Genomic DNA, 114,644 nt, shown 5'->3' with positions numbered 1-114,644 from the left:
TGACGCGCTGCTCCTGCAAATCCCAACGCAATGTCGATTTGAATTCCAGCAACGGCCCCTCGCCCTGGCGGATGATGGTCGGCAGGTCTTTTTCCAGCTCGGCTTTCAAGGCATCCAGATCGACCAGGCGTTTATGCAGCATCTGGTAAAAGCCGAGCGACAGCAAGCCCAGGAGTGCGCCGATTTCTGCATAGAACAGGATCAAATTATTCTGGTTGATCTGCCCCGTCATCACCTCGGTAAACTGGCCGATGACGAATTCGATCGACGAAATCGGGTCGGCGTTGCGCTCGCGTGAGCTAATGTAATCGTAACTGGGCGCCAGCAGAAAAATCCCCATTCCGGCGCCGATCCAGGCGGCCAGAAAGTAGATTTTCAGTTTTTGTTTCCAGATGTTGAGCAGTTGGAGGAGGAAGCGTTTCACGGTAGTTTTATGTGTAGGGCGCTTCCGAGAAGGCAAAACGCCGAAAATTCTCAAGGTCTGTTGGATTGCTAGCGACGAATCCAGATTAGGCGGGTTAACCTGAATGGCTGCGAAGCTTGAGTGTGGGAACAATAAATTACTTTCTCAACAGCTCAACGTATTCCAGACCATCGAAGTGTTCGGCCAACGATGATTTTAGCGAAGCCCGTAATGCTTCGGCTTCCTCTTGACCATCATCACTTCCATACTCAACTATGAACGAGACAGTATTTTCAGCTGTAAGTGTATAAGTCATGGAAAGCCACTTCCCAAAATATTTTGCGAAATCTGTTGGATACGTACCTGCACATCCGTAGCAAGTGAGCTCATGCTTTGCGGCAACATCAGCTATGACTTTAACCAATTCTTCGCGCGAAATAGTCGCAGTGCGGGATACAGGCCGCACAGTGTATTCTTCCTGTATCGGTAGGGCTGACGTGCCCATAACTGCAACTAGCGTAACTACCGCGACAGGTACTGTCAGCATTTTTCTAAAATATTTCGATGTAATACGAAACCTGGACTGTTTTTTGGAAACGTACAGGCACGCAGGCATAACTAATAGAGCCCATAGATCGCTGTAGTCAACCACTCGGCCAATTTGCAAAATACTTTGGCTATTCACCAAATGAATCAGTGAATCCGACAGCGGACTTTTCCACCACAGAAAAGTAATTGAAATCAACAGGCATATTAGCCATTTTCTCTGGGGTATCGCGCTGAATGTCATTAAGGATACCAATCCCACACCGGCGAAATCAGAAAGTTTGCCGGTTATTCCTCCTGGATAAGCAGCTTTTAACCACCAATCGTTGGTAATCAACGATATTAGGCAAATGAGGAACGGCCAGGTGGTCATTATTCTAATTGCACTATCATTCATTTCTGTTTGCTTGAAGTTCGGACGCGGTAAGAGCCGCCGAAATTAATCCTCGAGCTTCGACAAATCCCTGACCGCACCTTTATCGGCCGAGGTAGCGAAGGCAGCGTAGGCTTTCAAGGCGACGGATACTTTGCGCGGGCGCGGCTTGGCCGGTTTCCAGCCCAGCTTGTCCTGTTCGGCCCGGCGTTGCGCCAGCTCCTCGTCGGACAGCAACACGTTGATCGAGCGGTTGGGAATATCGATCCTGATCCGGTCGCCGTTTTTCAGCAAGCCGATCGCGCCGCCGGCCGCTGCCTCCGGAGAACAATGGCCGATCGACAGACCCGAAGTGCCGCCGGAGAAACGGCCGTCGGTCAGCAGTGCGCAGGCTTTACCCAAGCCCTTGGATTTGATATAGCTGGTCGGATACAGCATTTCCTGCATCCCCGGGCCGCCGCGCGGACCTTCGTAGCGGACGACGACCACGTCGCCGGCTTTGACTTTATCGGCCAGGATGTTTTCGACTGCCTCGTCCTGCGACTCGACCACATGGGCGCTGCCTTCGAAGACCAGCAGGCTGTCGTCGACGCCGGCAGTTTTGACCACGCAGCCGTCCAACGCGATGTTGCCGTGCAGTACTGCCAGACCGCCTTCCTGGCTGAAGGCATGCTCGAACGAGCGAATGCAGCCCTCGGCACGGTCCAGGTCCAAGCTGGGCCAGCGCGCGTTTTGGCTGAAAGCAACTTGCGTTGGGATGCCGCCGGGGCCGGCCATGTAAAAGGTTTTTACCGATTCACTGGGGTTGTTCATAACGTCCCATTCAGCCAGGGCCTCGCCCAGGGTTTTGGCGTGAACGGTCGGTACGTCGGTGTGCAGTTTGCCGGCCCGGTTCAGCTCGGCCAGAATCGCCATGATGCCACCGGCGCGATGGACGTCTTCGATGTGGTATTTGTTGGTATTCGGCGCGACTTTGCACAGCTGCGGCACCACGCGCGACATACGGTCGATGTCGGCCATTGTGAAATCGATACCGGCTTCCAGGGCAATCGCCAGTAAGTGCAAAATGGTGTTGGTCGAACCGCCCATCGCAATATCCAGCGCGATGGCGTTTTCGAAGGCTTTGAAGCCGACCGCGCGCGGCAGCACCGATTCGTCGTTTTGTTCGTAATATTGCTTAGCCAGTTCGACGATGCGGCGGCCGGCCTGTTTGAATAGTTGCTCGCGGTCGGCATGGGTGGCGACCACGGTGCCATTGCCCGGCAAGGACAGGCCCAGCGCTTCGGTCAGGCAGTTCATCGAGTTGGCGGTGAACATGCCGGAGCAAGAGCCGCAGGTCGGGCAGGCCGAGCGCTCGACCGCTGCCAAATCGCTGTCAGAGACTTTGCTGTCGGCTGCCATTACCATCGCGTCGATCAAATCCAGTTTTTTGATATCGGCGCCTTCGGCCAAACGCACTTTGCCGGCTTCCATCGGGCCGCCGGAAACGAAGACCACCGGGATATTCAGGCGCATCGCCGCCATCAGCATGCCTGGCGTGATTTTGTCGCAGTTGGAAATGCAGACCAGCGCATCGGCGCAATGGGCGTTGACCATGTATTCGACGCTGTCGGCAATCAAATCGCGGCTGGGCAGGCTGTAGAGCATGCCGTCGTGGCCCATCGCGATGCCGTCGTCAACGGCGATGGTATTGAATTCCTTGGCGACGCCGCCGGCTTGTTCGATCTCGCGGGCGACTAATTGGCCCAAGTCTTTCAAGTGTACGTGGCCCGGCACGAACTGGGTGAAGGAGTTGGCGACGGCAATGATCGGTTTGTTGAAGTCGCCTTCTTTCATGCCGGTGGCGCGCCACAATGCGCGGGCGCCTGCCATGTTGCGGCCTTGGGTAGTGGTATATGAGCGGTATGCAGGCATGGTGATTCCTTCTGAAAGCGGAAAGCGGCCACTGTAAACGGCCGCCGGGGAAGGTGTATCAGCCGCGAGTTTATCGCACGGCTAAGTAATAAAAAACTAGAAGGTATCCCAACCGCTGGAGCGGCGGCGCCAGCTCAATTTGGGCAGGATGAAGCCGAGCAACACGCCGAACAGAGACAGGCCGCCGCCGTACAGAAACCAGTCCTGGTTGGTGTTGTCGGTCAAGGCCAGATTTTCCCGTTTCAATTGCTGCAGTTCGCGTTCGACCGCGATGACACGTTCCTGCAACTGGTCGCGTTGCTGCTTCAATTGGATCGCGTTAGCGGCGGTTTGCTGCAATTCGCTGAGTTCGGCACTGAGCTTGTCGCGTTCCTTGCCGATTTCCTGGCTGCCGGCCTGAGAAGCTTTCAGTTGCTTGTTTTCTTCAGACAAGGCTTCCAGTTTTTTGTTCACGGCTTCAAGTTGGTTGCGGGCGCTGGGTTCGCCGGTCAGATAGCGGCTGAGGATAAAGCCTTCGGCGCCACTACCAGTCTGGATATAGGTGTAACCGTTTTCGGTATTGTCGCCCAATACCGTAACCGGCGCGCCGTTTTCCAGCATCTTGACGATTTTGGTGCGCTCGCTTTCGCCGCTACGTAAAGGGACTTCGACTTTATCTGTGACATAGGCCGTTCTGGCTGCCGCGATATTGGTGAAAAACAGACAGGCAAAGAAGCAAATAAAGGACTTTTTCACGGTATCACTCGTCGGTCGGCTTTTGAATAAAGCGTCGATTCTAGCGAAATTATCGACAGATGAGAAATTCCAGCAACGCTTTCTGAGCGTGCAGACGGTTCTCCGCTTCCGGAAAAACCACACTTTGCGGGCCGTCGATCACGTCGGCGGTGACTTCTTCGCCGCGGTGCGCCGGCAGGCAATGCATGAACAGTGCGTCGGGTTTGGCGGCAGCCATGGTGGCGGCGTTGACCTGGAAGTCTTTGAACACGAATTCGCGTTTCTTTTGCTCCTCTTCCTGGCCCATGCTGGCCCAGACGTCGGTGACGACCAAGTCGGCCTGATGCGCGGCCTGTTCCGGTGTATTGAAGAACGCGACCCGCTCGCCGGCCGGATCGACGATGCTTTGCAGCGGGCGGTAATCCACCGGGCAGGCGATATTCAGTTTAAAGCCGAACTGGCGGGCGGCGTTGATGTACGAGTGGCACATATTGTTGCCGTCGCCGATCCAGGCTACCGTCTTGCCGGCGATGTCGCCGCGAAACTCGAAATAGGTCTGCATATCCGCCAGCAATTGGCAGGGGTGTTTCAAATCGGTGAGGCCGTTGATCACCGGAACCCGCGAATGCTGGGCGAAAGTAGTGACGGTCTCGTGTTTGTGGGTGCGCAGCATGATGCAGTCCACCATGCTGGAAATCACTTTCGCGCTGTCTTCCAGCGGTTCGCCGCGGCCCAGTTGGGTGTCGCGCGGCGACAAAAACAGCGCGGTGCCGCCGAACTGGGCCATACCGGCTTCGAACGAGATTCGGGTCCGGGTCGAGGACTTTTCGAAAATCATCGCCAGCACTTTGCCTTTCAGTGGTTGATAGTTGGGATCGCGATGGCGTTTCAGCTCCATGGCGCGAAGAATCAAGGCATGGAGCTCGGCACTGGTTAAGTCCAGCAGGCTGATGAAGTGTCTGGGTTGCATGGCGATTTACCTGCTAAAGTCCTGAATGAGTGCCGCCAAAGTTTCGGTCAGCGTCGCAATTTGGGCGTCGTCGATAATCAACGGCGGCAATAAACGGATGGTGTTGTCGGCCGTGACGTTGATCAGCAGGCCTTGGGCCAAGGCAATGCCGACCAGTTCGCCGCAGGGCCGGTCCAGTTCGACGCCAATCATCAAGCCTTTGTTGCGGATCGAGACGATGTGCGGATTGCCGGCCAGGGCCAGTTTCAACGCTGTCTGGATTTTTTCGCCTTTCTCGGCCGCTTGTTCGATCAAGTCGGAGCCGGTCAAGGTTTCCAGTACTGCCAGGGCAGCGCTACACGCCAACGGGTTGCCGCCGAAGGTCGAGCCGTGGTTGCCGGCTGTCAGCACTTCGGCCGCTTGGCCGCGTGCCAGGCAGGCGCCGATCGGCACGCCGTTGCCCAAGGCCTTCGCCATGGTGCAGACGTCGGGCAAAATAGCGTTGTGTTGATAAGCCAGAAATTTTCCGGTACGGCCGACGCCGGTCTGGATTTCATCCAATATCATCAGCAAGTTATGGCGGTCGCACAGCTCGCGAATCCGGTTCAGATAGTCGGCTGCCGGGATGTTGACACCGCCTTCGCCTTGTACCGGTTCCGCCATGATCGCCACGATGTTGCTGTCCGCTGCGATGGCGGCTTCCAGCGCCGGAATATCGTTGTAGGGTACATGGCTGAAGCCGGCCAATAACGGTGCAAAACCTTGTTTGATCTTGCTGTTGCCGGTCGCGCTCAAGGTGCCCATGGTACGGCCGTGGAAGCTCTTTTCCATGGTTATCACTACCGGATTGTCGATGCCGCGTTGATGACCGTACTTGCGGGCAATCTTGATCGCGGCTTCGTTGGCCTCGGCGCCGGAGTTGGCGAAAAACACATTGTCCATACCGCTCAGTGCGATCAAACGGTCGGCCAATTGCGCCTGTAATTCCACGCCGTACAAATTGGACGTATGCAACAGGGTCTTGCTTTGCCGGCATACGGCTTCGTGGACTGCGGGATGGGCGTGGCCCAGGCTGCAAACGGCGATACCGGCCACTGCGTCCAGATAGCGTCGCCCTTCGCTGTCCCACAGCCACGCGCCTTCTCCGCGCGAAAAAGTGACCGACTGGCGGGCGTAAGTGGGCATGATATGGCTGGTCATTAGCAAGGCTCTGAAGGTGTTTTGAAAAACGCAGTTCGCTTGAAAAAAGCGCGCGATTATATTTTTTAATAGCTGTCGAAGCAAACAATAGTTTCGGTTGCCTGGGCATTTTTTGGGCCAGATTCGGGTCCGGCAGTTTTAAAACAAACTCTTGCCGGGCAAGCGGCCGGCATTGTTATAAATTTGTAATATTGATGCAGTAGAGTTCCGCCATTTACAGCCGTTTCGGCCGGCTTGGGGTTAACTTTCAAGGGATTTGCGTTGAGCGAGAACGAGCATCTGATAGACGATAAAAAACACATCGTTTCGATAAGGCTGAATAATTCCGACCGGATTGCAGTGCGTTCGACTGCCGCCAGACTATTGGTGCGCGAGTCGGAGTTGTATCGCTTTGCCGTTTATCATTTATTGAATCGCTTGCACAAGCTCCATGACGACGCTTGTGTTGGCAGCGATTTGTTGCCGCTGTTCATCGAGTTTAAAAACGAACTGAATACCCATTTGGGCTTAAAAAAACACCAGTTGTTTAAAATCTTCAACGGCCGCAATCCCGAGCCGGAAAAATTCGTGTCGATGGCCGATATCGAACTGTTATTGTTGCCGCGGCATGCGGTGCGGCAACGGTTATTGCAAATGAACGAAGCTCTGCCGCAAAAACGGACCGATACCGATGCTTGGTTGCATGATTATCTGCAGGAGAAATACCGATTCACTGTTCCGTTGGAGGAAAGCGAGTTGCTGTTGTCCTTAGATTCCGTAGATAACGAGGCGGGATCTGAAGAGAGCTGATTGAAATACTGGTTCGCTGTTGCTGCCTGAATCTGTTCGGGGCTTAACCAAGACGTTATTCCTCGCTAATTGCTCCGCACTGCAGAACAAGATAGGGCGGTTTCCAACTGCTGGACAGACTGGCGCTGCTTTGGCTATGCTCGACCTCTTTATCAATATGCAGGAGGCGGTATGCCGATTACCCCCGTAATATTTCCGGAGCTGATCCGGGCGTTGATCGCCGCGATCGACGCCAATGCCGATGCGGTTACCGAATTGGATCAGGCGATAGGCGACGGCGACCATGTTTTTAATCTGCAGCGCGGTTTGCAGGCTTTACAGCAACATGCCGATGACATTGCGACCTTGGATTGGCCGGCGGCCTGGCAAAAGATAGGTATGACGGTAATGTCCGCCGTCGGCGGCGCCTCCGGATCTTTGTACGCCACCTTGTTTATTGGTTTGGCGAAGAGCAGTCAGGGTAAATCCCTGGATCTCCGGGGATTCTCTGAAGCTTTGTTGCTGGCGGTCGAAGCGGTCAAACAGCGCGGCAAGGCGGATGTCGGCGAGAAAACCATGCTCGACGTATTGGTGCCGGCCGCTCAGGCTTTGCAGGCAGAGGCGGCGGCGAACAGTGCGCTACCGACGATTTTGGCGCGTTTGCGTCAAGTCGCGGCGGAAGGGGCTGAAGCGACGCGGGATATGGTCGCAACCAAGGGCAGGGCGTCGTTTTTGGGCGAGCGCAGCAAAGGCCATGTCGACGCTGGTGCCAAGACCGCGCAGCTGATGATCTCTGCGATCGCCGACGTGCTGGATTTTGTGGTCGCTTAAATCCGGTCGCGGCCGCGCTAACAGCCCCAGCGCAACGCCGCGGTATTCACCGGTGCATCCCAGTAGCGCAATAACTCGTCGTCAAGCAATGTCAGGGTTAGCGAACAGCCGGCCATATCCAGCGAAGTGGTGAAGTTGCCGACGAGTGAGCGTTGAATCCGTATCCCGCGCCGGTTGAATTGCTGCCAAGCCAGTTCGTAAATCGAATGTAGCTCTATCAACGGCGTTGCGCCGAAACCATTCACATGCAGTAAGGCGTTTTGACCGGGTGAGATCGGCAGTTCGTCTGCGATATGTTCGGACAATTGGGCAACGATTTCGCTAGCCCTGGCTAGTTTGACGGTTTCCCGGCCACGTTCGCCGTGGATGCCGACGCCGTATTCCATTTCGTCTTCATTGAGCGCGAAAGTCGGGTGGCCCAGTGCGGGCACGGTGCAGCTGGTCAGCGCTACCCCGAGCGATGCGGTGGTTTGATTGACGCGCTCGCCCAGTGCTTTGCAAGTAGCGAGGTCGGCACCGGCTTCGGCCGCGGCACCGACGATTTTTTCAATAATGGTTGTGCCGGCGACGCCGCGCCGGCCGATGCTATGCGATTTCGGCAGCGAAATATCGTCGTTGACCAATACGCTGGCATTCGGCAAGGCCAGCATTTCGCCGGCCATTTCGAAGTTCATCACGTCGCCGGCGTAATTTTTGACGATAAACAATATGCCGGCTCCGCCGTCGACGGTCTCTGCCGCGGCGATCATTTGGTCGGGGGTTGGCGAGGTGAAGACTTGGCCCGGGCAAGCGGCGTCAAGCATGCCGAAGCCGACGAAGCCGCTGTGCAGCGGTTCGTGACCGGAGCCGCCGCCGGAGATTAGCGCCACCTTGCCGGATTTTCGTTGCTTGCGGTAGACAAAGCGCGGTTCCGGATTCAATTCCAGGATGTCGGCGTGAGCTTTTGCAAACCCTTGCAGACTGGTGTCCAGCAAGCTGTTCGGATCGTCGATGAATTTTTTCATGAAGTGTCCCCGCGAATGGAAAAAGGGTCAGGCCGGTAAGTCGAGTAACATTTGGGTGATGTCGCGAATATCCGGCACAATCCAGGTCGGGCCGAAGTCGGCGGCGTCGACATCGGCCTGGCTGGAAACGCCGCTCAGCACCATCAGGCTGCGGATGCCGGTACGCACTGCGCCGAGAATGTCGGTGTCCAGGCGGTCGCCGATGGCGATGGTCTGTTCGGGTGGTGTGTTCAGCAGGCCAAGCGCCTGGCGGTAGATGATCGGTTCGGGTTTGCCGATGATCATCGGTTTGATGCCGGTCGTGGCGGTCAACGCGGCCAGGATCGCGCCGTTGCCGTGGGTTTCGCCGCGCTCGGTGGGTAGCGACATGTCGCCGTTGGTGCCGATGAAGTGGGCGCCGGCACGTAGGTTCAAGGTCGCGGTGGCGAGTTTGTCCCAGCTCAGCTCGCGGTCCATGCCGCAAACTACCAATTGAGCGCGCGTTTCCGGTTCGGTTTCGTAGAGTCCGGTTAGGGTAAAGCCCAAGTCCAATAGTGGTTGGCGGGCGCCGATGCCGCCGATCACGAATACGCGGGTCGCCTGCGGCGGGTAGCGCTGTGCCAGATAAAGCGCGGTGGCCATGCCGGAGGTCAGAATTTCGTCCAATTCGACTTCGACGCTCATGCTGGCCAGTTTGGCGACGTACTGGTCGGCGGTCATGCTGGCGTTATTGGTGGCAAGTACGAACCGCAGGCGCCTGTCTCTCAGGGTCTGGAAGAATTCGACAATCCCGGCCTGCGGGCGGTCGCCATGCCACAGCACACCGTCCATGTCGATGATTAAACCGCGGACGTCATTGAATTCTTGCATAACTGGATTTGATGGTCGAAGTTGGCGAATGGGCAAATGCCTGTCGTAAAACCGGCTGAAACCGAGCGGAGCCGGACCTTTCAGCGGCCGGCCAATAGGCGGCGAAGAATTGCATAAAAAACCGCTTGCTGTCCAGTTCGTGGCGGTATCTGTGTTTTTTGCTTGACTAAATCCGGATAACCTAGTTTAATGCACGGCTCTTAGCGCCGCCCAGGTAGCTCAGTCGGTAGAGCAGAGGACTGAAAATCCTCGTGTCGACAGTTCGATTCTGTCCTTGGGCACCACAGATTTTTTGGATAGGCCGTAGCCCAGGTAGCTCAGTCGGTAGAGCAGAGGACTGAAAATCCTCGTGTCGACAGTTCGATTCTGTCCTTGGGCACCATTCCTAAGCGTGGTTTGAGAAACCGAAAGCCCCTTTATGGGGTTTTTTGTTTTGTGGGCTTTCGAAATTGGAATCCCATGGCAGTGTTTAACGTTTATGGAAGAGCCTGAGGCTCTTTTTTTTTGGGTTTGAAAAGGCAAGACGGCAATGAAACAGGCTCCGGAACACTTGGTGGATTTGATCGAGCCCATCGTAGAAGGGCTGGGTTACGAATGCGTTGGCATCGAATATAACCCGCATCCCTCGCATGGCATGCTGCGCGTTTATATCGACAACGAACAGGGTATTTTGTTGGACGACTGTACCAAAGTCAGTCACCAGTTGAGCGGGATGCTCGACGTCGAAGATCCGATTCCCGGCGAATACCAGTTGGAAGTGTCTTCGCCCGGTGCCGACCGGCCGTTTTTCAAGCTGAGCCAGTTTCAGCGTTTTATCGGCAGCAAAGTCAATATCAGCTTGTTTAAACCCATCGATAAGCGCCGCAAGCTTACTGGCGAAATCAAAAGCGTCGATGGCGAGACGGTTGTGATTCAAGAAGGCGAAAAATTATTCAGCGTGCCGTTTCAGGCAATGAGCAAGGCGCGCTTGGCGCCGGATTACGATTTTAATAAAGGAGGTCGCAGTGGCGAATAAAGAAATTCTGTTGGTGGCGGATGTTTTTGCCAACGAAAAAGAAATCGATAAGGAAATTATCTTTCAGGCGATCGAATCGGCCTTGGAAGCGGCCACTGTCAAACGTTACGAAAATCCGGTCAAAGTTCGGGTGGCAGTTAACCGCCATACCGGGGACTATCTGACCTACCGCCGCTGGCAGGTTGTCGACGCCAATCCGGAAATCAACGGCGATGTCGAGCATCCCGGCTGGCAAATTCTGTTGGAAGCTGCACAGTTGGATAATCCCGAGGTGCAAGTCGGCGACTATGTCGAAGAAGAGATCGAGTCGGTTGCGTTTTGCCGGATTGCCGCGCAAACCGCCAAGCAGGTGATCATTCAGAAAGTGCGCGAAGCGGAACGCAAGAAAATCGTCGAGGCATACCAAGACCGAGTCGGCGAATTGGTGACCGGTGTCGTCAAACGGCTGGAAAAAGGCAGCGTGTACTTGGACCTTGGCGGGCACGTCGAGGCTTATATCGCCCGGGAAGATATGATTCCGAAGGAGCCGGTGCGGATGGGCGACCGGGTGCGCGGCTATTTGAAAGCGGTTCGCTCCGAGCCGCGCGGGCCGCAACTGTTTGTCAGTCGCACCGCGCCGGAGTTGCTGATTGCACTGTTCCGTCTGGAAGTGCCGGAAGTGGGTGAAGGTTTGATCGACATATTGGCTGCGGCCCGCGATCCGGGGTCGCGGGCAAAAATCGCGGTCAGAGCCAACGATCCGCGATTGGACCCGGTCGGTGCTTGTGTCGGTATGCGCGGTTCCCGGGTCCAGGCCATTTCCAACGAACTGGCGGGCGAACGGGTGGACATTATTTTGTGGAATGCCAACGACGCGCAGTTCGTGATTAACGCCATGTCGCCGGCTGAAATCCAATCGATCGTGGTCGACGAAGATAAACACAGCATGGATGTGGCGGTGGCGACCGACAGTCTGTCGCAGGCGATCGGCCGCGGCGGCCAAAACGTCAGGCTGGCTACCGAGCTGACCGGGTGGGAATTGAATATTCTCGACGCAGCCCAGGTCGGCAAGAGCCACGACGAAGCTGCGGCGAAAGCCAAACAACAGTTCATGGAGCTGTTGGATGTGGATGAAGAAATCGCCGACGTCCTGGTCGATGTCGGTTTGAATAATATCGAGGAAATCGCTTACATTCCGGTCGACGAAATGCTGGAAATCGAAGGCTTCGACGAAGAGTTGGTCGAAGCCCTGCGCAGCCGGGCCAAAGACGCGTTGTTAATCAGCGCGATTGTCTCGGAAGAAAAGATCGAAACCGCCGAACCCAGTCCGGAGCTGTTGGCCATGGAAGGAATGAGCGCTGAGTTGGCCAGGGAAATGGCTGCCAAAGGTATCGTAACTTTGGACGATCTGGCGGAGCAGGCCATCGATGATATTATCGAATTTACCGGAATGACCGAAGAGCGTGCTGGTAAACTAATCATGAAAGCCCGCGAGTCTTGGTTCGCAGAGGATAAGGGCTGAGGCCGGAGGAGATTATGAGCGATAAAACAGTACAGGAATTAGCGGAAGTTGTAGGCATCCCTCTGGAACGTTTTTTGGAGCAGTTGAAGGAAGCCGGTTTGAGCGCCAGCGCGCCGGACGACGTCATTGACGACGACGAAAAAGTCAAACTGCTCGCCCATTTGCGAAAACGCCACGGTAAGACCGATGCCGATCAGGAAGCGGCAACGCCCAAGCGCATTACGCTGAAACGCAGCACCAAGACCGAATTGAAGCAATCGACTCCGCCCGGTGCCGCGGTGAAAACGGTTAGCGTCGAAGTGCGCAAGCAAAAGACATATATCAAGCGTAGCGATTTACCCGGTAGCGATGAGCAGCGGCAAGCGGAGCTGGCCAAACAAGCTCTGGAAGAACAACGCAAACAGCAGCTGCTGGAAGAGGAAAGACGTAAGCAGCAAATTGAGCTGAAACCCAAGGCCGTCGAGGAAGACGTGGTTGTGGCTGTCGAGCCACCAGCGCCAGCCGCCACCCAGGAGTTGGAGCAACCGGTCGCTGTTCAACAGGAACCCGTCGCGGAGGCTAAGTCGGAAGTTGCGGCTGTTGCAGTCCAGGTACCCGCCAAACCGGTGGAGTTGACCGAAGAGCAGCGTTTGGAGGAAGAAAAGAAGCAGCGCTTGGAAGCGGCGGTACAAAGAACGGCTGAGAAGGTCAAAAAGAAAGCCGAAGCTAAGCAACAGCAGACGCTGCATAAGAAAAAAGCCGAATTCAAGCCTTCACGCGGTCCTACTCCGGATGTCGAAGTCGATCGTGGCGGCGGCGGTGATGCGCGGCGCGGCAAGGCCAAGAAAGCGAAACCGGCCCCGCGTCGGGAAAAACCTGAATTCGAGATCGATCTGCATCAGGCTCGCCACAAATTCGAAAAACCGCAAGCGCCTACCGTTTACGAAGTCACCATTCCGGAGACTATCGTGGTCTCCGATCTGGCGCAGAAAATGAACATCAAGGCCGCGGAAGTAATCAAGCACTTGATGAAGTTGGGCATCATGACCACCATCAATCAGACCATCGATCAGGAAACTGCGGTGATTTTGGTTGAAGAGATGGGGCACAAAGCCATCATGCAAAGCGAGGACGATTTCGAGCAGGAAATGCTGGCGGAAGTGATCGGCGAGGCCGGTGAGGTCAAGCTATCGGCTAGAGCTCCGATCGTGACCATCATGGGTCACGTCGACCACGGTAAGACCTCGTTACTGGATTACATCCGTAAAACCCGCGTCGCTGCCGGGGAGGCTGGCGGTATTACCCAGCATATCGGTGCCTATCAGGTCAAAACCGACCACGGTTCGGTAACTTTCCTCGATACACCGGGTCACGCTGCATTTACCGCGATGCGGGCGCGTGGTGCGGAAGTCACCGACATCGTTATCGTCGTGGTTGCTGCCGACGACGGCGTGATGCCGCAAACCAAGGAGGCAATCGACCATGCTCGCGCCGCCAACGTGCCGATCATCGTCGCCCTGAATAAAATCGACAAACCGGAAGCCAATCCGGACCGAGTCATGCAGGAATTGGCTACGTTGAACGTGGTGCCGGAAGAATGGGGCGGCGACGTGCAGTTCCTGAAAGTTTCCGCCAAAACCGGTGCCGGTATCGACGACTTGATCGAGGCCTTGATTGTGCTGGCCGAGGTATTGGAGCTGAAAGCGCCGAAAGACGGTGTGGCTTCCGGCGTCTGTATCGAGTCGCGTCTGGATAAAGGCCGCGGCGTGGTGGCTACGGTGCTGATTCAAAAGGGTACGCTGAGCAAAGGCGAGTTCGTCTTATGCGGACACGAATACGGCCGGATTCGGGCGATGTTCGACGAGAATTCGCATGCGATCAAGTCAGCTGGCCCCAGCGCGCCGGTCGAGATTTTGGGCTTGTCCGGTACGCCGGATGCCGGCGACGAGTTCCTGGTCGTGCAAAACGAGCGGGTGGCGCGGGAACTGGCTGCGCACCGTGAAGAGCGCAAACGCTCCAGCCGCCATGCCGCGCAGCATGCGTCGAAACTGGATGACGTCTTCTCCCGGATGTCTGCGGGCGAGACCTCGACTCTCAATGTCGTCATCAAAACCGACGTACAGGGCAGTTTGGAAGCCTTGCGCGAATCACTGGTGGGCCTGTCGACCGAGGAAGTGCAAGTCAAGTGTATTTACGGCGGTGTCGGCGGTATCAACGAAGGCGACGCCAACTTGGCGCTGGCTTCCAATGCAATTTTGATCGGTTTCAACGTTCGTGCCGATGCGGTAGCGCGTAAGTTGATCGAAGAAAAAGATATCGATCTGCATTACTACAGCATCATTTACGAGGCGATCGATGAAGTTAAGCGTGCGATCAGCGGCATGCTGGCGCCGGACATTCAGGAAAAGATCGTCGGTTTGGCCGAGGTGCGCGACGTATTCCGTTCGCCGAAGTTCGGCGCGATCGCCGGCTGTATGGTCGTCGACGGCTTCGTCAAACGCAATTTGCCGATCCGGGTGCTGCGTAACAACGTGGTGATTTTCGAAGGCCAATTGGAGTCGTTGCGTCGCTTCAAAGACGACGTCAACGAAGTCAAAATGGGCATGGAGTGCGGTATCGGCGTCAAAAATTATAACGACGTCAAAGCCGGCGACCAGATCGAAGTTTACGAACGTATCGAAGTTAAGCGGGAAATCTAAGCATGGGCAGAGAATTCGGCCGCAGCGAGCGGGTCGCTTCGGAGATGCAGAAGGAATTGGCCATCATCATGCAGCGCGACGTCAAGGATAGTCGGCTTGGTTTCGTGACGATCAACGAGGTCGAGCTGTCCAGGGATCTGGCGGTGGCGAAAATTTTCGTCACGGTATTGAACGCCGACGATGCCGGTAAGGCAGCCAATGTCAAAGTGTTGAACGAGATATCGCCGTTCATTCGCCATGAGTTGGCGAAGCGGATGCGCTTGCGGCATATCTCCGAATTACATTTTTACTACGACAATTCGTTCGATACCGGTATGCGCGTCGCGGCGCTGTTGCACGATTTGGAAGGCGGTAAGCCCGTTGCGGCTAGCGACGATACTCCGGAACAGGACGTTTAATGGCGAAACGCAAGTCTGGGCGCGATGTGCACGGCATCGTGCTGCTCGATAAACGGCTGGGAGTGTCTTCGAATCAGGCGCTGCAGGAAGTAAAAAGGTTGTTCAATGCCAACAAAGCGGGCCATACCGGGGCGTTGGACCCGCTTGCCACCGGGCTTCTACCGCTTTGTTTCGGCGAAGCGACCAAAGTATCGGCGTTAATGCTGGACGACGACAAGCGTTACTTGGTGACGATTCAGTTGGGGGTAATGACCGATACCGGCGACAGCGAAGGTAAAGTCATTGCCGAAATGCCGGTGCCGCCGTTGGAAAAGCGTCGCCTGCTGGAGTGTCTGACTGAATTCGTCGGCGAGATCGAGCAAGTGCCGCCGATGTACTCCGCGCTCAAATATCAAGGCCAAAAACTGTATGAGTTGGCCAGGGCGGGCAAGACCGTCGAGCGGCAGGCTAGACGTATCAAAATATACCAGCTGCAGTTGGTGGCGGCCGATTTCGAGCGCGGCAGCTTGACGCTGGATGTCTCCTGTTCCAAAGGCACTTACATTCGTTCGCTTGCCGAAGATATCGGTCATCGCTTGGGCAGTTGCGCCAGTGTCACGATGCTGCGCCGCACCGCTGCGGGCATGTTTGACATCGGCCAAGCTCATACGTTGGAGGGGTTGCAGGCAATGGATTCTGAACAATTGCAGCAGGTTTTGATCGCATTGGACCAACCGTTGCTGGGCATGCCGGAAATTGCTTTGACTGCCGAACAAGCGGAGCGGGTTCGCCAGGGGCAGCGTATCCGAGTGGCGGAAGCCGCTGCCGAGCGGGTCAGAATCTATTCGCCTGAGTGTTTTTTGGGGTTGGGGGAAATTTCAATGGATGGTAAACTAGCCCCGAAAAAACTGTTTCATCTGGATAGTCAAACTGTTTGATTATCCGGGTCTATGCATCGTCGCTGCACCCTATTGCGGAGACGGTGCCATCCTTGCCATCGTCAGATGGTTTTTTAAAATCAAAATTAATCGATAGGGATTAAGAATGTCATTAACTGCAGAACAAAAAAAAGCCGTCGTTGAAGAATACCGTTTGTCGGAATCCGATACCGGCTCGACTGAAGTCCAGGTTGCCTTGTTGACCGCCAATATCAACCAACTGACTCCGCACTTCGCTACCCACAAGAAAGACAATCATTCGCGCCGCGGTCTGTTGCGCATGGTTAACCAACGCCGCAAACTGTTGGATTATTTGAAAAACACCGATGTGGCGCGTTACCGTTCCTTGATTGAACGCCTGGGTATCCGCAAGTAACACAATCTGGAAACGGCGCACGGGGCGCCGTTTCTGCTTTAGGGCAAAATTTTCAGCATAACCTTTAATCGAAGGAACCTTATAGTGAATCCTATCAGGAAACAATTTCAGTACGGCGATCGTCTCGTCACGTTAGAAACCGGCGAAATTGCCCGTCAAGCCAACGGCGCGGTGATTATCGATGTCGAAGGCACCACGCTATTGGTGACCGTGGTCGGCAAAAAGGAAAGCAGCGGCGGTGATTTTTTTCCGTTGACTGTCGACTATCAAGAGAAAGCCTTTGCCGCAGGTAAAATTCCCGGCGGATTTTTCAAACGCGAAGGCCGTCCAAGCGAGAACGAGACGCTGATTTCTCGCCTGATCGATCGCCCGATTCGTCCACTGTTTCCCGAAGGTTTCACTAACGAAGTACAGATCATCGCTACCGTGCTGTCGTTGAATCCTGAAATAGATACCGAAGCCCCGGCTATTCTGGGCGCTTCCGCCGCACTGGCCGTGTCCGGCCTGCCGTTCAACGGTCCGTTGGGCGCTGCGACCATCGGTTATATCGATGGCCAATACGTGTTGAATCCGACCTTGCCGCAACTGAAAGAATCGCGTTTGCGCTTGATGGTTGCCGGCACTAACAAAGCGGTGTTGATGGTGGAATCGGAAGCCGATTTGTTGCCTGAAGACGTTATGCTGGGCGCAGTATTGTTCGGCCACGAGCAAATGCAGGTTGCAATCAACGCGATCAACGAATTTGCCGCCGAAGCCGCCGCTCCGGCAATCGCTTGGACGGCTCCGGCCGATAACGAAGCCCTGAAAGCCGCCGTTGCCGCCGAAGCCGAAGCGCAAATCAAAGCCGCGTACCAAATTCCCGAGAAGTTGGCGAGACAGGATGCGCTGAGCGCAATCCGTAGCGACGTCGTGGAAAAATTGACTGCGGAAGGTCTTTACGACGAAAAAGCCATTCGCAATGTGATCGAAACTCTGGAATACAACATCGTCCGTGGTGCAATTCTGAACGATCGCAAACGTATCGACGGCCGTGATTTGACCACCGTGCGGCCGATTACGATTCGTACCGGCGTATTGCCCAGAACCCACGGTTCTGCGTTATTCACCCGCGGCGAAACTCAGGCCTTGGTCGTCGCGACTTTGGGTACCGAGCGCGATGCGCAGATCATTGACGCGTTGGCTGGCGAATACAAAGACACTTTCCTGTTCCACTACAACTTCCCGCCGTTCAGTGTGGGCGAAACCGGCCGTACCGGCTCGCCGAAACGCCGCGAGATCGGTCACGGTCGTCTGGCGAAGCGCGGCGTGCAATCGGTGTTGCCGAACATGGGCGAATTCCCTTACGTTCTGCGCGTGGTATCTGAAATCACCGAATCGAACGGTTCCAGCTCGATGGCCTCGGTTTGCGGTAGCAGTTTGGCGTTGATGGATGCCGGCGTGCCGATCAAGGCTCCGGTGGCCGGTATCGCGATGGGTTTGATCAAAGAAGGAGACCAGTTTGCCGTGTTATCCGATATTCTGGGTGACGAAGATCACTTGGGCGATATGGATTTCAAAGTGGCCGGTTCCGAGAACGGTGTCACCGCTCTGCAAATGGATATCAAGATCGACGGCATCACGCCGGAGATTATGAAAGTCGCTCTCGACCAAGCCAAGCAAGGCCGTTTGCATATTTTGGGCGAAATGAACAAAGCCCTGTCCTGCTCTCGCGAGACGATGTCCGATTTCGCGCCGCGCATCATCAGTTTTAAAATCGATCCGTCCAAAATCCGCGAAGTCATCGGTAAAGGCGGCGTGACAATCCGGGCCATAACCGAACAAACCGGCGCCAGCATCGATTTGACCGACGACGGCGTCGTAAATATCGCCTCGGTCGATAAAGCGGCTGGTGAAGAAGCTAAACGGATGATCGAGGAGATTACCGCAGAAGTCGAAGTCGGCAAAACCTATGAAGGCAAAGTCGTGCGCTTGATGGATTTCGGGGCCTTTGTCACGATCTTGCCGGGCAAGGACGGTTTGGTACACATCTCGCAAATTTCCGATGAGCGGGTCGAGAAAGTCAGCGATAAGTTGTCGGAAGGCGACGTGGTCAAGGTCAAGGTGTTGGAAATCGATCGCCAAGGCCGGGTGCGCTTGAGTATGAAAGAAGTGGATAACAACTGATCGCTTAGCGCTTATCGCAGTGACAAGAAAGGGCCGTAAGGCCCTTTTTTATTGTGGGTTACCTGTGGTCCCCTGTGCTAAACGCTTAATTAAACGGCCGGATTTTGCCGTAGCCGCGGCAGGATTTTGTCGGGTCGGGTAAAATCAACGCAGTCTTACTTTGTCTGTGTCATGCTACCTTCTAATTTCTTTAATCAGGATTGCCGGGATTGTCCGCGTTTGGCGGGGTTTCTCGATGATGTCAAACGTAAATACCCCGATTACCATGCCTTGCCGGTTGCGCCTTTCGGAGATCCGGAAGCGAGACTGCTGATTGTCGGTTTGGCGCCGGGAATGCACGGTGCCAATGCCAGCGGTCGGCCCTTCACCGGGGACTATGCCGGCTTGCTGCTTTATCAAGCGTTATACGATCACGGTTTTAGCAATCAGGCGGAGTCTGCCGCGTTGAACGACGGACTGGTCTTGGCCGACTGCCGGATCACCAATGCCGTCAAGTGTCTGCCGCCGCAAAATAAACCCACCGGCGATGAAATAAAACGGTGCAATCACTATCTGGCAGCGGAAATCCAGGCCTTGCCTGAGCGCTCGGTGATTTTGGCTTTGGGTAATATCGCCCACCAAGCCGTACTGCGTGCTTATGGCTTGAAAAGCAACGCTGCCAAATTCGGCCATCACTCGCTGTTTCAATTGCCGGATGGCAACACCTTGGTCAGTTCCTATCATTGCAGCCGCTACAATGTGCAGACCAAGCGTTTAAGCCCGACAATGCTGGCCGAAGTGTTTTCGACCGTTCGTTCGTTGCTGATTGGCCGTGACTGATACCGACCCGGCCGGATTTGATGCCAAGGCGTTCATCAAAACGCTGACCCAGCGTCCAGGCATATACAAAATGCTGGACGCGGCAGGCGAGATCATTTACATCGGCAAGGCCAAGAATCTGAAGAACCGGGTGTCGAGTTATTTCAGGACCAACGCCGCTTCACCCAAGCAGCAGGCCATGGTGGCTAAAGTGGCCGGGATCGAGGTCACCGTTACTCATACCGAGGGCGAAGCTTTGCTGCTGGAAAGCCAGCAGATCAAGCGGTACAAACCGCGTTACAACATCAGTTTGCGCGACGACAAATCGTATCCCTACGTTTTTATCTCCAGTTTTCACGATTTTCCGCAGCTGACGTTTCACCGAGGCGCCAAGAAACGGCGCGGCCGATATTTCGGGCCTTATCCGAGCGCCAGCGCGGTTAAGGAAACCTTGAAGTTGCTGCAGAAAATATTCCCAGTCCGGCAATGCGAGGATTCTTATTACAGCGCCCGCTCCCGGCCATGTTTGCAATACCAGATCGAACGTTGCACCGCGCCTTGCGTCGGCTTGGTCAGCACAGTGCAATATGCCGCCGATGTTGAAAACACGATATTGTTTTTGGAGGGGAAGGGCGGATTGTTGATCGATCGCTTGGTTGCCAAAATGGAGCTTGCCGCCGCAGAACTGGAGTTCGAGCAAGCAGCGATTTACCGGGATCAGATCGCCAGATTGCGAGCGGTGCTGGAGAAACAATGTGTGGAGGGCGAACGCGGCGACGTCGATATTGTCGCCTGCGCCGCAAAAACCGGCATGGCCTGCCTGCAGGTATTTTACATTCGCAACGGCCAGCACTTGGGCAATCGCCAGTTTTTTCCGAAGATGTTGGAAGAAAGCCAGCCGGAGGAAATATTGCAGGCCTTTATCGCCCAATATTACTTGGAAAAAACCGTGCCGCAGGAGTTGATCGTAAGCCACGCCTTGCCGGAATCAGCTTTGGTCGCCGAGGTCTTGGCCGAGCAGGCCAAGCACGCGGTGGCGATCTCGAGCAATGTGCGCGGGGAACGTCTGAAATGGCTGCAGATGGCCGTTACCAATGCCGAAAATGCGTTGAGCGCCCGCTTGGCGGATAAACAAGGATTGTTTGGCCGATTCGCCAGTTTGCAACAGGAATTGGGTTGCGATCTGATCCCGAGCCGGTTGGAGTGTTTCGATATTAGTCATACTCAAGGCGAGCAGACCGTTGCATCGTGCGTGGTGTTCGATCGGGATGGGCCGGTGAAGAGCGATTACCGCCGCTTCAATATCGAAGGCATTGCGCCGGGCGACGATTATGCTGCGATCTATCAAGCCGTTTCCCGACGCTTCAAGCGCTTGAAGCAAGGTGAACATCGGGCACCGGATATTTTGTTTATCGACGGCGGTAAAGGCCAGGTCGCTGAAGCGGAAAAGGCTTTGGCCGAATTGGAGATAAACGATGTTATGATAGTTGGGGTTGCCAAAGGGCCCGATCGCAAAGCCGGCATGGAAAAAATTATTCTGGTCGGTAATCAACAGCCATTGGACGTAACGCCGGGAGCGTCGGCTTTGCTGTTGATTCAGCAGATTCGCGATGAGGCGCATCGTTTTGCTATAACCGGCCATAGACAGCGGCGCGGTAAAGTCAATAAGCAATCGGTATTGGAGGATATCGCCGGACTGGGGCCGAAAAGAAGACAGGTTCTGCTGAAACAGTTCGGCGGTTTGCAGGGAGTGTCCAGTGCAGGCGTGGACGCTTTGGCCAGTATAGATGGCATTAGCCGACAATTAGCACAGCGGATTTACGATACGTTTCACCACCAAGATGGCCATTAGATTCACAATTCCGACTTACTTGACTTTGCTGAGGATTGCATTGATCCCGTTGCTGGCCATTGTGTTTTATTTACCTTGGCAGTATTCGAATATTGCCTGCACTCTGATTTTTTTGGTAGCCGGCGTTACCGATTGGTTGGACGGTTACTTGGCCAGAAAAATGAATATGCAAACGGCTTTCGGCGCCTTTTTGGATCCGGTGGCCGATAAATTGATGGTGGCGATCGTTCTGGTATTGATTGTGCAGGAGCAAGGTAATCCTTTCCTGGCGGTACCGGCAGCCGTTATCATCGGCCGGGAGATTGCCATAGCCTCGTTAAGAGAATGGATGGCGGAAATCGGTCAACGCGCCAAGGTTAAGGTGTCGTTATTGGGAAAATGGAAAACCACGGCACAAATGACCGCGGTCAGTTTGTTGTTGTATCGGGAAGACTTGTTCGGTCTGCCGATCAACTCGATAGGTTATTGGCTATTATACTTGTCGGCAATATTGACGTTGTGGTCTATGGTCAATTACCTGGTGGCGGCGTTTTCCACCATTAGCGAATAAAATAATAAAGCGGTATTAATACTGCAATAACAGAGAGTAAACAGCAGGTAAAGCTGTATAAAAGAGCATGGAACAAGAATTAGAATCGACATCAGAGATTGAGCAGAAAAAAACGGTCAGTCAGGACGAAGTATTGCAAGCGGCATTGAAACTATTTGCTGAAAAAGGCTATTTCAATACTTCGTTGACCGATATTAAGAATGCCCTGGGCATTAGAACCAATAGCGGTATCAACCAGTTTTTCAAAACCAAACAAGCGATCGCTCAGACTTTACACGAGAATATTCTCGATAGTCTGAGCATATCGGTCGACGATATTCGCCGTCGTAACCGTAAAGCGGCGGAACAACTGCGGGAAATAGTAGACTTATTATTCCGTTTAACCGACGACGCGCCGGAAGTGGTGCAGTTCCTGTTGTTTGTAAACAGCGATGAGTTTCTGGCCGAACCGAAACCTTTATTGGATACGGCGGCGTTTGTCAAAATCAAGCGCATTTTTCAGAACGGTGTCAAAGACGGCGAAATTAAGGCCATTGATCCGTTACTCGCCTACACTTACTTTTTTGGCATCATCAATCATACTTTGGAAATGGTCTTGAAAGGGGGGCTGCCTAAAACGGCCGATAGTTACCTTTCTCAAGCCTGGTTGATGGCGTGGGGTTGTATCGCCAAGAAATAGCGAACTCAAAAAGTACCAGTGCGGTAGTGGAGGATTTAGTTGATGTTGGACAACGTTAAGATTGGCATGATTGGTCTGGGCTATGTCGGATTGCCGTTGGCAGTGGAGTTTGGTCGGAAGTATCCGACGGTCGGTTTCGATATCAATCGGCATCGTATCGAGGAGTTGCGCGCCGGCCGGGATCATACTCTTGAAGTCAGCGGAGAGGAACTGGCGGCAGCCACTAGACTGACTTACAGCGCGGATTTGCAGGATATCGCCGATTGTTCGGTTTACATTGTCACGGTTCCCACCCCGATCAACGAACATAAGCAACCCGATTTGACGCCTCTGCAGAAAGCTAGCGATTTGCTCGGCAAGGTCGTCAAACCAGGCGATATCGTCGTTTACGAGTCGACGGTCTACCCGGGGGCGACTGAAGAAGTCTGCGTGCCGATACTGGAACGGGTTTCCGGATTGAAATTCAATCAGGATTTCTTCGTCGGCTATAGCCCCGAGCGGATTAATCCTGGCGACAAACTGCATCGGGTGACAAATATTTTGAAGGTGACTTCCGGCTCGACCCCGGAAATTGCCGAAAAAGTCGACGCCCTCTATAAGAGTATTATCGCTGCTGGAACCCATAAAGCCAGCAGCATTAAAGTGGCCGAAGCCGCCAAAGTCATCGAAAACACCCAGCGCGACGTCAACATTGCTTTAATTAACGAACTGGCCTTAATCTTCAATAAATTGGGTATCGATACCGAGGAAGTCTTGCTGGCAGCCGGTACCAAATGGAATTTTTTGCCGTTCAGACCCGGCTTGGTTGGCGGTCATTGCATTGGCGTGGATCCTTATTATCTGACCCACAAGGCCCAAGCGATCGGTTACAACCCGGAAGTCATCCTGTCCGGCCGGCGTATTAACGACGGTATGGGCGTATACGTGGTGTCGCAACTGGTCAAGTTGATGCTTAAAAAACGGATTCACGTTCAGGAAGCCAACGTACTGATCATGGGTTTGACATTTAAGGAAAACTGCCCGGATATTCGCAATACCCGAGTAGTGGATATTGTGGCCGAATTGCAGACCTACGGCGTCAATGTCGACAATTACGACCCTTGGGTCGACGCTAATGAAGCTCGGCACGAATACGGTATTTCTCCAGTCCAGCAGCCCGATAAGGGCAAATACGATGCAATCATCCTGGCGGTAGCCCACGATCAGTTCCGGCAAATGCCGATCTCCGCGATCAGAGCTCTTGGTACGCCGCAGGCGATAGTCTACGATCTGAAATATTTATTTCCGGCCGATCAAACCGACGCAAGGTTGTAAACATGAGAATTATGGTGACCGGCACAGCCGGTTTTATCGGTAACCATTTGGCTGTTAAGTTGTTGGAACGCGGTGACGAAGTTATCGGCATCGATAACCTCAACGACTATTATGACGTGAATCTCAAACTCAGCCGTTTGGATAGAATCAAAAATCATTCCGGGTTTACCGATATAAGGTTGGATATTGCCGACCGGGCCGGAATGGACGCGGTTTTCAAGAAGTACCAACCGCAAAAAGTAGTCAATTTAGCGGCTCAGGCGGGGGTACGCTATTCGTTGGAAAATCCCCATGCTTATATTGATAGCAATATTGTCGGCTTTATCAATATCCTGGAAGGTTGTCGACACCATAAGGTCGAACATCTGGTTTATGCCTCGAGTAGTTCGGTTTATGGCGCTAACGAATCGATGCCGTTTTCAGTGCATGACAATGTCGACCATCCATTAAGTCTGTATGCCGCCTCAAAAAAGGCGAACGAATTGATGGCGCATACCTACAGTAATCTGTATCAGCTTCCAACTACCGGATTGCGCTTCTTCACCGTTTACGGGCCTTGGGGGCGGCCAGACATGGCGTTGTTCCTATTCACCAAAGCCATTTTGGCGGGTGAAAAAATCAAGGTATTTAACTACGGTAAGCATCGGCGAGACTTCACCTACATAGACGATATCGTCGAAGGCGTCATGCGCACCTTGGATCATAACGCGCAGGCCAATCTCAACTGGGACGGATCGAATCCGGATCCTGGTACAAGTAAAGCGCCGTGGCGCGTTTACAATATCGGCAACCAAAATCCGGTGGAGCTGATGGCCTACATCGAGACGCTGGAGCGGTTTTTGGGCAAAACGGCGGAGAAAGAGTTGTTGCCGTTGCAACCCGGTGATGTCCCCGACACTTACGCTGATGTCGAAGCCTTGGTGAGCGATGTCGGCTACAAACCCAATACCAGCATAGAGCAGGGCATACAGCGCTTTGTTGAATGGTATTTGGACTACTATCGTTCCTGCTGAGGCTTTTCAAAGGTATAGCGGTAACTTGAGTTCCGGCATGCTTTATGGTCGGAACTACAAATCTGGCGGTTCGGATGAATCCTTTGTCGGCAAACACTTCCAGTTCGGCAAAATTTGTGGATGCCGGTCGGTACTTAATATTTTCGATTATTGGCACTCGGCAAGTGAGTGTCGAGCCTTTATAAAGTCGCCCATTTTCGCAGAGTACTACGCTTGAGCGAGATCAATGAGCAGCGATTAACGAATCGTTTGCAATGTGTGCATCCAGCAGTAATTTCAACTCTGCAAATATCAGCGGGAATTGATCCGTAACATCGCGATAAGGATCGTTTTCTAAGTCATAAAGTTGGTAAACGGGGCCGTCGTAGGTTGGAATGTAAATCAGTTTCCACTTGTGATTTTGGATAGACCTGTTTTTGGCCTGGATGACGGTAGGATAAAGTTGCTCATTGATTACCAGCGTCCCGGTTTTTTTATTAGGGATATCCAATAACTCGACGATATTCGGATAAAAAATCTGCCGTGGATGTAATCCGGGAATTCGTCCCAGCCAGACTCCGGTTTCTTGGTATGCGAAAAGTTCTGGAGACGTCCGGGTTTCGAGATAGGGCACCAAACTGATACCGTCGATGTTGGCCGGCACCGGCAGGTCCAACAGTTCCAGTAAGGTCGGCATCACGTCAATAGAGCGCGTGACCGGTGTAAAATCAATGCCGCTCGGAACGCCAGGGCCTTTGATTATCAAAGGAATCCGGCCGCTCGGGTCGTTGCCGACTAATGTATTTCCCTGTCCCCAGCACCCGGTTTCGAAGAAGTCGGCGCCATGGTCGCTGTAAATAATTATTATCGTGTTGTCGGCCAAACCCGAATGCTCGATATAATCCACTATCCTGCCAACTTCGTCGTCGAATTGTTTTACGCAACTGTCGTATAAATTATTGATTTGTTGGATATCGAAAAAGTCGGCGTTTTTTTCTTGTTTTTCAATAATTTCTTCGGCGGATGCCAGTCTGGTCATAATAAACCGCGATTCGCCTTTGTAATCCGCCGGTGTAAATAAATTGTAATAAGGATATTCCGAATTGAAGGGAACGTGGGTGGCCGACGTAAATAAGTTAATGAAAAAAGGTTGCGATTTTTGGCCGCAACGCTGTAGATAGTTTCTACATTCGCGTCCCATTTGGCGGGTTAAAGGCGAGCCGGCCAAGTAATAGAACTCCGGTAGAAAACGTTTTCCGAGCGGATTTTTGGTAAATAAAGACAAAACGTTTCTAATCAAAGAAGAGCCTTGCCTTAGTAATAGTTTAATATTCCATTGGTCTTCGGCTACAGAGAGTTCCGAAAAATTAAAACTCAGTTTTGCAAAATCGGCACCACACCAATCGGATATGGCGGCTGTCAGGTAGCCGTGTTGATTAAGCAAATCTATTAATGAGGGTTGGGGCAATTTGCAATCCGATTCGGACGGATAGTTATCGCGTATGCGGTGATTTTGCGGCCAGAGGCCAGTGAGCAGCGAAGTCAGGCTGGGGGCGGTTCTGGCGAGAGGTGTAATACAAGTTTTTAGGCTGACGCCTTGAGAGCGTAATTTGTCTATGTTGGGTGTCAGATTCCGTGGATAACCGTTGCCGCCGATACGATCGCAACGTAACGTGTCGGCCCCTATCATGACAACGTTCATTTTATTTTGTTTGGTCGACTGAATTACGGCCGGTTCTTTTTCGCTAGCTGCACAGTGAATGTATGTATATAAAGCGGCTAACCCCGCTATATAAATTAAAAATGACAGTTCGCCTTCAGCGGTTGAAAAATAAAACGCAGATATCCAACCTGAAACAAAAAACGCCAACAGAAAATATTTGCAAAATTTAATTAAATTGGGAGATAAAAGCTTCCACAGAAAGAATAGTCGCGAAAATCGATATTGGAAAGACAGTTGAATGCTTCCCGGGTTATACAGTAGTTGGTGTAAAAAAAAATAAAGCGTAATGATTGTGCTGGAAAAGATGCAGCCCATCAGATTGCTAACAAAATTAAAGTCTATCAGAGTGGACGTTCTCGAAAGAGTATAAACGGCTACGGTACCTGGTAGTGATGTTAGAAAGAATATGATAAATAGCCAAAAAATCAGTCTGGCAATGGCGTATAAAAGATAGTAGCCAAATCTTTTTTCTATTTCTCGCTGTATGCCTGGTCCGGTTCTGGAGTAATTACAGAGCGCGAGAATTATAACGGTAAGGGCAAAGCAGAAAGCAATAATGGAACTGCTATAGAGCGATATTAGTGTTTTTTCCATCTCTAATCAATGGTTGAGTTTAAGGCTCGGTCTATGGCTGGCTTTTTGTTCGCTCTAAGCTGTTCGGCAGCGAATTTTTCTTTCTCGGAAAAGTCTCGAAGCGCAAATTGTTTTATTAATACCGATATAAATATTAAATGATAGATCAAGTCCCAATACGACAGGCCAAGAAATGCAGTACCCACCATATAACAAATAATCGACGCTCTAACCATGGAACTGTAATGGACAACCCAGTCCATCCCTTCAATCCGTTTTGCCTGCCGTATTAGACTCGTCAAGCTTATAACGCTACCCAGGACCATCGATAACCAGACTCCAAATGCGACAAAGCCGTGTTCGGCAAGCATCTCTATATAAGAGCTATGCCAGTCCCGCATGGTGACGTGGATCCAGCCGTCGAATCCGGCACCGGTGAACGGGTGGCTCAACGCGTAGTTCCAGCCGTCGGTCCAGGCTTCGATTCGGGACATCGCGGATAAGTCTTCTTCGTAGGTTTCCAAAGTATGCATGCGTCCGAACCATTCCTCGGGCATAGCCGGTATTACCGCTATGATTCCAACAATCACGATGGGTATCGTCATGAATTTACGCTTACTATTTGAAATTAATATTAACGTCAACGCGATCATGGTCAAAAGGGCGCCGCGCGACCAAGAAGATAACGAAGCGGCATAAATAATCGGAACGGATAACAAGATACCGGTTTTAAGCCATTTCTTGGTCAACTCCTTTTCCCAGACTAATAATAGCGGTATGGCCATCAGCATGGCTACTGCGAACAAATTGTTATCTTCGAATTGAGTATTAGGTGGCCCGTAAACCCGATGACCAAATGCGGTAACGATGGCGAAAATACCGCCTTTAACGGCTACAACGCCAATTGATGCGCCTATGGTGGAAATCAAATAATAAAGTTTTTCTCTAGTATTAATTAATACCCAGGTAAAGTAAAAAGGTATAAATATTTTGCAAATAAACCAAAACTTGGTCCATGCAATATCTTGTAGCGGGGCCTGTGTGGTCGTGAAAATAAAATAAACCCAAAGAAATAGGAAGGCAGGAATGCGCCAATCTTTCGGTATTGGCTGTTTATCTCTTGTCGCAATGGTGCTGACAGTGACGACGAGAAACAGTACGTAATATACCGGTAGCGAACGGACAAATCCCCAGGCGTAGGCATGCGGGTTCAAATAGCTGAATATGGCTAAAGAAAGAGCGCCCCACCACGGCTTTTTTAGTGCAGCGATTATGCAGGCTGTTAAAAATATAAGAACAACAATGTCGCGCACGATTTTCTCAAGACTGATTATCTGAATCTAATTCGGTTTGTTGCCATCGCTTGAAATAACCGAATATCAAACCGCTGGAGTGGGTGAAATTCATCAGTTTTCTAATGTTAATCTCCCGGCTTTTTAATGCGGACGTTAACCAAATCGAAAATAACTTGATTGTTTTAAAAATTAAAAAAGGAGGTATGCCGAAATAACTGCGTGGGAATTCGGCTGTTTGGTTATACGCGTTCTTGTATCCCGATACAAAATGTAGTTTTAAAAAATATCGGCGTTTTAACCGCCACGCTTCCACTGAATGAAGTACGACCATATCCGGACGATATCGAATCCGGCAGTCTGCGGCTAGTAAAGCATCAAACATGATGACGTCTTCTCCGCCACCAACCGCCTTTCCGACCCGATCGTAGCGTTTGTCAAACCGCAGATCTGGATTGTCGCGAAAAAGGCGCATGTTGTAAGCGATATTTGCCGTCCAAAGCGGAGTTTGCCTGTCACTGATCCAAAACGGCTCATCCCCATAATCAGTTTCAGCCAGAAAGCCCAACAACTCGTCTTTTAGCCATTCAGGCCGGTTTAGGTCGGCGAAGTCGACAACGACTCTTCCGCCGGCGCAGTCTGCGCCCTCGTTGACGATGGCATCGTAAGCGGCTTCGAGCAAACCGGGTTGCGGAATCTCGTCGTCATCGATGAATACCAGTATATCCGAGTCGATCGCCTCATTCAGACAACGGTTCCTGGCTGCAACTATACCGGGTTCCGGTTCGGTCACCCAGCGTAACCGGATTCCGGGTAGCGCGGACAATTCCTCTAACACCTCAGTCGTTTGGTCGGAACTGTTATTGTTTATTACCAATATCTCGAATGGCGCCGGGCAAGTTTGCGAGCGGATTGCTGATAGCAATTTAGCTAACCTGCCCGCCCTGTTATACGTGCAAAATGCGTACGTGACTGTTTTGGCAGGTTGAAGATGGTTCATGTTTCTGATGATGGATAGAGTCCGATTCTGTTTAAAAACGGATTTGCGTTTCCGTCAATGTATTGAAAATAAATGGCAAAGTGTAGCGTCATGCTGGCGAGCGCTACGCTAAAGTCAAGCGTATGATCCGGCTGTAAGGTGCGCAGCCGCATAACATTGTAGACAAAACAAACGTTTCGATGGATTGGCGTTGGCTAATGTGCTGCTGCGTAGGCGTATTTAGATGCACAATGCGAGTTTGATGCGCGCAGCTTTACTGGATTCAGCCGGCTGATAGCGATGTCACAATAAAAAACCCGCGAAACCATGCGGTTTGCGGGTTTTTAAAGGGGCTGATCCGTGGTCGGATCAAAGTTTGGCGGAGAAAGAGGGATTCGAACCCTCGATACGTTTCCGTATACACACTTTCCAGGCGTGCGCCTTCGACCGCTCGGCCATCTCTCCAAAATTTCGGTCAGTCATGGCCTGCTAATGTAGTACGTTGGCATGTAGCTTGCTGACTTAAGCTCAATAGAATAATTCATACGGCGGGCAATTGCAATCGAGGAGTGTGTTCCTGTCACTGCCGGGTTGCCGGCGTTACGAGATTCGGTCTCGACTCAGCGTTGACGAGAGGCTCCCAATTGCGGTGCGGCGGAACATTGGCTAACCTTGTTTTGTAATTATGTCGCTTAAAGATCAGCGGTATATCGCTTCGCATTGACTTCCTTACTGCTCATGATCGATACCAATCCCGATAAGCCCCGAATTTTGATTGTCGACGATGTTCACGAAAATCTGCACACGCTACTGAATATTCTGCGTGGAAAATATGCGATCCAAGCGGCGACCAGTGGCAGTAAAGCTCTGGAGATCGCCGGCCACGTGCCGCCGCCAGATTTGATATTGCTGGACATCATGATGCCGGAAATGGACGGTTACGAAGTGTTGCGACGCCTGCGGAGCCAACCGGGTACCGCTGGCATTCCGGTGATTTTCGTGACGGCCGCCGCCGAAGTCCAGGAAGCCGGCCGCGGGTTCGCGCTCGGTGCCGTGGATTACGTGACTAAGCCGGTAGTGCCGGAAATCTTGATGGCCCGGGTTGAAGTACACTTGGAGCTGGCCGCCTATCGGAAACGTTATGGGCGACTATAATTAGCGAATTTTAGCCCACAACATCCCCCACGCCGATTACACCAATGAGCAGAGACGACTGTGCAGTGCCTAGCGCTAGGCCCACCATTTTGGTTGTAGACGATTTACCCGAAAACATCCACGGTCTCCTCGAAGCGTTGAAAGACGACTACAGTATTCTGGTTGCGACCGACGGTCCCAAAGCGGTGGAGTTGGCACAAGGGCCGACGCCGCCGGATCTGGTACTACTGGACGTCAAAATGCCCGGAATGGACGGCTACGAAGTGTGCAAGTGGCTGAAAAGCAGTCCCAAGACCTGCAACATTCCGATCCTGTTCGTGACGATCGTCGACGCATCCGGCGAAAAAATTCGCGGTTTTTCCTTGGGTGCCGCCGATTTCATCACCAAACCGTTCGATATCGACGAGGTCCGCGCCAGAGTCAAAACCCACCTCGAACTCGGCCGTTTGCGCAAGGTGTTGGAAGGTCGGGTCGAGCGGCTAAACGAATACAAGCACGCCGCCGACGTCTCCAATATCGTTTCCAGAACCGATCCGCAAGGCGTGATCACTTACGTCAATGATGCCTTCGTCGAAACCTACGGCTACTCGCGCGAGGAGTTGATCGGCAAAACTCACCGGGTGATCGCCGACCCGAGTACGCCCCCTGGCTTGATTCGCGAGTTATGGAGCACCATCCTGTCCGGGGCCATATGGCGCGGTACTTTTTGCAATTTAAGCAAATCGGGCGAGGAGGTTTACGTCAACAACACCATCGTGCCGATTCTGAATGCCGACGGCAGCATCCGCGAATTCATCTCGACCAGCGTTAATGTCACCTACCTGATCAAGCAGGAAGAGCTGATCCGGCAACAGACCACCGATGCGTTGACCGGCTTGCCGAACCGGGTCAAGCTCATGCAGGATTTGGGCAAGGCCTCCAGCCGGGCGATGCTCGGCATGATTAACATCGACCAGTTCAAAGCGATTAACGATTTCTACGGTTTGTGCAACGGCGACAAAGTCTTGCTCGAAATTGGCGCCCGCTTGCAAAAAATGACGGCAGGGCGTGCCTCGGCCTACCGGATCGGCGGTGATTTATTCGCCCTGTTTTCCGAAAAGCAGGGCGACGCGGCCGGCTTCGAAAGCTTGATTGCCACCATACTTAATCAGTTGGAATCGGTGGCCGTCGATTGCGGCGACGACAAAATCAATATCCGCGTCACAGCCGGCATCTGTTTCGGTCGGGACAACACCTACACTCATGCCGCTTTGGCCTTGGAGCGGGCGAGGATAGAGCGGCGCGATTATTTGGTGTACACCGACCAGATGGAAATCAAATCGCATTACAAAGACAACATCCGCTGGAGCCAGAAGATCCGGCGCGCGTTGACCGACGGCCGCATCGTGCCGTTTTTTCAACCGATTGTCGATAATGTCAGCGGACAGGTCTGCAAGCACGAGGCCTTGATGCGGATGATAGACGAGGACGGCGAGGTTATTGCGCCGACCTTTTTGCGGGCGGCCAAACTGTCCAGGCAATACGCGGCGTTGACCAAAGCGATCTTCGAACAGGCCGTAGCCATTTTGGACAAGTGCAGCGGTGAAGTCGCGATCAACTTGACGGTGGAAGACATTCTGGACAGTAACACCGTGGCCTTCATCGACCAAAAACTGTCTCAGCCCGGTGTCGGTCCGCGGATTGTATTGGAAATTACCGAAACCGAGGGTATCGAAAATTACGAAGAAATACGCCTGTTCGTCGACCGGATGAAAACCTACGGCTGTAAATTCGCAATCGATGACTTCGGCAGCGGCTACTCCAATTTCGTGCACTTGCTGCGCTTGAAAATCGACTATTTGAAAATAGACGGCTCGATCATCATGAGTATCATCGACGATCCGGATTCGGAAACCATTGCTCAAGTTATCGTCGATGCGGCGCGCCGTTTAGGCATGCGTACCGTGGCCGAATACGTCGGCAGCGCCGACATTCAACTCAAGGCCAAGCAGCTCGGTTTCGATTTTTCCCAGGGGTATTACTTGGGCAAACCGCTGCCCAAGCCCCTATCCGCGCCAGATGCCGATTAAACCGCAAACTCTCGGGGCCTGAACGGCGGCTGCGGGCACTCAAACCGGAACAAGGAATGCATCGAAAAACGCCCCGGTTAACCATCGCACTAGCCTGTTACGGGCTGATCGCTTCGACGGCCAGCCGTGCCGACGTCAGCGCGGCCATGATTCGCGGCCAAGTGCTGTCCGGTGCTGGCATTAGCCCGGCCGGGGCTCAAATCATCGTCACCAGCTTGCAACGCGGCTTCTCGACCCGCACCTTTTCCCGCGATGACGGTTCCTATGTGCTGATGGCGTTAAAACCCGGCCGTTACCGGCTTTCGGTGCAGGCACCGGATGGACGGCAGACCTCACAGGAGTTGACCTTACAGGTCGGCCAGACCGCCTTACTCGACATTTCGCTCGATCCGGAAAGCGCAGCTGCCGCCGGCAATCCGGCCGAACAGAATTCGTCGGAACTGGCGACTTATCTGACGCCGGAGCAAATGCAGCGTCTGCCGCAAGTCAACCGCAATTTCCTGAATTACGCCGACCTGGCCCCCGGCGTCAATGTCGTCAACGGCGAGGACGGCGCCACCCGGTTGCAAAGCGGCGGGCAGCGGCCGGACAGCGTCAACCTGTTCATCGACGGCGTCAGCCAGAAAAACTACGTAGTGCGAGGCGGCGTGGCCGGCCAGGATTCCAGTAAGGGCAACGTGTTTCCGGAATCGGCGGTGGCCGAATACAAGGTAATCAGCCAGAACTATAAAGCCGAGTTCGACCAAGTCGCCGCCGCAGCGGTCTCGGTTCAAACCAAATCCGGCGGCAATAGGTTTCAGGGAGAGGCCTTTTACGACCATACCAACCAGGATTTACGGGCCGCCACCCCCAGCGAACAGCTTACCGGCAAGCGCGATACCGAACAGGCGCAGTATGGCGTGACCTTGAGCGGACCTATCGTCAAGGACGTGGCGCATTACTTCATGGCCTACGAGCGCAAGGTCAACGACGATTTCGCCAATGTCGCCGCAGGGGACCGCGGCCCGGTTCCAGCCGCTTACCAGCCTTTGTTGGGCGAATTCAACCGGCCGTTCGAACAAGACTTGTTTTTCGGGAAACTGGATTGGGCGATCGGTACCCGGCATTTGATCGAAGCCACATTCAAATTCCGCGACGAGACCGAGTCGTTGGGAATCGGCGGCATTAATACGCAGCCTTACGCGCTGGAAAAAGGCAACAGCGAGAAACGCCTGGATTTCAAATACCAGTACCGGGCCGAACATTGGGTCAACGAAGCCCGTTTTACCTACGAAGACGCCAATTGGCAGCAAACGCCGGCGGAAGATTCGCCGGGCATATTGCTGCAACGCTTAGACGGCAGCCTGCTGGCAAATACCTTGTCCAGCCGCGCCGTGCTGAATGCCGGCGGCTCCACCAACTATCAGCAGAAGGGCCAGATCGGACCAGGCTTGCAAGACGATTTGACCTTTAGCAACTTACACTGGTACGGCGACCACGTTGCCAAACTCGGCGTCAAACTGAAACAGATCGAACTCAGCGCGCTGGAACGCGATCCGTATCACCCGCAGTTCAGTTTTAACCTGAACAACCCGGCCGGCAATCCTTACCGGGTGCGCTGGGCGTCGGCGCTGGCCGGCGCCGGCGACGGCAGTACTGCCAGCGATGTTACCCAGTTCGGGGTTTATCTGCAGGACGACTGGCAGGTCGACAAGCATTTGAGTTTGAATTTGGGCCTGCGCTGGGACTACGAGTACAACCCGGGTTATCTGAATTTCGTGACGCCGGCCGACGTCGCCGGTGCGTTGCGCAACTGGAGCAACATTGCGAAAGCCAACGCCGGTTACGACATCGAAAATTTCATCAGCAGCGGCGACAACCGTAGCGCGGACAGCAACAATTTCGCGCCGCGCCTGGGTTTTGCCTACGACTTGCTGGCCGACCAGCGCCACATTGTGTTCGGCGGCTTTGCCAGGGCCTACGACCGCAATATTTACGACGTTTTGCAACTGGAACAGACCAAAGGCACTTATCCCGGCTACAGCGTCAATTTTCTGGGCGACCCGAACTACGATTGCGCTGCGGCGGCGGACTGCATTCCCTGGAACCCTGCGTATCTGAATTACTCGCCGGCGCAGTTGACGGCGCTGACCGGCGCCGTTCCGGGGACCAGCCGCGAAATCAATTTAGTCCGCAACAACCTGAAAACCCCGTTCTCCGACCAATTCAGCCTGGGCATGCGCAACCGGATCGGCGACTGGTTCGCCGAAATCGCGTTCTCGCACGTGGTCAGCTACAACGGTCTGGTCGGGCTGTTGGGCGGCCGCAATGCCGACGGCAGCTTTTTCACGCCGGGATCGGCTTTCGGCGGCACTTTTCAGGCATTACCGGGCTACGGCCAAGTGATATTGTTCGATAACGGGGTGCAGACCAAAACCAATTCGATCTTTCTGAAAGCCGAAAAGCCCTACCGCAAGGACAGCGGCTGGGGCATGACCTTTGCCTATACCTTTACCGATTCGGAAGAGAATAAACCACAGTCCTTTGTCGACAACAGCAGTTATCTGTTCGAGTATCCCAACACCCATGGTGTCGGCTGGCTGGACACTGCCGGGGTGCGCAAACATAAAATCGTCGCCAGCGGCAGTGTGGATTTGCCGTGGGATTTGATATTCTCCACCAAGTTAACCCTGGCCACCCCCGAGACCCGTTCCGGCATCAATTGCACCGGCGGCGCTTGCCGCTTGGATACTTTCACTCCGCGCGGCGAGGACTTTATTTTTCCGGGCAATTGGTGGGGTTACCGCCAGGTCGATGTGGCGTTGATCAAAAGTTTCGATACCCCGCGCGACACCCGGATGAAGTTGCGGCTGGACGTTTTGAATCTGTTCGATTTCAAAAACTATGCGGCGTTTAACTCGGATTTCGCCTCGGCCAATTTCGGCTCGCCGCTGGGTAACTTGGCCGGCCCCGGCTTAACGCTGAAACTGACTGCGCGGTTGGAGTTTTGATGTCCGGTTTCGCTTCGATAACTGCGCGATACGGCAGCCGGGCGGCGCGAGTGCTGGGCTTGGCACTCGGCTTCGCCACCCTGACCGGCTTTGCCGACGAATTGGCCGAGGTCCGGACCAAGGCAAATTACCTGTATAACTTCACCAAGTTTGTCGAGTGGCCGGCATCGGCCGGCGATGCGTTGCACATTTGCGTGGTCGGTTCGGAAGCGGTCGTCAACGTCTTGAGCGATTTGGCCAGCCGCGATACCAAAGGCCGGCTGTTGCAAATCTGGTCGGGAGTCGACGATCCGCACGTATGTCAGATCTTGTATGTCGAGCGCACGGTTGCGGAATTGCCGGCATTGATGCGCGAGGTCGGCGGCAATCCGGTGTTGACAGTGAGCGATGCCGACGGTTTTGCCGAGCGGGGCGGAGCCATCGGTTTTTACCACGAGAACGGGCAAGTCAAGCTCAGCGTCAATCCGGATGCTGCCCAAAAAGCCCAATTGAAAATCAACGCTATGCTGATGGAGATAGCCCGTATTGTCCGCTGATGAGCGCGAGAATCTTGCCATGACCGATATCAAACGCGATATGAACATCAAGACCAAACTGGTGCTAATCATGTTAGCCACCAGTTGCGTGGCGTTAGTGCTGGCCGGAGCCGGCTTCATCGCTTACGAACATATCCGCGTCAAATCCGATATGGACCGCGATATACAATCCCTGGCACGGATTGTCGCCAACCGCAGCACGGTGGCGCTGACTTTCAACGACAGCGCCGTCGCCTCCGGCACCCTGGCCGCGCTCAGCGTAAAAAGCAGCATTGTCTCCGCCTGCATTTACGACCAGAGCGATCATTTGTTTGCCGAATACCGCCGCGACGAGGCGTGCCCGCCGCTGTATCCGGGGCTGCTGGGCGACGATGGCGTCGTGGTATACGATCGCTACAGCAATGTCGGCGAAGACATCGTTTGGGATGGCCGGACTCTAGGTAAAGTCTGGATCAAAGCCAGCCTGGACGAACTGATCGGCTTGTGGCGCAAGTTTCTATTGGCGGCTGCGGCGATCATCGCTTTGTCGGCGACCATCGCCCTGATACTGGCGTCCCGCTTGCAGCGGGTGGTTTCGGAACCGTTGATGCGACTGAAAAAAACGGTCGAAACCATCAACAGCGAAAAAAACTATACCCTGCGTGCGGAGGTGGACAGCGACGACGAATTCGGCGCCTTGAACCGCGCATTCAACACCATGATCGCCACCATTGAGGCGCGCGACCGGGAATTGCTGGCCGCCAACCGCCAGTTGGCCGACAACGAAAAACAATTGGCGGGTATTAACGAAGCGCTGGAAGAACGGGTCGCGGCGCGCACCGCGGAACTGGCCGACACCAACGCCAAATTGGCGCACAACAGCGTGATGCTGGCCACGGTCCTGGACAGCATGTCGCAAGGACTGATTGCGTTCGATGCCGATCTGAAATTACTGGTCTGGAATAGCAAACTCAGCGAAGTGCGCGGTTATCCGGCGGCGATGCTGCAGGCCGGGCGGGACTACGCCGAGTTTGTCCGTTTCGATTCGGCGGACGCAGCCTTGCGCTTCGAAAATCCCGACGGCGCCTTGGGCGAGTTTTTCCATGAGGTCAGGCACTTCCGGCCGCACCGCTTCACCGGTACCCGGCTGGACGGCCGGGTGATCGAAATTGCCGGCGGTCCGATAGCGGACGGCGGCTTTGTCAGTACCTATGAAGACGTCACTTTGCGAATCCAGGCAGAAGCGGCATTGAAGGAGGCCCGCGACGCCGCCGAATCGGCGACTCAAACCAAAAGCCAGTTTCTGGCCAACATGTCGCACGAGATCCGCACCCCGATGAACGGCGTCCTGGGTATGCTGCATTTGGCGCTACAAACCGATTTGAATGCGTCGCAACGCAATTATTTAGCCAAGGCGCATAGCTCGGCTCGGGCGCTGTTGGGCATTTTGAACGACATTCTGGACTTCTCGAAAATCGAGGCCGGCAAGATGGTGCTGGAATGTATCGAATTCCGCTTCGATAGTGTGGTGGAGCAACTGGCTGACATGATCGGTTATCAAGCCGGCCTGAAAGGCATCGAGTTTTTGATTCGGCACGACCCGCAAATCCCGCCGGTGCTGGTTGGCGACCCGTTGCGCTTTGGTCAGATTTTGACCAACCTCTGCGGCAATGCCCTGAAATTCACCGACGCCGGCGAATTGGAATTGGCGTTTTACTGTACGGCCAAGACCGAAGAAACCCTAGACTTGCGGATTTCGGTGCGCGATACCGGCATCGGCATGTCTGCCGCCGACAAAGACAAACTATTCAAGGAGTTTACCCAAGCCGACCAAGGCACCAGCCGCCGCTTTGGCGGCACCGGCCTGGGTTTGGCTATTTGCAAAACCCTGGTGGAAATGATGCACGGCCGGATTTGGATCGAACATTCGGAGCCGGGCCGAGGCACCACCTTCTGTTTTACCGTGCGAATGGGCGTGGCCGGCGAAACGCTGGCCCGCCAGCAGGCAATGGAACGCAGCATCGGTGCATTGTTGGCGGACGTCCGGGTCTTGGTCGTCGACGACAATGCCGCCTCCCGCGAAATCATCTCCGACATGCTGCGGCCGTTTCATTTGCGGATCGATTGCGCCGCCAGCGCCGCTGCCGCGCTGAATCGGATCCATCAAGCCGGCGCCGAACCTTACGACGTGGTATTGATGGACTGGAAAATGCCCGGCATGAACGGCGACGAAGCCATCCGCCGGATTCGGGACGATACCGATTTGGCTCAGCAACCGAAAGTGATCATGGTCACAGCCTACGGCAGCGAAGACGTGATGCATGCCGCCGGCCGCGCCGGTATCGACGGTTTTTTGGTCAAGCCGGTATCGCCGTCGTCGCTGCTGGACGCGATTTTATCGGCATTGGGCCGCGGCCGGGTGCAAGCCATGGCCGACAAGTTCAAACAGCTTGGAACCGGGGCCGCCGGCGATGCCCGCCAATTGCAGGGCATTCGCCTGTTGTTGGTCGAGGACAACGAAATCAACCGCGAATTCGCCTCGGAATTGTTGCGCAGCCACGCCATGCAAGTCGATGAAGCGGTGAACGGGGAAGAGGCGGTGATCATGGTGCAGCAGCAGAACTACGATGCGGTATTGATGGACATCCAGATGCCGGTGCTGGACGGCTTGCAGGCCAGCCGCCGAATTCGGGAGCTGGCGGAATTGACCGGAGACCGGCGTTACGCCAAAGTCCCTATCATTGCAATGACAGCCCATGCGATGGCGCGCGATGTGGAAAAAAGCTTGGAGGCCGGAATGAACGACCACATAACCAAACCGATTGATCCGGAGCGGCTGCTGTCTGCGCTGGCAACCTGGGTGGAGTTGCCGCAACGCGTCGCCGTCGGCAGCGAAATTCCGGCAGCGGAACTCCCGGCCGATTTGGCAGCCTTGGCGGCAGTGGACGCTGCCCAGGGCATACGCCGCATCGGCGGTAACTCCGACGCCTATCGTAAACAACTACATCGCTTTGCCGCGCACTATTCCGGTACGGTAGCCGAAATTCGCGGCCTGATCGACGCCGACCAATTGAAAGCCGCCGAAGAACGTTGTCACGCCCTGAAAGGCGTCAGCGGCAATCTGGCCGCAGCGGCCTTGTTCGACGCGGCCGCCGAAATCGACAAGCAATTGAAACAACACCAGCGCCCCGACTCGGCAGAACTGCAACGCATGGAAACCTTGCTGGCCGATTTGCTGGCGGAAATTGCCAAGCTCGCGGCAACCGGCACTGCCGCCCCGGTGGCGGACAGCGGCGCAGCCACACCGCCGGCCGATGTTGCTGCGGTATTGGAAAAGCTGGCGCACGCCTTGGAACACGATCTGGGCGCAGCGGAAGATTTGATGGAACAACTACGCCGCAGCCTGACCGACAACCGCTACCGCGATGCGGTCGCCGAAATCGGCAATAAACTGGACCGGTTCGCAATCGACGACGCCCAAATCCAATTGGCCGAATTGCGCCTGCTGATAGGGCAGGGCTAGCCGTCTATTCCGCTGGGGTAGGCAAGATGAAACCGTGTCGCCGAAATCGCTAGCCCGCTTGCAGGTTTGCATCCCCTTTAAATCGAAATGTTTCAATGAGGCCCCGGCGGGAGGCCGGGGAATGCTGCCTGCCAACTGACCGGAATCTCGCGCTTCATCAAGTCTTGCAAACACGGCGTGGTGATGTAGACGTTGCCCATCACTACGACTTGGGAAACATCCACCAGCCGCGCGGTCTGGACTTTCTCGTCGTCGATGCTGATCTCCAGTTCCTCGCCTTTTTTGCCGATCTTGGCTTTGTAGGCCTGCACGTAAACCGGCAGGGCTTCGTCGCGCATTACCGCCAGCGGCCGGGGTTCCAAATCGGCGTGGCGCAGGTAATTGACTTCGTCCGGCAGGCAAATACCGACCAGCGAGCACCCGGCGCATTTCGGGCTGTCCCGCAGCGGATCGGGAATGTGGCCGCCGGCGGCGATCAGGCGCAGGCCGTTGATGGCGTTGGCGGTGAGTTGCTGCAGCTCGTCGTCGAACACCACCCGCACCCGTTCCCGGCTTTGCACGTAATACAGCGCGCCTTCTTCGCAGACATAACCGTGTTCGCGCAGCACCATCCCTTGTACGCAAAGTTGCACCCGCTCCGGGTCGTAAGCGCCGCGCGCCAAATGCGGGCGCTTGCCGCGCTTGTAATCGATCGGGGTGACCACGCCGTCCTCGGCTTCGATCAAATCCAGCTTGGCGATCAAACCCAAACGATTGGACGACAGCGTAATCGAACGGCCGTGCAATTTCTCGGTGTCGTCCAGTTCGTCGCCTTCCGGAAAACTTTTGGACGTCTTATCCACCCGGCGGTGGGCGTGGTCGCCTTCCACGGTGTCCTCCGACGCCGCCCACTCGCCCTGCACCCATTCCAGATAGGCCAAACGCGGGCAGTACTGGTATTCGTTAATCATCCGCGCCGGCAGCAACGGCATGTCGCCGGACAATTTCGGGAAGGGCAAAGGCAATTCCAGTTGGACGGGCGGGCGTTCGTTGTCAGTCTTTTGTAATACAATTTGTCATCATCAACGTATTACCTGGAGTCCGCCATGCCTGCCATCAGCCTGCGTTTACCCGACGATGTGGAAGCCAATCTCAAAGCCGAAGCCCAACTGGCAGGCAAAAGCCAATCGGAAATCGCCCGCTTGGCGATCACCGAATACCTGGCCCGCCGCGAGCGCGAGCGGTTTATGGCGGAAATGGTGGAAGCGGCACGCGCCTTGGCCAACGATCCGCAAGCCAGGGCGGAAGCGCTGCAAATTGCCGCAGATTTCGACGCGGTGGACGATGGCCTGGACCGTTTGATTGCCGAAGAGCGCGGGGCCGGTATCGACCCCGACGAAAAATGGTGGGAATGATGAAGCGCGGCGAGGTTTGGACCGCCAATCTGCACCCCAACAAAGGTGCCGAAATCGGCAAGATCAGGCCTGTGCTGGTGTTGCAGGACAACGCCATAATTACCGGCGGCCTGCCCACGATTGTGGTGGTGCCGTTGACCAGCCAGTTTCGGCCAAGCTTGGCGCCGCTGCGGATACCGATTGCACCGTAAGGCCGGCTGAAAGCCGACAGTTACGTCATGGCCGAACAACTCCGAGCCATCGACCGCTCCCGCTTCGGCGAAGGCCCGCTCGCCACCGTCACCGCCGAGGAACTGGCGGCGGTGGAGAAGAGTTTGCGGGGGGCTTATGGGGTTGTGGTGAATTTTTATACATCTGCATCTACTGGCGTAAACAAACCCAAACCAAAATGGCAGCCAAAGCCCAATGCCAGCGGGCCGATAACCGGTTCGGCGAACGTCAGTTGCCAGAACGAACCTCGGGTATCCGGCTGAACTAGGCCCCTTTTGCTTCTACAGCGGTGAAAGTCGATCGGGCGTAGTTCGCGGCTGTGCGGCTTAATGGTCGGTATGGACAGAATTTCTATCGGTTCCGGTAATTTGCGCTCCCGACATTCCCGCCGAATCTGAGCAGGTATATCGAAATCTTTTTTGCAATGCCACGGATGTAGATACGGCGTTTGCGACTGCCAAACGCTGGCGGTCTGGACGATAGCCGAGACATTCTCGAAGTCTTCGCGCTGGCCGATATGCTCCAACATCAAGCGCCATTCCTGGCCGTCAAAGCCTTTGAGCGTTTTTAACGCACCTAAAACCCGGCGAATGTCGTCGTCGATACCGGCCGGGACGTGAATCCGCACATGATCGAGCAATCCGTCCGGATTGGCTTGCGGCAAGTAAACTTCGCCCACAATGATACCGCCAAAATTATATGGATGACGCTGGATAAATTTAAAGGGAGTTAATCTCGAAACCTGCCGCTCAAATTTCAAAATTTTTTAGCAATTGACAGACAAGATCGGCCAGAAGCAGACATTTACATTTTGATTTTCTTATTCAGAACCCCGTGTGAATGAACTCCATTCAGCTACTTGTAACATTGTTATAGCTTCGTTAATAAGTGTTGACCATTCTTTACAATCATCCAAATTATTTATTATTTGATCATCATCTGGTTTGCCATAAAGATATATCGCGTTTTCGCATAGCTCCAATGCTTCTAATTTAAGATTATCGTTAATTTTCATTCCATTTTTTAAATCCATTATTATGGCATCAACGGTTGATATATTTTCAGCAAGCCTTTTATGAAATTTTGATAAATAACCTTGAAGTATATCTAGGCCTACACTGTTCAGTTTTTTCGAGATCTCAATGAAATTTGACAAATGAGAAGTCGCAGCATACAGCTCAGCTAACTCTTTACTAAGCAGTTGAGTTTTTTCAAAGTTATCATCTTTTATTTGTTTAAATTGAAAGTGATTTACAGCGCTTTTAGGAAGTGGTAGAGTAATGTTTAACCAAGCTTTATCGTCAGATAAGACGGGTTCATCACCTGCAAATGAACTAGTTAATATTCGCCAAGCAATATGGTTTAAAGTCAAACCCTGTAACATTGGAATAATAACAACGTGTTGCCAATGATTAGTCAGCAAAAAATACTTTAAATCTTTATATGCAAGAGGGCGAATTGCGCCAATCAGTACATCAACAACTTCGGCGTATGCACTTTCTAATGAAGTTAAATCCTTTAATTCCAAGCTGATCCACAAAGCAGGTTGTTCTTCATAGCAATAGGTGTCACTAAGCAGCTTGGCTTGCCATCCAGAATCCGAGTTATTAGCTAGCGCTTTTTTGATCGCGTTTATTAAACCTGCCTGTACATTTCTGGTAATTGCCGCTGCACGCACATCAGGTGCTTCTTTCCAGTATTGGTCAGGATGATGGGCAAATTGATACCAAAGATGCCAGACTTTTTCGAGGTTAGCTGCCTCTTGTTTTTCAAGTTTTTTTAATACGGATATATCGACTAAGTCTTTAAACCTATTATTAAATACCATTTTGAAGTTCTCTAACCTGCATTTAGCATTATTTAGATTAACTACGGTTAGATGAATATGTTGCGGATTACAAGGCCAGCCTAAATCTTCAGCTTTTTTATATACCAGCGCATGTTCAGATTTTGGTAGACGCCCGATAAAGCCATTTACTGTCAACACACGATGAGATTGTGTAAGAAAATTAATCATACTGTTTAAATAATCACTCCAAGCCTTTTCATAGCCCTGGTATTCCGCAAGAATGACTGACGCACTAATAGGAGTAGGAAGATTAGATTCTGTCCTTATCCCATTATTTTTTGTATTTTCGCTGGCAAATCCCCAAGGATCGACGGCAGATTTGGGTAATATGGAGGACAACATATTTACTCTGGATAATTTTTCCCAGTAGTCACCATCTATTTTCCAGCCTATTACTGATTGGGGCTTGCGGCTTCTAAAATAAGCGATCAACGCTTTATTTAAGCAAGTTAATCCATCAACAATTTGCTTTCTGGTTGAAACAATGTTTTCTGCATACATTTTCCAATCATCTGGACGATGGGAATAATCTGCTAAATTTGCATAAGTTGCATTGATGCTTACCAAGGGCATTATTGGCAATGATGATTTTAAAATACCCGGCTTATTTGCTTCGTCATGAAGTGGCTCTATAAAGGCGACATGATGTCCGTAGCCTATTCCGCCAAACTTTTCCGCTTCAGGAAATAGTTTTCTAAGAATTTCTGCACGGTAAACTGTATGTTCGTTTAGTCGCGTTGAAAAATTTTGTTTGGCACTGTCATCAGTCGATTCCATCGGCACAATATAATGAGCAATTGGATTTTCTGGTTTCTGCTCTAGCCACAAGGTATTGGTTTGTCTTTGAAATAGTTTTTCAATTTCTAATTTATTGAAATGGATAAAGTCGTCGTAGATTTTTTTGTCGTAATAATAAAGGACTAACGTTAATTCTGATAAACAGGTGATGGTGGAAATTTTTGAAACTACGTTACTTTTTAGAAGCCATTTTGCATCATAGTTATCAGTAATTTTTAACCAGCCTAACCAAAACAGGATTTCACTCAAAGCTAGCCAATCGGTTTCATTTTCTGGCTTAGCTAGGTCAAATGACGTGTTATTTAGCCAAGTTTTCAAACCTTGATAAATAATGTCTGGTGACGATACCTGATTTCTAAGACGCTTGATCTCAGCCAGTTTTTCAGGATTATTTTTACCCAATATTTCTAAGATGGATTCGGTAGGGTCTTCATCCAACACATTCGTTAGATCAGGTCTTAACAGAAATTTCCAGCCGCCGTTGCCCGCCATCAAACGGGTTTGCTCGATTACTTCTTTATTGGTTTCGACATAAGCGTAAATACCATACCAAATTAACGCTTTACAAACCCCTGCGTAACCTCGCCAACTATGAAGTGTTAGCCCTGAAAGCTTTTGGTAAATGGCCGAATGTTCCAGTGGATGTTCGGCAAAGGCGTACAATAAAAAGCTTTCCAAATCGGCTTCCATTATGCACGGAAGCACAGCTGTTGCTGCGTTTATCCACGGGTTGAACGCAGGATCGCTAATAACCTCAACCAGTAATTTTGAGCGCAATGGGTGTAATGGCTCAATGTATCTTTTGTCATCCGAACAGCGGATTAAATATTCCTCTTCAAACAACCCGAACGTACCTGATGGATCGGATAAATTGATGACGTTAACCAATTCAGCCAATTGTATGCGCGATTCATAAGCCGTTGCTACCGCGCAGAAAAACAATGCTTTTAAGGTGCCCGATTCTAATCTTGATTGCCTTATTTCTTCTCGTAAGCGTTTGACCTGAAAATCCAATCGATCTTTGAGCGATTCAGTTTGGGTAAGAAAATAAACGTATTCGAGTAACGCCCCATTGCCGCCGAACCAATGCCATGCGTCCCTAAAGGATGGGTATGGATTAGCTACTTTTTTATCCAGCAGGTTATGGTAGATTTTTTCCGCTTCTGATTGATTAAAATGTAAGGACACACTCAGAGGAAAGCCCAACTCAACATTTGGTACATTTTGCCGAGCTAAGTCTTCCTCGCGGATCGTGACAAGAATCTTGATGTTTGGTTTATCCAATAACGTTTTGACTAGTGCTGTCCAATCCAAGTCTCGCGGCGATACGTCAATATAAAGATACAAATCGGCTTTAAAAACGGAGAGATGATCGGCTATCGCCAAAGCAATGTTTTCGGCATGGCTTCGGCTGTCGATGAAACTGATTTGAAAACGCCAATCTTCGGGAACGAAGTCGTGTAAGTAACGATAAGCCAGCGTTGTTTTACCTTGCCCTGAAGCGCCATGCACAATGACTGTTCGGTTTCCGTTGAAGAATGCCTGCTCAATCTTGTCTATTTGTTCTGAACGGGATATATCCAAGCCCGCTTGAATGTGGCTAAAACGGGAGGAAACACCCTTATAAAATTCGCTTGCGAGATGCTCTTGTTGATGGGCTTGGTCTTCTTCGATTAAAGGCTTTATTGATTTGAACCATTCCTGATGGTGTGCGGCTCTTTCTGATAGGTATTTACCAACGGCATAAATCTTATTGATTAAATCCTGCTTGGTGATTTTTTCTTGATGTTCAGCCGCATAATAAAGCCAAGCCAATAATAAAGAAAAAGCGCTGCTAGGATCACCTGCGGTTATTGTTTTAGTTAAATGGTTTTGCAGCCTGTTTTGCAAATCCTGTTCCGATACAACAACCCATTGTATTTTTTCGAATAAATTTTCAATCCTTTCTTTGTCAATGCCATGAGTTTTAAGTTTTTCAGTGATTGAAGAACGGTTCTTCTCATCTCCTGACCACGCTTTTTCTATTTCACTGCCGATTTCCCCAAAGCTGACGACTTCAATAGATAAACCAGGATGTGTGCTGAGTAAATCGGATACCCTGTGGAAAAATGAATCTTTCTTGTCGGGGTTAAAACTGGATAACGTCAATCTTTCATTTCTGGCCTTTACTTGAATCACACGAGCCAATTCGCCATTTCTTCGAATTGCTAAATCTTCTTCGCCTTCAGGTTGAAATACGTTATCACTGTCATTGGATTCAAGGATTTCAACTAAAGTGTATAACGTTTGGAACCGGTAGCCTTTTAATGCAGCTTTTGCGCCTGAGTTATTCATTAATGGGATTTTTATCCAGAACGAATTCTAATTGTATTAATTGACGAGAAACAATATTTGTTTTTTGCTGGGATATGATGCCAATGACTGCTATGGGTCGTTACCGACAATTTTTTCATGAAGAATTTAAAAATCTTGGATGTCGGCTTTCAAGATAGCCATGGTTAAGTGCGCATGTCGTATTCGCTTTGCAGGTTTAGCCAGAACCGTGGTTCCATGCCGAAAAACAAACCCAGCCTGAGGGCGGTATCGGCAGTGATCGGGCGTTTGCTATTGACCAATTCGCTGATTCGACTGGGGGGAACGTCAATATCCGCGGCGAGCTGACGGGGGGAGATGCCCATCGGCGCCATAAAATCCTCCAGCAAGATTTCGCCAGGGTGTATTTCATCAAGTAGTTCAATCATGTTTCACCTAGTGATAGTCCACAATTTCGACCTGGTAGGCACCATCTTCTCGCCATGCAAAGCGAATCCGCCATTGTTCGTTGATACGGATGCTGTATTGCCCACTGCGATCGCCTTTTAAAGATTCGCGCCGGTTTCCGGGTGGAATGCGTAAGCTGGCCAAGTCGGTAGCGGCATACAACTGCAAAAGCTTGCGCCGAGCGACGCGCTCAATGTTTTTAAATTGCAGTACCAACTCGCTATTGAAAAGCGCTTGGGTATCGGAGCAAGCAAACGAATGAATCAACAGCCTTTGTTGTGCGAACAGGGCCTGGACCAAGGTCAGAAACAAGTCGTCGTTGCGGCTGCGGTAGGCCTGGCTGAGGATTTTGATGCGGCCCAGTTGCCGGGTTTTGACGCCCGGCGAGCGGTCCAGCAGTTTCTCCAGGTGGTCGAGGAGTTGGCCGATTTCGTTGCGAAGCAAGCCCGGTGCCAGATTGCCCAGCAGATGCTGGCAGACGACCAGGGCTTGTAGCTCCGCGGCGCTGAGCCAGATGCCGGGCAATTCGAACGGTTGGCGCGGGTCGTTGCGGTCGTAGTAATAGCCGGCGCCGCGTTCGCAGAACAGCGGTGCGTTCAAGCGGTCGCGCAGTTCGTCTACCAGACGTTGGCGGGTGGCTTTCGAGCAAGCCAGTAGTCTTTCTATTTCCGGCCCCGAAATCGGCGTGCGCCGGTTTTTCAGTAGGTTGTGGAGTTTGACGAGTTTGTCGAGGTGTTGCATCTGAGCGTCTTCCCTGAGCGAGTGAAAGTTCTAGCGTCTTAACTGTCGGGGAAAATTAGCCGATTCCGGGCTGTTTTGCCAGTAGCGGACGCTTGGGCCGGCGGCGCCGGTCGATTTTCGCCTGGTCCGGTCCGCAGGCCCCGTTGCACTGTGGGAGGGATGCAATTTAATTTACCTGCCGCGCGTCAATATCTTACAATTCGCCAGCCCTTGGCTCTGACAATAACTATTTTTAGGAGGATGGTATGTTCAAATTTCGCCTGCTGGTTTCCGCGCTTGCGCTGACCGGTTCTATGTCTGTAATGGCGGCCGAGCCGCTGCCGAGTGTGGCCCCGGCTCCCGCCGACAACCCGACCACGCTGGAAAAAGTCACGTTGGGAAAAATGCTATACCACGATCCGCGGTTGTCCTCCACCGGCACCGTATCCTGCGCCTCTTGCCATAACACGATGCTGGGCGGCGAAGACAACCGGCCGGTGGCAATGGGTGTCAACGGCCAAACCGGCGGCCGTAGCGCGCCGACCGTCTGGAACTCCGCCTTCAATAAAGTCCAGTTCTGGGACGGCCGCGCCGACAGTCTGGAGGCCCAAGCTGCCGGCCCGGTGACCAATCCGATCGAGATGGGGATGAAGAGCTGGGACGACGTGGTCGCCCGCCTGAAAACCATCGAAGGTTATCAACACGCGTTCGAAAAGGCCTTCGGTAAGGATTCTATTTCCAAAGAAAACGCCACCAAAGCCATTGCGGCTTACGAAAGAACTTTGATTACGCCGAACAGCCCGTACGACAAGTATCTCGGCGGCGATAAAGACGCGATGACCAAGCAGCAAATCCGCGGTATGGAAAAAGCCGTCGAAGTCGGTTGCACCAGCTGCCATAGCGGCCCGGCATTCAACGGTCCCGGTATGTTCCAGAAATTCCCGGTCAACTCCAACGGCTATTTCGAGGCGCAATACCACTTCCAAAAAGACAAAGGCTTGGCGGAAGTGACCAAAAAAGACAGCGACGAGCACCTGTGGAAAGTGCCGACCTTGCGCAACGTGGCTCTGACCGCGCCGTATTTCCATAACGGTTCGGTGAAAACCCTGGATAGAGCGGTCTGGTTGATGGCTAAATTGCAATTGAACAAAGAGTTGTCCGACGGCGACGTCGCCGACATCGTTGCGTTCCTGAACGCGTTGACCGGCGAATTCCCGACTCAAACCATGCCGCAATTGCCGGGCACTCCGGGTTCTACCTTTAACTAAGCACCGGGCGTTTTCCGGTTCTAACGAAGGGGCCGTGAGGCCCCTTTTTCGTGGCTGACGTATTGGCAACGAGTCGAAGATTGGTTTGGTACTGCGCTGCGGAGCGTGTCTAAAAAGCGTTTGATATGTGTGGTATTAGTCCGGTTCTTCGGCCATACTTTAGGCCATGGCGGAAATCGATAAATCCGATAAAAACAATTAAATAAATTCGTATTTAAGTCCATGTCAGTCAACAAGAAAATTCAATTATCGGCGCGGGTGGGGGAGTATGCGATTCCACCCTTGAAAGACATGTTGGTTTTGGGGAACCAATCGCCGATCGGCTGCATCGCCATGCGGCGGGCCATCGAGCTGCTGGTTAAAACCCCTTTCGAACATATCGAGCTGCAAGACGAGGTGATCTCCGATATTTTGGTGCGTCAGCACATTTTGCGGCGGGTGTCGCGGGAAGGCTTGATCGAATTTGTGATCGGCCAATTAAAGCCCATGATGGGCCCGGACGAGGTCTTGCACGCCGAACTGGATGTCAGCATTTTCCTGTCGCAAGGCGACTGAAAGACCGATGCAACGCTTAATGGTGCGCGATTGTTTGTGCGACCCGATCGTCCGGGTGTTGGAAGAGGGGCGGCCGGCCTATTCTCTGGCTAACCAGCCCCTGTATGCGGTATTTCGCGATTCCACCGCAACCGGTATCTTTTGCGGTCTGGTGACGCCGCAAGATATCGTGCAACACCCGAGCTGGATTTTTGCCGATCTTACCGAGCACCGCGAGTGTTTTAGCGTCGCCCCGGACGTCGAAGTGAGCAGTGCCCTGGAGCTTCTAAGTGAGCAGGGACTGGAAGCGTTGCCGGTGTTGGACGGCCCGCGCTTTATCGGCGCGGTCAGTCGCCAGAGCATTCTGGAAACCCTGTTGAAACGGGAGCGCTGGTTGTTAGTGCAATCGCGCCGATTGAACAAATCCCTGGAAACCGAGCGAAACCGGATTCGTTCCTGGTCTGCCAAACTGGCTCGGCTACACGAAGCTTCGCGCAGTTTACTGACGGTGTTGAAGCACACCTCGGTCCAAAACGAATTGTTCGAAACCGGAATCGAGGCGTTGACCAGGCTGTTGGAAGCGCGTTACGGCGCGGTCGGCATCCTGGACGACGCCGGAAAACTCAGCCACTTCGTCTATACCGGTGTCGATGCCGAACAGGCGCAGCGCATCGGCCAATTTCCGCAAGGCAATGGCCTGTTAGGCGTCGTGATTCAAGACAACGTGTCGTTGCGGCTGGCGGAGATGTCCACCCATGCCAGCAGCAGCGGTTTCCCCGAACATCATCCGCCGATGAAATCCTTATTGGCCGTGCCGATCTCGCACCAGGGACGTGTCTACGGCCGGATTTACCTGTGCGACAAAGAAAACGGCGAGCCGTTTACAGCCAGCGACGAGGAGCTGGCTCTGAGTTTTGCCTATTCGCTGTCGTTGATTCTGGACAACGCCCGCGAAATCGAGGAAGTCAAACAAGCCCGCAAAAGCTTGAATTACATGGCGCATTTCGACGCCTTGACCGGATTGCCGAACCGTACCCTGTTGAAAGACCGCTTCGAACAGGCTATTTCTCACGCCCAACGCAGTGGAGACAAGGTCGGTGTCCTGTTTTTGGATCTGGATAATTTCAAAGTCATTAACGACACCATCGGCCACACGTCGGGCGATAGCTTGCTGCGGGTGGTGGCGTCGCGGATCAGCCAGTGTCTGCGCGACGGCGATACCGCTGCTCGCCTCGGCGGCGACGAGTTTATCGTCATGTTGCCGGATTTGTCGGATGTGCAGGATGCGGCCAAAGTGGCCGCTAAAATTCTGGAGTCCTTGCACGCATCGTTCGATATCGACCGACACGAAGTCTTCGTCAGCTTCAGTATCGGGATTAGCGTGTATCCGGACGATTCCGACGAGATGGAAGGCCTGCTCGCCAACGCCGACAGTGCAATGTATTACGCCAAAAAGCTGGGTAAAAACAATTACCAGTTTTTCACCCCGGAAATGAACCGGACCGCGCAGAACTACATGAAATTGGAAAAGTATTTGCGGCGGGCCATGGAGCAGGGCGAGCTCGAGCTCTATTACCAGCCGCAGCTTGACGTCGCCAGCGGTAAAGTGATCTGCATGGAAGCGTTGATCCGCTGGTTCAGCGCCGAATTGGGGCCGGTGCCGCCGGGCGATTTCATTCCGTTCGCAGAGGAATCCGGCTTGATTGTGCCGATAGGCGCCTGGGTGCTGAAAACGGCTTGCGTCCAAGCCAAGGCCTGGGAGCGGGAGGGTTTGCCGGTTCGTGTCGCGGTCAATTTGTCCAGCCGCCAGTTCCATCAGGTGCAAACCGCGCAACACCCTCGACACCCCTTGCTCGATGCCGTGCTGGACGCGTTGGATGCCAGCGGCTTGTCGCCGGCTTTGCTCGAACTGGAGATTACCGAGGGTATTTTGATGCGGCAACTCGATTCGACCATGCAAATCCTGAATATCCTGAAAGATATCGGGGTCAGGATTTCGATCGACGATTTCGGAACCGGTTATTCGTCGCTGAGTTACCTGAAGCGGTTTCCGATTGATGTGTTGAAAATCGACAAATCCTTCGTCAACGATATTACCGAGGACCCCAACGACAAGGCGATCGTGTCGGCGATTACCGTGATGGCGCAACAGCTCAAGTTGGAGGTAGTCGCGGAGGGGGTGGAGAGCACCGCTCAGATGAGTTATCTGCGTGAACTGCGTTGCAATTACGTGCAGGGCTATTTTTTCAGCAAACCGCTGGCAACGGGCAAAGTCTTGCCGTTCTTACGCCAGTGCGCCGCGGCCACGGATTAAGCCCGACGTTGCTCTCAGGCTTCGAACCCGGTTTCGAAGCAATTGCGGCCGGATTCGTCGCCGTAAATCAGCGATAAAGTCTCCGGATCGGGAGCCGGCGTCGACACCGCGGAATAGGCCACCAGCAGCGGCGCGATATGCCTGGCCGATTTCGGGCTGGTATAGACCCAATAGCACGAGCCGTCGGCCGCCCAATGGCCGAACATCGCCATCCCCTGGGGGCCGTTGCGGGCTACGTAGGCCGCGCGAAATGCCCCCATTAACACGGCCAATTCGCCGGATTGGTAGTCTGGGCCCGACAGTCTGATGCGGTGCCAACTCTGAATGATTGCCGATGCCACGATAGTCTCCCGGTTGCTTTCAAGATTGGGCTGATTTTGCGCGGGCAGAGCCAACAAACGCCGGTTCGGGCGACGAGCCGACGCGTTAAGCTTCTGTGGTGACCCGCAGCACCTCTTCCAGCGTGGTAATGCCCTGCAAGGCCTTGCCGACGCCGTCCTCGTACATGGTCTGCATGCCTTCCTCGATCGCGGTTTGTTGGATGACGAAGGCTTCCTCGTGCTTCATGATTTGTTTGCGGATGGTGTCGGTCATCGTCAAAAATTCGATGATCGCCAGCCGGCCTTTGTAGCCGATGCCGTTACAGGCCGGGCATCCCACCGGTTTGTAGAACAGGATATCGCCGCTCGGTTGCCAGCGTCGCAACTGCATTTCCTCGATCACCGCATCCGCCGCCGGATGGGCTTGCTTGCAGTGCGGGCAAAGTCTTCTGACCAGGCGCTGGGCCAGAATACCGTTGATGGTCGAGCTGAGCAGATACTCTTCCAGGCCCATGTCTTGCAGCCGGGTAACGCCGGCTGCCGCGTCGTTGGTGTGCAGCGTGGACAATACCAAGTGGCCGGTCAGCGCCGATTGTACGGCGATCTTGGCGGTTTCCAGATCGCGCATCTCGCCGATCATGATCACGTCCGGGTCCTGACGGACGATGGAGCGCAACGCCGAAGCGAAGGTCAGGCCGATCTGCGGTTTGGCTTGAATCTGGTTGATGCCTTCCAGTTGGTATTCGACCGGGTCCTCGACCGTAATGATTTTGCGTTCCGGCGTGTTCAGGGTTTTCAGCGCGGCGTACAAGGAGGTGGATTTGCCGCTTCCGGTCGGGCCGGTGATCAGTAAAATGCCGTGCGGTTGCGCCAGCACCTCCATGAAGCGCTCGGCCTGCCGGCCGACAAAGCCCAGGGTCTCGAAATCCAGCACCGCGTTTTCCTTGTCCAGCAAACGGATTACCACGCTTTCGCCGTGTAAAGTCGGAATCGTCGATACCCGCAGGTCCAACTCCTTGCCGATCATCTGCAGTTTGATCCGGCCGTCCTGCGGTAGCCGGCGTTCGGCGATGTTGAGCTTGGCCATGATTTTGATCCGCGACAACACGGCGGCGGTGGAGGCGACCGGCGGCGAATCGATGTCCTGCAACACGCCGTCGATGCGCAGCCGTACTTTCAGGCTTTGTTCGAATGGCTCGATATGCACGTCGGAAGCTCGGCTTTCCACGGCTTTTTGCAGAATATAGTTGACCATCTTGATGATAGGCGCTTCGGAGGCCAGGTCTTTCAGATGTTCCAAATCCTCGCTGCCTTCCTGCTCGACGTCCAGGTTGTCGCGCAGTTTATCCATCTGCGATTTGCCTTCGCCGTATTGCAATTCCAGGGCGGCGTCGATTTCGGCGAGTTGGCCGATTTGCAAGGTCACGGTTTTGCCGGTGGCCAATTGCAGGGCTTGCACCACATAGTCGTCCACCGGGTCCATCACCGCGATTTCGATTTGTTGTTCGTCCGCTGTCAGGCCGACGGCATGGTGTTGCTTCAGAAATCGCTGGGAAATGTGGTCCGGCAGCGGCGACTGCGGCGGATAGTTTGCCGCCGCCGCGCGTTGGATGCCGGTGGCCGCCACAAAACTGTTGGCGATGTCGTTGTCCGAACACAAGCCGAGTTTGATCAGCAATTGCGGCAGCGAGTCGTCCGGTGCGGTTTTCTGCATGCGCCGGACTTTACCCAGATCGGTGTCCGACAGTTTGCCGTTACCCTTTAACTGGTTGATAAAAGTTGCATATTTTGCGGAGTTTTCCGCGGTGTCCATGTCCATCGGATGTACCGTCGAAAGTAGCTGAATTGGTCAAGTATTGTAGCGAGTTTCGCAGTATTCTGAAGGCCATTTCCAACAAGAATCGGGCGCGAAGCCAACGGAGCGAAACGTATGAACGGAATTCGGGTATTAAGTCTGACGGTTTGCATATCGGCCGGTACCGCTTGCAGCGCCGATTGGGCCCAGCGCTTTGCCTACCACGCCGTCGAGAATGCCGGCCAATTGCAATGCCAAAAAGCCATGGCCAACGATTGCGAACGCCGGCCCGGCTACGACCAGTACCAAAAGGAGCGGCGCGAGTTGGACCGTTAGCGGCGGTGTCGATCAAATCTCGTTCAACAAGGCCAATTCCGCCGGATGCGGTTGCATGTAAAACGAGTTGTCGATGAAACTGTCCGGCTGACGGCGGAAATGGTGGCGCAGCAGCGTCAACGGTACGATCAGCGGCACCTGGCCGATGCGGTAGTTTTCGATGGTGTCGGACAATTCCTGTTTGTCGTCGCTGTCCAGCGCCCGTTTCAAATAACCCTGAATGTGTTGCAGCACGTTGACGTGGTTGCCGCGGCTGGCGACGATTTTCAGGCAGGCCATCAATTCGGTGATGTATTCGGCGGCGATCGCCTCGATTCGGGCATCGGTGGCGCCGGCAACGATGCGGCCCAGATGGCGCGCCCGGTTCTGGTCGTGGCTCATCGCGATCAGTTTGTGCCGACTGTGAAAGGTCATCAAGCCGTGGGCGCTGAGGCCTTCCTCGCAGAGCTGCCGCCAACGCTGATAAACAAAAACCCGTTGAATGAAGTTTTCCCGCAAACCCGGATCGCCAAGCCGGCCTTCTTCTTCGACCGGTAGGTTAGGGAAGGCGGATTGCAGATAGCCGGCAAAAATACCGGTACCGTTGCGGGCCGGTACTTCGTGTTTGTAAACCTTGACCCGGGTCATGCCGCAACTGGGCGAATCTTTTTTCAGGATGTAACCGCACAGGCCGTCCAGCCAGCCGGCTTGGCGGGCGGCAGCGTCGCGCAAGCGGTCGGTGACGTCGAAGCCGTGGTCCTTGACGCCGACGCAGCGAATCCCATCGGCCGTTTCCCGCAGTTGCACGCAGGGGCGGGGAATGCCGAGGCCGGCTTCCACCTCCGGACAAAACGGCTTGAACTCGAAATAGCGGCCCAGCGTGCGTTCGATATAGCTGTGGTATTTGTGGGCGCCGTCGTAACGGACTTCGTGGCCCAACAGGCAACTGCTGATGCCGACCGGAATATTGTGCATGGGAGTCCTTGGAATCAATGCCGGGGCGCGGCGAAAATCAGTTGGTCGGTGGCGAAACCCTGGCTGCGAGCCTGATCCAGCAGGCTGTCCAGGATCGGCTGCGCCAGATCGGGCGTGCGCGCCAGAATCCATAAATAGTCGCGGTCGGGGCCGGCGATCATTGCATATTGGTAAGCCGTCTTGTCCAGCGCGATGATGTTGTAGGCGCCGTAAAACGGTCCGAAAAACGATACTTTCAGCCGGCCCCGGTCCGGGCCGTCGATAAAGTAGGCCTTGCCTTCGGCGCTGCGGCGCTGGTTGGTTTCGGCATCGAACCCGCTGTTCAGCACTCTGACGCCGCCGTCCTCGCGCAGGCTATATTCGGCGCGGATCTCGCTCAGACCGCGTTCGAAGCGGTGGTCCAATCGGGCGATCTCGTGCCAGGTGCCCAGATAGCGCGGCAATTCGAAACCTTCGACCACGGTCAAGCCTTCCGGTATGCCGGTGCAGCCGGTCGACAGTAGCAAAGTTAGTAACAGTATCGGAATCAATTGCATGGGCTCAGGCCTGTTGGTTGGAAAGTTGAGTTTGGTATTGGGCTTTGATGCGGCGGCTTTGCTCGGCATGATTTACCCGCGGCGGCGGATAATCGCCGGCCAGCGGCGCCTTTTCCCAGTTGTGAATGGCTTTGGCCGAATAAGGTTGCAGTTCCGGCAGCCAGGTCTTGATGTAACGGCAGTCGGGATCGAACTTTTTCTGTTGCAGCCAGGGATTGAAAATCCGGAAATAGGGTTGGGCGTCGCAGCCGGTCGACGCCGCCCACTGCCAGTTGCCGTTGTTCACGCAAGGGTCGTAATCCAGCAAATGTTGGGCGAAGTAACGTTCGCCCCAGCGCCAGGACACATGCAGGTCCTTGACCAGGAACGAGGCCGCGACCATCCGCAGCCGGTTGTGCATCCAGCCGGTCTGGTTCAGTTCCCGCATCGCGGCGTCGACGATGGGAAATCCGGTTTGGCCGTTGGCCCAGGCCCAGAAATCGTCCTGGGCATTACGCCAGCGCAGGCCGTTCAGGCGGAGGTCGAAGGCCTGGCCGAAGACGTGCGGAAAGTGGTAGGCGATGTGGCTAAAAAAATCCCGCCAGTACAATTGGCGCAACAGCGCATGGTCCGGTCCAAGGTCAACCTGGATGGCCTGATGGGCTTCGCGTACCGAGCAGCAGCCGAACTTCAGATACGGCGACAAATGGCTGGTGGCGTCGAGTTCCGGAAAGTCGCGGGTCTCGCTGTAATCGCGCCGTGCAGTCAATGCCGATAACTGTTGCTGCGCCGCGCGCCGGCCGCCGGCAAAGGCATTCTGTTGCGGCCGGCTCAAGGTTTGCAGCAGCTCGGATCTTTCCGTAGCGAGCGGCTCGCTGACCAGTCGGCCATTCGCCAGTCCGCTTGGTGCCGCCACCGGATTCTGGATAGCCTTTTTATAAAAGGCGGTAAACACCTGATAGGGCAAGCCTTTGTCGGTCAGCACATATTCCGGCTCGTTCAGCAACAGATCCGCGTGGCTATGAAAGTCCAGCCCCAGTTTTTGGCAGTATTGCTGAATCTCCTGATCGCGCTCGCGGGCGAAAGGGGTGTAATCGCGGTTGACGAACACGGCTTCGATGCGCAACTGCTGTTGCAGTTGTTCGACGACCGCTTCCGGTCGATCGCCGAATAGATAGAGGCGGCCGCGGTTTGCCAGACAGTCCGCTTGCAAATCGCTTAACGATTCCAGCATGAATTGCAGTGCCGGCCGGCTTTGGTAGGGATGGGCCTCGATCTGGCGCGGATCGAAAACGAAGCAGGTCAGCACCCGCTGCGAGCTTTTCAATGCCGCGTTCAAGGCGGTGTTGTCGGTCAGACGCAGGTCGCGGCGGAATATAAATAAGGAAGTTCGGTAACGCGGTGTGCTCATCGCGATCAGCAGTCGCCCCAATGGTTGGTCATCTGCAGGCAATTGAAGAAAATGTTGGGGTAATACTGGTAAATCACCCAGCGCAGCATCAAATCCAGAACCGCCGCAACGGTCAGCAAGCGGGCCAGCACCGCCCAATGGCGGGCGCCGGTTTTATCGGAGCAGCGCCAGACCGCACCGATCCAGTAAATCAAGGGTAGGGCCATGATGATATGCATCGTCACCCAGCTGGCGACGGTGAACTCGCCTTCCTGGATTCGATAATCGATCAGGAACAGTACGGCGTTGTACAAAACGAAAAACGGATAGAACGCGTCTTTCAAGCGCAGGTAACCCAACCAGCTCCATTGCAGGTAATAGTACAGGCTGGGCGGTTCGCGCTCCTCCCATGCCTCTGCCGGTTCCGGCGTCAGGTAAAACACCAGCAGGCCGAGGCCGATCGCCACCAACAAGGCTTCGTACCATCTGATGAACGAGGTAAAGGCAAATAACGCGGACAGGCTGTCGATCAACATGGGATTACCGATCTATCGGGTCAGGAGTTATGCAAAATCGCGTCGAGCGCGGGCCGCAGCCGACTATACTGAAACTCGAAGCCTTGTGCCAACAGGCGTTCCGGTTTCACCCGCTGGCTGCCGAGCACCAAGGCGGCCATTTCGCCGAGCAACAACTTCAACAGTCCGGCCGGTAACGGCAGTAACATCGGTCGGCTCAACACTTCGGCCAAGCTCAGGCTGAACTCGCGGTTAGTGACCGGTTCCGGGGCCGTGGCGTTGTAGGCGCCGCTCATGGTCGGATCGGCGATCATCGCTTCGGCAGCGGCGAGCCAATCATCCAGGTGAATCCAAGACATCCATTGCCGGCCGTCGCCCATGCTGCCGCCCAGGCCGAGTCGGAACGCCGGCAGCATGCGTTGCAAAAGACCGCCGCCGCGGCCCAGCACCAGACCGGTACGGATCAGGCAGACCCTGCTGCCGTGATCCGCAGCGGCCAATGCCGCGGCCTCCCAGTCGGCGCACAATTGTTGGGCGAAATCGGTTTTGGCCGGACTGGTCTCGCTGAGTACGCTATCGCCTTGGTCGCCGTAAATGCCGATCGCGGAGCCGTTGACCAACACCGGCGCTTTGCTGCCGGCGGCGATCCAGGCGACCAGCGCTCGCGTCAGTTCGATCCGGCTGTCGCGTAAAATCTGTTTGCGGGCTGCGGTCCAGTACCGGTCGAAAATACCGGCACCGGCCAGATTCACCACGGCGTCGAAGGCGCCGGCGTCGGGCAGGTCGGCGAAGCGGGTGACCGCGCCGACAGCGCTACCGAATTGCTGGCGAATCTTTGCCGCGTCGCGGCCAAATACGGTGACAGTGTATTGTTTGGCCAACAAGCGGCGGGCGAGGGCGCTGCCCAAGAAGCCGGTGCCACCGGTGATCAAAATCGAGGTCGAGGTCATGGCGATTTCTCCAAACTTATCGGCAACAGGCTGCTGGCTTAGTCAGTCCGGTCCGGGTTAGCGGCTTGAGGTTTGGCAGGCGCGGTTTGCCCGAAACGGCGGTTTTTCAGCCAAACCAAGCCGCGGAAGCCCATCAACATAGCCAGCACCAGCAGATAGAACAGGGGCTCTGCCAAATTGCCCTTCAATTGCCAGAAGTAGTGGGCGATGGCCGCGGCCGCGGCCAGATAAATGTAACGGTGCAGTTTCTTCCAGGTTTTGCCGAGCCGTTTCTTGGCGACCTTGGGCGAGGTAACCGCCAACAGGAATAGAATCAGGTAGGCCAACACGCCGAACCACAGATAACTGCTTTGCAGGATATCGATGCCAATCAGCGGCCAAACCCAGGCGTGGTCGGCACTCAAATAACCGAGCAGGTGCAACGTGGCATAGAAAAACGCGGTCAGGCCGAACAGCTGGCGGTAGTCGGTCATGCCGCGCCAATTGGTCATGGTTTGCAGTGGGGTGATAGCCAGTGTGATGCATAAAAAGCGCAACGACCAGTCGCCTAGGTAAATATGCATCGCCTGAATCGGGTTCGAGCCCAAACGGTTCCAGCCGATTTCCAGCAACAGCCACAGGAGCGGTGCCGCGCAGCTGACCAGAGTGATCGGCCAGAGCCGGTTGATCAGAGCGTCCATCAGAAGAAATGCCCCAGGTCCATATCACTGTACAAGCCTGCCACCTGTTCGCCGTAACCGTTGAACAATTCGGTCCGCCGCCGCGGCGTGAAAAAGTCGGAGCCCAGCGGCCGCTCGCTAGCCTGGCTCCAGCGCGGATGCGGCACTGCCGGATTGACGTTGGCGTAGAAGCCGTATTCTTCGGGCGCAAACCGGTTCCAGCTGGTTAGAGGGGGCCTCCGGCACAGTTCGATTCTGACGATTGCTTTGGCACTCTTGAAGCCGTATTTCCACGGCACCACCAAACGCAAGGGGGCGCCGTTCTGTTTGGGCAAGGTTTCGCCATAGGCGCCGACCGCCAGAATGGTGAGCGGATGAACCGCTTCGTCGATGCGCAAGCCTTCTTCATAGGGCCAAGCCAACATGGCTTGTTGCCGCAGCCGCGGCATCGCTTCCGGCTGGCTGGCGCTGATGAATTTGACGAACTTGGCGGACGACAACGGTTGTGCCAGCTGTAACAAATCGCTTAGGGCAAAACCGACCCAAGGCACGACCATGGACCAGCCTTCCACGCAGCGGAAACGATACAGGTATTCGCGCAGTGGAAAGCGTTTCAGCAAATCCTCCACCCGGTAGCTGAGCGGATTTTCGACCTCGCCGCCGATCTCCACCGACCAAGGATCGATCCGCAATCGTTGAGCCAAACGGGTGCTGTCTTCTTTATTGAAGGCAAACTCGTAATAGTTGGTGTAATTCAGCATCAACTCGGCTGGGGTTGCTGTCAAACCGACAGTTTGCGGACCGCCGGGCGGTAGAGCCGACCAGTTTCGCGGCCTTGCGTTGGCGGTGTCCGCGGCGGAAACGCCTACCGCAAGCGCGGCGATGGCCTTCATTAAGGTACGGCGTTGCCTGAATACTGCCGGATCGGTAATCTCGCTGCTCGGAATGGGTTGGCGGGTTTGAATCAACATAGTTGCGGCCGACAGTAGGAGGCGAGCCTCGCGCTCAGACGTTACCGGACCTTATTTCTTACCTTTCGGAATCCAGCCGAGCAGTTGGCGGATTTTCCGTTCGGTAATGAAGGCCAGCGAAAATAACTGGATGAAGTTCTCGGCTTCGATCAGATCCAGGCCGATATTGGCCGGGACCATTTCTTTGCGGGTGCCGAACATCCGGTCCCACAGCGCCAGCACGATGCCGTAATTGCTGTCGTGTTCGCTGCGTAGGGTGGAGTGGTGAGTGCGGTGTAACGCCGGGGTGATGATGAATTGCGATAGCGCATCTTCGTTCGGCACGCGGATATTGGCGTGGTGGAAAAAGATGAAAAACAACTCGACGATTTCGATCGACAGCACCAAGTAGGCATCGACGCCGATCACCACCACGAACAGGCACTTGTAGCCGATTTCCAGCAGTAAATCGAACACGTGAAACCGGAAACCGGTCGACACGTTAAACGACTTGTCGCTGTGGTGAATCTTATGAAACCGCCATAAATATTCCGATTTGTGGCTGGCATAGTGCCAGGCGTAAATCGCCAGATCGAAACAGGCGAAAGCCAGCAGCCATTTCAGCGGTCCGTTGGGCATCGCACTCAATAAGCCGTGCCCGGCGAATTGCTGAGCGACCAGAAACAAAGACGAGGCTCGCAGAATCGCCAGAATCAGGTTGTTTACCAGGAAGGCCATGGTGTTGGTGACAATCGATTCCTTATACACCTTGGGTGGGAAATAGCGGTAAGGCCGTTTCTTTTCCAGCGCCAGCAAGAACAAAAAAGCCAGTATCGCCAAGCCGAACAGGCCTTGGTTGAATAACATGCCGTTTTCACTGCCGATTGCGTTCATGGCGTCACCGGTTGCTTGGAGTTAAGGGCGCGAGCTAGCGTTCAGTAGGTCGGTCAGACTTTTGATTTCGGTATCGGCATCGACCTGATGAGTAATGTCGTATTGCACGCCGAGGTAATAAATAACCCGTTGTTTACGGTCGAACAACGGCACGATTTTGAGCCGGTTATGAAACAAGCTGCCGTCCTTACGGTAATTGCGTAGCGTGACTTCGACCGCTTCGTGACGCTGCATCGCCTCCGCAATTTGGAAGCGCGCGTCTTGGTCGCGGTCCTTGCCTTGCAAAAACCGACAATTGTGGCCGATGATTTCGTCCTGGCTATACCCGGTCAAGCGTTCGAAGGCTTTGTTGGCATAAACGATCGGTGCGTCTTCTTGGTCTGGGTCGGCAAGCGTCACGCCATTCACGCATTCGTCAAGAATGGCCGACAACACTTGCGGAATCAGTCCGTTATCTTTTTCAACGACAAAAGCCATAAATACACTCCACTAAGCTTGGGCTGTTGGATTGGAATCGTACATAATCAGATTTTTGATCTGTTCTACGGTGTTTTCCGCGCCTTCTTCGATCGCGCAACGGATCAGTTTTTCGAAAGGCCGCATGAATATGTCCAGTTGCAGAAATTCGAACCGGAAGGTAAGGCGGGTCTGCGGCCGGTCGCCCTCCGGCTGTAGCAGGTAACTTTGTCGGTAAGGCTGGGTCAGGCCTTGCACGGCCAGCTTGGTCAGGGGTTGGTACTCGGCAATTTCGAATACCGATTCGACTTCTTCGCCGCTGTCGTGGCGAATCTGCCGGGCTTTGGCGCCGACAAAGACTTGTTCGCCGTCCAATGGCTCGAAATCCACCAAGTCTGCCGCCCATTTTGGGTAATTTTCAAAAAAGTCGTGGCCGACGAACTCGAATACCTCACTTAACGGTTGTTCTATCTCGATACTGGCCTCGGCGGCCACGGGTTTGTTGGCGTCGAACGGTAGTTTGATTTGCATTTGCTGCTTCCCCCTGGTTGGCGGCGCTGAGAAAACGCCAGGTGAGGCCGGACTTTCCTGTCCGGTCTGCTTATGATCGCGGCCGCGGATCGCGCAGCGCGGCGCATCCTCCGTAGAGTAAGTGCGATAAACCGGAGTAAACCAAAAGCTGGCGGTAGTTGTCGTCTACTTCGATCTGGTTGATCGAACAATAGAACTCAAGCGAGGCAATCAACAACAGAAAAAATATGCCTAATGCCGCCAACGCTTCCGGCCGGTTGTCCAGTTTGTAGAAACTATAGACCGCAACTTGCATCAAGCATAGATAAAACATCATCAGCCGCATGTTATTGGCCAATGGCCCGTACAAATCGCTGTTATCGGTAAAAAACAGCGGATTGCCGAGTATGGCGGCGATGCCGCCGATCAGTAGCGTAATCACGGCGGCATTGAAATTGACCTGCAACACCAGCTGCAAAAAATTTAAGGTTCTAACGGATGCTGTTTGGTTTTGCATATTGCTAACCTCTGAAAAAAATACCCTCCAGGAGTACAGCGTTTGGAGGGTACATAGAGGAGGACTGTTAAGAAGCGAGTGCGCTTCCTTGACCGATTTGGCCGTCGGCTTCACCGGAGAGTTCCGGCTGGTCCGTCTCGGCTTCGAAAGTCATTTCAGGTTCAGGTTCCGGTTGCGGCGGTTCGATCATCCGGCCCTGCATCAGTTCGTCGATTTGGAATTTATCGATGGTTTCCCAATCCATCAGGGCTTGCGCCATGTTGTGCAGGATCTCGATGTTTTCCTTCAGGATGTTCTCGGCACGTTTGTAATTGCTGTCGATCACATGCCGGATTTCTTCGTCTATGGTTTGCGCCATTTTTTCCGACATCGGTTTGGCCTGCGGCCCCATGTACCCGCCCTCGCTATCACCGTAGTCCATCGGACCCAACCGCTCGGACAAGCCCCATTTGGTCACCATATTGCGGGCCAGTTGGGTGGCGCGCATGATGTCGTTGGAGGCGCCCGTAGTCACTTTGTTTTTGCCGTAGATCAGTTCTTCGGCAACCCGGCCGCCGAACAGACTGGCGATCTGGCTTTCCAGTTTGTCCTTGGAAGCGCTGTACTGATCGCGCTCCGGCAGGAACATGGTGATGCCCAGGGCGCCGCCGCGCGGCATGATGCTGACTTTGTAAACCGGGTCGTGCTCGGGTACATTGCGGCCGACGATCGCGTGGCCGGCTTCATGGTAAGCGGTCATCAACAAGTCTTCCTTAGACATGATCATCGTCCGTTTTTCGGCGCCCATGATCATTTTGTCGCGCGCTTTGTCCAGGTCGTTCATGGTCACGACTTTCTTATTATTGCGTGCCGCGAACAAGGCGCCTTCGTTGATCAGATTCGCCAGTTCAGCGCCGGAGAAACCCGGTGTGCCGCGCGCCAAGTCGGTCAGATTCACGTCTTCGGATAGCGGTACCCGGTCGCCGTGGACTTTCAGAATTTGCTCGCGGCCTTTGATATCGGGCAAACCGACTTGGACCTGGCGGTCGAAGCGGCCCGGCCGCAACAGGGCTTTGTCGAGAATGTCCGAGCGGTTGGTCGCGGCGATGACGATGATGCCTTCGCTACCGCTGAAACCGTCCATTTCTACCAGCAACTGGTTCAAGGTTTGCTCGCGCTCCTCGTTACCGCCACCCATGCCGGCGCCGCCGCGTTGGCGGCCAACCGCATCGATCTCGTCGATAAAGATGATGCAAGGGGCACGTTTTTTGGCTTCGGTGAACATGTCCCGCACCCGTGCCGCACCGACGCCGACGAACATTTCGACGAAATCGGAACCGGAGATCGAGAAGAAGGGGACACCCGCTTCGCCGGCTATGGCTTTGGCCAGCAACGTTTTACCGGTACCCGGAGGGCCAACCATCAACACGCCGCGCGGAATCTTGCCGCCCAGAGCTTCGTATTTGCCGGGATCGCGCAGGAAATCGACCATTTCTACCACGTCGTGCTTGGCTTCTTCGCAGCCGGCGACGTCTTTGAAGCGGATCTTGATCTGATCCTCGGCCATCAATTTGGCCCGGCTTTTGCCGAACCCCATTTGGCCGTCGCGGCCGCCCATCGCTGCGGCCTGCTTGCGCATGAAGTAGACCAGCACGGCGATCAGCAACAGGGTCGGTGCCCAGGAAATAAAGATTTGCATCAGGGTGGACGGTTGTTGCGGTTTTTCCACCTTGATTTTCACCCCGTATTCCAGCAACTCGTCGATCATTCGCATGTCGTTCGGGTTGTAGGTGGAGAACCGGGTGCCGTTCGGACGGCGGCCGTCGACGTAATTGCCGTCGATCACCACTTCCTCTACCGCTTTGTTGCGGACGTCTTCGATAAAGTCGGAATACGAAATTTCGTAGTGCGGATCGTATTGCGGCATGCCGCGGTTGAAAATGGCCGAGATGATCAAACCGACCGCAGCGAAAATCGTCAGAATAATGAAATACTTTTTCATGATTTCGCTCCGGTGTTATTTCTCGCTGGAGAAATATTTGAAGAAATCCGAGTTCGGCTTCAGCACCAAGGTATCCTGCGTTTTCTCGAAGGAGGTTTGATAGGCCTGCAGACTGCGGTAGAACGCATAAAACTCCGGATTTTTGCCGAAACTCTTAGCGTAAATCTCGGCCGATTGAGCGTCGCCGCGACCGCGGATATTCTCGGCGTCGCGTTGGGCATTGGCGACGATCACTTGTTTCTGCTTATCGGCTTCGGCGCTGATCTGCTCGGCGCTTTCCGCACCCTGCGAGCGGAATTCGCGGGCGACCCGCTCCCGTTCGGCGCGCATGCGCTGGAATACCGAGCTACTCACTTCCTGCGGCAGATCAATCCGTTTGATGCGGATATCGATCAGCTCGATGCCGAATTTCTCGGCGGTCGGCGACAACTTGGCCAACAGCGTTTCGCGCAATTCGCTACGGTCTTCCGAGATCAATTGCTTGATGGTACGCACGCCGAATTCGCTGCGCATCGCGTCTTTCATGATTTGGTCGAGGCGGAGATTGGCTTGAAACTCGTCGCCGCCGACCGTGGTATAAAAGAGGCCCACATCACCTATCCGCCATTTGGCGAACGAGTCGACAATAACGTTCTTCTTTTCGGAGGTAAGAAAACGCTCGGACTTGGCGTCCAAGGTCAGCACGCGCGCATCAAACGTACTGACATTATTGATGAGGGGGGCCTTAAAGTGGAGTCCGGGCTTGTAGTCGGATTCGACCATCTCGCCGAGACGAAACAGAATGGCTTTCTCGTGTTCCTTCACGTAGAAAACCGACATGTAACCGAGTACCAACAGGGACAGACCGGCTGGAATCAAAATTTGGGTTCTGCTGCTCATTGTTTGCTCCTGCTTGGGCGTAAATCGGTGCCGACGGTTTTGCGGACCGCGCCTTTATCGGCGTTGTGCGGTTCGGATACCGATTCGACTTCGTTATTGCCGGCTGCGCCGGTGCCGTGTTGTTGGAAGGTTTGCGGCATCGGCATGTACAGCGTTGGATTGGTATTGTCGGCTTCGAGCATCACTTTGTTAGTGTTGCTGTACAGTTTTTCTTTGGCTTCCAGGTACAGGCGCTTGCGGGTGATGGCCGGGCTTTTTTCGTATTCCACCAGCAGTTGGTCGAAGCGTTCGGTTTCGCCTTTGGCTTTGGCGACTTTTTCCGCTTCGTAGGCTTCGGCTTCCTGCACAATCCGTCCCGCCGCACCGCGGGCCTTCGGAATCACTTCGTTGGCGTAGGCTTCGGCTTCGTTGATCAGGCGTTGTTTATCCTCGCGGGCGCGGATGGCGTCTTCGAAGGCGCCTTGCACTTCCTCGGGCGGTTGCGCATCTTGCAGATTGACGCTGGCGATGCTGATACCGGTTTTGTATTCATCCATACCGGCCTGAATCTGTTCCTTGATTTCGGCAACAATCTGGCTGCGGCCCTCGGTCAGGACAAAGTCCATACTGTTGCGGCCGATCACGGCCCGTTCGACGCTCTCGGTCAGTTGCTTCAACGTGTTTTCGTTGTTCTTGACGTTGAACAGATAATCTCTGGCGTTGTTAATTTGGTATTGAACCGCTAAGCGCACGGCGATGATGTTTTCGTCGGCGGTCAGCATTAACGACTCTTGCGGAATCAGCGACGATTTGCTGACACGGCTGCTGTCGGTATAGCCCACTTCAATGAAGCGCTGTTGTTCGACGTTGACGATAGCCACGTTCTCGAACGGCACCGGAATGTGCCAGTTCGGGCCGGGCATCGTGGTTTCCGAGTAGGCGCCGAAGCGGGTTACCACGCCGCGGTTGCCTTGGTCGACGATGTAGAAGCCGCTGGCCAGCCAGACGACCGCCAAGGTGCCGCCGAACGCAGAAGCCACTTTCCCGGTGGAAAACATGCTTTTGTGGCCGTTGAAAAAATCGCCGGTCTTTTCCGACACCTGCTTCCAATACTTGTCTATCTCCAGCCTCCAATCCGGTTGTGGCGTCTGCTTACTGGTATTGTGTTTTTCTGATGACATAATCACTCCTCTTGTAGTGTTCGCCTGACCTGAGTCATTGATTGTTATTGTTAACCGTCCTTGGGTTCGAGAAATAGCATAAGGTCAAAGCCGAACTGTTGTTTCAATTTTTTTAACGCTTCGTTCTGGATTTGCCGGACTCGTTCTCGAGTAACATGCAGTTGGTCGGCAACGGCTTGCAAAGTCATTTCCGTGTGATCGCGCAAGCCGAAGCGCATCGTCAGAATCGCTGCCTGTTTTTCCGGTAACGACGCCACCGCTTTGTCGACGTATTGAGCTAGATCGTTGTCGATTAGTTCATCGAGCGGCAGACTGAACTGGTGCTGTTGCATCTTCGCCATCAGATCCAGCCCGTCGTCTTCGTCGCCGATTGTGGCGTCCAGGGAGTGTGTGGATTGGTAATAACTGCTGATGGTTTTGATCTCTTGTTCGGTCAGGTCGCAGCAGGCCTTGAGCTCGGCGATGCTTGGCCAGCGTTCGGTCTTTAGGTAGCAGTTGCGCATGGCCTCGAACACTACCGAGGCTTTTTCCGCCAAGGCCACCGGCAAACGCACGATTTTTTCCTGTTTGACGATCAAGCGCGATATGGCTTGTTTGATCCAATAGATAGCGTAAGTCGAAAAGCAGATGCCGCGTTCCGCATCGAAACGGTCGACCGCTTTAATCAAGCCGACCAAGCCTTCTTGCATCAGATCGTCGAAACTGAGGTTGTTGGTTTTGTATTTGTGGGCCACGAACGCCACCAATCCGGTGTTGGCCGATATGGTTTGCTGGCGGATGGTTTTCAATTCGCGAATTGCCACTTTGAGTTCGGCTGAATAATCAGAGTCTAGGGCGGGATCAGTGGCCAGCGTTTTCAGGATGTCGCCGGCGCTATCGATCAGGAACACCGGCAACAAGTGCAAGCTGTACAACAACTGGTTTACTGTACGCCGGTGTGGGTCCAAAAGTTGTACAATGTTTTGCGGCTGTACAACTTCTTGCGCGGCTTTGAAGTTGGCTGCGGTATTTTGTACAAGTGACTCTTGCTTGTACAACAGTTCTATCAGGCGCTTGGCTTCGTCCGAATTTTTCGCAATCATCAATTCGGAGCAATCGATGCCTCGCTGCAGTTCGTTGAGTAAACGTTTGGCTATCAGCGGACTAACCTGCTGATTATCAAGCAATAACTGGTTGAGACGGTTCCGGGCTTGCTCCATGCGCACGCTTAAGGTGCCTGGCTCGGCATCCGCGATAGTGACTGTCTCGCTAGCAAAGGATAGTGCGGCTGTATTAGACATAATCGTTTCGCTCGTTGAATTAAGTTGTTGGCAAATACGTTACTAGATTGTAAAATGTTTGTCAAAATAAAATATGTACAAAACGTGAACAATGTACTCAATTAAAGCCATTACATCGTTAACGGGTTTGACACCGGAAACGCTAAGAGCCTGGGAACGCCGCTATGCTTGTGTCACGCCAGCGCGCAACGACACCGGCAGGCGTTTCTATTCGCAGCAGGATCTGGACAAGTTGACGCTGTTGGTGAACTTGACCGGGCAAGGGCATTCCATCGGTAAACTCGCCGGTCTGAGCTGGCAACAGCTCAGCGATTTGCAAAACCAGTCTGAACTACAGCAGCGGCGCGAACCGGTGCCGTTCCTGGAGCAAATTGCGGATGCCTTGCGCGAATACCGTATCGAACGTTGCGAGCAGTTGTTGAAGAAAGCGTTGCTGGTCAGCGAGCCGTTGGACTACGCCCGTGACGTTTTGTTGCCGGCGATGCAAAAGGTCGGGGATTTGTGGCACCGGGGCAAAATCAACATCGCCCAGGAGCATATGTTCTCGTCCTGCGTGAAACGCATCGTGCTAAGTATGGTGAACAATCTGCATCGCCATTCCCGCAACAATCCGGGGATTATGTTGGCCACGCCCAGCGGCGAGCCGCATGAATTCGGCATATTGGTCAGTTGTTTGATCGCCGCGGCGCAGAACTACAATTGCTATTACCTGGGCGCAGATTTGCCGGCGGAAGACATCATCGAAGCAGCGCGGCACTTGGCGCCTGAGTTATTGGTGATCGGCATGGTGAAAACCCCGCCGGAAGCGGTTACGGTCGAGCATTTGCACCGACTGCTGGATGCGGCGCGGCAGGACGATTTGAAAGTCTGGTTGGGCGGTGGCGGTGCTTTGTATTTGCTGGGCGCGGAAGATCCTGCGGTCGCCAGCGTAGATGTCGTCTCCGACATCGACCAATTCAACGCCAAGATCCGGCAGCAGCGGATTTCACATTAAACCGGCCGTAGGCCGGCACTATCATCGCAGCGTCGCTAAGAAGCGGCGAATTGGCCGACGTAAGGGTTGCTGCGCATTTCGGCGCCAAAAGTGGACATCGGGCCGTGGCCGGGAATGAATTTGACGTCTTCGCCCAGCGGCCAAAGCTTGTTGACGATCGAATCGATCAAGGTCTGGTAATCGCCTTTCGGGAAATCGGTGCGGCCAATCGAACCTTTGAACAGCACATCGCCCACCAACGCCAGTCGTTCCGTCTCGCTGAAAAACACCACATGGCCGGGGGTATGGCCAGGGCAGTGGAGGACCTGCAACACTTCGTTGCCGACCTTGACCGTGTCGCCGTCGTTGAGCCAGCGCTGCGGCGTGAAGCCGGCCGACTGCGGAAAGCCGAACATGCGGCATTGTTCCGGTAACAATTTGATCCAGAAATCGTCTTCCAACTGCGGCCCGATGATCGGTAACGACAACTTGGCGGCAAGTTCGGCCGTACCACCGACATGATCCAGATGGCCGTGGGTCAACAGTAAGGCCTCCAGTTCGACTCCTTGTTTTGTCACTTCGCTCAGCAGCAAATCGATGTCGCCGCCCGGATCGACCAAAGCGGCTTTATGGGTTTGTTCGCAGACGAGTAGGGTGCAGTTTTGTTGGTAGGCGGTGACCGGGATGATGGTGTAGCGCATGTCAGTAGGGTCCAAAGTTGGCGCCGAGCGCTGAATTCGCTGGCGCCAAAAGGCTAGATGTTGAGCAACAGATGCGCCGGAGCTTCCAGGCACTCTTTAATGATGCCGAGGAATTGCACCGCTTCCTTGCCGTCCACCAGACGGTGGTCGTAGGACAAGGCCAGGTACATGATCGGCCGGATCACGATTTCGCCGTTCTCGACCACCGGCCGGTCCTTGATCGCATGCATGCCCAAAATCGCGCATTGCGGCGGGTTTAAGATCGGTGTGGACAGCATCGAGCCGAAGATGCCGCCGTTGGTGATGGTAAAGGTGCCGCCGCTGAGGTCTTCGACGCTGATCGAGCCGTTGCGGGCTTTGTTGCTGAAGTCGTGGATGCCTTTTTCGATGCCGGCGAAATCGAGCTGGTCGGCGTCGCGCAAAATCGGCACGATCAAGCCGCGCTGAGTCGTGACGGCGATACCGATGTCGTAATAACCGTGGTAGATGATGTCGTTACCGTCGATCGAGGCGTTGATGGCCGGGAAGCGTTTCAAGGCTTCGATGGACGCCTTGACGAAAAACGACATGAAGCCGAGTTTGATGTTGTGCTTGGCTTCGAACCGGTCTTTATATTGGTTGCGCAGTTCGATGACCGCTTTCAGGTTGACTTCGTTGAAGGTGGTTAACATTGCCGCGTTTTGTTGGGCCTGCAACAGCCGCTCGGCAACCTTGGCCCGCAACCGGGTCATTGGTACCCGTTGCTCAGGCCGCAATGCGGCAATAGCCGTCGCGGAAAGCGGAGAATGGCTACTGTCGGCCGCTGAAGCAACCACGGCGGGCGCCGGTTCCGGCTGCACTTGCTGGTCTTGCAAATAGTCCAGCACGTCGCTTTTCAGAATCCGGCCGTGTTTGCCGGAGCCGTGGATTGAGCTTGGGTCCAGTTCCTTTTCGGCTACCAGTTTGCGGACCGACGGGCTGAGCGGCGCTTCCTCCGGCTTTGCCGCCGGCGCGGCCGCCTTGGCGCTCTGCACATCGAGCTTGGCCAGCAACTGGCCACCGACGACGGTTTCGCCGTCTTGAACGACGATGACTTCCAGTGTGCCGGATTTCGGGGCCGGCACTTCCAGAATCACTTTATCGGTTTCCAGGTCGGCCAGATTTTCGCCTTCGTTGACCCATTCCCCGGCCTGTTTGTGCCAAGCGACCAGCGTGGCGTCGGACACCGATTCGGGGAGGCTGGGTACCAAAATATCAAAGCTCATGTTTGTTTCCTTCGTTGTTTCCGTAAAGAGCGGCATGAACCACCGCACGTTGTTCTTGCAAGTGGGTTTTGTAATTGCCCACCGCCGGCGCGGCGCAAGGCGGTCGGCCGGCATAATGAATCGGGATGTTGTTGTCCACCAAGTCGAAGAAATGGTGTTTGCTCTGGTACCAGGCGCCCTGGTTTTTCGGTTCTTCCTGGCACCAGTAGATTTGTTCCAGATTGGGGAATTTGTCAATCTCCTGTTTAAAGCGGTCGTTCGGGAACGGGTACAGTTGTTCGATGCGGACGATCGCCACGTGCTTCAGGTCGTCCGCGCGCCGGGTTTCCAGCAAGTCGTAGTAAACCTTGCCGGAGCAGAGAATCAAGCGCGTGACGTGAAATGGATCGATATCGTCCTGTTCGCCGATCACGGTCTGGAATTCGCCGTTAACCAGTTCGTCCAGTTCCGACACCGCCAGTTTATGACGCAGCAGGCTTTTCGGGCTCATTACAATCAGCGGTTTACGGTATTCGCGCACCACTTGCCGGCGCAGCAAATGGAAAATTTGGGCCGGGGTGGTCGGTACGCAGACCTGGATATTCTGGTCGGCGCATAATTGCAGATAGCGTTCCAGGCGGGCCGAGGAATGCTCCGGGCCCTGGCCTTCGAAACCGTGCGGCAACAGCATCACCAAGCCGCTGAGTTTGCCCCATTTGGTTTCGCCGGAACTGATGAATTGGTCGATCACGACTTGGGCGCCGTTGGCGAAATCGCCGAATTGCGCCTCCCAGATGATTAGTTTGTTGGGTTCGGTCGAGCTGTAGCCGTATTCGAAGCCGAGTACGCCTGCCTCCGACAGTAGCGAGTTGAAAATTTGTGCCCGGCCCTGGTCTTCGGCCAGATGCTTCAGCGGTATGTAATTTTCGCCAGTGGCTTGATTCAGCAAAATAGCGTGGCGGTGGGAAAAGGTGCCGCGGCCGATGTCCTGGCCGGTCAGACGTAAGTCGTAACCGTCCATTAGCACGGTGGCGTAGGCCATGTTCTCGGCAAAGCCCCAATCCATCGGCATTTCGCCGGCCGCCATTTTGTTACGGTCTTCCATGACTTTGGCGACGCGCGGATGCAATTCGAAACCCTCGGGTAAGGACTGCAGGCGCTGGTTGCAGAATCGAATTCGCTCCGGCGTGACGGAAGTATCTGCCGGAATGTCCCAGTGTTTGTTCAGAAACCGTTCCCAGCGTGCCGAGTAAGAATAGGCCTTGTTTTCGATGATGGGCCGCGAAACCGGCAAGCCTTCGTTCAGTTGTTGCAGATAATGCTGTTCCAGTTGCTGCACCCCGGCCTCGTCGATAACGCCGTCGGCGATCAGTTTCTGCGCGTAGATTTGCGGCGGCGTCAGATGGTCGCGGATCGCTTTGTACATCATGGGCTGGGTGGCAGCCGGCTCGTCGGCTTCGTTATGGCCGTGGCGGCGGTAGCAGATCAAATCGATCACCACGTCCTTATGGAAGGTGTTACGGTAATCCAGCGCCAATTGGGTGATGAAAATGACCGCTTCCGGATCGTCGCCGTTGACGTGGAACACGGGCGCCTGAATCATGTTGGCTACGTCGGTACAGTATAAGGTAGAGCGGGCGTCGAACGGATTGCTGGTCGTAAAACCGATCTGGTTATTGATAACGATATGTACTGTGCCGCCGGTGGAAAACGCCCGAGTTTCCGACATGTTCAGGGTTTCCATGACGATGCCCTGGCCGGCAAACGCCGCGTCGCCGTGAATTAAAATCGGCACGATCGCATCGATGCCGCCGACGCCGTGCCGGTCCTGGCGGGCTTTGACCGAGCCTTCCACCACTGGATTGATGATTTCCAGATGCGACGGGTTGAACGCCAGTGTCAGATGGATCGGGCCGCCCGGTGTGGCGATGTTTGACGAGAAACCCTGGTGGTATTTGACGTCGCCGGTCAGCACGCCGGGGGAAGAGGTGTGGGTGCCTTCGAATTCGCCGAATAACACGGCCGGGCTTTTGCCGAGTATATTAATAAGTACGTTGAGCCGGCCGCGGTGGGCCATGCCGATGACAATTTCCTTGAATTTGTGTTCGCCGGCGCGTTGAATCAATTCGTCGAGAATCGGGATCAGCGATTCGCCGCCTTCCAGCGAGAAGCGTTTTTGGCCGACGTATTTTCGGTGCAGGAATTTCTCCAGGCCTTCGGCGGCAATGAGTAGTTTTAGCAGCCAGATGCGTTTTTCCGGGTGGCTGGAGAAGTCGGGTTTTGCCCCTTCCAACTTGTTCTTGATCCAGCGTTTGGATTCGTCGTCGACGATGTGCATGTATTCGCTGCCGATGCTGCCGCAGTAGATTTCCTTCAAGGTCTGCAGGATGGCTTTCAGTGGCAGGCGGTCGATACCGCACAGGCCGCCGGTATCGAATAAGGTGCTCATATCCGCTTCGGTCAGGCCGTAATACAAGGGCTCCAGATCGGCCGGGACGGTCGGTGAGCCGCGTAACGGATTGTTGGCGGCGATTTGGTGGCCTTTGACCCGGTAGTGGTTGATCAAGCGAGCCACGGCGGATTGCTTCTTTACGCTTTGTTCGGTAAAGCCCTGCATCCGGGCCAGTTTGCCCGGTTCGGCGATAGCCAGTTTCTCGAACCGGTCGACAATCGCGCTGTGCGGCGTGTCTTCGGCCGAGCCGCTGCGGATGGCGTCGAAGCGGGCGCGCCAACTGGGACTTATGGTATCCGGCGCATTCAAGTATTGTTCGTACAGGTATTCGACGTAGTGGGCATTGCCGCCGTACAGCGAGGAGGATTCTTCGAATTCTTTAAGCAAGCTACTCATTGCAAACGTCCTGGTTATCGGCAAGTTGAAGTCAATTATGTTAGAGCGAAAATGCTATATTACCAAGCGCCGGGTGATGATAGCGGTCGCGGTTTCGGCGCAAGTTCTGTTTTATTAATAAGGCAAAGGCATGACGGATAATAGAGTCGTTATAAAAATAAACTACGATAAAACTAAAACGGCAAAGCAGATAACTCCGCCGCAGACTATTACTGTTTGGCATACCGGAAGAATCGCTATTGCCTTGGTTTTACTGCTGCTATTTTCGCTGTTTTTGTACTTTACGTTTAGCGGATCCGAGCAGCCGGGCAATACTCAGACCGATACGGCTGGAAAAGTTCAAGAGCCTGAGTCGAATCAGATTTCCAGCGCAAACAACTCGGAGCCGCCTGCGGCCGATGGCTTGGCGATTAATAAGGTGTATACCAAGGAGATTCCGCTTGCACAACAGTCGCAAGCGGAGAACACCAAAACCGAGCTGCTGGGCACGCGTCCGCTGGGCATTATTTTCGATCGCCGGGTGATTCGCGCTTCGCTGAATACCCGATTGAAAGATAACGAACCCGACCAGCCAATAGCAGGAGCGTTTGCCGTGGTAAAGGGAAAACCTATAGAGTTGTTTTATTTTACCGAGATAAAAAATCCGGGAAGGCTGGTGTTATTTCACGAGTGGTTGCGAAACAAACAAGTAGTGCAGCATAAACAATTAGATTTGAAAGAAACCCGCTCCAAGGTATGGTCAAGCAAAACTTTGTCGTATAAAGACGTCGGCGAGTGGCAAGTAAGGTTGTCGGATAAGAAAGGTAAGGTATACTCTGAGGTGAAATTTTCATTATCCGCGGAATAATAGTTTTTTTCGCTAAAACTTAGTGATAGAATCTGCGCCGTCTTTTGATTAAAGAGGAAAATATGACTGATTTTAATAAATTATCCGAAGCAGAGTTACAAGCCGTTATCGATAATGCCGAAAAAGCGTTGAAAGAAAGGCAATTCAGCAAACGTAAAGAAGTTATCGCCCAAATTAAAGAGTTGGCCGCGTCGATTGGTGTGACCGTTGATATTCACGACGGCGATAAAAAGTCCGAAAGAAAAGTCTCTAAAGTTGCAGCGCGATACCGCAACCCGAACAATTCGGCATTGACTTGGTCAGGCAGAGGTTTGGCGCCGAAATGGATGCAGGAACTGCTGGCGGCAGGTCGCGATAAATCCGAATTCGAAATCAAGTAATTCCGGATAGTTGCTTCGTCCAATCCTGTAAGCGCTCAGCCACCCAAATGCCGTCGTCCAATATCAGGTCGTGTCCGGCCCAAGGGTGGCTTAGCCATGGAACATTCCATCGGCCATGGATGGCTTTCGAACATTCCTGAGCGACGATTCTGTCGTCTTTTCCGCTCAATAGCAGTACCGGAGTTTGGTTTGCGCAAGCAGTCGGCCGATAGCGCGACGCTGCGTACAATTGACGTAGCGCATTTCTTACACTGACCGGTCTTTGCAGTTGAATATGCGCCCAGGTTTCGGCCAATTCATGGTCGGATTCGCGGCGGTTACTGGTCAGGCGGATAATCGCCAACTCTCTGCGGTAGACATCCTTTTCCAGCATAATTTGCAGCAAGCGTCGGTAGCTTTGCCAGCGCAGGCGATGAAAGAACGGGCTGAGCCCGGCAAAGCTGGTATTCAACAGCGCAACGCCGGCAATATCGCCCGGATATCGCTGCAACCATTCCCAGGCCACCATGCCGCCCAGAGACAGGGCCAGAAGGTTGACCGGCCGCTGTAGCATGCCGGCTTGTGCCGCCCGCTGACGTACCCATTCGCTGATCTCTTCGATCCGCTTAGGGCTGGTCTCGCGGTAGAACGCGCCGGCACCCGGTAAATCGATACAATGGACGGTAGCGGCTGGAAATGCCGATTGCAGCAGGCTGGGGAAATTTCCCCAATGGCCGGCCTCGCGGCATAGACCGCGTAGCAATATCCAGTCTTTAGCAGGGCGGTCGGCCATACCATAGCTCCAATGCCTGGCTTTGATTCAGTTCCCGTTGCGACTCATCGAGTTTCGCCCACCGATTTGGGTACAACAAGCATCGAAACAAAAAGTCGAATAAGGTTAAGTGCCGGCGCAAGATGCGTTGTTGCCGATGCGGTAACAGTGGGTGAAACAAGCCGTGGCGTTGAAATAAATGGGTCGGGCTTTTCCGCAGCCAGAGCCAGGACCCCATCTCCAACGTTAGCGGTAAAAACAGTTTGCGTTGCCGATAGCGGTCGGTGAAGTCGTCGTACAGGTAATCCCATAAATCGCCGCTGATTACGTATTCCTGGCTCATCGGCTCGATTTTATAAAAATGGTGCGGGTAGCAGCGGTCGAACAACTGTTTCAATGCGTAGGCGTCGGCCAGGTCGGGAAAGGGCGTTTGCCGAGACGCGTACGGAAACCACAGGCGGTCGTGAATACCGAAGCCGGAATGCAGATCCACGGCAATCGACAGCGGTGCGTCGAACAGGTGCCGGTGCACCACCCGACATAGGGCCTGGGCTTCTTTTTCCATCTTGGATTCGTCGCCGCGGTACCAGGGCAGTTTCGGGCTCAAGCGCTGGCCACTGTATAGCCGGGTATTGCCGTCGCTTTCGATCGGCGAATTGCGCATTAAATCCACCCCGCGACCGTTACAGCGGGTCCCGCGAAACACGCCGACCGGATTGACCAGGGGCATGAACACCAGGCGAGCTTTGCTTAGACGTTGGTTCAGTTCTTCGTCCCAATCCAGCAACTCGCACAGCGTATGCAGATAGGCCAAAATCACTTCGGAACCGATTTTTTCCAGGCCGTGTACGCCGCCGAAGTAGGCCAGCACCGGCACATCCGGCGCGCTGGAGCCTATCGTCAGACAGTGGATCGGAAACCGGCGGCCGGCATGTTCGACGGTTTCGATGACCTCGCACTGGGCGCGGCTGCCCAAGCGGGCAACAATTGTTTCCAATTGCTCCAGTTCAGGGAATGGACGCTGTTTCATGAGTCGGTCGGTGCGCGGTGGATTACCCGGCCAAGGATTTTTCGATATAACGCTGGCGTTTTTTCGGCGCGATTTTGTCGACTTCGACCATGATCAGGCTGTCGATGCAATTGTTGAAGTCCGGATCGATATTGAAATCGATGAAATGGCAACCCTTATCCACGCACAATTCCACGTATTGTTTGTATAAGGTGGGTACTTTGACCCCGAGTTTTTTCAATTCGCTGTTCAGTACTTTGAAGCTGGTCGAATAGTCGGCATTGAATTCGCTGGCGGCGAAGGCCTGGCCGGCCTCGGAAATGATGAACGGCTTGCGGGCTTTGGTTTGATGCGGCTCGGCACCGAATTGCTGCCGGTAAAAGCCGATGATCAGTTCTTTGGCGGCGTGCGGATAGGCGTTGCTGATGCTGACCGGACCGAACAGGTATTTGATGTCGGGCCGTTCCCTTAAATAAGCGCCGATGCCGTACCACAAATAATCCAGACTATGTTGGCCCCAATAACGCGGTTGGACGAAGCTGCGGCCCAGTTCGATGCTGTTGGGTAAGTAATCGACGAACTCGCCGCGCAAATCGAACAGGGTTTGCGTATAAAAACCGTCGATGCCGTGGCTGGCCATGATGGCCGGGCCGTCGCCGATGCGATAGGCGCCGACGATTTCCAGATCGTTGTCGTCCCACAACACGATGTGGCTGTAATAGATATCGAACTTATCCAAGTCTAGCGCCAGGCCGGTGCCTTCTTCCACGGTGCGGAAGGTCAATTCCCGCAGCCGGGCAATCTCCTGCATCACCGGGCAGTCGTCGCGGAACTGGTACAAAAAAATTTTTTTGCCGTCGCGAGTTTCGCCCAGTAAGCGGGACTGGAACAAGGCCTTTTTGACTGCTTTGGTATCGGACGGATGCACCACGGTGGCGACCGTATCGAACAGCGGCGCCTTGTTTTTCTTGCCCAGGTTTTGCACATGCTTACGAAAGCGCTGGCTGAGTTGTTTGTTGGTTTCCGGGCTGTCGGCGAGCGCTTGGAACGGCACCGGTGCGCCGACCAGGAATTTGATTTCCTGGCCTTTTTTGTTGAACATCTCCTTGACCAGCAACATCGTGCCCAGCGGTTTGTAAAGCGTCGAGGCGCTGTAAAACAAGGCCGAATTCTTGGCCTTGATATAAATCGGCAGTACCGGCGACTGGGTTTTGCGCGCCAGTTTGACGAATCCGCTTTGCCAGGCGCCGTCGCGGATGCCTTTGGGCGTGATGCGCGAAACTTCGCCGGCCGGGAAAAAAATCACGGCTTCTTCGTTTTTCAGCGCGTCGATCATGGTCTTGTACACGTCCTTGAACTTCTTTTTTTCGGACAGCACGTCGACCGGCAGGAAGATCGATTGCAACGGTTCCATGTGGGATAGCACGCGGTTGGCGACGATGCGTACGTCGGGCCGGACCGAGCGGATCAGTTTCACTAAGGCCAGCCCGTCCAGGGTGCCGATCGGGTGGTTGGCGACGATGATCAGTCGGCCTTCGGCAGGGATGTTGTTGTAGGAGTCGTTACCGATCTGGTAACTGAAGTTGAAGTATTTCAGCAGTTTGTCTAAAAACGCAAAGCCGCGTAAGTGCTGGTTTTTGCGGATCACGTCGTTGAAATCGTCTTCGTGGATCAGCTTTTTCAAAGCTTTGACCACCAATGTGTTGTCCTTGCCTAATTTGAAGTCGGGGTAGGTTTCATGCAGTATGCGTTCGGCGTCGATCATCGAAGAGAGTCCAGAAATAACGGTATGCCGCGAATTCTAGACAGCGAATATGTCAGAAATATGTCAAAGCTGGCGCTGGGGGCGGAGGGCCGGAAAACCGGCTTGAACTCGAATGCCGGCCCGCCTTGGCGTAGACGGGCCGGTTGCGATGTTGTCGGCGAGAACTTTATAGGCTTGCCGAAAACTGATCTCGTGGAGCTTGGCCGGTAAATCAGCCTTGCAGCGCCTTTAATAAAGCCTGCAATTTATCGTTGGCGTCGCCGAACAGCATCCGGGTGTTGTCGTGAACGAACAGCGGGTTGCCGACCCCGGCATAGCCCGACGCCATCGAGCGCTTCATGACGATGGTGGTACCGCCTTTCCAGCATTCCAGTACCGGCATGCCGGCAATCGGACTGTTCGGATCGTCCAGGGCCGACGGGTTGACAATGTCGTTGGCGCCGATGACGATCGAGACGTCGACGTGGGGGAAGTCCTCGTTGATTTCGTCCATCTCGAATACGATGTCGTAAGGCACTTTCGCTTCCGCTAACAACACGTTCATATGACCAGGCATCCGCCCGGCGACCGGATGGATCGCGAAACGCACCTTCTTGCCGTGGCTGGTCAGGTATTTGGTAATTTCATTGACCGTGTGTTGAGCTTGGGCAACCGCCATGCCGTAGCCGGGGATGATGACGATGTCTTTCGAATCGCGCAGCAGTTGTGCGGTTTCCTCGACCTCTATCGGCTGCACTTCGCCGACCACTTCCGCCGCTTCGCCGCCGGCACTGCCGAAACCGCCGGCGATTACGCTCAAGAAATGGCGGTTCATCGCCCGGCACATGATGTAACTCAGAATCGCACCGCTGGAACCGACCAAAGCACCGGTGACGATCAGCAAGTCGTTGCTGAGCATGAAGCCGGTGGCTGCCGCTGCCCAGCCCGAGTAGCTGTTCAGCATCGACACCACCACCGGCATGTCGGCACCGCCGATCGCCATCACCATATGCACGCCGAATACCAGAGCGATCGCGGTCATGATTAACAGCGGGGTCATGCCGCCGCCGGTTTCGGTGCCTTGCAGGAAGCTGCCGCCGAGGACAAAGGTGGCGACGAACAGGCCCAGGTTCAACCAGTGGCGGGCCGGCAGTAATACCGGCTTGCCGTTGATTTTGCCGCAGAGTTTGCCGAAAGCGATCACCGAGCCGGAGAAAGTGACGGCACCGATGAAGATGCCGATGTAAATCTCCAGTTCGTGAATCGTGCGCTCGACTCCGGTGAGGGTGTTGGAGTGGTCGAGAAAGCTGGCATAACCGACCAGTACCGCCGCCATACCGACCAAGCTGTGCATCAGCGCCACCAGTTCCGGCATTTGCGTCATTTCCACCTTGGCGGCGGCACGGGCACCGATGGCGCCACCAATCAACAAGGCTACACTCAACCAGCCGTAGGCAGTGACATCTTCGCTGAGTACCGTGGCAATGATCGCAATCGCCATGCCCAGCATACCGAAGTAATTGCCGCGCCGCGAGGTGTCTTGCCGGCTGAGGCCGCTCAAGCTGAGGATGAATAAAATAGAGGCCGCAATATAGGCCATGGTTACCATTCCGTTAGACATTGCGTTTCCCCTATTTTCTGAACATGGCGAGCATGCGCCGGGTGACCAGGAAGCCACCGGCGATGTTGATCGAAGCGATCAGGATCGCCAGGGCCGACAGGCCGGCGACAATTTCGGTGGCTGAAGACACTTGCACCAAAGCGCCGATGACGATGATGCCGCTGATGGCATTGGTTACGCTCATCAATGGCGTGTGCAACGATGGTGTTACGTTCCAGATCACCATGTAGCCGACGAAGCAGGCCAGCACGAATACGGTGAAGTGAGCCAAAAACGAGGCCGGCGCCACCGCGCCGACCCCAAATAACGCCAGGCCGGCCAATGCCATCGGCAAAAATTGCCGTACCGGCTCCGGTAGCAGCGGTTTTTTCGCTTCGATGGCGGTTTCCGCTACGGCCGCAGCGGCCTTGGGGGCGGCCGACAATTGCGGCGGTGGCGGCGGCCAGGTGATTTTGCCTTCTTTGATGACGGTGGCGCCGCGAATTACTTCGTCGTCGAAATTGACGTTGAGCGTACCGTCCTTGGTCGGACACAGGTCGGTCAGCAAATGCCGTAAATTGGTGGCATACAGTTGGCTGGACTGGTTGGCCAGCCGGCTCGGTAAGTTGGTGTAACCGATGATGGTGACGTCGTGTTTGACCACGACTTGGTTCTTCTCGGTCAATGCGCAGTTGCCGCCTTGCTCGGCCGCCAGATCGACGATGACGCTGCCCGGCTTCATCGAGGCCACCATCTCGGCGGTGATCAGTTCCGGCGCCGGTTTGCCCGGAATCAATGCGGTCGTGATGATGATGTCGACTTCCTTGGCTTGCTGGGCGAACAAGGCCATTTCGGCGGCGATGAATTCTGCGGACATCACCTTGGCATAGCCGCCGCTGCCGGAGCCGTCTTCCTGGAAATCGAGCATCAGGAATTCGGCGTCCATACTTTCGATTTGTTCTTTCACTTCCGGCCGGGTGTCAAAGGCACGGACGATAGCGCCCATGCCCTTGGCGGCACCTATGGCAGCCAGACCGGCGACGCCGGCACCGATCACCAGCACTTTGGCCGGCGGGATCTTGCCGGCGGCGGTGATCTGGCCGGTAAAGAAGCGGCCGAAATGCTGGGCGGCTTCGACGATGGCGCGGTAGCCGGCGATGTTGGCCATCGAGCTTAACGCGTCCATTTTCTGCGCCCTGGACATGCGCGGCACGCTGTCCATCGCCAGTACCGTGGCGTTTTTGGCGGCTAATTTCTGCATCAGCGCTTCGTTCTGCGCCGGCCAGATGAAACTGATCAGATGTTGCCCGTCGCGCAGTAAGTCGGCTTCGTCGATGCCGAGTTGCGGATGGTGCTGCGGGGCGCGGACTTTCATGACGATGTCGCTTTGCTGCCACAATTCCTGAGCCGTACCGACAATCTGCACGCCGGCTGCGCGATAGGCGTCGTCGGAGATGTTGGCGTCTGCTCCAGCGCCGCTTTCCAGCAGCATTTCGAACCCCAGTTTTATTATTTTTTCCGCGGCTTCCGGCGTTGTGGCAACGCGTTTTTCGCCGTCGTAGATTTCTTTGGGAACACCGATTTTCATAATTTCTCCTGTTGTGTGGAGGGATATAACGGATCGCATAGGCCGAAAAACCCGCGGGCGAGAATAGGTGATTGATTGGCTTTAATCAATTGTTTTCTGCGGCCTGCCGGATTTAAGCTATCATCGCGACCCTGCCCATGCCGTTGATAATCTGACGATGAAAATTTTGGTAGTAGACGATAGCAAAACCATTCGCCAACTGGCAGCCGAGTGTTTGCGGGAAATGGGGCACGAAGTGGCTTTCGCGGAAAACGGTGCCGAGTCGTTGCAATATGTCGCCGATCACGATGTGGATCTGATTCTGATGGATGTGGAAATGCCGAATTTGAGCGGATTCGAAGCCACCAAAGCGATCCGCGAGCTAAAAAAAGCCGATTGGTTTCCGGTGGTTTTTTTGACCACGCACGATGACGACGAATCGTTTGTTCACGGCGTGCTGTCCGGCGGCGACGCGTACTTGTCCAAGCCGCTGAATCCGGTGCGCCTGCGTTTCACGGTCATGGCGATGGAGCGGATTTACGTGATGCGGGTGAAGTTACAGCAAGCTCAGCAGGAATTGCAGCGGGTCAATCGCGAATTGGAACGTTTGACCTTGCTGGATCAATTGACGGGATTAGGCAATCGCCGCCAATTCGATAGCAATTTTTCGATGCAATTTGCGTTGGCAAGGCGAACCAAATCGCCGTTGACCTTAATAATTTGCGACATCGACTATTTCAAACAATACAACGATAGCCGCGGTCATCCGCAAGGCGATGCTTGCTTGATCGAGGTGGCGCAAAGCATACGCGCCCAACTCGAGCGCGACAGCGATCTGATTTGCCGATACGGCGGCGAGGAGTTTGCGGCCATATTACCGGACACGCCCCTGTCCGAAGCCAGGCGTCTGGCGGAGCTGATTCGCGAGGATGTCTGGAACAAGCAGCTGCAACACGACGCGGCGCCGGGAGGCTATGTCAGTCTGAGTTTGGGCGTAGCGACGTTCGTCGGCCAATACAAATCTCCGCATAGCATGCTGGAGGCGGCCGACGCGGCTCTATATAAAGCCAAGCAGCACGGCCGCAACCGAGTCGAGATCGACTAAGCCGTGTATTTCGCCAAGGATTTCGTCGAGACTGCCGAAGGCTTGATCTTCGCTGCCGTCAGCAGTGGATTGGAGCAGGGCAAGGTTCTATGTTTTCTGCGCTATTTGCGCGTCGATGGCCGCTGGCGCAAAGTCGGCACCGATTTTGCCAACGATTTTTTGCGCCAGTCTTATCCGCACTATTTGCATTATTCGGCGGTGATCGACGCCGACGTCCACGCCGTACCGGTGTCCGCGATCGTTCGGCACTACCAGCCCCGCAAGCAATTGCAAGCACTGTTGCGGCAGCAGCCGGCCGATGCGGTGTTGGCTGACTTGCAGCACTTGTGCCGGCTGTTTGGCGAAAATGGTTTGGCGCTGGAATTGTTCGGCGTCACCGGTTCGTTGCTGGTGGGGGTGCAAAACCGCGATTCCGATATCGATCTGGTGTGTTACGACCGCGACGAGTTTCATCGTGCCCGCTATACCGTGCAGGCGCTGATCGCTCAGGATCGACTGCAGGCCTTGAACGATGCCGATTGGCTGGAGGCCTACCGGCGCCGCGCCTGCGATTTTGCGCTGGACGACTACATCTGGCACGAGCAGCGCAAATATAACAAGGGCATGATCAATCAACGCAAATTCGATTTGTCGCTACTGAGCGAAGCCGACTCGACGACAGCAAACTACCGCAAGTTGGATTTTGCCCGGATAGAAGCCGAAGTGGCCGACGACCGTTTCAGTTTCGATTATCCGGCTTGTTTTGCGCTGAAACATGCCGAGATCGACAGCGTGGTCAGTTTTACCGCGACCTTTAACGGCCAGGCCCAACAAGGCGAATGGATTCAGGCCGCCGGCTGGGTCGAAGTCGATGAACATGGCCGCAAGCGTCTGGTAGTCGGTTCCACCCGGGAAGCCATCGGCGAGTACATCAAGGTGTTGCGTTGACGTCTTGGCGATTGGCGGGACTGATATTCGACCTGGACGGGCTGGTCTTGGATACCGAGACCACTTATTTCGCGGCGTGGCGGCGGGCGGCGGCGGATATGGGTTGCGAATTGTCGGACCAGTTTTGCACCAGCTTGTCCGGTTGTTCGGGTGATGTGGTTCGGCAACGCTTGCAGGAGTATGGCGGCAGCGGATTCGATATCGGCGCATTTCAAAGCTTGAGCAGCCGCTATTGGGTGGAGCACGTTGAGCGCCACGGAATCGCCGTCAAACCTGGTTTTTGGGCGGCTTTGGCCGCCGCCAACCGCTGCGGCTTGAGTTATGCGCTGGCGACCAATAGCCGCCGCGCCAACGCCGAACGCTGCCTGCAAGCGGCCGGATTGCAACAGGTGTTTACCGTCATGGTCACCGCCGATACCGTGATGCGGGCCAAACCGGCGCCGGATCTGTTTTTGCGTGCCGCCGACGCCTTGGCTTGTCCGATTACCGATTGCCTGGTACTGGAGGATTCGCCGGTCGGCGTCCGGGCGGCAAAAGCCGCCGGCGCACGCTGCATCATGGTGCCATCGACCGCGGCGGCGGAGCCGGAGGCTGTCGGCTTGGCCGATAAGGTGATGGCCGATTTGTACCAAGTCGCTGATTTACTCTCGGCTCAGGGCTCGCTTCCGCTATAATGCCGCCTCATTTTTGCTAAGGGAATCCTGGTGGTGAAAGCGCAATTCCAATCAGTCACAGTGATCGCTCCGGCCCGACTGCACATGGGGTTTATCGATCTGAGCGGCGGCTTGGGACGGCATTTCGGCAGCATCGGCGTAGCCTTGAACGAAATCAACACTCGGCTCAGCGTCAGCCTTGCCGACGAGTTGACGGTTAGCGGGCCGGGTGCCGAACGCGCCCGCCGCTGCGTTGGCCAGTTTTGCGAATATGCCGGAGTGCCTGACCGGTTGCGGATCGATATCGCCGCAGCGATTCCGGAACATATCGGTCTGGGTTCGGGGACGCAAATGGCGTTAGCGGTCGGGGCCGCATTGAACCGATTTTACGGACTGGGCCTGTCGGTCCGGGAGATTGCCCAGTTGTCGGACCGCGGTGCCCGTTCTGGAATCGGAATCGGGATTTTCGAAAAAGGCGGGGTGATCGTCGACGGCGGCCGTGGCCCCAATACCGTGACGCCGCCAGTGATCGCACAAATGGCGGTTCCGGATGCCTGGCGTTTCGTTTTGGTTTTCGACCAACGCGGTCAAGGATTGCACGGCGAGCAGGAGGTCAGCGCTTTCAGCGAATTGCCGCCGTTTCCGCAGGCCCAAGCCGAACGCTTGTGCTATCTGCTGTTGATGCGCGGTTTACCGGCTTTGGCTGAACACGATCTGCAGCAATTCGGCGATGTCATCACCTTATTGCAGCAAGCCGTCGGCGAACATTTCGCGCCGGTGCAGGGCGGCGTGTTCACCAGCCCCGAAGTCGCGGCGGCAATGGCTTACCTGGCGGAGCAGGGCGCGGTCGCCATCGGCCAAACCTCTTGGGGGCCGACCGGTTTTTGCGCCGTGGCCAGCCCGGAAGTTGCGGATGGCTTGCTAGCGGACTTGCGGCGCAAATTCGCGGATTCGCCGTTGAGTTTTACGCTTGCCAGCGCCAGAAACCTGCCGGCAGAGTTGATCGACGGCTAGCGGTCAAGGTCGATTCGATGTTCGGCGCTGTCGCTCGTACCGAGGTTATCGCGCCAGTCAACGCGAAGCACGTCGCCGTCGGCAGCTTGCTTCAACCGAAAACTGAAGAAGGGATTCTTCGACACGCTGCCCGCCATATTTACCGTCAGTAGCGGTTGCGCATTCAATGTCAGCGACAACTGTTCGATGAAATGGGCCGGAATCAAGTTGCCTGCGGCGTCGCGGTTGCGGCCGTTTTCCATCGGATGTTCGATCAACACCTTCACCTCGATCAATTCCCCTTCCCGCCGGCTGCGCACCTTGATGCTGTTCATTAACCGCTCCCGCAGCCGCCGCGCATCACATTGACCCAACGGCTACAACGCAATAAGCCGCCGTCGCGGCGGGCGATCAGGGTCACTCGGCAGGATTCCGCCAGTTTGATCCGCGCGGTGAGATATACCGCCACCACCGGCGCCAATTCGAATTCGGCAACCAGCGGCGTCGGATTTTTATCGGCCAATAGATAAAGCCGATCGATGCCGTCCAATTCGCTGCGGATCGTCACCGGCACCACCGCACCGTCTTCGGCGATTTCCGGCAGAATCAATTCAATTGATTCGCTGTCGACGACGGCTTGGTCGCCGAATAGTTTGGCATAACGATCGGTGAAGTCACTGACGGCAAAATCTTCAGCCACCCGCGCGGCAATGCCGTCTGCCGTGTCGGCAAGCAGTAGCCCGCCGGCCGCCAATATGCCGCTGTGTTTCAGAAACTTCCGCCGAGAATGCGCCATCGGGCTGTAATAACCATAGAAAGATTGACGTATATCAAAATTCCGTCCGGTTCCTTTGTTATCTTGTGCCGCGTTGAAAACATTTTCAGCACCACCACTAAAAAACCAGAAAAGGAAGGTATCAAATGAACGAAGTACAAGAAAAAGACAATTTTTGGACATACATAGCTGTTGCCGTCGTATTGGTCGCCGGCGCGGTGCTGATGGTAAAAAATGCCGAACACGACAAATATGCAACAGCAGCCAAAAATATCGCCGAAGACTCCAGTAATTCGGCTTACCGTTCCGACGTACTGCATAAAGGCGGTCTAACCAAATAAGCTTCCGCCGTCGAGCCGGAGCGATCTTCTCCGCAAAGGGCCGGCTCGACCAGACGGATACTTATAGGAACCGAGGGTGTCGGTTCCGATCTTTCACGGGGGTTGGCGCAATTGTCCGGGTCGCGCCAGCTCCCGTTTTTGGTTGAATCATGTCGGCGACGACAGCACTGTTGCCTTTAGCAGCTTAATTGCATTGCTCATACCGGTCAGCAGATTCTTCTCGATTTCGGCCATCGTGATTTCGCCGTCGACGATGCCGGCCGCCCAGTTGGCAACCACCGAAATGTTGGCGTATGGAATTTCCAGTTCCCGGGCCAGCGCCGCTTCCGGCATTCCGGTCATACCGACCAAATCGCAACCGTCGTTGGCCATACGTTTGATTTCCGCGATCGTCTCCAGTCTCGGCCCCTGGGTGCAGCCGTAAACGCCCCCATCGTATACCTCGATGCCGGCTGTGTTGGCGGCCCGCAGGATACGCTGCCTCAAACTCGGAGTATACGGTTCGGTAAAATCGATATGGGTCACGTGTTCCAGCTCGTCGGCAAAAAACGTGTGTTCGCGGCCGTAACTGTAATCGATCAATTGTGTCGGAATCGCAATCTTGGCCGGTCCCATCGCTGCGCCGATGCCGCCGACCGCGGCGACGCCGATGATCTCAGTGGCGCCCAGTTGGTGCAAACCCCAGATATTGGCGCGGTAATTGATTTTATGGGGCGGAATCCGGTGCGGATTGCCGTGTCTGGCCAGGAATATCAGGGAGTGTCCATTCAATTCGCCGAATACGTATGGCGCAGATGGTGAGCCGAACGGCGTTTCCAGGGTTTGTTCGCCGGTAATGCTCAGTTCTGCGATTTGGGTCAGGCCGGTGCCGCCGATAATTGCCAATGTCATAACACTTCCTTGCAGGCGAAGACGCCCGGTGCGTTTCTCAAATAACCCTTGTAATCCATACCGTAACCGAACAAGTAGTGGTTGGCTACGGTCAAGCCGACGAAGTCCGGTGTAACCGGCTTTTCCTGATCCAGTTGTTTGTCGAACAACACGGCGGTGAAGACTTGTTCCGCACCTTGCTCCAGACAATAGTCGATGATGCCTTGCAGCGTGTGGCCTTCATCAAGTATGTCGTCGACGATCAATACCGAGCGTCCCGAGAGCGGGGTCGTCGGCTTGTACAGCCAGTGCAGATCGCTGCCGGACGTGGCATTGCGGTAGCGGCTGGCATGGATACTATCCAAGGTCAAAGGGAAGTCCAGCCGCGGCAGTAATTTGCCGGCGGCGATGATGCCGCCGTTGATGACGCATAACAGCAATAGATTAGTGTCGGCCAAGGTCCGATTGATGTTGGCCGCCATTTGGTCCAGCGCCGCCTCGACCTCGGCCTCGCTGTGCAACAACAGCGCCTGTTGTTTGACCAACTCGATTTCTTCAAGCAAAGGATTCATAAAATTCGGTGATTAGTTGGGAAAATTGGCGCCATTGCGGGTGTTCGGCCAAATTGTCCAGACTCAAGTTGCTGCGACCGCGCATGGCTTGCAGGCGTCGTTCGCGCTTTTCGTCGCGGTTGGTCGGTAAAGTGTCCAATACCTGTTCGGCGGCCGTCGAGTTATTGCACACCAGCAGCATGTCGCAACCGGCTTGTTGAGCCAATCCGGCGCGCTCGTTGAAGTCGCCGATGCTGGCGGCGCCGGCCATACTCAGGTCGTCGCTGAAAATGGCGCCGTCGAAACCCAATTCCCGGCGCAGTACCTGTTGCAACCAAATCTCGGAGAAACCGGCCGGATAGCGGTCGACCTGCGGGTAAAGCACATGCGCAGGCATTACTGCTTCCAAGCCTTCCGCGATCAGGCGCCGGAACGGGACCAAATCCTGGCGGCGAATGACTTCCAGGTCGCGCTCGTCGATCGGTAAGTCCAGATGCGAATCCAGTGCCACCGCGCCATGGCCGGGGAAGTGTTTGCCGGTGGCGGCCATGCCGGCGGCGCGCATGCCGGCGCGGAATTTGCCGGCCAGTTCGGCGGCTTGTTCCGGGACTTGAGAAAACGAGCGGTCGCCGATGATCGTGCTGATGCCGCAGTCCACATCCAGCACCGGGGCAAAGCTGAAGTCGGCGCCGACGGCCAAAATCTCGCTGGCCATCAGCCAACCGGCCGCTTCCGCCAGTTCCGGTCGCTCGGCGTAACGCGCCGCCGCCGGCAAGCGGGTAAAGCCGGTTTGGAAGCGTTGGACCCGGCCGCCTTCCTGGTCGACGGCGACTAGAATATCGCCGTTGCGGGCCTGACGAATGTTGCGGATCAATTCGGCAACCTGTTGCGGATTTTCGTAATTGCGGGAAAACAGGATCAAGGCGCCGGTATTGGGATGAGCGATTTTTTCTAGGTCCAGCGCAGTCAGGCTGTGGCCTGCGATGTCGATCATCACCGGGCCGATAGCGAGTGGTTTCATCGTGATAAATGCAGAAAATGGAATATACTTTTTGGCGTTACCACCACATTATATGAGGAATCCGTGCGAACATTTATTTTGTTGCTCTGTTTAGTAATGGCGCCGCTTACGGCGCAGGCCAACTCGGGCGAGAAAAAAGCCGACGAAAGCGCCGGGCCGGTGATCGAATACATCGAAATGAAGCCGAAATTCACGGTGAATCTGGCCGAACCGAAACGGTATCTGATGATTAACGTGCAGTTGCTGGTAGAAGGCGCCGAGCATGTCGAGAAAGTCAAAAAACATATGCCGCTGTTGCGTCACGAAATGATCATGATGTTGAGCGGCATGCATGTCGCGGATGTACAGTCCATGGAACAACGCGAGGCCTTGCGCCTGAAAACCAAACAACTGATTACCGACTTGCTGGTTAAAATTCAAAATAGCGACGGTTTCAGAGATGTCTTCTTTTCCGAGTTTTTAATCCAATAACCATTCTCCCAGCGTTTCGCGCAGTTGCGCGAGGCGCTGCTCCGGTTGTTCGCCATTGTAGGGCAGAGCTGGAAACTTTCCCCAAACCGGCGCCGGCCAGGCTTTGTCGCTTCGGTAACGCGCTACGTGATGCAGGTGTAGTTGCGGTACCAGATTGCCGATTGCGGCGATGTTCAGTTTGTCAGGCCGGTACAACCGGTCTAACGCCTCTGCCAACAGGCAGGACTCTTCCAGCAGCTTATGCCGGTCCGCGGGATTTAACTGGTATATTTCTGTGATATCGGCTCGACGCGGCACCAGGATGAACCAGGGATATTGGCTGTCGTTCATCATCAGCAGTTCCGACAGTGCCAGACTGCCAACGCTAAAACAATCCCGTCGCAATTGCGGGTGAAGTTGAAAATCGGTCATTGCTACCTCTTATAAATGTCGGTCGATTCCGCCGCAGGCCGAATTGGTGTTGCCTTCGCCGGCAGTATTCGGGGGTTTTTCCAAAGCAAAGTTAACCGTCGGCAATATCGGTGATGCGACTGACGATTCGGCCGTCGGCCAAGCGGGTATCGAGCAGATCGCCGGAGTTTAGCTGGCTTACCGACTTGATCACCTCTGCCGAGCCGTGGCGCCGAACGATAGCATAGCCGCGTTCCAGTGTGGCCAGTGGGCTGACGGCCTGCAGGGTTTGCGCTACGGCAGCGTGACGGCTTTTTAACACTGCAATTTTACCGTTTACCGCAGCCTGAAGCCGTTGCCGGAAAAATTGCAATTGCCGTTGCTGAGCATTGATTGCCGCCAGCGGTTGGTTGCGGTACAAGCGCTGTTCGCGGATCGCCGCTTGCTGGCGGGCATGAGCCAGCCGGTTTTGCATCGCATGTTGCAGGCGCAGTTCCAATTCGTCCAGGCGTTGAGCATTGCGTTGCAGCTTCTGGCCGGGATGCTGGCTGCGCAAGGCTTTTTCCAGCCACTCCAGCTGCTGGCGCTGACGCAGTAGTTTTTGCTGTATCAGTCGCTGCAGTTGGCGCTCGAAGTTGGCAAATGCGCCGAGCAAGCTATTCGCATCCGGTACCACGCATTCGGCGGCCGCCGACGGCGTCGGCGCGCGCATGTCGGCGACGAAATCGGCGATGCTGAAGTCCACTTCGTGACCGACGGCGGAGATTACCGGAATCTTGCTGGCGGCAATGGCACGGGCGACGATTTCCTCGTTGAACGCCCATAAGTCTTCCAGCGAGCCGCCACCGCGGGCCAAAATCAGAACGTCGGCTTGCGGATCGCGATTTGCTTTGGCCAATGCCGCGCTGATTTCGAATTTAGCGTTCTCGCCCTGTACCGCAACCGGATAAATCAGGACCGGTATCGCCGGAAAACGCCGTCTCAATACGCTGAGGACATCGTGAATCGCGGCGCCGCTGGCCGAAGTAATCACGCCGATGCAGTCCGGCAGGGTAGGTAGCGGTTTTTTGCGTTCCTGGTCGAACAAACCCTCGGTCAGCAGTTTCTGTTTCAGGCGTTCGAACGCAAGCCGCAAGGCGCCGTCCCCGGCTTCGGCCAGATGTTCCACCACCAGCTGGTAATCGCCGCGCGGCTCGTACAAACTGACCTGGGCGGTGGCGATAACCGAGTCGCCATTGGCCGGTTTGAAACGTAATCGTTGCTGCTGACCCTTGAACATGGCGCAACGAACCTGGGCCTGGGCATCTTTCAACGTGAAGTAATAGTGGCCGGACGAAGGCAGGCTCAGGTTGGATATTTCGCCTTGGACCTGCACGGTTCGAAAGTGGTTGGCCAACAGGCGCTTGGTTTCGCGGTTGAGTTCGGAAACGCTGTAGATAGCTTCGGAATCGGTCATTGAACGGGGTAGGGGGCTGCTTAGCTTAATGACTCTATTCTAAGCCGATTCTGCGGTTTCCGGTCGGCTTCTCCCTAGCAGCGGTTTTTGCCGGAGAGCTGGGTTAGAATGGCGCGGTTAAGGTTTTGGTGGACGACAAGGATTCGACTCATGCATGAACATCAACTCGGCAATTGGCAGCATTCTCATGATTTCGCCAGGATTAACCGTAAAGGCGAGCGGCGGACCAAATGGGTGCTGGCACTGACCTTTACCACGATGTTGGTGGAAATTGCCGCCGGCATGCAGTTCCACTCGATGGCTTTGCTGGCGGACGGCTGGCATATGGCGACTCATGTTGTCGCCTTCATGATCGCTATTTTTGCCTACCGCTACAGCCGGATTCATCAGCACGACCAGACGTTTGCGTTTAGTCCGGCCAAGGTTAGCGTATTGGGTGGTTTCGCCAGCTCAGTCGCCTTGGCGATGGTGGCATTCGTGATGGTGGTCGATTCGATCGAACGCTTGTTGGCACCGCAGGCCATTCATTTCGACGAAGCGATTTTGGTGGCCGAAGTCGGTTTGTTGATCAATCTGGTGAGTGCGTTGTTATTGGGCGACCATCATCACCACGACCACGACCACGACCACGACCATGACCATGACCATGACCATGACCATGACCATGACCATGACCATGACCATGACCATGACCATGACCATGACCATGAACATGAACATGAACATGAACATGAACATGAACATGAAAGCCGCGGCCACCACGACCATAACCTGCGAGCGGCCTATCTGCACGTGGTGGCGGACGCACTGACCTCGGTATTGGCGATTATCGCGTTGTTAGCCGGTAAATATTACGGCTGGGTCTGGTTGGACACCGTGATGGGCTTTGTCGGTGCCGGGGTGATATTGATTTGGGCGGTCGGTTTGATCAGGGACACCAGCCCGATTTTGTTGGATCAAAGTATCGATTCCGCTTACGCTGCCAAAATACGGGCCGTTTTGGAACAGGACGGCGAATGCCGCGTTGTCGATCTGCACATCTGGCCAGTCAGCGCCAACCACTACGCCGCCATTATCGGTCTGGTCACGCAGCGCCCGAAGCCGCCGCAATATTACAAGCGCCTGCTGGCGAGGTTCGGCAACTTGGATCACGTCACGGTGGAAGTCAATTGCTGCGTCGGTGCTGACTGCGTTGCAGAATAATGACATCGTTGCCAATGAATTCGGTCGCGCAATCGTAGCGTTCGGCCAGCCACGTCAAAGTGGGTCGCGAGAAAAAAGCGATGTGGGTAGGGTCGTTCTTGTAATGCCAGCGGCTGAAGGCGTCCGCATCGATTACCAATTTAGTCATGATACCCAGCCAACCTCCGGGGCGAATCACACCGAACAGGCGGCCAAATTCTCGCCCAGGCTCGCGAAAATGCTCGATGACTTCGGTGCAGGTGACAAAGTCGTATTGCTGCTGCAAATGTGCGCCATGATCGGCATAAATCGGGTCGTAGAGTTTGACGCGATGTCCGTATCCCGCGAGCATGCTGGCCAGTGCCGGACCGGGGCCGCAGCCGTAATCCAGCCCTTCCGAGCCGGGCGGTAACAGGCCGGTCAGCGGTAACGCCAGCCGCGACAGAAAGTTAAGGTAGCCGGCATCGTTCAAGTGGTTTTGATGCAGATCGTAAATCGCTTTTTCGGCGTCCGGGCTTAAATGTTGGCTGCTATCCACAAACACCAGCCAACATTTTGCGCAGCGGCGGTAATCGCGTTGCCGGTCGCGATGAAAATGGTTTGTTTCATGGCTGGTGCAAAGCGGGCAGGTCGAGTTGTCCATGGTCGATACCGATTTTTTACTTGACCGTATTTTATCAGCTCGTATAATGAGCGGCTCACCAACGCGGAGCGGTAGTTCAGTTGGTTAGAATACCGGCCTGTCACGCCGGGGGTCGCGGGTTCGAGCCCCGTCCGCTCCGCCAATCGTTTTCTCTCATCTCCTTTCGCTCTCGAGCCGCAACAATTTCCTGGGATTTTCCTCGGTTGCAATGCCGGCCCAATTTTGTATCATCGCATTTCCCGCAGAAACTATAAGGAGAAATGCTATGAGCAGCTTGAGTCCATTTGTCGGCGGTAATCTGTTTGACGAGTTGTTTCGGGATATCAGTCCGGGCTATTGGGTTCGTCCTTTACACGGCGATCCGTTGCCGGCGCAGATTAAAGTCGATATTAAAGAAAATCCGAACGAATACGTCGTTCACGCCGAATTGCCCGGTGCCGGCAAAGAAAACATCCATGTCCAGATCGAAGGCAACGTAGTCAGTATCCGCGCCGAAATCAGCCAGATCGACACCCAGAACAAGGACGACAAACCTTTGCGCAGCGAGCGTTATTTCGGGCAGGTCTCGCGTAGTTTTCAGTTGCCGGTCGAGATCGATCAAGGCGCCAGCAAAGCTCGTTACGACAACGGGATCCTGACTTTGAATCTGGTCAAAGCCCAAAACAAAGGCGGCCAGCGTTTGAGCATTGATTAACCGCCTGCCGGCGGCACAATCTGGCGGTAACGCCGCCAAATTATCTTGAAGGTTTCGGTCATGGTCGGGTCGTCTTTGGCGACCCGATCGTCTATGGCAGTGGGCGGGAACCAGCCGCCTTCGTCTATTTCGTCCGCTGCCAATCGGAACGGCCCGTTATGTTGGGCTTGGTAGACCTGAATAAACTCCATGCCCACTTCAGGGCAAGCCTCCAGTTTGAATAAAGCTTTCAAATCGGCGGCGGCCACTCCCAACTCTTCTTCCAGCTCGCGCGGCGCGCAATCGGCGTAGGTCTCGCCGGCGTCGACATGGCCGGCGGCAGACGTGTCCCACAGACCTTTGTTCAGATCTTTCAGCATCGAGCGTTTTTGCAAAAACAACTGGTCGCGGTCGTTAAACACCAATATATGCACAGCGCGGTGACGGCGGCCGGTGGCGTGGATTTCCTGGCGCGGGCGCTGTTCCAGAATGCAGTCGAGTTCGTCGACCACGTCGAGCAGTTCGTTTGACATGTCAGCTATCGATTCCTATGGCAAGGTCGTGTATCGTAACCGTTTTTGATGGATTATCGAGCGAACATGGCAAGAAGAAGCGAGCATAGTCAGGAGCAGATCCGGGAAATGGTGCTGAAGGCGGCGGAAACCATTGTTATTGAGGATGGTTTTAATGCTTTGACGGTCAGGAAGATTGCGCTGGAGATCGGCTATACGGTCGGCAGCATTTACATGGTGTTCGCCAATATGAACGATCTGGCAACCCACGTTAAGGCGCGGACTTTGGAGCAACTTGCCGAACACCTGCAACAAAGCGTAACCGACGGCGGCGCCGAACAGCAGTTGATGGCGCTGGCGGATACTTACTTGCAATTCGCAGCCCGCCATTTCAACCGCTGGCGGATGATTTTCGATGCCCAGAGCGATGCGCCGGTACCGGATTGGTACCAAGCCAAGGTCGAACAAATGTTCGCGATTGCCGAAACCTTGTTCGGCCAGCTAGCGCAGGATGTCTCCGCCGAGCGGAGCCGGCTGGCATCGCGTGCGTTGTGGAGCGGCATCCACGGCATCTGCATCCTCTCCTTGACCGGCGAGCAGCACGCCGGCGAAGTCGAAGCCGCGAAAAAGGCGGTGGAGTTGTTGGTTTGGACTTTTATTCAGGGCTGGAAGATTGCGCCGAATCCGGCAAATGCCATGCCACCAGAATAGTCGCTACCAGCAATAGCAGCCCCAATCCGACCATAGCCGCGATTGGAGTCACCTGTTCCGCTGAGGCCAGGGTATAGCAACCGACCGCCAGCAACATTGCCGCGTTTTGAAAAAAGTTTTGCATCGCCACTGCGCCGCCGCTGCCGATGCTTTGTTGGCCAATTTCCTGCAAGGCGGCGTTGATCGGCACGATAAACAATCCGCCGGCGGTCCCCATCAAAAACAGCACGCCGCGCGCCGGCCAGATCGCGTCGGTAAAACTTAATGCCACAATCAGCGCACTCATTGCATAGGCAGGAATCCTTGCCCGGCGCAGATGTTCCAGCGGAATCAAGTGGGGTGCCAGCGCTGAGCCGGCGATGATGCCCAACGCCAGAAATAGCGTCAGGTTGGCAATGTCGCTGGCATTGTGCAGCATCAACACCAACGGCGCCCAGGCGATGATGATGACCCGGACGCTGGCCGCCGCCGCCCAAAACAGGGAGGCGCCCAACACCGCAAACCGCGAGCGCGGTACCGACAGAAAATCTTTGACCTCGCGGTAAAACAGCAGGATTTTCGAGCCGCCGCCTATCGTTTTGCGCAATCCTGTCGGCAAAAACAGCGTCGTCGCAGCCGACACCGAGTACAGGCCGATCGTGGCCAGCAAAGCCCAGGTGACGGAATGGTCGGCCAGCTTGGCGCCGACCAGCATACCGGTCAGTATCGCTAAAATGGTCGAGCCCTCGACCCAGCTATTGGCTTTGACCAAGGCATTGTGTCCGGCCAGCTCCGGCAATATGCCATATTTGGCCGGGCTGTAGAGCGTGGCGCCGACGCCGACCAGGCAATAAGCCAGCAAAGGTTCGACCTTGACCAGCAATAACCCGGCGCCGCCGGCTTTGATCAGATTGGCGATGATCAGTACCCGCGACTTCGGTTGGCTGTCGGCAAAGCCGCCCGCCCAGGGCGCCAACGCGACGAAAGCCACCAAAAATACGCTCTGCAATGCCGGCACGTACCAACTGGCCGGTTCCGCTTGTTGCATCACCATTGCAATGACTGTGAACAAAATGGCGTTATCGGCAAAGGCCGAGAGAAATTGCGCGACCAGCAACGGGTAAATGGATTTGTTCATGCACGTTCTCTTTAGTTTATTTTGATAAGATTCGTGGAGTAATTCTAACTAAGCCTTTTGTCGCTTCTTGTCTCTATAAAACATCCTAGTAGCGTTAGTTCCTTTCATTTTTTCATGAGTAAATTCGAATAATGTAGTTGCTTCAATTAATGTTGAAAGTTTCGAATATCCATAATTTCTAGAATCAAAATCAGGGAATTGTCGTTTGATCAAGCTTCCCGCCAAGCCCAAGAGTGCCCAACCATTCTCATCTGAACATTCCTTTGCGGCATTTCTGAGGCTGTTGATGAGTTTTGTATCCATACAAAGTTGTTGTCTGGTCCATTGGTTTTTGATCAAGGGAAGTGTTTTATCTGTAAGTGTGCTTGAGGTTTTTTCTTCAGTATCCGAGGAATCAAGTGTTACTAAAACATCAATGTAAATAAAATCATCACACGCATTTCTAAAAGAGATAGGGGTTTGCCTCTCTCCAACACCATACACATGGAACTGCGATTCCTTTAATCGAGTTGCCAATCTAGTAAAGTCACTATCACTTGAAATAATCGCAAACGCGTCAAATTTATTTGAATATAGTAAATCCATCGCATCGATTATAAGTGCCGCATCTGAGGAGTTTTTGCCTTGAGTATAAGAGAACTGCTGTATTGGCTGTATTGCTAATTCATTGAGCTTTTCTTTCCAATTTTTTAATGCAGATGAAGCCCAGTCACCATACGCTCGTTTCACGATTAAATAGCCATATTTGGATAGCTCAGTAATTATTGCCTCAAGAGAGGTTAGGCGCGTGTTTTCAGCATCGATCAGAACAGCGAGTTTCTTTTCGAGATGAAGCATTTACTGCCCTTCCTGGATCATCATGAGGTTGTTAGCAACCTCTGTAGCGCCCGGATAGTCGATTTTACCGGTGGCCAACACCGGCAGTTTTTCCAGCACGAACAATTTTTTCGGCAAATTGATGGCCGCCACGCCCGGCGAGGCTTCGGCCAATTGCTTCAACGTTGCGTTGCGCTGGGTGGTCAGCAGGATGATTTGTTCGCCCTTGCGCGGGTCGGGCAGGCTGACCGCGGCGTGTTGTGCGTCCGGCCAGGCCTGGATCGCCAATTGCTCGACCGCGGTCAGCGACACCATTTCGCCGCCGACTTTGGCAAAGCGCTTGCTGCGGCCGCGAATGTGAATAAAGCCCTCGTCGTCGACGTGGACGATGTCGCCGGTATCGTACCAACCTTCGCCGTACTGCGGCGAAATCGGGGGCGTCAATACGCCGGGATTATCCGGCAATAAGTAGCCTTTCATGATATTCGGCCCGGCCACGTGCAGCCGGCCGGCGCCGTCGATGCCCGGTACCGGCTCCAGATGGTGCAGCATGTCGGGCATGAAGCGGCCGACGCTGCCGGCTTTGTAGTCCATCGGCGTATTGACCGATGTGACCGGAGCCGTTTCGGTCGCGCCGTAACCTTCCAGAATCCGGATGCCGAATTTGTTCAGCCACAGGGTGCGGGTGGTTTCCTGCAATTTTTCGGCGCCGGCCACGACATAACGCATCTTGTAAAAATCGTAGGGGTGGGCTTTTTTTGCGTAGGCCGCCAGGAAGGTGTTGGTACCGAACATGATGGTGGCGCCGACTTCGTAGGCCATTTCCGGAATCACCGCATAATGCAGCGGGGACGGGTAGAAAAAGCTGACCATGCCGTTTAACACCGACATCATCGTGCCGACGGTGAAACCGAAGGAATGGAACATCGGCAGGAAATTCAACACCACGTCGCCCGGTCCGAAATCGATGCGGGCGCGAATCTGCTTATGGTTGGCCAGAATGTTGGCATGCGACAGCACCACACCTTTGGGCAAGCCCTCCGAGCCGGAAGTGAACAGTACCACGGCCGCGTCGTCGGCATCGTATTCCCGGCTTTTGTACCAGAGTCGGGCGGTTTTGCCCTGCAGCCACGCCGCCGCTTTGTCGAAGCCGGTCAGCGCCGCCGCCAGATCCTCCAGATAGACCAATTTCACTTGCTCAGCCAGTGTATCCGCTTCGGTTTGCAAATGCGCGGCTTCGATGAATTTGCGCGAGGTCAGCACGGTTTTGACCCGACCGGTGCGGCAGGCGGCAGCCATCCCGGCGGCGCCCAGCGAGTAATTCAGCATCGCCGGGGTGCGGCGGTAAAGTTGCAGGCCCAATATCACGTTCAAGGTCTTGCAACTGTTCGGCAGCAACACGCCGACGTTTTCGCCGGACTCGGTAATGGATTTCACCAATTTGCCGACCGCGATGCTGCGCGTAATCAACGTGTCGTAACTGACCGGTTTGCGCTCCAGGTCCTCGGCAATGGCATAGTTGCCGCCGAAAATGGTGCGGGCTTCCAGTAGCGCGGCAAAAATGGTTTGCCGGTAATGGCTGGTGGCAAACATCATTTCGCTCATGATGTCCGACAAAATATGGCCGCTATGTTTGCGGCGGGCTTTGCCGGTGACGTCGCCGTGGGTTTCGATGCGGGTCGGGGGCAGGATGTGGAGGGTGATGCGCGGAAACCAGCGTTGTCTGACCTTATCGCCCAATTTGGAGAAGCGGCTGAATTCGGCGCCGTCGATCCGCACCGGCAGCAGCGTGGCGCCGGATTTATCGGCGACCATGCCGGTACCGTCGTATATTTTCATCAAAGTACCGGTGGTGGTGATTCGACCTTCCGGGAAAATCACGGTTTTGGTGTCCTGCTGCATGTGGTGGATCAGGGCTTTCAACGACAGCGGATGGGTCGGGTCCATCGGGAACACTTTGGATAGCCTCAAGAACGGTCGCAACCACCAGCGTTCGGAGATGTGGGTATTGATGGCGAATGTGATGTCGTCCGGTAAAAACACGCCCAATAACAATGGATCGAGAAACGAGGTGTGGTTGGCGACGATCAGCACCCGGTTGCCGGCTGCGGCGTAATTCTCCAGACCGTTGACCTTGACCCGATAAAGTAGGGTTAACAACCAGCGCAATACGATTTTCAACATAAATTCCCTCCCCGGCGCAGTTTAGCAGACAGTAAAGATAAAGACCGGGGCTACTATAAAATCAAATTAAACAATGTTCAATTGAATTTTACAGTCTCCAATTTTGCATTGCCAAATCCGACCGTCGTTAGCGGAAAGCAGCCGGCGCCAAGCATTTCGCATTTTTTCGGCGGATTTCATTATCATGTCGCTGCGTCGAGCTGCGGGGCGCGAGGAGCGAACAAGCCTATAGCACGCTGCCAAAACCGCCGCCGAACTCCCGTTCAACGATCATGCGAGATCCATCATGACCCAGATTTCCAGTCCCGAGCCGACCCAGGCCATCTCAGTTTGGCTGACCAGCGCCGACCGCAGTCGCTTATTCGAAAAGGCGCAGGATGTGCTGTTTTTTCAAGCGGGCGATGGCCTCGGCCCGGCGATTACGCTGGACCCGGAACAAGTTCGGCAAACGATCGAGGGATTCGGTTTTTCGGTGACCGGCGGTAGCGCCATGTTGATCAGCCGCTTGCCGACAGACGTCAAACAGAAGTTATTGAATGAATTGTTTTTGGCCGACGCCGATGGCATAGGCGTCAGTTTTTTGCGGTTGAGTATCGGCGCGTCGGATTTGAGCGAGCAAAGTTATTCCTACGACGATCTGTCGGCAGGGCAAACCGACTTCGAGTTGGCTCATTTCGACCTGGATGCTGGCGACTGCGAGGTGGTGCCGCTGTTGCGGGAAATCCTGGCATTGAATCCTGAGATCAAAATCATCGCCACGCCCTGGTCGGCGCCGCGCTGGATGAAAACCAACCAAGCTTCTGTCGGCGGCAAGTTAAAGCCGGAATGTTATGCGGTTTACGCCCAATATTTCGTCAAATACCTGTTGGCGATGCGCGAACGCGGTATCGCGATTAACGTCATCACACCGCAAAACGAACCGCAAAACTTCAAAAACGACCCGAGTATGGTGATGGAGGCGGCCGAGCAAGCCGAGTTCGTCAAAACATACTTAGGTCCGGCGCTGGCTGAGGCCGGTTTGGCCGAAGTCGAAATCTTGTGTTGGGACCACAATTGCGACGTTAAAGAATATCCGTTGGCGGTGTTCGCCGACGCCGGCGCCTGCAATTTTTTGCGCGGCTCGGCTTGGCATCTTTATGGCGGCGATATTTCGGTAATGTCGGAAATGCACGCGGCCTATCCGGACATGAAGTTGTATTTCACCGAACAATGGGTCGGATCGGACGGCGAATTCGGCGGCGATTTGATGTGGCACATCCGCCATGTGTTGATCGGCGCCTGTCGCAATTGGAGTAACGCGGTACTGGAGTGGAATCTGGCCGCCGACCCGTTCTGCTGCCCGCACACGCCGGGCGGCGAGGCGCGCTGCGTCGGCGCTTTGACCATCGACGGCGAGCGGGTCGAGCGTAACGTGGCGTACTACATCATCGGCCATGCCGCGAAAACGGTAAGGCCCGGCTCGGTAACAATCCATTCCAGCGACGATTTGTTGCCGAACGTGGCGTTCGTTACCCCGGAAGGCAATCTGGTACTGATCGTGTTGAACGACCGTGATGCGGCCGTTGGTTTCGATATCCGTTATCGAGCGCTTACGGCCCGCGTCGAAATCCCGGCCAAGAGCGTCGCCACTTATCTTTGGCCGGCAAATTAATCCGCGCCGGCTGATTTCTCAGACATCCTTTAACCGAAAACCATTCTGCAACTCATGAACTCATCTTCCATAACCGAGATCGCCCGGCAAAGCCGCTTGGCCGCGCGCCAACTGGCGCCGGCTTCCGACGCGCAACGTAATTTGGCTCTGGCAAAAATGGCCGAAGCGCTGCAGGCCGTTAGAGCGCAGGCGCTGGCAACCAACGCCGAAGAAGTCGCGAAAGCCCGCGCGGCCGGCCAGACCGAGGCGATGGTCAAACGGCTGACCATCGACGACAAGATGTTCGATTACATGCTGTCGCGCTTGAAAAAAGTCGCGCAACTGCCCGATCCGCTGAACCGTATCCTGACCGGCCATACCAATCCGGCCGGGTTGCGGGTGTATAAGAAGTCGGTACCGCTGGGCGTGATCGGCATGATTTACGAGTCGCGGCCCAACGTCACCACCGACGCCGCCGGCGTCTGCATCAAAAGCGGCAACGCCGTGATACTGCGCGGCGGCTCGGAGGCCTTGCAAACCAACGCGGTATTGACCGATGCGATGGTCGCTGGCGCGGCGGCCGCCGGCTTGCCGCAACACGCCATCCAGATCGTCCGCGCGCCGGGCCACGAAGCGGTCGGCGAACTGTTGCAGCAAGACCAGTACATCGACGTGCTGATTCCGCGCGGCGGCAAAAGCCTGATCAAACGTATCGCCGAAGGCACCCGGATTCCGGTGATCAAACATTACGACGGCATTTGCCATTTGTATCTGGCCGCCGACGCCGAACCGGACAAAGCCGTGGCGCTGGCAGTCAATTCCAAATGCCAGAGCGTGCAGGTCTGCAACGCGTTGGAGACCTTGCTGGTCGATGCCGAATGTGCCGAACGGTTGTTGCCCTTACTGCGCGAAGCCTTTGCTGAAAATGGCATCGAACTGCGCGGCTGTGAGGAAACCCTGAAACTATTGCCCGGCATTGCCGCCGCCACCGAACAGGACTGGTCCAGCGAATACCTGGCGCCGATTCTGTCGGTGAAAATCGTCGCCGGCATCCAGCAAGCCATCGATCACATCAACCACTACGGCTCCGGCCACACCGACGGCATCGTCACGCAAAGCCTGGGGCTGGCAAGGCAATTCGAAGAACAAGTCGATTCGGCCTCGGTGATGGTCAACGCCTCGACCCGGCTATCCGGCGGCGGCGATTATGGACTGGGCTCGGTAGTCGGTATCAGCACCGACAAACTCCACGTCCGCGGTCCGGTCGGGCCGGACGGGTTGACTACCTATAAATGGATAGCGGTGGGGGACGGCCACTTGCGGGAATGAGCAAGGAGTCTCGCTGAGTATCTTGCGAGCGGGCGCGTGTTAACGTTGTGAGCAGAGTAGGGGATTGAGCCGGCAGTGGAAGGGAGTTGATTAACCAACCCGGATTGCCTGCTTCGGGCGTCAATGCTCAATGGCCGAAGCGGGCTTCAGGGGGCTAACACCACTTCGCACGAATCGAAATAACGTTCCAGCCTATCCAGTTCGCCGGTGGCTAACTCGATGGCCGCATCGAAGGTCTTGTCGTTTTCGCTGTGTTGGGCAATGTCCAGCATCAAATCGCACATGTTTTGGGTTTTAGTCAGTGCGTCATGTTGTTTTTCGATGTTTTCGAGTTGTTGGTCCGTAATCAAATAGATCTTCATGAGTTGAGTCCTCTTGGTACGCATTGCATTCAAGTTTCCGTAACGGATTAGAATGCGCTTAAACGGATCTGTCTGGCGTGTTTTTGGGTGCTGCCGGTATCGGCACGGTTGATATCCTCTCTCTCCCGGCCTAGCAAGGCTATTGTTCCAAGGTGCAGCAGGTTTATTGTCAGTAGAATTTTCCGGGAGAAACCCACCGGTAGATTTCCGAATCCTCAATTTGGAAAATTTCCCTTTTTGTAAAGGGATGAAATCCTGGTTGGCTTCGGGTTAAACTTGCCGCCCGCCGATCGTCTAGCATGCGGTCTGGCTCGATCAAGAACGAGGAGATGGCTCAAGTGATTTATGGCAACTCAAGGATAAGCATTATGCGTCGGATAAAGCTGGCCGGAATGGCTGTGGCCGTTTGTGTCGCCGGTGCGGCAAGTGCGGAAACTGTTTTTGTGACTTTGGAAAAAGACAATGCAATTGCTGTGGTCGATCCCGCCGAAGGCAAGTTGGTCAAGACCGTCAAGGTTGGCCAGAGGCCGCGCGGTATTGCGATCAGCCACGATGGCAAGACACTGTTCGTCGCCACCAGCGATGACGACACGATCCGCATGCTGGATAGCTCAAGCTTGAAGGAAAGCGGTAAATTGCCTTCCGGCGAAGACCCGGAGACTTTCGCGCTGAGCCCCGACGACAAGCTGATGTACGTGTCCAACGAGGACGATGCCGAAGTCACGGTCATTGATATCGCCAGCAAGAAGGCGGTGGCTAAGGTCAAGGTGGGCGTCGAGCCGGAAGGTATCGCGGTCAGCCCTGACAACCAATGGACGGTCAGCGCCTCGGAGACCACCAATATGCTGCATTGGATAGGCACTGCCGATCGGCAGATCAAGGAAAATACCTTGGTCGATCCTCGGCCGCGCGCGGTGGCGTTTAGTGACGATAGTCAGCAACTCTGGGCAACTTCGGAAATGGCCGGTACGTTGACCATCATCGACACCGCAACCAAGCAAGTCGTCCAGAATATTAAACTGGATGTACCCGGTTTGAGCAGCGATTTGGTGCAGCCGGTCGGCATCGCTATCGATAAACAACGCCGCTACGGCTATGTAGCGATGGGGCCGGCCAATCGGGTCGCGGTGATCGACGCGCAGAATTACAAGGTGGAGAAATTTTTGCTGGTCGGTCAACGAGTTTGGAATCTGGCTTTTTCACCGGACCAAAAGCGCCTGTATACCACCAACGGCGTCAGCAACGATATTTCGATCATCGACCTGGAAAGTCACAAGGTAACCAAGTCGGTGGCGGTGGGGCGTTATCCTTGGGGCGTAGCGGTCAAACCATGACGTCGGCGCTACAAATCGATGGTCTGAGTTTTGCCTACGGTGCCAAGAAGGCTCTGGATAATGTCGCGTTTCAGGTCGAGCCCGGCGAATGCACGATTTTACTGGGGCCGAACGGTGCCGGTAAAAGTACCTTGTTCGCCCTGATTACCCGGCTTTACGACGCCAGGGAAGGGCGCATCGCGCTGTGCGGTTACGACGTCAAGAAGCAAAGTCTGCAAGCCCTGGCCAAGTTAGGGGTAGTGTTTCAACAGACTACGCTGGACCCCGACTTGTCGGTGACTCAAAACCTGCGCTACCATGCCGCGTTGCATGGCATCAGTAAAAAGCAGGCAGACCGCCGGATACAGGAAGAACTGGAGCGGCTGAACATGTATGAGCGGCGCGGCGAGAAAGTCCGGCAACTGAACGGCGGCCACAAGCGTCGGGTCGAGATTGCTCGCGCTTTGTTACACAAACCCAGTCTGCTGCTTTTGGACGAACCGACTGTCGGCTTGGATGTGCCTAGTCGGCAGGCTATCGTCAAGCACGTCCACGAATTGGTGAAGCAGCAAAGTCTCGCGGTATTGTGGGCGACGCATTTGATTGACGAGATTGCCGCCGACGACAGTCTGATAGTGCTTCACAAAGGCCAAATCAAGGCCAATGGCAAACTCACTGAAATATTGCAAAGCACCGGTTGGGCCGATCCGGGCCAGGTGTTCCAAAAGCTCACTCAATCCGACAAAGGCGGGCCGGCATGAGGATTTTGCATTATTGGCGGGCGCTGGTCGGCATCGTTGGTCGTGAATTACTGCGTTTTCTGCACCAGCGCGAGCGCTTCGTCTCGGCGCTGGTAAGACCTCTGGTCTGGTTGTTCGTGTTCGCGGCCGGCTTCCGCGCTGCGCTGGGTATTGCGATCAGCCCGCCTTACGAAACCTATATCTTGTACGAGGTCTACATCACTCCCGGGCTGCTGGGTATGATTTTGCTGTTCAACGGTATGCAGAGCTCGCTGTCGATGGTATACGACCGCGAAATGGGCAGTATGCGTATGTTGATGGTGTGCCCGCTGCCGCGCTGGTTCTTGCTTTGCAGCAAATTGATCGCCGGTACCGCGGTCGGCGTGCTGCAGTGCTACGCCTTCCTGGGCATCGCTTGGTTGTACGACATCCAGGCGCCGCTGCCCGGCTATCTATGGATACTGCCGGCGCTGGTGTTGGGCGGGATGATGCTGGGCGCGCTGGGCTTGCTGTTGTCCTCGTTCATCAAACAACTGGAGAATTTTGCCGGGGTGATGAACTTCGTGATATTTCCGCTGTTTTTCATGTCCACTGCGTTATATCCGCTCTGGAAAATCAAGGAGTCTAGTCCGCTACTGGCGACATTGGCTGAATATAATCCGTTCTCCCAGGCTGTAGAGCTGATCCGCTTCGCGCTTTATCAGCATTTCAATCAATCGGCTCTGATCTTCACCGCGATTTCTTTTTTAGTGTTTATCGGTGCGGCGATAGTCGGCTACAACCCCTCGAAAGGCATGATGGTGCGTAAGGGAGGCGGTGGCGATTGAGGGTTTTCGGTCAAGTCCGAAATTAATTTTTTTGCGTTTGTTTGCTAAAGTTCACAGAATTCTCGTCGCTAATTAGAGGGTCAGGTTGGTTTCGGTGGCGGCGGAGGTTATTTATCCCATCCGCCAAAACTGGATTAGCGATCTAGTTTCTTCGTTGGCGGGGGTGTTCATGGCTACAATCAATTCAATTTCGGCATCGCTGTATATTTCACAGACCACTATCACTGTTTCTGCTGCAAGCGCCGCTGAGAAGCCGGACGGTACGAAGCCCAAAACAGTTGCTGAATCCCCCCATGCCCAGGGTCATCGCCATCACGGTGGCGGTTATTTTATGCGGAGCGTCGTTAACGCATTGCAGGGTTTGGGGTTGAGTTTTCCTTTTGAAAATGCTGACAGCCATCATGAATCGGATAGATCAAACCAGCCGGACGAAGGAAAAGCCGCCGATATAGGACAACTGGTAAAGACATTTCTGCAGGATTTGCGCCAAGTATTGACGCAAGCTGGCTCGGGACGGGCTGTTGGATTGAGGGTTGATACTGCGTCCGGCGCCAATTCAAGCGGGTTTGATTCGGTTTCGCAATTATCGAATAACGCGGCGACGGCGAATGCGTCCACCACGACCAGTACTGAGTCTGCGGACCAGGTTTTGACCGATTCGGCGTCGAGCTCGGCGCCGGTCACAACGAATGATGCTTCGACTCAGTATGCTCACGGCGATGTGTTTAAGGCGCTACACGGCTTTTTACACGAGTTGCGGCGAGCGCTCGCGCAAGTTGCAGATGCTGCAAATACCGGGGCTGGCGGCAAAGGTGATGACTATGGATCTCGCTCGGTCGGCTGGCACGGTTATCGAAATTTTTCCGCGAACTTGGACAACTTGATAGCGGCTTTAAGTGACGCGAGTCAGGCAAGTTCCGATCAATTTAAGTCTCTAAGGGAGGATTTTGATCGTCTGGTCAATCTTTTGGATAGTGGCGGTGGTGGCGAGAAACCTTCATTGTTGGAGTTTTTGAACAAACTTAAGGGTGACACCGAGCATCAGAATTCGGCACCGGCCGGCCCAGGTACTATCGTCTCGGCTACGGTGTAAGTCGGGATTAAAGCGGATTGGCAGAAAACGCTTGCACAAAAATTTAACGTCGTTATAATGCACGGCTCGAACGACAAGACTTTAGGCGCGTAGCTCAGTTGGTTAGAGCACCACCTTGACATGGTGGGGGTCGGTGGTTCGAGTCCACTCGCGCCTACCAAAATACTAAGCACCGCACGACGGTGCTTTTTTTATTGTGGAATCCAAAAATGCCAGTGATAACTCTGCCTGATGGCTCTCAGCGTCAATTCGACCATGCAGTTTCTGTGATGGATGTGGCTCTGTCTATCGGTACCGGGCTGGCTAAGGCGACCTTGGCTGGCAAGGTCGACGGTAAGCTGGTTGATGCTAGTTATCTGATTCAGGGCGATGCGACCCTGCAAATTGTGACCGCGAGGGATGAGGAGGGCGTGGACGTTATTCGTCACTCCACTGCCCATTTGTTAGCGCAAGCCGTTAAGCAGTTGTTTCCCAGCGCTCAGGTTACTATTGGTCCTGTCGTAGAAAACGGCTTTTATTACGATTTTTCTTACGAGCGATCGTTTACGCCCGACGATTTGGTTGCGATAGAGAAAAAAATGCAGGAATTGTCTGCAGCCGATATGCCGGTGCAGCGTTCTTTGATGGCTCGCGACGAAGCGGTGCAATTCTTTAGTGCGTTGGGTGAAAAATACAAGGCCGAGATTATCGCTTCGATTCCGGCAAATGAGGAATTGTCGCTTTACCAGCAAGGCGAATTTACCGACCTGTGCCGCGGCCCCCATGTGCCGAGCACTGGTAAGCTAAAAGCATTCAAGTTGATGAAAATTGCCGGCGCCTATTGGCGGGGCGATTCGAAAAACGAAATGTTGCAGCGGATTTACGGTACCGCGTGGGGTGATGCTAAAGAGTTGGCCGCTTATCTGCACCGTCTTGAAGAGGCGGAAAAGCGCGATCATCGCAAAATCGGCAAGGCTTTGGATTTGTTTCATACTCAGGAGGAAGCGCCGGGTATGGTGTTCTGGCACGACAAAGGCTGGACGATTTACAAAGAAGTGGAGCAGTACATTCGCGAGAAGTTGCGGCTGAACGGCTATGGCGAAGTTAGGACGCCGCAAATTGTCGACCGTACTTTGTGGGAGAAATCCGGGCATTGGGATAAATTCAGTGCGATGATGTTCACCACGCATTCCGAAAATCGGGATTATGCGGTGAAACCGATGAACTGTCCGTGTCATATCCAGATTTACAATCAAGGCATCAAAAGTTACCGTGACCTGCCGGTGCGCCTAGCTGAATTCGGTTCTTGCCATCGTAACGAGCCTTCGGGTACTTTGCACGGTCTGATGCGGGTTAGGAACTTTGTGCAGGACGATGCGCATATTTTCTGCACTGAAGATCAGATTCAATCTGAGGTATCGACTTTTATCGATTTGCTGTTCGAAGTGTATAAGGATTTCGGTTTCGACGAAGTGATCATTAAGTTATCGACTCGCCCTGAAAATCGGGTCGGCGCCGATGCGGTATGGGATAAAGCGGAGAGTGCTTTGGAGTTGGCGCTTAACAATAAAGGCCTTGAATGGCAGTTGCAGCCTGGAGAAGGTGCCTTTTACGGTCCGAAGATTGAGTTCTCGCTGAAAGATTGCATCGGTCGGGTTTGGCAGTGCGGTACCATCCAGGTCGATTTTTCGATGCCGGAGCGGTTGGATGCCTGTTACATTGGTGAAGACAGTGCGCGCCATACCCCCGTGATGCTGCATCGGGCTATTTTGGGTTCGTTAGAGCGCTTTATCGGTATTTTGATCGAGCAATACGCCGGAAACTTTCCGTTGTGGTTGAGTCCGGTGCAGATCATGGTCATGAATATCACCGATCGTCATGCCGAATATGCCGAGCAGGTTCGCCTAGAACTTGAAAAACAAGGTCTTAGGGCCAAAATTGACTTGAGAAACGAGAAGATAGGCTTTAAAATCCGCGAGCATTCCATGCAGCGTGTCCCGTATTTGTTGATTATCGGCGACAAGGAATTGGAAACTCGAACTGCGAGTGTGCGTACCCAGCAGGGCGAGGATCTGGGAAGTCTGTCAATTGGCGAACTTGGCGAACGTTTGAGAAAGCAGATTGCGGATCGAAAATAATAACAACTTGGAGGATAGGGTATCAGCTCTAAAAAAGATGCAACGCGCTTAAATACCGAGATTACCGCCAGACGGGTAAGGGTGATAGGCGCTGAAGGTGAACAAGTTGGGGTTGTATCAATAAACGAAGCTTTGCAGCTTGCCTATGATGCGAACCTGGATCTGGTTGAAATTTCACCCAACGCCGATCCTCCTGTTTGCAAAATCATGGATTTTGGCAAATACCAGTTTGAGCAAAATAAAAAGCTCCAGGCCGCCAAGAAAAAACAAAAACAAATCCAGATCAAGGAAATCAAATTTCGACCGGGTACCGAAGAGGGCGACTATCAGGTCAAATTGCGCAGCTTGATTAAATTTCTCAACGAAGGCGATAAAACCAAAATCACCGTACGGTTTAAAGGGCGCGAACTAACTCATCGCGAACTTGGTATGGATCTGTTGAAACGTATCGAAACCGATTTGGAAGAGTTGGCCGCGGTCGAGCAATTCCCCAAACTGGAAGGCCGGCAAATGGTCATGGTGATGGGGCCGAAAAAGAAAAAATAATTTTGCCGTTTTTTAAACGGTACGGCGTTGCCGGATTGCAGCGCCGATCGGGTTTTACCCGAAAAAATTCGGTTGGGCCGAGCATTTTGCCTGATTGAGTTTTTGCTCAGGGACTTTATTTTTAACATTGGAGAAAACAAATGCCAAAATTGAAAAGCCATAGTGGCGCCGGTAAGCGCTTTAAGAAAACCGGGACCGGTGGTTTCAAGTGCAAACAATCGCACAAACGCCACATCTTGACCAAAAAAACCACGAAACGGAAAAGACAACTGCGTAAAACAGCCATCCTGCATCCGTCAGATACGCCATTGGTAGCGCGCATGCTGCCATACAGTTGATCGACTAAATTACATTGCAGAGAGAATTGAAAAATGGCTAGAGTAAAACGCGGTGTTACCGCTAGAGCAAGACACAAAAAGATTTTAAAGCTGGCTAAAGGTTACTACGGTGCCCGTAGCCGGGTTTATCGGGTTGCTAAACAAGCGGTCATCAAAGCCGGTCAATATGCGTACCGCGACCGCAAGCAGAAAAAACGCCAATTCCGCGCTTTGTGGATCGTGCGGATTAACGCTGCGGCCCGCCAATTCGGCATTTCCTACAGCCGCTTAATCAATGGCTTGACTAAAGCCAATGTCGCTATCGACCGCAAGGTACTGGCCGACTTGGCCGTACGCGACATTCAAGCCTTCGGCGAGATTGCAAAGGTAGCAATCGCCAACCAGAGCAAGCCGTAAGCTGCTTTCAAATTCGGTTTTAGAAACCGTTTTGACGCATCCTCCCCGCTATGCGGGGAGTTCCGCCTTTCGACGGCGGATATCCATCGCTTGGGAAATCCCATCAATTACAGACAAAAGTGAGCTGAGTCGTGTCGGCTAATATCGAAGATATCGTTAAGCAGGCATTAGATGAGCTTGCACAGGCTAAGGATCTTGGTCAATTGGATCAGGTTCGGGTCAACTATCTGGGTAAAAAAGGCTTGTTCACCCAGCAAATGAAAGAGTTGGCTAGCATGGATCCGGAGCAGCGTCGTAGCGCTGGACAGGTTGTCAACGATGCCAAAAACACTTTCCAACACGCTCTCGAGACGCGTAAACTCGCTTTAGAAAGTGCAGAGCTGGCTGCTCGGTTAGCGAGCGAGTCTATCGATGTGACTCTGCCTGGTCGCGGACAAACCGCCGCCGGTTTGCATCCTGTTACTATTACCCTGCGGCGGATTAGTAGAATTTTCGCTAGCGTCGGCTTCAACGCGGTGGAAGGGCCGGAAATTGAAGACGACTATCACAATTTCGGCGCGCTCAACATTCCCGCACACCATCCCGCGCGTGCGATGCATGACACTTTTTATTTCGACGCGCATACGGTACTAAGAACCCACACTTCGCCGGTGCAAATTCGGGTCATGGAATCCGAGAAGCCGCCACTAAAAGTGATTGCGCCCGGCCGAGTCTACCGTTGCGATTCGGATTTGACGCACACGCCGATGTTTCATCAGGTCGAGGGCTTTTTAGTCGATACCGATGTCAGCTTTGCCGATTTGAAAGGCGTCGTGTTTGAATTCTTACGCGCATTTTTTGAAAAAGACATTCAAGTTCGTTTTCGCCCGTCTTACTTTCCATTTACCGAACCTTCGGCTGAGGTCGATATCGAGTGCGTAATGTGTGACGGTAAAGGTTGTCGCGTCTGCAGTCAAACCGGCTGGCTGGAAGTCATGGGCTGCGGCATGATTCATCCGGAAGTTTTCAAATCCGTGGGTATCGATCATCAAACCTATTCCGGTTTCGCATTCGGCATGGGGGTCGAGCGCTTAGCCATGCTGCGTTACGGTATAAACGACTTGCGGATGTTTTTCGAAAACGATCTGAAATTTTTACAACAGTTTAGGTAACGGTGGATTGGAATCATGCAAGTAAGTGAAGCCTGGTTAAGGGAGCTGGTCAATCCACCTATCGCCACTGCCGAATTGGTTGCGCAATTGACCATGGCCGGCCTCGAAGTCGATGCGGTCACTCCGGTTGCTGCCGATTTTAGCGGTGTGGTAGTGGCTGAAGTGTTGGAAACCGTTCAACATCCGAATGCCGATAAACTGAAGGTTTGCCAAGTCAATGTCGGCCAAGAGCAAGCGCTGCAGATTGTTTGCGGAGCCAGTAACGTTCGGCCGGGTTTAAAGGTGCCGGCCGCCCTAATTGGTGCGGTACTGCCGGGCGATTTCAAAATCAAGGAATCCAAACTGCGCGGTGAGTTGTCGTTTGGCATGTTGTGTTCTGAAAAGGAACTGGGTTTAGCCGCCACTTCCGAAGGTTTGATGGAGCTGCCGACCGATGCGCCGATAGGTCAAGACATACGCGAATATCTAATACTGAACGATAACGTGATCGAGCTCGGCTTGACACCGAATCGCGCCGATTGCTTGAGCGTCGTAGGTGTGGCGCGCGAGGTCGCAGTATTGAATGGTTTGACGTTACTGTCCGACGATTCCGCCGTCATCGAACCGCAACATCAGCAGACCTTGGACGTTCAAGTCCACTCTGCGGAAGCTTGCCCGGCTTATTTGGGGCGCTTGATCAAAGGTATCGATTCAGCCGCACAGACGCCGCTTTGGATGCAGGAGCGCTTGCGCCGTAGCGGGATCCGCAGTCTCAGCCCGGTGGTCGATGTCACCAACTATGTGCTGATTGAACTTGGTCAGCCTTTGCACGCATTTGATGCCGATAAATTGACGGCGCCCGTTGTCGTCAGACGCAGTCGAGCCGGCGAGTCATTGGCGTTGTTAAACGATCAGACCATAGAACTTGATGGCGAGGCCTTGGTAATTGCGGATCAAGATCGGGCGTTGGCTCTGGCTGGCGTTATGGGCGGCAAAGAGAGCGCGGTGTTTGCCGAGACTCGCGATATTTTTCTGGAGTGCGCTTTTTTCAATCCAATTAGCGTCGCTGGTAAGGCTAGACACTTCGGGTTGCATACCGATTCCTCACACCGTTTCGAACGCGGCGTCGATTTTAATTTGCAACGTCGAGCCATCGAGCGCGCGACGCAATTGATATTGGAAATTGCCGGAGGCAGACCGGGGCCGGTGACGGAAACTATCAACACTGAAGCCTTACCGACCCGCTTGGCAGTCAAATTACGTAGTTCTCAGATCGAAAAAGTCTTGGGCATCCAATATAGCGACACCCAAGTTCGCGATCTATTCTGCGGCTTGGGTATGCGGGTTGAGCCTTGCGCAGACGGATGGGAAATTACACCGCCGGGGTTTCGTTTCGATATCGCAATCGAGGAAGATCTGCTCGAGGAAATTGGCCGGGTATATGGCTATAACAACTTGCCCAGCAGTCATCTATTGATGCGTACTGAATTGGGTAAAGCACCGGAGTCGGTGCTAGGGTTGGATCGATTGCAGGATTGTCTGGTTGATCGTAGTTATCAGGAAGCCATCACCTACAGCTTTGTGGATGAAGCGATGCAAAAAGCGGTGGCGCCGGATGATGAATTTATTCGGATCCAGAACCCGATTTCATCCGAGTTAGCGGTGATGCGTACCACCCTGTGGTGCGGATTGTTGAACGCTGCGCTATACAACATTAATCGGCAGCAGAGTCGGGTGAGGCTGTTCGAGACTGGCCTGCGGTTTGGCTATGAAAACGGCGCGATTCGGCAACAAAAGATGCTTGCAGGCATAGCACTTGGCGACCTGAATGCCGAGCAATGGGGCGAGAAGTCTCGGAAAGTCGATTTTTTTGATGTGAAAGCCGATGTGGAAGCCTTGCTCGGCCTTACCGGCAGCGTTGCAGTGTTCAAGGCAGCGGAGCATCCGGCATTGCATCCTGGGCAGACAGCTTGCATATTCAACCAGGATGGAGAAACGATTGGTCTATTGGGAATGTTGCATCCGACATTGCAAAAACAACTGGGCTTCGATAGCTCGGTGTTTTTGTTCGAACTGGACCAGGATGCAATTTTGCAGCGCAAGGTGCCCAAATTCAGTCCCTTGTCTAAATTTCCGTCGGTACGCCGAGACATGGCCTTGTTGGTGGCGGAAGCTGTATCCGCTGATGCGATTATTGCTTGTATCGCTGAATCTGGCGAACAATCCATTCGTGATGTGTCGATTTTCGATGTCTATCGCGGGCAGGGTGTGGCCGAGGGTAGCAAAAGCGTGGCGTTGAGTTTGGTACTGCAAGATTTTTCGCAAACTCTTACCGATGCCGAAATTGATGCTATATTTCGCAGGGTGTTGGAGACTTTGACGGCTAAACTGAATGCAAAATTGAGGGAGTGATTGTGGCATTAACGAAAGCAGATATTGCAGAAAAGTTGTTTGAAGATCTCGGCTTGAATAAACGAGAAGCTAAAGAAATAGTAGAGCTGTTTTTCGACGAAATCAAAAGAAGTCTGGAAAGCGGTGAACAAGTCAAAATATCGGGTTTTGGCAAATTTGAATTACGGGATAAAAATGGCCGTCCCGGCCGCAATCCGAAGACCGGCGAGGAAATACCGATCACGCCGCGTCGGGTCGTTACCTTTAGAACAGGGCAAAAATTGAAAGCTCGAGTGGAAGCTTATGCTGGAACCCAGTAATAATAACGAATTACCGGTCATTCCGGCCAAGCGCTATTTCACGATTGGCGAAGTCAGTGATTTATGCGGTGTAAAACCTCATGTTTTGCGCTATTGGGAGCAAGAATTTACCGAGCTGAGTCCGGTCAAGCGACGCGGGAATCGGCGTTATTACCAGCGTCACGATGTGTTGTTGATCCGCCAAATTCGTGCCTTACTCTACGAACAAGGCTATACCATCGGTGGTGCCAGAGCCCATCTGGCGAGCGGTAGCGCTAAGGAAGATAGCCTGCGCACGAAGCAATTAATCCATCAAATGATAGGCGAGCTGGAAGATATTTTGGAGCTATTGAAATAGCGCGCTCGTAAATCATGGTAGAATGATTTCCACTATTTATTCAAAATCGGGGCGTAGCGCAGCCTGGTAGCGCACTTGTCTGGGGGGCAAGTGGTCGTGGGTTCGAATCCCGCCGTCCCGACCAATAAAATCAATAAGTTAAAAATTCCCGCTTTGAGAAAATCCTGAAAAAATCGATTTCGGGATAACAAACGGGATAACAATTTTTAGCTCAAGCGAAGTTATCCCATTTTTGCGAAACAGATTTTTTGGTTTCAAACTAGCGACTCATCTTCAAACAACCTAAGTCGCTTCATGATCCCGGCTAACGATTGGTTGACCAATACATCATGTTTAAGCTGAAGCTGATGGAATGTTTTCCAATGCATGCCTTTGGGCTTAATGCCATTGGGATTTAAGATACCGGCCTCCCATCCTAACTTTTCACGAATCCTATCGGCTTTTCGGCTGGCTCGGTCGTCTTTAGCCTCGCGGGTAGACGCATAAGTCAAGGTGTGGCAATGTCGACAGGCAAAGACTTTGCCGCCATAAAGAATTGCCACCCGTTTGCCGCATCCCTGCGCAGGGCAGCGAAACCAAACTCGCTGGCCGCCTAAATGACACCCCGTTTTTTCCAACGTGACAGGGTATTCCATGTTTTCCCAATCGCTATTCAGCGGCTGGCAGCGATAACGCAGAATGACCTGTTGGTCCTGCGCCTCGATTTGTATCGACGCGATGATGTTACCGCACCGCGACCAAGTCAAACTTGATGTACGCCCCGGCGTCAACAGGCCTTGGCGATGCAAATAACGCACGTCCAAGGCCCGCATGTCCGCCGTCGTCTGTTTGCCGTCTTGGTAACGGCGTCCGCTTCCGATCCCACCCATGATTTTGCCTCCTTATTTTGCCTAAATCATTTGGCAAGTTTGACAGCGACTATTTCGCTAACCAGCCGCAAGCCTTGTCAGGCCTGACGTCGCGCGCATTTTCAAGGTGTCGGATTAACGGGGCGACGCAGGTCTTTTAGCTTTAAAAGCATCGCCAATGTCCGCTCGAATTTACGATCCAGGTGTAATGGTCAACAAAAACCGGACACCACATCAGGCAGCGTTTCTATAAAGTTCCCGCTCGAATTCAAGCGGGGATTGATAGCCCAATGTTGAGTGCGATCGGCGGCCGTTATAAAAAGCCAAATAATCGATCACGCTCAGTTTTGCCGCTTCTTGGGTTTTGAATTTTTCGTAGTTG

At 54.2% G+C, this 114,644-nt stretch carries 107 protein-coding genes, 6 tRNA genes and 1 pseudogene (1 of these 114 running past the window's edge); 57 read left to right on the top strand and 57 right to left on the bottom strand.

The genetic code is table 11. The annotated features are described in order from the left end of the window. The 6 genes from AC0IM9_RS11035 to AC0IM9_RS11010 all read right to left on the bottom strand — a co-directional run. Nucleotides 1–424: the 5' portion of an AlbA family DNA-binding domain-containing protein gene (locus tag AC0IM9_RS11035; protein ID WP_482804029.1), read on the bottom strand. It extends 404 nt beyond the left edge of the window; the window shows 424 of its 828 coding nt (coding positions 1–424); its start codon is at nt 422–424; the stop codon falls past the left edge of the window. 136 nt (nt 425–560) lie between these two features. Next, on the bottom strand, nt 561–1,346 hold the full coding sequence (locus AC0IM9_RS11030) for a hypothetical protein (protein ID WP_482804028.1): 786 nt from the start codon (nt 1,344–1,346) through the stop codon (nt 561–563). A gap of 42 nt (nt 1,347–1,388) precedes the next feature. Further along, on the bottom strand, nt 1,389–3,236 hold the full coding sequence (gene ilvD, locus AC0IM9_RS11025) for a dihydroxy-acid dehydratase (RefSeq protein WP_482804027.1): 1,848 nt from the start codon (nt 3,234–3,236) through the stop codon (nt 1,389–1,391). A 96-nt stretch (nt 3,237–3,332) separates the two neighbouring features. Next, entirely contained in the window at nt 3,333–3,971 is a 639-nt protein-coding gene (locus AC0IM9_RS11020; RefSeq protein ID WP_278211584.1) for a TIGR04211 family SH3 domain-containing protein, read from the bottom strand. 49 nt (nt 3,972–4,020) lie between these two features. Further along, complete coding sequence (argF, locus tag AC0IM9_RS11015; protein ID WP_140912593.1) at nt 4,021–4,920, bottom strand: ornithine carbamoyltransferase; 900 nt, start codon at nt 4,918–4,920, stop codon at nt 4,021–4,023. A gap of 6 nt (nt 4,921–4,926) precedes the next feature. Next, nucleotides 4,927–6,099: an acetylornithine transaminase gene (locus tag AC0IM9_RS11010; RefSeq protein WP_482804026.1), complete on the bottom strand. Its 1,173-nt coding sequence runs from the start codon at nt 6,097–6,099 to the stop codon at nt 4,927–4,929. 261 nt (nt 6,100–6,360) lie between these two features. Here AC0IM9_RS11010 and AC0IM9_RS11005 point away from each other — a divergent pair, with 261 nt between their 5' ends. Then, a complete protein-coding gene (locus AC0IM9_RS11005; RefSeq protein WP_140912595.1) occupies nt 6,361–6,888 on the top strand; it encodes a hypothetical protein in 528 nt (175 codons plus the stop codon). A gap of 171 nt (nt 6,889–7,059) precedes the next feature. Then, on the top strand, nt 7,060–7,698 hold the full coding sequence (dhaL, locus tag AC0IM9_RS11000) for a dihydroxyacetone kinase subunit DhaL (RefSeq protein WP_482804025.1): 639 nt from the start codon (nt 7,060–7,062) through the stop codon (nt 7,696–7,698). 17 nt (nt 7,699–7,715) lie between these two features. On the opposite strand, the gene dhaK is transcribed toward dhaL, so the two are convergent. Together dhaK and AC0IM9_RS10990 are read right to left on the bottom strand one after the other, a co-directional pair. Then, complete coding sequence (dhaK, locus tag AC0IM9_RS10995; RefSeq protein WP_140912597.1) at nt 7,716–8,702, bottom strand: dihydroxyacetone kinase subunit DhaK; 987 nt, start codon at nt 8,700–8,702, stop codon at nt 7,716–7,718. A gap of 27 nt (nt 8,703–8,729) precedes the next feature. Then, nucleotides 8,730–9,551, bottom strand: a complete 822-nt coding sequence (locus AC0IM9_RS10990; RefSeq protein WP_482804024.1) for an HAD-IIA family hydrolase — start codon at nt 9,549–9,551, stop codon at nt 8,730–8,732. A 208-nt stretch (nt 9,552–9,759) separates the two neighbouring features. On the opposite strand from AC0IM9_RS10990, the gene AC0IM9_RS10985 reads away from it, so the two are divergent. From AC0IM9_RS10985 to AC0IM9_RS10915, 15 genes are all read left to right on the top strand, one after another. Beyond that, a tRNA-Phe gene (locus AC0IM9_RS10985) sits at nt 9,760–9,835 on the top strand. A gap of 22 nt (nt 9,836–9,857) precedes the next feature. Then, nucleotides 9,858–9,933: transfer RNA gene (locus AC0IM9_RS10980), tRNA-Phe, on the top strand. Nucleotides 9,934–10,080: 147 nt separating this feature from the next. Further along, a complete protein-coding gene (gene rimP / locus AC0IM9_RS10975; protein ID WP_140912599.1) occupies nt 10,081–10,566 on the top strand; it encodes a ribosome maturation factor RimP in 486 nt (161 codons plus the stop codon). After that, nucleotides 10,556–12,067: a transcription termination factor NusA gene (gene nusA, locus AC0IM9_RS10970; RefSeq protein WP_140912600.1), complete on the top strand. Its 1,512-nt coding sequence runs from the start codon at nt 10,556–10,558 to the stop codon at nt 12,065–12,067. The genes rimP and nusA overlap by 11 nt, the downstream gene beginning before the upstream one ends. A 14-nt stretch (nt 12,068–12,081) precedes the next feature. Further along, nucleotides 12,082–14,745, top strand: a complete 2,664-nt coding sequence (gene infB / locus AC0IM9_RS10965) for a translation initiation factor IF-2 (protein ID WP_482804023.1) — start codon at nt 12,082–12,084, stop codon at nt 14,743–14,745. Between the two features lie 2 nt (nt 14,746–14,747). Continuing rightward, nucleotides 14,748–15,143 (top strand): 30S ribosome-binding factor RbfA, encoded by a 396-nt coding sequence (gene rbfA / locus AC0IM9_RS10960; protein WP_482804022.1) that lies wholly within the window; start codon nt 14,748–14,750, stop codon nt 15,141–15,143. Continuing rightward, nucleotides 15,143–16,060 (top strand): tRNA pseudouridine(55) synthase TruB, encoded by a 918-nt coding sequence (truB, locus tag AC0IM9_RS10955; RefSeq protein WP_482804021.1) that lies wholly within the window; start codon nt 15,143–15,145, stop codon nt 16,058–16,060. Before rbfA ends, truB begins: the two co-directional genes overlap by 1 nt. A 106-nt stretch (nt 16,061–16,166) precedes the next feature. Then, a complete protein-coding gene (gene rpsO / locus AC0IM9_RS10950; protein WP_064021993.1) occupies nt 16,167–16,436 on the top strand; it encodes a 30S ribosomal protein S15 in 270 nt (89 codons plus the stop codon). Nucleotides 16,437–16,520: 84 nt separating this feature from the next. Further along, a complete protein-coding gene (gene pnp, locus AC0IM9_RS10945; RefSeq protein WP_482804020.1) occupies nt 16,521–18,599 on the top strand; it encodes a polyribonucleotide nucleotidyltransferase in 2,079 nt (692 codons plus the stop codon). Nucleotides 18,600–18,770: 171 nt separating this feature from the next. Further along, complete coding sequence (locus AC0IM9_RS10940; protein ID WP_140912605.1) at nt 18,771–19,418, top strand: uracil-DNA glycosylase; 648 nt, start codon at nt 18,771–18,773, stop codon at nt 19,416–19,418. Next, the gene (gene uvrC, locus AC0IM9_RS10935; RefSeq protein ID WP_482804019.1) at nt 19,411–21,249 is read left to right on the top strand and encodes an excinuclease ABC subunit UvrC; all 1,839 of its coding nucleotides are present in this window, start codon (nt 19,411–19,413) and stop codon (nt 21,247–21,249) included. Before AC0IM9_RS10940 ends, uvrC begins: the two co-directional genes overlap by 8 nt. After that, on the top strand, nt 21,239–21,799 hold the full coding sequence (gene pgsA, locus AC0IM9_RS10930; RefSeq protein WP_482804018.1) for a CDP-diacylglycerol--glycerol-3-phosphate 3-phosphatidyltransferase: 561 nt from the start codon (nt 21,239–21,241) through the stop codon (nt 21,797–21,799). The genes uvrC and pgsA overlap by 11 nt, the downstream gene beginning before the upstream one ends. Nucleotides 21,800–21,866: 67 nt before the next feature. Continuing rightward, entirely contained in the window at nt 21,867–22,478 is a 612-nt protein-coding gene (locus AC0IM9_RS10925) for a TetR/AcrR family transcriptional regulator (protein WP_482804017.1), read from the top strand. Nucleotides 22,479–22,520: 42 nt separating this feature from the next. Next, the gene (tviB, locus tag AC0IM9_RS10920; RefSeq protein ID WP_482804016.1) at nt 22,521–23,792 is read left to right on the top strand and encodes a Vi polysaccharide biosynthesis UDP-N-acetylglucosamine C-6 dehydrogenase TviB; all 1,272 of its coding nucleotides are present in this window, start codon (nt 22,521–22,523) and stop codon (nt 23,790–23,792) included. A gap of 2 nt (nt 23,793–23,794) precedes the next feature. Further along, nucleotides 23,795–24,805 carry an NAD-dependent epimerase gene (locus tag AC0IM9_RS10915; protein ID WP_482804015.1) on the top strand — a complete coding sequence of 337 codons (1,011 nt, stop codon included), beginning with the start codon at nt 23,795–23,797 and terminating at the stop codon, nt 24,803–24,805. Nucleotides 24,806–25,028: 223 nt separating this feature from the next. Here the strand turns inward: AC0IM9_RS10915 and AC0IM9_RS10910 are convergent, their stop codons facing one another. The 4 genes from AC0IM9_RS10910 to AC0IM9_RS10895 form a co-directional block, all read right to left on the bottom strand. Then, nucleotides 25,029–27,101 carry a sulfatase-like hydrolase/transferase gene (locus tag AC0IM9_RS10910; protein WP_482804014.1) on the bottom strand — a complete coding sequence of 691 codons (2,073 nt, stop codon included), beginning with the start codon at nt 27,099–27,101 and terminating at the stop codon, nt 25,029–25,031. 2 nt (nt 27,102–27,103) lie between these two features. Beyond that, a complete protein-coding gene (locus AC0IM9_RS10905) occupies nt 27,104–28,393 on the bottom strand; it encodes a putative O-glycosylation ligase, exosortase A system-associated (protein WP_482804013.1) in 1,290 nt (429 codons plus the stop codon). Between the two features lie 7 nt (nt 28,394–28,400). Then, on the bottom strand, nt 28,401–29,372 hold the full coding sequence (locus tag AC0IM9_RS10900) for a glycosyltransferase (RefSeq protein WP_482804012.1): 972 nt from the start codon (nt 29,370–29,372) through the stop codon (nt 28,401–28,403). Nucleotides 29,373–29,728: 356 nt separating this feature from the next. Beyond that, nucleotides 29,729–29,816 (bottom strand) — tRNA-Ser (locus AC0IM9_RS10895). Nucleotides 29,817–30,089: 273 nt separating this feature from the next. On the opposite strand from AC0IM9_RS10895, the gene AC0IM9_RS10890 reads away from it, so the two are divergent. The 5 genes from AC0IM9_RS10890 to AC0IM9_RS10870 are packed head-to-tail and all read left to right on the top strand — an operon-like array spanning nt 30,090 to nt 39,603. Further along, nucleotides 30,090–30,506: a response regulator gene (locus AC0IM9_RS10890; protein WP_482804011.1), complete on the top strand. Its 417-nt coding sequence runs from the start codon at nt 30,090–30,092 to the stop codon at nt 30,504–30,506. Nucleotides 30,507–30,550: 44 nt separating this feature from the next. Next, entirely contained in the window at nt 30,551–32,575 is a 2,025-nt protein-coding gene (locus AC0IM9_RS10885) for an EAL domain-containing protein (RefSeq protein WP_482804010.1), read from the top strand. Nucleotides 32,576–32,631: 56 nt separating this feature from the next. Then, the gene (locus tag AC0IM9_RS10880; protein ID WP_482804009.1) at nt 32,632–35,565 is read left to right on the top strand and encodes a TonB-dependent receptor; all 2,934 of its coding nucleotides are present in this window, start codon (nt 32,632–32,634) and stop codon (nt 35,563–35,565) included. Further along, nucleotides 35,565–36,101 carry a YfiR family protein gene (locus AC0IM9_RS10875; RefSeq protein WP_140912616.1) on the top strand — a complete coding sequence of 179 codons (537 nt, stop codon included), beginning with the start codon at nt 35,565–35,567 and terminating at the stop codon, nt 36,099–36,101. Before AC0IM9_RS10880 ends, AC0IM9_RS10875 begins: the two co-directional genes overlap by 1 nt. A gap of 19 nt (nt 36,102–36,120) precedes the next feature. After that, the gene (locus tag AC0IM9_RS10870; protein ID WP_482804008.1) at nt 36,121–39,603 is read left to right on the top strand and encodes a response regulator; all 3,483 of its coding nucleotides are present in this window, start codon (nt 36,121–36,123) and stop codon (nt 39,601–39,603) included. Between the two features lie 92 nt (nt 39,604–39,695). On the opposite strand, the gene cas4 is transcribed toward AC0IM9_RS10870, so the two are convergent. Beyond that, on the bottom strand, nt 39,696–40,601 hold the full coding sequence (cas4, locus tag AC0IM9_RS10865) for a CRISPR-associated protein Cas4 (RefSeq protein WP_482804007.1): 906 nt from the start codon (nt 40,599–40,601) through the stop codon (nt 39,696–39,698). A gap of 87 nt (nt 40,602–40,688) precedes the next feature. Here cas4 and AC0IM9_RS10860 point away from each other — a divergent pair, with 87 nt between their 5' ends. After that, nucleotides 40,689–40,997, top strand: coding sequence for a ribbon-helix-helix protein, CopG family (locus AC0IM9_RS10860; protein ID WP_482804006.1), 309 nt, complete (start codon nt 40,689–40,691; stop codon nt 40,995–40,997). Further along, nucleotides 40,985–41,305: pseudogene (locus tag AC0IM9_RS10855) on the top strand (type II toxin-antitoxin system PemK/MazF family toxin); the annotation flags it as partial. The gene AC0IM9_RS10860 and the pseudogene AC0IM9_RS10855, both read left to right, overlap by 13 nt. A 38-nt stretch (nt 41,306–41,343) precedes the next feature. Here AC0IM9_RS10855 and csb2 read toward each other — a convergent pair. The 4 genes from csb2 to AC0IM9_RS10835 form a co-directional block, all read right to left on the bottom strand. Then, nucleotides 41,344–41,886 carry a type I-G CRISPR-associated protein Csb2 gene (gene csb2, locus AC0IM9_RS10850; RefSeq protein ID WP_482804005.1) on the bottom strand — a complete coding sequence of 181 codons (543 nt, stop codon included), beginning with the start codon at nt 41,884–41,886 and terminating at the stop codon, nt 41,344–41,346. A 141-nt stretch (nt 41,887–42,027) separates the two neighbouring features. Next, nucleotides 42,028–46,188: a hypothetical protein gene (locus AC0IM9_RS10845; protein ID WP_482804004.1), complete on the bottom strand. Its 4,161-nt coding sequence runs from the start codon at nt 46,186–46,188 to the stop codon at nt 42,028–42,030. Nucleotides 46,189–46,352: 164 nt separating this feature from the next. Then, entirely contained in the window at nt 46,353–46,595 is a 243-nt protein-coding gene (locus AC0IM9_RS10840) for a HigA family addiction module antitoxin (protein ID WP_482804003.1), read from the bottom strand. Between the two features lie 7 nt (nt 46,596–46,602). Continuing rightward, nucleotides 46,603–47,355 (bottom strand): type II toxin-antitoxin system RelE/ParE family toxin, encoded by a 753-nt coding sequence (locus AC0IM9_RS10835; protein ID WP_482804002.1) that lies wholly within the window; start codon nt 47,353–47,355, stop codon nt 46,603–46,605. Between the two features lie 245 nt (nt 47,356–47,600). Between AC0IM9_RS10835 and AC0IM9_RS10830 the strand changes: the two genes are divergently transcribed. The 3 genes from AC0IM9_RS10830 to AC0IM9_RS10820 all read left to right on the top strand — a co-directional run bounded on the left by AC0IM9_RS10830 (nt 47,601) and on the right by AC0IM9_RS10820 (nt 51,450). Beyond that, nucleotides 47,601–48,602 carry a cytochrome-c peroxidase gene (locus AC0IM9_RS10830; RefSeq protein ID WP_140912626.1) on the top strand — a complete coding sequence of 334 codons (1,002 nt, stop codon included), beginning with the start codon at nt 47,601–47,603 and terminating at the stop codon, nt 48,600–48,602. A gap of 222 nt (nt 48,603–48,824) precedes the next feature. Continuing rightward, nucleotides 48,825–49,157 carry a hypothetical protein gene (locus AC0IM9_RS10825; RefSeq protein WP_445370877.1) on the top strand — a complete coding sequence of 111 codons (333 nt, stop codon included), beginning with the start codon at nt 48,825–48,827 and terminating at the stop codon, nt 49,155–49,157. Between the two features lie 7 nt (nt 49,158–49,164). Then, a complete protein-coding gene (locus tag AC0IM9_RS10820; RefSeq protein WP_482804001.1) occupies nt 49,165–51,450 on the top strand; it encodes an EAL domain-containing protein in 2,286 nt (761 codons plus the stop codon). A 14-nt stretch (nt 51,451–51,464) separates the two neighbouring features. Here the strand turns inward: AC0IM9_RS10820 and AC0IM9_RS10815 are convergent, their stop codons facing one another. Together AC0IM9_RS10815 and gspE are read right to left on the bottom strand one after the other, a co-directional pair. Beyond that, nucleotides 51,465–51,791 carry a hypothetical protein gene (locus AC0IM9_RS10815; RefSeq protein ID WP_260839322.1) on the bottom strand — a complete coding sequence of 109 codons (327 nt, stop codon included), beginning with the start codon at nt 51,789–51,791 and terminating at the stop codon, nt 51,465–51,467. An 85-nt stretch (nt 51,792–51,876) separates the two neighbouring features. Continuing rightward, complete coding sequence (gene gspE / locus AC0IM9_RS10810; RefSeq protein WP_482804000.1) at nt 51,877–53,589, bottom strand: type II secretion system ATPase GspE; 1,713 nt, start codon at nt 53,587–53,589, stop codon at nt 51,877–51,879. 111 nt (nt 53,590–53,700) lie between these two features. On the opposite strand from gspE, the gene AC0IM9_RS10805 reads away from it, so the two are divergent. Beyond that, the gene (locus AC0IM9_RS10805) at nt 53,701–53,901 is read left to right on the top strand and encodes a hypothetical protein (RefSeq protein ID WP_140912630.1); all 201 of its coding nucleotides are present in this window, start codon (nt 53,701–53,703) and stop codon (nt 53,899–53,901) included. 12 nt (nt 53,902–53,913) lie between these two features. Here AC0IM9_RS10805 and AC0IM9_RS10800 read toward each other — a convergent pair whose 3' ends face one another. The 15 genes from AC0IM9_RS10800 to AC0IM9_RS10730 all read right to left on the bottom strand — a co-directional run bounded on the left by AC0IM9_RS10800 (nt 53,914) and on the right by AC0IM9_RS10730 (nt 67,511). Continuing rightward, a complete protein-coding gene (locus tag AC0IM9_RS10800; protein WP_482803999.1) occupies nt 53,914–54,855 on the bottom strand; it encodes a YbgA family protein in 942 nt (313 codons plus the stop codon). Between the two features lie 14 nt (nt 54,856–54,869). Next, nucleotides 54,870–55,391 (bottom strand): lipocalin family protein, encoded by a 522-nt coding sequence (locus AC0IM9_RS10795; RefSeq protein WP_482803998.1) that lies wholly within the window; start codon nt 55,389–55,391, stop codon nt 54,870–54,872. A 4-nt stretch (nt 55,392–55,395) separates the two neighbouring features. Then, nucleotides 55,396–56,781, bottom strand: a complete 1,386-nt coding sequence (locus AC0IM9_RS10790) for a cryptochrome/photolyase family protein (RefSeq protein ID WP_482803997.1) — start codon at nt 56,779–56,781, stop codon at nt 55,396–55,398. Between the two features lie 5 nt (nt 56,782–56,786). Continuing rightward, nucleotides 56,787–57,296 (bottom strand): hypothetical protein, encoded by a 510-nt coding sequence (locus AC0IM9_RS10785; RefSeq protein ID WP_140912634.1) that lies wholly within the window; start codon nt 57,294–57,296, stop codon nt 56,787–56,789. 20 nt (nt 57,297–57,316) lie between these two features. Further along, on the bottom strand, nt 57,317–58,225 hold the full coding sequence (locus tag AC0IM9_RS10780) for a TIGR01777 family oxidoreductase (RefSeq protein WP_482803996.1): 909 nt from the start codon (nt 58,223–58,225) through the stop codon (nt 57,317–57,319). A 38-nt stretch (nt 58,226–58,263) separates the two neighbouring features. Continuing rightward, on the bottom strand, nt 58,264–58,905 hold the full coding sequence (msrQ, locus tag AC0IM9_RS10775) for a protein-methionine-sulfoxide reductase heme-binding subunit MsrQ (protein WP_482803995.1): 642 nt from the start codon (nt 58,903–58,905) through the stop codon (nt 58,264–58,266). Then, nucleotides 58,905–59,852 carry a protein-methionine-sulfoxide reductase catalytic subunit MsrP gene (gene msrP, locus AC0IM9_RS10770; protein WP_482804070.1) on the bottom strand — a complete coding sequence of 316 codons (948 nt, stop codon included), beginning with the start codon at nt 59,850–59,852 and terminating at the stop codon, nt 58,905–58,907. Before msrP ends, msrQ begins: the two co-directional genes overlap by 1 nt. Before the next feature lie 54 nt (nt 59,853–59,906). Then, entirely contained in the window at nt 59,907–60,728 is an 822-nt protein-coding gene (locus AC0IM9_RS10765; RefSeq protein WP_140912638.1) for a sterol desaturase family protein, read from the bottom strand. 21 nt (nt 60,729–60,749) lie between these two features. Next, nucleotides 60,750–61,205, bottom strand: a complete 456-nt coding sequence (locus AC0IM9_RS10760; RefSeq protein ID WP_140912639.1) for a PAS domain-containing protein — start codon at nt 61,203–61,205, stop codon at nt 60,750–60,752. A gap of 12 nt (nt 61,206–61,217) precedes the next feature. Beyond that, nucleotides 61,218–61,715, bottom strand: a complete 498-nt coding sequence (locus AC0IM9_RS10755; RefSeq protein WP_140912640.1) for an SRPBCC family protein — start codon at nt 61,713–61,715, stop codon at nt 61,218–61,220. Nucleotides 61,716–61,785: 70 nt separating this feature from the next. After that, nucleotides 61,786–62,211 (bottom strand): hypothetical protein, encoded by a 426-nt coding sequence (locus AC0IM9_RS10750; RefSeq protein ID WP_278211630.1) that lies wholly within the window; start codon nt 62,209–62,211, stop codon nt 61,786–61,788. A 67-nt stretch (nt 62,212–62,278) separates the two neighbouring features. Next, nucleotides 62,279–64,192 (bottom strand): ATP-dependent zinc metalloprotease FtsH, encoded by a 1,914-nt coding sequence (ftsH, locus tag AC0IM9_RS10745; protein ID WP_482803994.1) that lies wholly within the window; start codon nt 64,190–64,192, stop codon nt 62,279–62,281. Nucleotides 64,193–64,207: 15 nt separating this feature from the next. Beyond that, the gene (hflC, locus tag AC0IM9_RS10740) at nt 64,208–65,071 is read right to left on the bottom strand and encodes a protease modulator HflC (protein WP_140912643.1); all 864 of its coding nucleotides are present in this window, start codon (nt 65,069–65,071) and stop codon (nt 64,208–64,210) included. Beyond that, a complete protein-coding gene (gene hflK, locus AC0IM9_RS10735; protein ID WP_482803993.1) occupies nt 65,068–66,231 on the bottom strand; it encodes an FtsH protease activity modulator HflK in 1,164 nt (387 codons plus the stop codon). The genes hflC and hflK overlap by 4 nt, the downstream gene beginning before the upstream one ends. Before the next feature lie 50 nt (nt 66,232–66,281). Next, nucleotides 66,282–67,511: a sigma-70 family RNA polymerase sigma factor gene (locus AC0IM9_RS10730; RefSeq protein WP_482803992.1), complete on the bottom strand. Its 1,230-nt coding sequence runs from the start codon at nt 67,509–67,511 to the stop codon at nt 66,282–66,284. A 91-nt stretch (nt 67,512–67,602) separates the two neighbouring features. On the opposite strand from AC0IM9_RS10730, the gene AC0IM9_RS10725 reads away from it, so the two are divergent. Further along, a complete protein-coding gene (locus tag AC0IM9_RS10725; RefSeq protein WP_482803991.1) occupies nt 67,603–68,505 on the top strand; it encodes a MerR family transcriptional regulator in 903 nt (300 codons plus the stop codon). Between the two features lie 35 nt (nt 68,506–68,540). Here AC0IM9_RS10725 and AC0IM9_RS10720 read toward each other — a convergent pair whose 3' ends face one another. From AC0IM9_RS10720 to AC0IM9_RS10710, 3 genes are read right to left on the bottom strand one after another with little or no spacing between them, the layout of a single operon-like run. After that, complete coding sequence (locus AC0IM9_RS10720) at nt 68,541–69,185, bottom strand: MBL fold metallo-hydrolase (protein WP_482803990.1); 645 nt, start codon at nt 69,183–69,185, stop codon at nt 68,541–68,543. Between the two features lie 53 nt (nt 69,186–69,238). After that, nucleotides 69,239–70,429 (bottom strand): 2-oxoglutarate dehydrogenase complex dihydrolipoyllysine-residue succinyltransferase, encoded by a 1,191-nt coding sequence (gene odhB, locus AC0IM9_RS10715; RefSeq protein WP_482803989.1) that lies wholly within the window; start codon nt 70,427–70,429, stop codon nt 69,239–69,241. Continuing rightward, the gene (locus tag AC0IM9_RS10710) at nt 70,419–73,256 is read right to left on the bottom strand and encodes a 2-oxoglutarate dehydrogenase E1 component (RefSeq protein ID WP_482803988.1); all 2,838 of its coding nucleotides are present in this window, start codon (nt 73,254–73,256) and stop codon (nt 70,419–70,421) included. Before AC0IM9_RS10710 ends, odhB begins: the two co-directional genes overlap by 11 nt. Nucleotides 73,257–73,386: 130 nt before the next feature. Here AC0IM9_RS10710 and AC0IM9_RS10705 point away from each other — a divergent pair, with 130 nt between their 5' ends. Together AC0IM9_RS10705 and AC0IM9_RS10700 are read left to right on the top strand one after the other, a co-directional pair. Next, nucleotides 73,387–74,103 carry a DUF2914 domain-containing protein gene (locus AC0IM9_RS10705; RefSeq protein WP_278211637.1) on the top strand — a complete coding sequence of 239 codons (717 nt, stop codon included), beginning with the start codon at nt 73,387–73,389 and terminating at the stop codon, nt 74,101–74,103. A 62-nt stretch (nt 74,104–74,165) separates the two neighbouring features. Then, nucleotides 74,166–74,483 carry an H-NS histone family protein gene (locus tag AC0IM9_RS10700; RefSeq protein ID WP_278211638.1) on the top strand — a complete coding sequence of 106 codons (318 nt, stop codon included), beginning with the start codon at nt 74,166–74,168 and terminating at the stop codon, nt 74,481–74,483. Here the strand turns inward: AC0IM9_RS10700 and AC0IM9_RS10695 are convergent. From AC0IM9_RS10695 to AC0IM9_RS10675, 5 genes are all read right to left on the bottom strand, one after another. Beyond that, nucleotides 74,476–75,255, bottom strand: a complete 780-nt coding sequence (locus AC0IM9_RS10695; protein ID WP_482803987.1) for an alpha/beta fold hydrolase — start codon at nt 75,253–75,255, stop codon at nt 74,476–74,478. The genes AC0IM9_RS10700 and AC0IM9_RS10695 overlap by 8 nt on opposite strands. Then, entirely contained in the window at nt 75,236–76,264 is a 1,029-nt protein-coding gene (locus AC0IM9_RS10690) for a M14 family zinc carboxypeptidase (RefSeq protein WP_482803986.1), read from the bottom strand. The genes AC0IM9_RS10695 and AC0IM9_RS10690 overlap by 20 nt, the downstream gene beginning before the upstream one ends. 22 nt (nt 76,265–76,286) lie before the next feature. After that, nucleotides 76,287–78,008: a bifunctional ornithine lipid synthase OlsF gene (gene olsF, locus AC0IM9_RS10685; RefSeq protein ID WP_482803985.1), complete on the bottom strand. Its 1,722-nt coding sequence runs from the start codon at nt 78,006–78,008 to the stop codon at nt 76,287–76,289. Between the two features lie 211 nt (nt 78,009–78,219). Next, entirely contained in the window at nt 78,220–79,608 is a 1,389-nt protein-coding gene (gene pntB, locus AC0IM9_RS10680; RefSeq protein WP_140912655.1) for a Re/Si-specific NAD(P)(+) transhydrogenase subunit beta, read from the bottom strand. 10 nt (nt 79,609–79,618) lie between these two features. Next, nucleotides 79,619–81,175 (bottom strand): Re/Si-specific NAD(P)(+) transhydrogenase subunit alpha, encoded by a 1,557-nt coding sequence (locus AC0IM9_RS10675; protein ID WP_482803984.1) that lies wholly within the window; start codon nt 81,173–81,175, stop codon nt 79,619–79,621. Between the two features lie 157 nt (nt 81,176–81,332). Between AC0IM9_RS10675 and AC0IM9_RS10670 the strand changes: the two genes are divergently transcribed. The 4 genes from AC0IM9_RS10670 to AC0IM9_RS10655 are packed head-to-tail and all read left to right on the top strand — an operon-like array spanning nt 81,333 to nt 84,853. Continuing rightward, nucleotides 81,333–82,259, top strand: a complete 927-nt coding sequence (locus AC0IM9_RS10670; protein WP_482803983.1) for a GGDEF domain-containing response regulator — start codon at nt 81,333–81,335, stop codon at nt 82,257–82,259. A 3-nt stretch (nt 82,260–82,262) separates the two neighbouring features. Continuing rightward, nucleotides 82,263–83,186, top strand: a complete 924-nt coding sequence (locus AC0IM9_RS10665) for a hypothetical protein (RefSeq protein WP_482803982.1) — start codon at nt 82,263–82,265, stop codon at nt 83,184–83,186. Continuing rightward, nucleotides 83,183–83,860 carry an HAD family hydrolase gene (locus AC0IM9_RS10660; RefSeq protein ID WP_482803981.1) on the top strand — a complete coding sequence of 226 codons (678 nt, stop codon included), beginning with the start codon at nt 83,183–83,185 and terminating at the stop codon, nt 83,858–83,860. The genes AC0IM9_RS10665 and AC0IM9_RS10660 overlap by 4 nt, the downstream gene beginning before the upstream one ends. A gap of 33 nt (nt 83,861–83,893) precedes the next feature. Then, nucleotides 83,894–84,853 carry a beta-ribofuranosylaminobenzene 5'-phosphate synthase family protein gene (locus AC0IM9_RS10655; protein ID WP_482803980.1) on the top strand — a complete coding sequence of 320 codons (960 nt, stop codon included), beginning with the start codon at nt 83,894–83,896 and terminating at the stop codon, nt 84,851–84,853. On the opposite strand, the gene soxZ is transcribed toward AC0IM9_RS10655, so the two are convergent. Together soxZ and AC0IM9_RS10645 are read right to left on the bottom strand one after the other, a co-directional pair. After that, a complete protein-coding gene (gene soxZ / locus AC0IM9_RS10650) occupies nt 84,850–85,167 on the bottom strand; it encodes a thiosulfate oxidation carrier complex protein SoxZ (protein WP_482803979.1) in 318 nt (105 codons plus the stop codon). The two genes, AC0IM9_RS10655 and soxZ, sit on opposite strands and share 4 nt — an antisense overlap. Continuing rightward, on the bottom strand, nt 85,167–85,628 hold the full coding sequence (locus AC0IM9_RS10645) for a thiosulfate oxidation carrier protein SoxY (protein ID WP_482803978.1): 462 nt from the start codon (nt 85,626–85,628) through the stop codon (nt 85,167–85,169). Before AC0IM9_RS10645 ends, soxZ begins: the two co-directional genes overlap by 1 nt. A 125-nt stretch (nt 85,629–85,753) precedes the next feature. Between AC0IM9_RS10645 and AC0IM9_RS10640 the strand changes: the two genes are divergently transcribed. After that, entirely contained in the window at nt 85,754–85,948 is a 195-nt protein-coding gene (locus AC0IM9_RS10640) for a hypothetical protein (RefSeq protein WP_140912663.1), read from the top strand. A 147-nt stretch (nt 85,949–86,095) separates the two neighbouring features. On the opposite strand, the gene AC0IM9_RS10635 is transcribed toward AC0IM9_RS10640, so the two are convergent. From AC0IM9_RS10635 to nagZ, 3 genes are read right to left on the bottom strand one after another with little or no spacing between them, the layout of a single operon-like run. Beyond that, nucleotides 86,096–86,839, bottom strand: coding sequence for an S-methyl-5'-thioinosine phosphorylase (locus AC0IM9_RS10635; RefSeq protein WP_140912664.1), 744 nt, complete (start codon nt 86,837–86,839; stop codon nt 86,096–86,098). After that, entirely contained in the window at nt 86,836–87,381 is a 546-nt protein-coding gene (locus AC0IM9_RS10630) for a hypoxanthine-guanine phosphoribosyltransferase (RefSeq protein ID WP_409563853.1), read from the bottom strand. The genes AC0IM9_RS10635 and AC0IM9_RS10630 overlap by 4 nt, the downstream gene beginning before the upstream one ends. After that, the gene (gene nagZ / locus AC0IM9_RS10625; RefSeq protein WP_482803977.1) at nt 87,374–88,390 is read right to left on the bottom strand and encodes a beta-N-acetylhexosaminidase; all 1,017 of its coding nucleotides are present in this window, start codon (nt 88,388–88,390) and stop codon (nt 87,374–87,376) included. Before nagZ ends, AC0IM9_RS10630 begins: the two co-directional genes overlap by 8 nt. Nucleotides 88,391–88,453: 63 nt before the next feature. On the opposite strand from nagZ, the gene AC0IM9_RS10620 reads away from it, so the two are divergent. After that, the gene (locus AC0IM9_RS10620) at nt 88,454–88,861 is read left to right on the top strand and encodes a flagellar basal body-associated FliL family protein (protein WP_482803976.1); all 408 of its coding nucleotides are present in this window, start codon (nt 88,454–88,456) and stop codon (nt 88,859–88,861) included. Here the strand turns inward: AC0IM9_RS10620 and AC0IM9_RS10615 are convergent. Beyond that, on the bottom strand, nt 88,850–89,272 hold the full coding sequence (locus tag AC0IM9_RS10615; protein ID WP_482803975.1) for an HIT domain-containing protein: 423 nt from the start codon (nt 89,270–89,272) through the stop codon (nt 88,850–88,852). The genes AC0IM9_RS10620 and AC0IM9_RS10615 overlap by 12 nt on opposite strands. A 91-nt stretch (nt 89,273–89,363) precedes the next feature. Continuing rightward, nucleotides 89,364–90,707 carry an exodeoxyribonuclease VII large subunit gene (gene xseA / locus AC0IM9_RS10610; protein ID WP_482803974.1) on the bottom strand — a complete coding sequence of 448 codons (1,344 nt, stop codon included), beginning with the start codon at nt 90,705–90,707 and terminating at the stop codon, nt 89,364–89,366. Between the two features lie 150 nt (nt 90,708–90,857). On the opposite strand from xseA, the gene AC0IM9_RS10605 reads away from it, so the two are divergent. Beyond that, entirely contained in the window at nt 90,858–91,910 is a 1,053-nt protein-coding gene (locus AC0IM9_RS10605; RefSeq protein ID WP_482803973.1) for a cation diffusion facilitator family transporter, read from the top strand. On the opposite strand, the gene AC0IM9_RS10600 is transcribed toward AC0IM9_RS10605, so the two are convergent. After that, complete coding sequence (locus AC0IM9_RS10600; RefSeq protein ID WP_482803972.1) at nt 91,873–92,532, bottom strand: class I SAM-dependent methyltransferase; 660 nt, start codon at nt 92,530–92,532, stop codon at nt 91,873–91,875. The genes AC0IM9_RS10605 and AC0IM9_RS10600 overlap by 38 nt on opposite strands. A 65-nt stretch (nt 92,533–92,597) precedes the next feature. Here AC0IM9_RS10600 and AC0IM9_RS10595 point away from each other — a divergent pair. Together AC0IM9_RS10595 and AC0IM9_RS10590 are read left to right on the top strand one after the other, a co-directional pair. Further along, nucleotides 92,598–92,674 (top strand) — tRNA-Asp (locus AC0IM9_RS10595). 123 nt (nt 92,675–92,797) lie between these two features. Next, the gene (locus tag AC0IM9_RS10590; RefSeq protein WP_482803971.1) at nt 92,798–93,226 is read left to right on the top strand and encodes an Hsp20/alpha crystallin family protein; all 429 of its coding nucleotides are present in this window, start codon (nt 92,798–92,800) and stop codon (nt 93,224–93,226) included. Here AC0IM9_RS10590 and AC0IM9_RS10585 read toward each other — a convergent pair. Beyond that, a complete protein-coding gene (locus AC0IM9_RS10585; protein WP_482803970.1) occupies nt 93,223–93,738 on the bottom strand; it encodes an NUDIX hydrolase in 516 nt (171 codons plus the stop codon). The two genes, AC0IM9_RS10590 and AC0IM9_RS10585, sit on opposite strands and share 4 nt — an antisense overlap. A 66-nt stretch (nt 93,739–93,804) precedes the next feature. On the opposite strand from AC0IM9_RS10585, the gene AC0IM9_RS10580 reads away from it, so the two are divergent. Further along, the gene (locus AC0IM9_RS10580; protein WP_482803969.1) at nt 93,805–94,428 is read left to right on the top strand and encodes a TetR/AcrR family transcriptional regulator; all 624 of its coding nucleotides are present in this window, start codon (nt 93,805–93,807) and stop codon (nt 94,426–94,428) included. On the opposite strand, the gene lplT is transcribed toward AC0IM9_RS10580, so the two are convergent. The 3 genes from lplT to AC0IM9_RS10565 are packed head-to-tail and all read right to left on the bottom strand — an operon-like array spanning nt 94,373 to nt 98,545. Then, nucleotides 94,373–95,545, bottom strand: a complete 1,173-nt coding sequence (gene lplT / locus AC0IM9_RS10575) for a lysophospholipid transporter LplT (RefSeq protein WP_482803968.1) — start codon at nt 95,543–95,545, stop codon at nt 94,373–94,375. The two genes, AC0IM9_RS10580 and lplT, sit on opposite strands and share 56 nt — an antisense overlap. Nucleotides 95,546–95,593: 48 nt before the next feature. Continuing rightward, the gene (locus AC0IM9_RS10570) at nt 95,594–96,382 is read right to left on the bottom strand and encodes an NYN domain-containing protein (protein WP_278211660.1); all 789 of its coding nucleotides are present in this window, start codon (nt 96,380–96,382) and stop codon (nt 95,594–95,596) included. After that, complete coding sequence (locus AC0IM9_RS10565; protein ID WP_482803967.1) at nt 96,383–98,545, bottom strand: AMP-binding protein; 2,163 nt, start codon at nt 98,543–98,545, stop codon at nt 96,383–96,385. 286 nt (nt 98,546–98,831) lie between these two features. Here AC0IM9_RS10565 and AC0IM9_RS10560 point away from each other — a divergent pair, with 286 nt between their 5' ends. Together AC0IM9_RS10560 and AC0IM9_RS10555 are read left to right on the top strand one after the other, a co-directional pair. After that, on the top strand, nt 98,832–100,196 hold the full coding sequence (locus tag AC0IM9_RS10560; RefSeq protein WP_482803966.1) for a glycoside hydrolase family 30 protein: 1,365 nt from the start codon (nt 98,832–98,834) through the stop codon (nt 100,194–100,196). 54 nt (nt 100,197–100,250) lie between these two features. Beyond that, nucleotides 100,251–101,504, top strand: coding sequence for a glutamate-5-semialdehyde dehydrogenase (locus tag AC0IM9_RS10555; RefSeq protein ID WP_482803965.1), 1,254 nt, complete (start codon nt 100,251–100,253; stop codon nt 101,502–101,504). Between the two features lie 146 nt (nt 101,505–101,650). Here the strand turns inward: AC0IM9_RS10555 and AC0IM9_RS10550 are convergent, their stop codons facing one another. Next, nucleotides 101,651–101,866: a hypothetical protein gene (locus AC0IM9_RS10550; protein ID WP_445370841.1), complete on the bottom strand. Its 216-nt coding sequence runs from the start codon at nt 101,864–101,866 to the stop codon at nt 101,651–101,653. Nucleotides 101,867–102,234: 368 nt separating this feature from the next. Here AC0IM9_RS10550 and AC0IM9_RS10545 point away from each other — a divergent pair, with 368 nt between their 5' ends. The 14 genes from AC0IM9_RS10545 to AC0IM9_RS10480 all read left to right on the top strand — a co-directional run bounded on the left by AC0IM9_RS10545 (nt 102,235) and on the right by AC0IM9_RS10480 (nt 113,538). After that, a complete protein-coding gene (locus tag AC0IM9_RS10545) occupies nt 102,235–103,200 on the top strand; it encodes a PQQ-dependent catabolism-associated beta-propeller protein (RefSeq protein WP_482803964.1) in 966 nt (321 codons plus the stop codon). Next, nucleotides 103,197–103,940 (top strand): lanthanide ABC transporter ATP-binding protein PedB/LutE, encoded by a 744-nt coding sequence (pedB, locus tag AC0IM9_RS10540; RefSeq protein ID WP_278211665.1) that lies wholly within the window; start codon nt 103,197–103,199, stop codon nt 103,938–103,940. The genes AC0IM9_RS10545 and pedB overlap by 4 nt, the downstream gene beginning before the upstream one ends. Then, on the top strand, nt 103,937–104,746 hold the full coding sequence (gene pedC / locus AC0IM9_RS10535; protein WP_278211666.1) for a lanthanide ABC transporter permease protein PedC: 810 nt from the start codon (nt 103,937–103,939) through the stop codon (nt 104,744–104,746). Before pedB ends, pedC begins: the two co-directional genes overlap by 4 nt. Before the next feature lie 169 nt (nt 104,747–104,915). After that, a complete protein-coding gene (locus AC0IM9_RS10530) occupies nt 104,916–105,839 on the top strand; it encodes a hypothetical protein (RefSeq protein ID WP_482803963.1) in 924 nt (307 codons plus the stop codon). 83 nt (nt 105,840–105,922) lie between these two features. Next, nucleotides 105,923–105,999: transfer RNA gene (locus tag AC0IM9_RS10525), tRNA-Val, on the top strand. Between the two features lie 49 nt (nt 106,000–106,048). Then, nucleotides 106,049–107,956, top strand: coding sequence for a threonine--tRNA ligase (gene thrS / locus AC0IM9_RS10520; RefSeq protein ID WP_482803962.1), 1,908 nt, complete (start codon nt 106,049–106,051; stop codon nt 107,954–107,956). Nucleotides 107,957–107,977: 21 nt separating this feature from the next. Then, nucleotides 107,978–108,502 carry a translation initiation factor IF-3 gene (infC, locus tag AC0IM9_RS10515; RefSeq protein WP_140912684.1) on the top strand — a complete coding sequence of 175 codons (525 nt, stop codon included), beginning with the start codon at nt 107,978–107,980 and terminating at the stop codon, nt 108,500–108,502. A 140-nt stretch (nt 108,503–108,642) separates the two neighbouring features. Next, complete coding sequence (gene rpmI, locus AC0IM9_RS10510) at nt 108,643–108,840, top strand: 50S ribosomal protein L35 (protein WP_054761633.1); 198 nt, start codon at nt 108,643–108,645, stop codon at nt 108,838–108,840. Between the two features lie 33 nt (nt 108,841–108,873). After that, on the top strand, nt 108,874–109,236 hold the full coding sequence (gene rplT, locus AC0IM9_RS10505; RefSeq protein WP_140912685.1) for a 50S ribosomal protein L20: 363 nt from the start codon (nt 108,874–108,876) through the stop codon (nt 109,234–109,236). A 131-nt stretch (nt 109,237–109,367) separates the two neighbouring features. Then, complete coding sequence (gene pheS, locus AC0IM9_RS10500) at nt 109,368–110,387, top strand: phenylalanine--tRNA ligase subunit alpha (protein ID WP_482803961.1); 1,020 nt, start codon at nt 109,368–109,370, stop codon at nt 110,385–110,387. A gap of 15 nt (nt 110,388–110,402) precedes the next feature. Next, complete coding sequence (pheT, locus tag AC0IM9_RS10495) at nt 110,403–112,778, top strand: phenylalanine--tRNA ligase subunit beta (protein WP_482803960.1); 2,376 nt, start codon at nt 110,403–110,405, stop codon at nt 112,776–112,778. Between the two features lie 2 nt (nt 112,779–112,780). Continuing rightward, entirely contained in the window at nt 112,781–113,077 is a 297-nt protein-coding gene (ihfA, locus tag AC0IM9_RS10490) for an integration host factor subunit alpha (protein ID WP_425334030.1), read from the top strand. Then, a complete protein-coding gene (locus AC0IM9_RS10485) occupies nt 113,061–113,414 on the top strand; it encodes a MerR family transcriptional regulator (protein WP_054761637.1) in 354 nt (117 codons plus the stop codon). The genes ihfA and AC0IM9_RS10485 overlap by 17 nt, the downstream gene beginning before the upstream one ends. A gap of 47 nt (nt 113,415–113,461) precedes the next feature. Further along, nucleotides 113,462–113,538 (top strand) — tRNA-Pro (locus AC0IM9_RS10480). 130 nt (nt 113,539–113,668) lie between these two features. Here AC0IM9_RS10480 and AC0IM9_RS10475 read toward each other — a convergent pair. Both AC0IM9_RS10475 and AC0IM9_RS10470 read right to left on the bottom strand, forming a co-directional pair. Continuing rightward, the gene (locus AC0IM9_RS10475) at nt 113,669–114,217 is read right to left on the bottom strand and encodes a hypothetical protein (protein ID WP_482803959.1); all 549 of its coding nucleotides are present in this window, start codon (nt 114,215–114,217) and stop codon (nt 113,669–113,671) included. 279 nt (nt 114,218–114,496) lie between these two features. Next, nucleotides 114,497–114,644, bottom strand: a 148-nt coding sequence (locus AC0IM9_RS10470) for an IS3 family transposase (protein ID WP_482804069.1), incomplete at its 5' end; no start/stop codon positions are given.

The sequence above is a fragment of the Methylomonas sp. Uni0011 genome (assembly GCF_056850255.1).
The sequence above is the reverse complement of the archived record's forward strand: the minus strand, read 5'-3'. Positions and strand labels throughout refer to the sequence as shown.

Bases quoted from the DNA above. Each gene is read 5' to 3' on its own strand.
- AC0IM9_RS10800 (WP_482803999.1), bottom strand. From the start codon at position 54,855: ATGCACAATATTCCGGTCGGCATCAGCAGTTGCCTGTTGGGCCACGAA.
- AC0IM9_RS10910 (WP_482804014.1), bottom strand. From the start codon at position 27,101: ATGGAAAAAACACTAATATCGCTCTATAGCAGTTCCATTATTGCTTTC.
- rbfA (WP_482804022.1), top strand. From the start codon at position 14,748: ATGGGCAGAGAATTCGGCCGCAGCGAGCGGGTCGCTTCGGAGATGCAG.
- AC0IM9_RS10485 (WP_054761637.1), top strand. From the start codon at position 113,061: ATGCTGGAACCCAGTAATAATAACGAATTACCGGTCATTCCGGCCAAG.
- AC0IM9_RS10845 (WP_482804004.1), bottom strand. From the start codon at position 46,188: ATGAATAACTCAGGCGCAAAAGCTGCATTAAAAGGCTACCGGTTCCAA.
- odhB (WP_482803989.1), bottom strand. From the start codon at position 70,429: ATGAGCTTTGATATTTTGGTACCCAGCCTCCCCGAATCGGTGTCCGAC.
- AC0IM9_RS10805 (WP_140912630.1), top strand. From the start codon at position 53,701: ATGAACGGAATTCGGGTATTAAGTCTGACGGTTTGCATATCGGCCGGT.
- pntB (WP_140912655.1), bottom strand. From the start codon at position 79,608: ATGTCTAACGGAATGGTAACCATGGCCTATATTGCGGCCTCTATTTTA.
- pedB (WP_278211665.1), top strand. From the start codon at position 103,197: ATGACGTCGGCGCTACAAATCGATGGTCTGAGTTTTGCCTACGGTGCC.
- pedC (WP_278211666.1), top strand. From the start codon at position 103,937: ATGAGGATTTTGCATTATTGGCGGGCGCTGGTCGGCATCGTTGGTCGT.
- olsF (WP_482803985.1), bottom strand. From the start codon at position 78,008: ATGATCGACGCCGAACGCATACTGCATGAAACCTACCCCGACTTCAAA.
- AC0IM9_RS10550 (WP_445370841.1), bottom strand. From the start codon at position 101,866: ATGAAGATCTATTTGATTACGGACCAACAACTCGAAAACATCGAAAAA.
- AC0IM9_RS10700 (WP_278211638.1), top strand. From the start codon at position 74,166: ATGACTGATTTTAATAAATTATCCGAAGCAGAGTTACAAGCCGTTATC.
- AC0IM9_RS10590 (WP_482803971.1), top strand. From the start codon at position 92,798: ATGAGCAGCTTGAGTCCATTTGTCGGCGGTAATCTGTTTGACGAGTTG.
- AC0IM9_RS10830 (WP_140912626.1), top strand. From the start codon at position 47,601: ATGTTCAAATTTCGCCTGCTGGTTTCCGCGCTTGCGCTGACCGGTTCT.
- AC0IM9_RS10720 (WP_482803990.1), bottom strand. From the start codon at position 69,185: ATGCGCTACACCATCATCCCGGTCACCGCCTACCAACAAAACTGCACC.
- AC0IM9_RS10565 (WP_482803967.1), bottom strand. From the start codon at position 98,545: ATGTTGAAAATCGTATTGCGCTGGTTGTTAACCCTACTTTATCGGGTC.
- gspE (WP_482804000.1), bottom strand. From the start codon at position 53,589: ATGGACATGGACACCGCGGAAAACTCCGCAAAATATGCAACTTTTATC.
- AC0IM9_RS10695 (WP_482803987.1), bottom strand. From the start codon at position 75,255: ATGGCCGACCGCCCTGCTAAAGACTGGATATTGCTACGCGGTCTATGC.
- AC0IM9_RS10555 (WP_482803965.1), top strand. From the start codon at position 100,251: ATGAACTCATCTTCCATAACCGAGATCGCCCGGCAAAGCCGCTTGGCC.
- AC0IM9_RS10760 (WP_140912639.1), bottom strand. From the start codon at position 61,205: ATGGCTTTTGTCGTTGAAAAAGATAACGGACTGATTCCGCAAGTGTTG.
- truB (WP_482804021.1), top strand. From the start codon at position 15,143: ATGGCGAAACGCAAGTCTGGGCGCGATGTGCACGGCATCGTGCTGCTC.
- ftsH (WP_482803994.1), bottom strand. From the start codon at position 64,192: ATGAAAAAGTATTTCATTATTCTGACGATTTTCGCTGCGGTCGGTTTG.
- rimP (WP_140912599.1), top strand. From the start codon at position 10,081: ATGAAACAGGCTCCGGAACACTTGGTGGATTTGATCGAGCCCATCGTA.
- AC0IM9_RS10705 (WP_278211637.1), top strand. From the start codon at position 73,387: ATGACGGATAATAGAGTCGTTATAAAAATAAACTACGATAAAACTAAA.
- AC0IM9_RS10570 (WP_278211660.1), bottom strand. From the start codon at position 96,382: ATGCTTCATCTCGAAAAGAAACTCGCTGTTCTGATCGATGCTGAAAAC.
- AC0IM9_RS10710 (WP_482803988.1), bottom strand. From the start codon at position 73,256: ATGAGTAGCTTGCTTAAAGAATTCGAAGAATCCTCCTCGCTGTACGGC.
- AC0IM9_RS10860 (WP_482804006.1), top strand. From the start codon at position 40,689: ATGCCTGCCATCAGCCTGCGTTTACCCGACGATGTGGAAGCCAATCTC.
- pheT (WP_482803960.1), top strand. From the start codon at position 110,403: ATGCAAGTAAGTGAAGCCTGGTTAAGGGAGCTGGTCAATCCACCTATC.
- AC0IM9_RS10640 (WP_140912663.1), top strand. From the start codon at position 85,754: ATGAACGAAGTACAAGAAAAAGACAATTTTTGGACATACATAGCTGTT.
- rpmI (WP_054761633.1), top strand. From the start codon at position 108,643: ATGCCAAAATTGAAAAGCCATAGTGGCGCCGGTAAGCGCTTTAAGAAA.
- rplT (WP_140912685.1), top strand. From the start codon at position 108,874: ATGGCTAGAGTAAAACGCGGTGTTACCGCTAGAGCAAGACACAAAAAG.
- argF (WP_140912593.1), bottom strand. From the start codon at position 4,920: ATGCAACCCAGACACTTCATCAGCCTGCTGGACTTAACCAGTGCCGAG.
- AC0IM9_RS10690 (WP_482803986.1), bottom strand. From the start codon at position 76,264: ATGAAACAGCGTCCATTCCCTGAACTGGAGCAATTGGAAACAATTGTT.
- AC0IM9_RS10725 (WP_482803991.1), top strand. From the start codon at position 67,603: ATGTACTCAATTAAAGCCATTACATCGTTAACGGGTTTGACACCGGAA.
- AC0IM9_RS10765 (WP_140912638.1), bottom strand. From the start codon at position 60,728: ATGAACGCAATCGGCAGTGAAAACGGCATGTTATTCAACCAAGGCCTG.
- AC0IM9_RS10885 (WP_482804010.1), top strand. From the start codon at position 30,551: ATGAGCAGAGACGACTGTGCAGTGCCTAGCGCTAGGCCCACCATTTTG.
- hflC (WP_140912643.1), bottom strand. From the start codon at position 65,071: ATGAGCAGCAGAACCCAAATTTTGATTCCAGCCGGTCTGTCCCTGTTG.
- dhaL (WP_482804025.1), top strand. From the start codon at position 7,060: ATGCCGATTACCCCCGTAATATTTCCGGAGCTGATCCGGGCGTTGATC.
- AC0IM9_RS11030 (WP_482804028.1), bottom strand. From the start codon at position 1,346: ATGAATGATAGTGCAATTAGAATAATGACCACCTGGCCGTTCCTCATT.
- AC0IM9_RS10750 (WP_278211630.1), bottom strand. From the start codon at position 62,211: ATGCAAAACCAAACAGCATCCGTTAGAACCTTAAATTTTTTGCAGCTG.
- msrQ (WP_482803995.1), bottom strand. From the start codon at position 58,905: ATGGACGCTCTGATCAACCGGCTCTGGCCGATCACTCTGGTCAGCTGC.
- nagZ (WP_482803977.1), bottom strand. From the start codon at position 88,390: ATGAAACCACTCGCTATCGGCCCGGTGATGATCGACATCGCAGGCCAC.
- tviB (WP_482804016.1), top strand. From the start codon at position 22,521: ATGTTGGACAACGTTAAGATTGGCATGATTGGTCTGGGCTATGTCGGA.
- thrS (WP_482803962.1), top strand. From the start codon at position 106,049: ATGCCAGTGATAACTCTGCCTGATGGCTCTCAGCGTCAATTCGACCAT.
- AC0IM9_RS10645 (WP_482803978.1), bottom strand. From the start codon at position 85,628: ATGGCGCATTCTCGGCGGAAGTTTCTGAAACACAGCGGCATATTGGCG.
- AC0IM9_RS10755 (WP_140912640.1), bottom strand. From the start codon at position 61,715: ATGCAAATCAAACTACCGTTCGACGCCAACAAACCCGTGGCCGCCGAG.
- AC0IM9_RS10870 (WP_482804008.1), top strand. From the start codon at position 36,121: ATGACCGATATCAAACGCGATATGAACATCAAGACCAAACTGGTGCTA.
- AC0IM9_RS10990 (WP_482804024.1), bottom strand. From the start codon at position 9,551: ATGCAAGAATTCAATGACGTCCGCGGTTTAATCATCGACATGGACGGT.
- AC0IM9_RS10780 (WP_482803996.1), bottom strand. From the start codon at position 58,225: ATGACCTCGACCTCGATTTTGATCACCGGTGGCACCGGCTTCTTGGGC.
- pgsA (WP_482804018.1), top strand. From the start codon at position 21,239: ATGGCCATTAGATTCACAATTCCGACTTACTTGACTTTGCTGAGGATT.
- AC0IM9_RS10900 (WP_482804012.1), bottom strand. From the start codon at position 29,372: ATGAACCATCTTCAACCTGCCAAAACAGTCACGTACGCATTTTGCACG.
- AC0IM9_RS10890 (WP_482804011.1), top strand. From the start codon at position 30,090: ATGATCGATACCAATCCCGATAAGCCCCGAATTTTGATTGTCGACGAT.
- AC0IM9_RS10600 (WP_482803972.1), bottom strand. From the start codon at position 92,532: ATGGACAACTCGACCTGCCCGCTTTGCACCAGCCATGAAACAAACCAT.
- AC0IM9_RS10790 (WP_482803997.1), bottom strand. From the start codon at position 56,781: ATGAGCACACCGCGTTACCGAACTTCCTTATTTATATTCCGCCGCGAC.
- AC0IM9_RS11010 (WP_482804026.1), bottom strand. From the start codon at position 6,099: ATGACCAGCCATATCATGCCCACTTACGCCCGCCAGTCGGTCACTTTT.
- AC0IM9_RS10580 (WP_482803969.1), top strand. From the start codon at position 93,805: ATGGCAAGAAGAAGCGAGCATAGTCAGGAGCAGATCCGGGAAATGGTG.
- AC0IM9_RS10635 (WP_140912664.1), bottom strand. From the start codon at position 86,839: ATGACATTGGCAATTATCGGCGGCACCGGCCTGACCCAAATCGCAGAA.
- AC0IM9_RS10825 (WP_445370877.1), top strand. From the start codon at position 48,825: ATGTCAGTCAACAAGAAAATTCAATTATCGGCGCGGGTGGGGGAGTAT.
- AC0IM9_RS10880 (WP_482804009.1), top strand. From the start codon at position 32,632: ATGCATCGAAAAACGCCCCGGTTAACCATCGCACTAGCCTGTTACGGG.
- AC0IM9_RS10840 (WP_482804003.1), bottom strand. From the start codon at position 46,595: ATGATTGAACTACTTGATGAAATACACCCTGGCGAAATCTTGCTGGAG.
- hflK (WP_482803993.1), bottom strand. From the start codon at position 66,231: ATGTCATCAGAAAAACACAATACCAGTAAGCAGACGCCACAACCGGAT.
- AC0IM9_RS10605 (WP_482803973.1), top strand. From the start codon at position 90,858: ATGCATGAACATCAACTCGGCAATTGGCAGCATTCTCATGATTTCGCC.
- infB (WP_482804023.1), top strand. From the start codon at position 12,082: ATGAGCGATAAAACAGTACAGGAATTAGCGGAAGTTGTAGGCATCCCT.
- AC0IM9_RS10925 (WP_482804017.1), top strand. From the start codon at position 21,867: ATGGAACAAGAATTAGAATCGACATCAGAGATTGAGCAGAAAAAAACG.
- AC0IM9_RS10875 (WP_140912616.1), top strand. From the start codon at position 35,565: ATGTCCGGTTTCGCTTCGATAACTGCGCGATACGGCAGCCGGGCGGCG.
- AC0IM9_RS10795 (WP_482803998.1), bottom strand. From the start codon at position 55,391: ATGCAATTGATTCCGATACTGTTACTAACTTTGCTACTGTCGACCGGC.
- xseA (WP_482803974.1), bottom strand. From the start codon at position 90,707: ATGACCGATTCCGAAGCTATCTACAGCGTTTCCGAACTCAACCGCGAA.
- AC0IM9_RS10545 (WP_482803964.1), top strand. From the start codon at position 102,235: ATGCGTCGGATAAAGCTGGCCGGAATGGCTGTGGCCGTTTGTGTCGCC.
- AC0IM9_RS10560 (WP_482803966.1), top strand. From the start codon at position 98,832: ATGACCCAGATTTCCAGTCCCGAGCCGACCCAGGCCATCTCAGTTTGG.
- AC0IM9_RS10835 (WP_482804002.1), bottom strand. From the start codon at position 47,355: ATGCAACACCTCGACAAACTCGTCAAACTCCACAACCTACTGAAAAAC.
- AC0IM9_RS10615 (WP_482803975.1), bottom strand. From the start codon at position 89,272: ATGACCGATTTTCAACTTCACCCGCAATTGCGACGGGATTGTTTTAGC.
- AC0IM9_RS10940 (WP_140912605.1), top strand. From the start codon at position 18,771: ATGCTACCTTCTAATTTCTTTAATCAGGATTGCCGGGATTGTCCGCGT.
- AC0IM9_RS10530 (WP_482803963.1), top strand. From the start codon at position 104,916: ATGGCTACAATCAATTCAATTTCGGCATCGCTGTATATTTCACAGACC.
- soxZ (WP_482803979.1), bottom strand. From the start codon at position 85,167: ATGAACAGCATCAAGGTGCGCAGCCGGCGGGAAGGGGAATTGATCGAG.
- AC0IM9_RS10675 (WP_482803984.1), bottom strand. From the start codon at position 81,175: ATGAAAATCGGTGTTCCCAAAGAAATCTACGACGGCGAAAAACGCGTT.
- ilvD (WP_482804027.1), bottom strand. From the start codon at position 3,236: ATGCCTGCATACCGCTCATATACCACTACCCAAGGCCGCAACATGGCA.
- AC0IM9_RS10820 (WP_482804001.1), top strand. From the start codon at position 49,165: ATGCAACGCTTAATGGTGCGCGATTGTTTGTGCGACCCGATCGTCCGG.
- AC0IM9_RS10915 (WP_482804015.1), top strand. From the start codon at position 23,795: ATGAGAATTATGGTGACCGGCACAGCCGGTTTTATCGGTAACCATTTG.
- dhaK (WP_140912597.1), bottom strand. From the start codon at position 8,702: ATGAAAAAATTCATCGACGATCCGAACAGCTTGCTGGACACCAGTCTG.
- AC0IM9_RS10785 (WP_140912634.1), bottom strand. From the start codon at position 57,296: ATGTTGATCGACAGCCTGTCCGCGTTATTTGCCTTTACCTCGTTCATC.
- AC0IM9_RS10670 (WP_482803983.1), top strand. From the start codon at position 81,333: ATGAAAATTTTGGTAGTAGACGATAGCAAAACCATTCGCCAACTGGCA.
- lplT (WP_482803968.1), bottom strand. From the start codon at position 95,545: ATGAACAAATCCATTTACCCGTTGCTGGTCGCGCAATTTCTCTCGGCC.
- AC0IM9_RS10730 (WP_482803992.1), bottom strand. From the start codon at position 67,511: ATGTCTAATACAGCCGCACTATCCTTTGCTAGCGAGACAGTCACTATC.
- rpsO (WP_064021993.1), top strand. From the start codon at position 16,167: ATGTCATTAACTGCAGAACAAAAAAAAGCCGTCGTTGAAGAATACCGT.
- AC0IM9_RS10585 (WP_482803970.1), bottom strand. From the start codon at position 93,738: ATGTCAAACGAACTGCTCGACGTGGTCGACGAACTCGACTGCATTCTG.